Below are 111007 nucleotides of genomic sequence, written 5' to 3'. Positions count from 1 at the left end.
ACCGTGTCCGCGCCCGCGCTGGGAAAACGTCCGACCAGCAACCAGTGATCGATCGGCGAATACGACTCCTGCAAGGGCTCGCCCGCCACCGCGCGTCCATCGAAGCGATGCCGGTAATCCAACCCCAGCATGCGCGACTCGAAGTCAGGCAGCCGCTTGTCCAGCAGGTCATGCACGGCGGAGAAGTCCGTGTGGATGTTCGAGTACGTGACGCGGGGCAGGGTGTGGTCGATCACGATCGCTCCTGGGCGGCCGTTCAGGCGGGCGCCGACACGCGCAACAACGGCTCCAGCGCGCGCCGCAAGACAGGCGGCAATTCAACAGGCTGGTTGCTGGCGCGGTCGACATACGCGTGGGTGTAGCTGCCCTGTGCGGCTGCAGTCCCGTCTTCGCCGCGGAACAGCGCGAACTCATAGGTCACGCTGGTGCGGCCCAGGCGGCCCACGCGCAACCCCAATACGACGCGGTCGGGAAACGACACGGGACGGAAGTACGAGGTCTGGCTATGCACCACCAGGCCGATCACGTCGCTCTTGTTCAGGTCCAGCACGCCCAGTTCAACCAGCGTCTGGTTGACCGCCGTATCGAAGTATTCGTTGTAGACCACGTTGTTCATATGGCCATAGACGTCGATGTCGCGTAAACGCGTGGTCATCGGCAGCAGGCGCGGATACTCGCTTCGGGCGTGCGGCGCCGCGCGTGGCGGCTGCGTGGGGGATTGCGACGGGGCATGGGCGTTCATGCCGCCTCCTGCGCGCGCTTCAAAATGCGGGCGACGTGCGCCAGGCCCTCGGGCGGCTCGATCATGCGGGCCAGGCTGGCGATCTCGTCGAAATGCGCGGCAATGCTTTCGGGCGTGCGTTCGCCTTCAGGAAAATAGACGCCTTCGCTTTCCACGATGGCAAGGCGCGCATAGGTCCCCGCGCCGGCCAGCAGCGCCGTGCGGCTGGGCGCGGCCTCGGCCACCAGGAACAGGGCGGCGGGCGTCACATAGGCCGGGTCCAGCGCCCGCAGCGCGTCCGCATCGAACATTTCGGCCGTCATGCGAGTGGCGGCGGTGGGCACCAGCGCATTGACGTGAATGCCATGCTTCTGGCCTTCCAGGTGCAGCACGTTCATCAGGCCGACCACACCCGCTTTCGCGGCGCCATAGTTAGACTGGCCGAAATTGCCATACATGCCCGACGTGGACGTGGTCATCAGGATACGGCCGTAGCGCTGCTCGCGCATGATCGGCCACACGGCACGCGCGCAGTTGGCCGAGCCCAGCAGATGCACGTCGATCACTGCGTTGAAATCGTCGGCGCTCATCTTGGCGAAGGTCTTGTCGCGCAGGATGCCGGCATTGTTGATCAGGATATCGACGCGGCCCCAGGCATTCATCGCCCGCGCCACCATGGCGTCCATGGCAGCGCTGTCGCAGACGTTGCCGCCATCGGCGATGGCCTGGCCGCCCGCGGCCAGGATCTCGTCGGCCACGGCCTGCGCCGCGCCCCCGAAGTCGTTGACCACCACGCGGCAGCCGCGCGCGGCCAACTGCAGCGCATGGCTGCGGCCCAGCCCCTGGCTGGCGCCGGTCACGATGGCGACGCGTTCATCGAAGCGAATGCTCATGGGGTTCATCCTTGAAGAATGGTCATGGTGATCCAGTCGGCCACCAGCGCGGGACGCGCGGCGCCCTCGATCTCGACGGTGACGGCATACCGGGTGGTGAACTCACGCGCGTTGCGCGGCGTGAACTCGCTCAGCACGAATCGGCCGCGCACCCGCGCGCCCACCGGCACCGGCGTCAGGAAACGGACCTTGTCGAAGCCGTAATTGATGCCGATGGCGCCCTCGAAGGTCGGCAACACCTTCTGGCTCAGCGCGGTCAGCAACGACAACGACAAAAAACCATGCGCGATCGGCCCGCCGAAGGCGCTTTCACGGGCGGCGCGTGCCGGATCCACATGGATGAACTGGTGGTCGCCCGTCGCGTCGGCGAACAGGTCCACCTGCGCCTGCGAAATGGTCACCCACTCCGACACGCCGATTTCCTGCGACACCTGGTCGGCCAGGGCTTGAGGGCTGGAAGGGGCTTGAACAAGGTCTGTGGTCATGGGCAGCAAAGGAATGGCGAGAAACGGGCGCGTCGCGGACCGCCACATGGGCGCATCAGGACGCGAAAACATACCGAGTAGTATAAACTTCGATTTTCTGATTTGTACAGCCGGTCGGACCGTCCCGCGAGTCCGTGCAAACCCGCCCGCCACACGGTGTGGGGACAGGCAATTGGCTAAACTGGCGCTTTGCCGCAACGCATGGATGGAGAAAGGCGCATGAATGGGGAACCTACGGTGACGGCTGCACGCGATGACGGCATGGGCAATATCGAACTGCTGACCGCGGCGGCCGAGTGCTTCATGGAGCAAGGGTTCCACGCCTCCAGCATCGACGACGTCGCGCGCCGGCTGGGGGCCACCAAGGGCCGGGTCTATCACTACTACCGGTCCAAGACCGATCTGTTTTTCGACGTGCACCGCGAAGGCATGCGGCGCAATTTCGAAGCGGTGCGCCCGGTGATGAAGGAAAAAGGCACCGCCGCGCACCGGCTGGCGCTGATGCTCAAGCACCATGCGCTGTCGATGATGGAGAACCTGGCGTTCGAAACGGTCGTGGTGCAGGGCGTGCACATGCACCGCCTGGGCGCCACCACACCGGCCCAGCGCCAGACGCTGGCCGAACTCATGACCATCCGCGACGACTTCGAAGCGCTGTTCAAGCGTGTGGCCTACGAAGGCGTGGAAGACGGGTCGCTGGCCATTGACGACGTCTCGGTCGCGGTCAAGGCGGCGCTGGGCGCCATCAATTGGCTGGCCGTCTGGTACCGGCCGCGCCTGGGCGAAACACGCGACGACCGCGAAATCCTGGCCAACAAGGTCGTCCACACCATCATCGCCGGCCTGGGCGCCCGCGCCTGAAGGCGGCGGCCCCGCCCCGTCTCGGGGCAGAGGACGCCCCCCCCTTCACGCCAGCCGTTCGCGGCGCAGTCGTATGCCCGCCGCATCCCGGTCCCACGTACCGTCGGCCAGTCCCTCGCTGCGCAGCACGTGCTTTTGCAGCTTGCCGCTGGCGGTCTTTGGCAACTCCTCGACCACCCTTACATAGCGCGGCACCATGTAGTGCGGCACGCGCTCGGCCAGCCAGCCGATCAACGCGCCGGGCTCCACCTGCGCCCCCTCTACGGCCGTCACCACCGCCAGCACTTCGTCCTCCCCGTGCTCGCTAGGCACCGCCACGGCCACGGCCTCGCGCACAGCAGGATGCGCGCAGATCTCGCCCTCCAGCTCGAACGACGAGATGTTCTCGCCCCGCCGGCGGATCACGTCCTTCAAGCGGTCCACGAAGAAGAACGTGCCCGCTGCGTCGCGCCGGAACGCGTCGCCCGTATGGAACCAGCCATTGCGCATTGATGCGGCGGTGGCGTCGGGATTGCGGTAATAGCCGGTGAACAACGCCCAGGGCCGATGCGACCGGATCAGCAGTTCGCCCACCTGGCCGTCCGGCACCGCGCGGTCCTGCGCGTCGCCCACGCGCAGCTCGAACCACGGCCGCGGCTTGCCGCAGCGGCCCGCTTCGGTCAGCCCGGGGCCGGCGCTCAAGGGGCTGGCGATTTCAGTCATGTTGTAGACCGTGTACAAGTCCACGCCGAAACGCGCCTGGAATGCCGGGGCGTCTTCCCCGAACGGCACGATGAACGCCTTCTTCAGGGTGTGCTCGCGGTCGCGCGGCGACGGCGGCTGCTTGAGCAGGAAGTTGGCCATGACGCCCAGCAACAGCACCACCGTACTCTCGGTATCGCGGATCGCGTCCCAGAACTCAGCAGTACGGAACTCCGGCACCATGGCGATCGATCCGCCGTAGGCCAGCATCGCGTACACGTACAGAGTGCTGCCGCAGTGAAAAATGGGGCCCGCGATCATGCAGCGATCATCCGGGGTGATGCAATCGAAGGCGTCTGGCCCCATGGTGTAGAGCTGCACGTAGGACGTGACGACACCCTTGGACAGACCCGTGGTCCCGGACGTGTACATGATGGACTGCATGTCCCAGGGTTCGATCGGCGCCTCGGTCGCCAGCAGATCCGCCGCGGGTTCCCCCACCCCGTCCACCAGCCCCGCGAATGACACGCCGGGCGGCGCGGCGGGCGGCGCCGCGCCCTCGCCCGTCAGCAGCACGCGGGTCAGCGCGCCGGGCGACAGCGCCTGCAAGCGCTCGACCAGCGCCCGATGCGCCAGCATCAGCGAAGCCTGGGCGTTCTCCAGCACGTGCTCCAGGGGCCGGCCGCGCAGCGCCGTGTTCAGCGGCACGTACACCGCTCCCAGGTAATTGATGGCGAACCAACTGGCCAGCAGCTCCGGCCCGTTGCCCATCCAGCACAGCACCCGGTCCCCCTGCTTGACGCCTTCGCGGCGCAGCGTGGCCGCGCGCTGGCGAACCTGGGCCAACGTCTGCGCATAGGTCCACGTTGGGCCGCCATAAAAACGGACGAAGATTCTTTCCGGTATCTTTTTGGCCTGACTCTCCAGCAGATAGCGCAGCACGCACACCTGGCGTTCGGGAACGGCCGCCCGAGCCTCGTCGTTCATCAATCGTCTCCTCGTTTTGTTATTTCGCTTTATTTTTCATGACTTTTCCGCCGCTATCCAGGACTGGCGAATGCGGACTTACCCGCACACTCCCTGCCAGACAGCCGGCGAAGTCTTGCGACTTTCAACATACTTGGTAGTATATCCACGAACTAAACGCCAAGGACAGCGAATGAGCATGGTTTCAATCGAGCGCGACGAGGACGTGGCGGTGGTGCGCTACGACCGCGGCGGCAAGGCCAACGCCCTGAATCTGGCGGCGATCGACGCCTTGATCGACGCCGCCGGCGAACTGGCGCGCGACGACCGCGTCCGCGCCGTCGTGCTGACCGGCACGCCCGCCGTCTTTAGCGCGGGCATCGACCTGAAAGACCCCGCACTCTGGAACCACGACGATCCCTTGATGACGCAGCGCGCGTTGGCGCGCGGCGAGGCGTTGTGCCGCGCCTGGAGCGAGCTGCCTCAAGTGACCATCGCCGCCATCGAAGGCGCGGCGGTCGGCGGCGGCGCCGTGCTGGCGCTGGCTTGCGACTGGCGCGTGCTGGGCGCCGACGCGTTTCTACGCCTGCCGGAGGTGCGCCTGGGGCTGCCGCTGGCCTGGGGCGGGCTGCCCCGCCTGGCCAGCCTGGTCGGCCCGGCGCGCGCCAAGCGTGCGCTCTTCACCGACTTGCGGCTGGATGCCGGCACCGCCGAAGACTGGGGGCTGGCCGACCGCGTCACCCCCACCGGCGAAGTGCTGCGCACCGCCACGGACCTGGCGCGGGAAGCCGCCGCCTGTCCGCCGCTGGCGCAGCGGCTGACCAAACGCGCCATCGACGCCCAATTCGACGCCAACGCCTACGCCCACGCGCAGACCGATCAATTCCTGTTGTGCCATCTGCTGTCCCCCGCCACTGCCGTTTAGATCCGCCTTTTAGACCCGCCTCAGAGCGGGCACCCATCCTGGAGGAAAGACATGAAACCACTGCTTAGCGCCCTGCTCGTCGCCTGCGCCTTCGCGCTGCCGGCCGCGCATGCGCAGTCCGACAAGCCCATCCGCATCGGCGTCCTGACCGACCTGTCCGGCATGAACGCCGACCTCTCGGGCCAAGGCTCCGTCGAAGCCGCCCGCATGGCCGTCGAAGACTTCGGGTCCACCGTGCTGGGCCGCAAGATCGAAGTCATCGCCAGCGATCACCAGAACAAGGCCGATATCGGTTCCGCCACCGCGCGCCGCTGGATCGACCAGGACAACGTGAAGGCCATCGTCGACGTGCCGACCTCCTCGGTCGCGCTGGCCGTGCAGGAAATCACGCGCACGTCCAACATCGCGTTCCTGGCCTCGACCGCCGGCACCTCGGACCTGACGGGCAAAGCCTGCTCGGCCTCGACCGCCCAATGGACCTACGACACCTACGCGCTGGCCAACGGCACCGGCCGCGCACTGACGGAGTCCGGCATCAAGAAGTGGTACTTCCTGACGGCCGACTACGCGTTCGGCCATGCCTTGCAGGCCGACACGGAAAACGCCGTCAAACAGGCCGGCGGCCAGACGCTGGGCGCGGTCAAGCATCCCCGCGCCTCAAACGACTTTTCCTCGTTCCTGCTGCAGGCCCAGGCTTCCAAGGCCGAGATCGTGGCGCTGGCCAATTCCTCCGGCGACACCACGATGGCCATCAAGCAGGCCAATGAATTCGGCCTGATCAAAGGCGGCCAGAAGCTGGCCGGCCTGCTCATGTTCATCACCGACGTTGACGGCGTGGGCCTGGAGCAAGCGCAGGGCCTGGTGCTGACCACCGGCTTTTACTGGGACATGGACGATCGCACGCGCGACTGGACCAAGCGCTACGCGGAACGCATGAAAGGGCGCGTGCCCACGATGGCGCAGGCCGGCGTCTACTCTTCCGTGCTGACCTTCCTGAAAGGCGTGAAGGAAAGCAACTCACTAGAGGGCGACGCCGTCATGAAGCAAATCCGCGGCATGAAGATCGACGACATGTTCGCCCGCAACGCCTACCTGCGCGAAGATGGCCGGCTGGTGCACGACATGTACCTCGTCGAAGTGAAGAAGCCCTCGGAATCCAAAGCGCGCTGGGACTACTACAAGATCCTGCGCACCATCCCGGGTGAGAACGCGTTCCGCCCGCTGAACCAGGGCGGCTGCCCGCTGGTCGCGGCCAAGTAGGCGCCCCGGGTCAGCGGACCGCGAACCAGTCGCCGGACAGGCTGCCGTTCATGCCGCAAAAAGGCGGGCCGAAGCCGTCGTCTTTGCCACCGGCGGGCGGCACTTCGCGAACCACCAGGACGGCGCCGCGGCGCGTCAGCGCGAGCACCCATGGCGCACCGTCCTGATAGGTGACGTTCAGGGTGTCACCCGAGACGTCCGCGTTGCCGCTCAAATCGCAGACCCAACGGCCGTTGTAGGGTTGGGCCGAGTTGGCCGCCACGAACAGCTTGCCGTCGGCGGTCTGCGTGATCTCGATTTCACCTTCGATGTTTTTCCACTTGCCGACAAAGCCGGCAGGCGGCTGCGGGTTGATGGCCTTCAGGAACCGCAGGCGGTGATCCATGCTGGTGGCGATCTCTTTGAACGGCGTGCTGCCCGAAAAAGGTTCGGCATAGACCCTGTCGCGCACGCTCAGGAAATAACGCTGGTCGGCAGTCAGCGATTTGGCCGCATCGGCGTCAAGCTTGCCGCGCACCGCGTTGTATTGCTGCGCGATGGCCGCATCCTGGCCGCCCAGCACGGAATTCCCGCAAAGCGACTTTTCGACCGGCGTGGTGGCTTTGGCGCAGTTAAACGAGGGCGCAGCCGCCGCAGCGCCGCTCGCGATGGCCAACGATGCTGCAAGGACCAGATGACGGATCACGGTGTGAAGTTCTCTAGATAGTAGAGACGGTCGACAGCTTACTTCCCGCTGCCTATCGACAGCGGCACGCCCCAGATCGGGTCTTCCATGCCCTGCTTGCCCAATGGCGTGATCTGCATGGGTTGCAAGGTGGACAGCAGTTGCCGGTGCGCATCGCTCAGGTCGCGCTGCGCGATGAGCTTCTGGGTGAAGTCCATGGGCGCCGGGCGCGTATAGACGGTGAAGTCTTCGAGGGGGCACTCGATCTTCTTCGGATCGACCGCGCGGCAACCCGACTGCTTGTACTGGTAGCTGGGCGTCTTCATGTGCACGCGTTGACTCAGCACAAAGTGGCCACCCTTGAGTGTGAAGCTGCCCAGCGCCAGCTTCGGCGCAAGGCGCGACGCCACCTTGATTGCGGGAATGTCCCGCGAATCCGTTTGCTCGTAATAGCCGGCGCGAGAGCCCTGCGTGGTCTCGGTGTATTGCTCTTCGCCCCAACTGACGCAGGCGCCCGTGCCCCGATGCACCGCCGTGCAGACCGTGCGCGTCTTGAGCTGGGTGCCAGTGGTGCCTTCGTGCCAGTTGGTCTCTTTGTAGTATTCGCGATAGAGCTCCGGCGACAGATACGCGGTGCCCTTGGCGCCACGCCCCGAGCCTGCCGGACCGCTGCGCGCGCCCACCTGGTCCAGCAAGGCATTCAGCTTGTAATCGTCGCCACCCGTCAGCAGGTATTTACCGGGAGGCAAGATATGCACCTCGAACGCCTTGAACAGATACGTGGCGTCCTTGTCGCGTTGCAGCGCATTGTTCTGGAACTTGCGGCCGAAGGTGATGTTCGGCATCTGCTCATGCGTGAAGATCACATTGCCGGTCCATTTCATCATGGACTCCGCGTCGTTCAGCGTGGCATGCGGCATCACGTCGGCCACCAGCACCACCGCCATGTTCGATTTCAGCGCCTTATCGATCAAGTCCAGCAGCTGCGCATAGCGCGGATCATCCATGGTGCCCTCGCCGTGCGAATCCGGCACGGTCACGCACCCCGACAAGGCGAGCGCAAGCATCAGGGCGGAAAGGGCAACTCGCGGTCGCGGCAGCGTCATGGGATCGGTCCTTGGATGAGGCAGAGTCAGATGCGTGACCGCGCATCCTACTGATTTGGAATGACGCCGCAACCACCGGATCGCGCAAAGAAACATGGCCCGGCCGGCCGTCACGCGCACCTTTAGACATGCCCCCGCTTGCCTGCGCGAAGGGACGCCCCGCTGGAATCAAGCCCTGGCGCGGGCTGCGCCTATGCCGAGGGCCACGGACGGCGCCATGCGGGCGCTGACGACCCATCACGAAGGGCGTAATTTATTGTTGCGAGTGTTTCGCACGGGCCGGCGATAACGGTCCACAGAGGGCCCACTGCGCTCTCGCACCGCCCCTGCCTTGCCCCCTTACATCCGTTCACCCGGCAACTGGCTGGCTTGTCTGACCCAATCGCTGAATTGAGCCTCGTCCAGCACATCGTCTTCGCGGATATCCAGATACCGCGTGTCCTGGCTCTTGGAGGCTCCGGGCGGCACAGGCTGCAGCGACTGCCCACGGAAGAAGGCGACTTTGACGTATTTGGTGAAGCAATGAAGGCTGAGAAACCAGCCCTCGCCCTTCAAACCGTAAAACGGCGAATTCCATTTGACGGCTTTATGCACGTCCGGAATGGCCTTCACGATCAGCGCATCAAGCCGACGGCCCAGGTCGCGCTTCCAGCCCGGCATGGCCGCAATATAGGCTTGCACCGGACCATCGCCTTCGCCTTTGGGAATTTGCGGGTTGCCGCCAGACAGCAGGACGGGTTCGGCAGGCTGCGCGCTGGGACGCTTCGCGGCCTTGATGGACCTCGCGGGAGGGTTTTCGGCCACGGCATGGCTCCGGTCGCTGATAAGCGTCGAAAGTAAACCGAGGGCTGCTGAATGCCAAGTGGGCCATCTATCGGCTTCATTGCGTACAGGCGTTTGCCAACCTTACAATGTATATTCCAAGCGTATATCCCAAGGAGAATACCGTGGACCAAGGATCTGTTTTCAAGAGCAACCGAAGCCAGGCAGTGCGCCTGCCTAAGGCCGTCGCGTTGCCGCCTGACGTCACGCGGGTCGACATCATCGCAATCGGTCGCGCACGTCTGCTGGTGCCCTCCGGCGAAAGTTGGGACACATGGTTCGACGGCGAGTCGGTGACCACCGACTATCTGGTCGACCGCGAGCAGCCTGGCGATCAGACACGCGAGGGCTTCTGATGCTGAAGTTCATGCTCGATACGAACATCTGCATTTTCACGATTAAGAGCAAGCCGGATGCGGTGCGGCAAGCCTTCAATCTGCGGCAAGGACAATTGTGCGTAAGCACGATCACCGCAATGGAACTCATCTACGGTGCGGAGAAATCAGCCGCACCCGCGCGCAATCAAGCCGTCGTTGAGGGTTTCCTGGCTCGCCTTGAAGTCCTCGACTACGATCGCGCCGCTGCCGCCCACACCAGCCAGCTCCGGGCGGAACTGGCAAAAATTGGCACGCCCATTGGTCCTTACGACGCAATGATTGCGGCTCACGCCCGGTCTCAAGGCTTCGTCCTCGTGACGAACAACACCCGCGAGTTCGCCCGCGTGCCCGGCCTTCGTCTGGAGGATTGGACGGTCTGATTGCCGGGAAACCAGCGCCGCGACCGGCATACCGTCGATCCCGAACGACCAGAGGCCGACCGTCATCCCCGGATCGCTGGCCGCCAGCACTGACACGGGCCCGGCTATCAACGCGTCGAATCAGGCCGATCTGCGCCGCGGTCACACCGCACCGTGTAACGTTCGCGTACCAGCTTTCCCCGACACCCACCTACCTTATGACTCCAGACCAACAACTCCTGCACGCGGCAAGCAAGAACGACACCGCGGCCATCGAACAGGCGCTTCTGCTGGGCGCGTCCGTGAACACCCTCAACGACTTCGGCGGCACCGCGCTGTTCTGCGCCGCCACAGATGGCGCGGCCGATGCCGTCCGCGTCCTGCTCGCCCACGGTGCCAACCTGTCCTGCCGCGCCGGCCACGGGCTGACCGCGCTACATCAAGCAGCAAGCTGGGACCGAGAAGCCGTGGTCGCCTTGCTGCTGGAGGCGGGCGCTGACGTAGACGCCGTCATGGATGACGGCGGCACGCCGTTGATGGCTGCCGCGGCGCGCGGCAATCTGAATATCGCGCGGCTGCTGCTCTCCCACGGTGCCCAAGCAGACGTACGTGACAACGAAGGCTGGAACGCCTGGGCCTGGGCTACCGAAAAAGGCGCCGACGAGCTGGCCGACCTTCTGGAAGAGGCAGGCGCGGAACCCGCGTTCCCAGATGAGTGAGCGCCTGGATCGCCATGTGAAAGGAGAGCAAACGCAAAAAAGCCGGCCCGCTTGCGCGATACCGGCTTTTAGCTAAAAGTGTCGGGAAACACTTTCAAAAATTCGACCACATCAAGTGGTCGGGGCGAGAGGATTCGAACCTCCGACTCCTGCGTCCCGAACGCAGTACTCTACCAGGCTGAGCTACGCCCCGAGTCTTACTATTTAGGCATCTCTGCCTACTTGCTTGCTCGGCTACGCTCAGTGCAACCAAACATCTTGCTGTTTTTCACTATCAACAGCGACCGCTATTAGAACCTAAATTCAGTTTTTTTGAAAATCGGGTTTTTCAACCTCGCTTTTCAATTCCCCGAACCAAGTTTCCGCGCTAGCGATCTCTATTCACCGCGAAAGCGCAGAATTCTAGCAGAGAATTCAAGAAAGGGGAAGCGGGATAGGCGGACAGGGCTTCCCGGGCCCGATCGGCTTCGGCGACGGCGGCCAGACGCGCGTGTTCCAGCGCGTCGGTCGCCTGGATGGCGGCGGCCACGGCGGCGAAGTCGGCGTCGCCCGTCTTGATGGCGTCGCGGATCAGTTGCTGCTGCTCAGGCGTGCCCACTTCCATCACGCGGATCAGCGGCAGCGTCGGCTTGCCTTCGCGCAGGTCGTCGCCCACGTTCTTGCCCAGGGCGGCGGCGTCGCCGCTGTAATCCAGCACGTCGTCCACCAGTTGGAAGGCCGTGCCGACGTGGCGACCGTAGGCGGCCGCGGCGGCTTCCTGTTCGGGCGTCGCGCCCGCCAGGATGGCGCCGACTTGGGCGGCGGCTTCGAACAGCTTGGCGGTCTTGTAGCGCACCACTTGCAGGTAGCGCTCTTGCGAAACATCCGGGTCGTGCACGTTCAAGAGCTGCAGCACCTCGCCCTCGGCGATCACCGTGGTGGCCTGCGACAGGATGCTCATGATGCGCATCGAGTCGGCCTCGACCATCATCTCGAACGAACGGGAATACAGGTAGTCGCCCACCAGGACGCTGGCGGCGTTGCCGAACACGGCGTTGGCGGTGTCCCGGCCGCGGCGCAGGTCGGATTCGTCGACCACATCGTCATGCAGCAAGGTGGCGGTGTGGATGAATTCCACGACGGCGGCCAGCAGTTGGTGATGCGTCCCTTCGTACCCCAAGGCGCGCGCCACCATCAGCACCATGGCCGGGCGCATGCGCTTGCCGCCCGCGCCAATGATGTAGTCGCCAATCGTGCGGATCAGGACCACATCGGAATTCAGCCGCTCGCGGATGACCGCGTCGACAGCCTTCATATCGTCAGCAATGGGGGCAATAAGCGCGGGGAGATTCAAGACGTATCCGACAAGTGAAACGAGCCGCGTGGGGGCTCTTACCGCTGGGCCCGCCACGTGCGGCGGGGGATTCGACCAGCGATTATACGGGGTGTACGGGCAGCAGGCGGCCACGGCCGCCCCACCTCCGCCCCACTTGCGCCCCTGCTCCGGCCCCCGATCCTGTTACAGGCCGCGCCCTGCCAGATTGGCGTACAGCGCGCGCACGCCAAAGGTCCAGGGCGCGATCTCGGTGGACAATTGCACCTCGTTGACCAAGGCGCCGATGCGCTCGGAGGCGATCACGACGCGGTCGCCCAGCTTGTGCGTGAATCCCGTGCCCGGGCCCTTGCGATCCTGGCTCGGCGAGAACATGGTGCCCAGGAACAGCATGAAACCGTCGGGATACTGATGATGCGCGCCGCAGGCCTGGCGTGCCAGGTCGAGCGGATCGCGGCTGATTTCCCGCATGTGGCTCACGCCGCTCAACGCGAAGCCGTCGTCGCCGTCGATGCGCAGCGACACGTCGGCCTGGCGCACGCTGTCCAAATCGAAGTCGCCGTCGAACAGCCGGATGAAGGGGCCGATGGCGCAGGATCCGTTGTTGTCCTTGGCCTTGGTCAGCAGCAAGGCGCTGCGGCCTTCGATGTCGCGCAGATTGACGTCGTTGCCCAACGTGGCACCCACTACCTCGCCGCGGCTGTCCACAGCCAGCACGATTTCGGGTTCGGGGTTGTTCCATTCGGATTCCGGCAGCACGCCGATCTGGGCGCCAAAGCCCACCGAGGCCATGGGCGGCGCCTTCGAAAAGATCTCGGCATCGGGGCCGATGCCCACTTCCAGGTATTGCGACCATTGTCCGCGTTCAAGCAATTCGGTCTTCAGCTTGAGCGCCTGCGCAGAGCCGGGACGCAAGCGCGAGAGGTCCGAGCCGATCAGCGCCTGCATCCGCACGCGGATCTCGTCGGCCCGGCTCGCGTCGCCGCCGGCTTCTTCTTCGATCATGCGTTCCAGCAGGCTGATGGCAAAGGTGACGCCAGCCGCTTTGACCGGTTGCAGGTCGCACGGCGCCAGCAAACGCGGCCCCTCCCCGCCTTGCAACGTGGCGGCCATCAGTGCCCGCACGTCGCCCAGCGATTCTCCGTCGGCGCTGCGCGCTACCGCCACGCGGTCGGCCCGGTCCAGCAAGTCGGACACGGTGGGCGCCGTGGCGGTAACGTCGAAAACCTCGCCGTCGCGCACCACCACCACGCTGGGGCCGTTGACCGGTGCCGGGCGCCAGACCCGGCCCACCAGCAACGCCTGGGATAGATCGGAAGGCAGTGTGTCGTGCTGCGGATTCATGTTGTCTCCTCGCGTTGTGCCGGTCATCGCCTGGGATGCGGCAGGCCGTTGATGCAGGACGAGTCTAGGAGAATGGCCTTATCATGTCCAATATTATGATTTTCATTCCAACATATTGGAAATAATGCGCCGTGGCTATCGACTATGACGTTCCCGCCATCCGGCGCACGCACGACATCCTGCGGGTCCTTGCCGGCCGTCGCACGCCGGTCAAGGCGGCGGAACTGGCCGACAACTGCAAGTTGGCCAAAAGCACCCTCTACCTGTTGCTGGACTGCCTGGAACAGCGGCGCTGGATCGAACGCAAAGACGGCGGCTACCTGATCGGCATCGAACTGATGGCGCTGGGCGCCGCCTATCTGCGCCATGACGGCCTCGAGGCCGCCTTCCACGCGGCCGCCAGCGATTTCGTCGCCCGCTGCAACGAGGTGGTGCAGTTGGCCGTGCTGGACGGTTTCGACGTGGTCTATATCGCCCGCGAGGACGCCCGCCGCCCCGTCCGGCTGGTGTCGGAACTGGGCATGCGCCTGCCCGCCCACGCCTGCGCGCTGGGCAAGTCGCTGCTGGCCAGTCTGACCCCCGAAGCATTGGCGGCCTGCGTGCCGGCTGAGTTGCCGCGCGTCACCGACCGCACGTTGGCCACGCGCGAGGCGCTCTACCAGGAACTGGATCTGGTGCGTCAGATGGGGCTGGGCCAGGATCTTGAGGAAGTAGCGACGGGCCTGGTCTGCTACGCGGCCTATATCGGGGCGACACCATTGGGCAAGCGGGTGGCAGTCAGCACGTCGATCCCCACCGACCGCCTGGACGACGCCCACCGACGCGACGTGATGGAAGGCATCCGCCAGGTGGCGCGCGACATCGCGTTGCGGGTGATTCCCGCGGCTTGAAGCCTGAGCGCCACACCTAAGCCCTTAGCCTGCAACGGCTTTTTGACTTTTGAAAAGTCCCGGGCTAATATCCTGAATTCGGTCAGCAATGCCCGAATTACGTCGGTTGTTCGCGTAAACCCTCTGGGTACTTTCCAAGCACTACGCTTGAAAGCACATAGGCGCTTTCCTTCTTGCCAGGTTCTGGCATCAAGACATGAAAGCGATCTTTCCAGGGCGGCAATCCCACCCAGCAGGGCGGGTCGCGCGGATAGACCCATTTACCTATTTAAGGAACACCCCATGTACGCGGTCGTAAAAACCGGTGGCAAGCAGTATCGCGTTGCCGCTGGCGAAAAACTCAAGATAGAACAGATACCGGCAGACATTGGGCAAGAAATCACCCTGGACCAAGTGCTGTCCGTGGGCGAAGGCGACCAACTGAAAGTTGGCACGCCCCTCGTCTCCGGCGCTGTGGTCAAGGCAACGGTTCTTGCGCAAGGCCGCCACGACAAGGTCAAGATCTTCAAGATGCGCCGTCGCAAGCACTATCAGAAGCGTCAGGGCCACCGTCAGAACTACACCGAAATCCGCATCGAAGCCATTACGGCTTAAGAAGCGACTCGGTACCACTTAGCAGGAGCTAAACATGGCACAGAAAAAGGGCGGCGGCTCTACGCGAAACGGACGCGACTCAGAATCAAAGCGTCTGGGCGTCAAGACCTTCGGCGGTGAACTGATTCCCGCTGGTTCGATCATCGTGCGTCAGCGCGGTACTCGCTTCCACGCTGGCGTGAACGTCGGCATGGGCAAGGACCACACCCTGTTCGCGCTGGTCGACGGCAAGGTTCAATTCGGCTTCAAGGGCGCATTGAACAAGCAGACCGTTTCGATCATCGCTGCCGAGTAATCGGACAAGCACGGTCAGCGCAACGCGGTTTACCGCGTTGCCGAACGGCAAAAGCCCTGTCGCATGCGGCAGGGCTTTTTTGTCGCCGGGCCGCCCCAAGACAAAATGCGGCCCCCTTGGGGGGTAGCAAGCACACGAAGTCTGTGCAGCGTGGGGGGCTTTTTTGTTTTAGGGCAATTGGCGAGTAAGCTTTCCAATGCCTCCTGGCGGCGCCCCCTGGGCGCCTGCCCCATTACCCACTACACGCGCAAACACCATGAAATTCGTAGACGAAGCCACCATTGAAGTGGTCGCCGGCAAAGGCGGCAATGGCGTGGCGAGCTTTCGCCGCGAAAAGTTCATTCCCAAAGGCGGTCCGGACGGCGGCGACGGCGGACGCGGCGGCACCATCTATGCGGTAGCCGACCGCAACATCAACACGCTGATCGACTTCCGCTACGCGCGCCTGCACCGCGCCAAAGGCGGCGAGAACGGCCGCGGCTCCGACCAGTACGGCGCAGCCGCCCCGGACATCACCTTGCGCGTGCCCGTGGGCACGGTCATCCATGACGCCGAAACCGGCGAAGTCCTGTTCGACCTGGACACGCACGAGCAGAAAGTCGTGCTGGCCGCCGGCGGCCAGGGCGGCATGGGCAACATCCATTTCAAGTCCAGCCTGAACCGCGCGCCCCGCCAGTGGACGCCCGGCAAGGAAGGCGAACACCGCTACCTGCGCATGGAACTGAAGGTGCTGGCGGACGTGGGCCTCCTGGGCCTGCCGAACGCCGGCAAGTCCACGCTGATCACCCGCATCTCGAATGCGAAGCCGAAGATCGCGGACTACCCATTCACCACGCTGCACCCCAACCTGGGCGTCGTGCGCACCTCGCCGTCGCGCAGCTTCGTCGTGGCCGACATTCCCGGCCTGATCGAAGGCGCCTCCGAAGGCGCGGGCCTGGGCCACTTGTTCCTGCGCCACCTGGCGCGCACCCGCGTGCTGCTGCACCTGGTGGACGTGTCCACGCCGGATCCGGACGCCGACCCCGTCGAGCAAGCCGTGATCGACGCGCGCGCCATCGTTGAAGAACTGCGCCGCTACGACCCGGAACTGGCCGAAAAGCCGCGCTGGCTTGTCCTGAACAAGCTGGACATGGTGCCGGACCCCGAAGACACCAAGCGCCGCTTCCTGGAGCTCTACGACTGGAAGGGCCCCGTGTTCGCCATTTCCGGCCTGACGGGCGAAGGCACGCAAGACCTGCTGTACGCGCTGCAAGACTACCTGGACGCCGAGCGCGAAAAGGAATACGTGTCGCGCGACCAGGCAGACGGCACCTACGTGGCGCCGGACCCCCGCTTTGACGACACCCGGTCGGATGCCGACAAGCCCGCCGCGCCGCGCGCCGGCGACGAATAAGCCATAATCGCAGTCCTTACGATTACGTCTTTTTTCGCCGCAGCCGGCGCCCATCATGTCTGCTGAAACACCTGCCGTTTCCGTCGTCACCCACGCCCAGCGCCTCGTCGCCAAAGTCGGCTCGTCGCTGGTCACCAACGAAGGCCGAGGCCTGGACCGCGCCGCTGTCGCGCACTGGGCCGCGCAGATCGCCGCCCTGCACAAGCAGGGCAAGCAGATCGTGCTGGTCTCCAGCGGCGCCATCGCGGAAGGCATGGCGCGGCTGGGTTGGCGCAAGCGCCCCTCCGTCATGCACGAACTGCAGGCGGCCGCGGCCGTAGGCCAGATGGGCCTGTGCCAGGCCTACGAAGCGGCGTTCGCCGAGTACGGCCTGCGCACCGCGCAGATCCTGCTAACCCATGAAGACCTGGCCGACCGCCACCGCTACCTCAACGCTCGCAGCACGCTGTTCGCCCTGCTGCGCCTGGGCGTGGTGCCGATCGTCAACGAAAACGACACCGTCGTCACGGACGAGATCCGGCTGGGCGACAACGACACGTTGGGCGCACTGGTCACCAACCTGATCGAGGCCGACACGCTGATCATCCTGACCGATCAGCGTGGCCTGTACGACTCCGATCCCCGCAAGAACCCCGAAGCCAAGTTCATGTCGCATGCGCAAGCCGGCGACCCGTCCTTGGAAGCCATGGCCGGCGGCGCCGGCAGCGGCATCGGCACCGGCGGCATGCTGACCAAGGTGTTGGCGGCCAAACGCGCGGCCCACAGCGGCGCGCACACCGTCATCGCCTCGGGCCGCGAACGCAACGTGCTGACGCGCCTGGCCCAGGGTGAATGCATCGGCAGCGAATTGCGCGCCGTGCTGCCCGTGTGGTCCGCCCGCAAGCAATGGCTGGCCGACCACCTGCGGCTGCGCGGTCGCGTCGTGCTGGATGACGGCGCCGTGCAGGCGCTGCTGCGCGAAGGCAAGAGCCTGCTGCCGATCGGCGTGACGGAAGTGGAAGGCGAGTTCGGCCGCGGCGACGTCGTCGCATGCGTGGACAGCCAAGGGCGCGAATGCGCCCGCGGCCTGATCAACTATTCGTCCGTGGATACGCGGCGCATCCTGCGCCAGCCGTCATCCCAGATCGCCCGCATTCTGGGCAGCATGACCGACCCCGAGCTGATGCACCGGGACAACCTGGTCGTGCTCTAAGGGCTTTGCACACGCGGCGTTTGGCGCAGGGTTCCAGCCACCCTGCCGCGTCGCGCCCGGGTCGTGCTGCAGGAAGATGTAGCCCCACCCGCGAACGGCGAGTACCGGCAGGTCGATATCAAGGCGGCGCGCCTTGCTGCGCAGCCGCGACACCAGCACATCCACGCTGCGCGCGCCCTCTTGCGGGTTGCCCGGAAAGAACCGTTCGCGCCGCAGGCATTGGCCGGGCGCATTCAACAGGCGGATAAAAAAAGTACGCTCGGTCACGGTGAGCGGTAGCCGTTCACCGGCGGGCCCGGACAGCACCCGCTCTCGGCCGTGGACCCGCCACGCCGGCCCGTCGGTGGCGGGTGGCAACAGCCGTCGGCGCACATTGCGCAGCAACGCGTCCCATTCGGGCGCTTCCATGCGCACTGAGCTGTAGGCATCCACGCCGGCCTCCAGGGCCTCGACACGTTCGCGTGGCGTAGCGGCGGGCGCCTGCCACACCACCACCGCATCCGGCGCCGCACGACGCAACGCGGCAATCAGCTGCGGCATCCGCTTGCCCCGGCCACGCAGCACCATCGCATCGGCATCCTCCGTCTGCAGGTGCTCTAAGAGTTCGGCCGGCGATTCGAACGCGCTGACCTGCCATTGGAATTCACGCAAGGCAGTGACAAAATTATTGTTCGTCATTTCATCAAGTTGCACGACGAACACATTGCCCCGTTCCTGCATGCCAACACGCCTCCCGAATTATTACTTAAGTGATTCTTATAGCCACCAAAGTAGATGACGAGCAAGCTTCAATCGATGCGTGAAGACATTTTCAGACCGATTGAAGCAAGCCCGTCTTCTGCGTGGCCACACGCAGAAGACGCTCGCGCGTCTGGCGCGGATTTCGCAAAGTGCAATCGCCAGTTACGAAAGCGGGCTTCGGCACTCCAGCCGGTCCGTACGCAAGCTTGCTCAGATTCTGAAAATCGAAGCGGAATGGCTTGAAACCGGCAAGGGCCCCATGGAACTACCCATGGAAGGCTATGACCTGTCCGATACGCTTCCGCCGGCCGGCGTTGCCGAAACCATGCCGCGCCTGCCCAAGCGGCGCCGCCCGCATGCGCCGTGGCCTTATCCCAATATCGCGCCGTCGCTGTTCGATGGGCTATCACCCGAAGACCGCGTGCAACTCGAAGCGCTGACGCTGACTTTCATCGAAACCGCGCACGCCCGCCGCACCGTAAAGCCCCGCGGACGCAAGCCCGGCTGATCGCCACATCTCCCTGCCTTGAATACCTACGCCTGATTCGGGCAAAAAAAATCCGCATCGTTCGATGCGGATTTTTTTATGTCTTGCGTAAGCGGGGCAGGCCCGCCTGAAGATCAGGGCTTGGGCGCGGGCGCCGTGCCGTTTGCGGCCGGAGCCGGTGCGGCATCGCCACGGATCTTGGCAGCGATTTCAGAGGCGGCCTGGGCCGATGCCACGCCAAATGCCAGCACGCCGCGGTTCAGCGGTTCAGCGATGCTGGGGGCAGCGACCAATTCCTGGTCGATCACCAGGGCCAGGCGGTTGCCGACGTTCTTGGTGCTGACGTCCGTCAGCTTGCGTGCGCCGGCTTCCGAGAAGCGCAGGCCCACGAAGTTCTGGCCTTGGCGATCCACCAGCGCGGCGGCGTCGGTCAGATCAGCGCGCGTCAGCACGGGCGTCTGCTGCATGTAGAGCTTGCCGTCGGGCAGCGCGATCTCGCGCAAGCCCGGCGCGGGCTGCTGCTGCGCCAGGTAGAAGTCCACCGACGAGGCGGTGGCCGGCTGCGTTGCCTGCTGGCCGGCTTCGGGCGTGGCCGCAGCACCGGACGACTTCGTCGGGGCGGTCTTGCAACCTGCTAGCGCCAACGTCACAACAACCAGGGCGGGCGCCAATTTGCGTAGGGTCAGTTGCATGCTCGATTCCTTCTTAAGTGGGCTGGTCCCGACAAGACGACTGCCTGCCGGGCGTTTCATTGAAAAAGTGTACCGAACCTGAATGACAGTGTCGCCCCAGACTGAATCCAAATGTAAAGCAGTAATACCAGCCCTCCTCGCAGTGGCTCTATACTTCGCTTTCGCGCAGGGGTACTCGTCCCGCCTTTCCGGCAGGACGTGTTGAGAGAGTCCCTTCGTACCAGTACGGATAATGCCGATGCTGGGAGCCGTATTTCCGCCACGTGTCCCCGCACGCCTGGCGGAAGTCCATTCCCGATCGGCTCCAACAACTCGCTTGGAGCTTTCCATGAACGCCAATCCCAAATTCCTGGCCGCTACCGCCGAAGTCGACGCGGCGGCCGTCGCACCGCTGCCCAAATCGCGCCGCGTGTATGAAACGGGCTCGCGCCCCGACATCCGCGTCCCTTTTCGCGAGATCGAGCAGGACGACACGCCGACAATGTTCGGCGGGGAAAAGAACCCGCCACTGACGGTCTACGACTGCAGCGGCCCCTACACCGACCCCGACGTCAAGATCGATATCCGCCGCGGCCTGCCCGAACTGCGCCGCGCCTGGATCGAAGAACGCGGCGACACGGAAGTGCTGTCGGGGCCGACCAGCGACTACGGCCGCGAACGCCTGACCGATCCCAAGCTGACGGCCATGCGCTTCGACCTGCAGCGCCCGCCGCGCCGCGCCAAGTCCGGCGCCAACGTCTCGCAGATGCACTATGCGTGCCGCGGCATCGTCACCCCCGAAATGGAATACGTAGCGATCCGCGAAAGCCTGCGCCGCGAGCACTATCTGCAAACGCTGCGCGACAGCGGCCCCGATGGCGAAAAGATGGTCAAGCGCCTGCTGCGCCAGCACCCGGGCCAATCGTTCGGTGCCGCCATCCCCGCTGCCATCACGCCGGAATTCGTGCGCGACGAGATCGCACGTGGCCGCGCGATCATCCCCGCCAACATCAACCACCCCGAAGTCGAGCCCATGGCCATTGGCCGCAACTTCCTGGTGAAGATCAACGCCAACATCGGCAACTCGGCCGTCAGCTCCGGCATCGGCGAGGAAGTCGAAAAGATGACCTGGGCCATCCGTTGGGGCGGCGACACCGTGATGGACTTGTCCACCGGCCGCCACATCCACGAAACGCGCGAATGGATCATCCGCAACTCACCCGTGCCGATTGGAACGGTGCCGATATACCAGGCGCTGGAAAAGGTGGACGGCAAGGCTGAAGACCTGACGTGGGAGATCTTTCGCGACACGCTGATCGAACAGGCCGAACAGGGCGTGGACTACTTCACGATCCACGCCGGCGTGCGCCTGCCGTTCATTCCGATGACGGCCGACCGCATGACCGGCATCGTCTCGCGCGGCGGCTCGATCATGGCCAAGTGGTGCCTGGCGCACCATAAGGAAAGCTTCCTGTACGAGCGCTTCGAAGACATCTGCGACATCATGAAGGCCTACGACGTCAGCTTCTCGCTGGGCGACGGCCTGCGCCCGGGCTCGGGTTACGACGCCAACGACGAAGCCCAGTTCGCCGAACTGAAGACGCTGGGCGAACTGACGCAGGTCGCCTGGAAGCACGACGTGCAGGTGATGATCGAAGGCCCCGGCCACGTGCCGATGCAGATGATCAAGGAAAACATGGAGCTGCAGCTGGAACACTGCCACGAGGCGCCGTTCTACACGCTGGGCCCCCTGACGACCGACATCGCCCCCGGCTACGACCACATCACCTCCGGCATCGGCGCCGCGCTGATCGGCTGGTACGGCACGGCAATGCTCTGTTATGTGACGCCGAAGGAGCACCTGGGCCTGCCGAACAAGAAGGACGTGAAGGACGGCATCATCACGTACAAGATCGCCGCCCACGCCGCCGACCTGGCCAAGGGCCACCCCGGCGCCGCGATCCGCGACAACGCCCTGTCAAAAGCGCGCTTCGAGTTCCGCTGGGACGACCAGTTCAACCTGGGCCTGGATCCGGACACCGCCAAGGAATTCCACGACGAGACGCTGCCGAAGGACTCCATGAAGGTGGCGCACTTCTGCTCGATGTGCGGACCGCATTTCTGCAGCATGAAGATCACGCAGGACGTGCGGGATTACGCGGCGGCGCAAGGGGTCAGTGAGAAGGATGCGTTGCAGAAGGGAATGCAGGAGAAGTCAGTGGAGTTCGTTAAGAAGGGGGCTGAGGTTTATCAGCGGCAGTAGGGGGTTGTTGGTGATGGCGTGTGGCGGGGGTCGAGTTCTTTAGGCGTCCGTCGCGTTGGGGGTCTGGGGTGCGAGTGGCAACGATTGCGGTCCGGAGCCTTCGCTCCGGACTGCCCCGTCGTCATCTTCGTCACTGCCTGCGGCAGCTCCTTCAGATTCCCTCGGGCTTATCGACGCCCCTCGCACCCCAGACCCCCAACACACCGGACTCCACTAGCCGCAATCTCACGGCGGCTGGGGAGGTCGGCGTGCTTAAGGTTCTTCTCCACGGCGGGGCGTGGTGGAAGATCTTGCGGTGCCCGCTCCCGGCCGGCCGCGCGGGCGGCCTTCGGGCGCTTACGCATCGTCTTGCGTCGTCGCGTGTTTCGCTTCGCGTGTGGGTGCAAGCATGCGGATCATGCTCCGTAGGATGGGTGGAGTGCGTTCCGGTTTACGCAAGTACACGGAAGGCATGCCGCACGTAACCCATCACCGATGCATGCCGACACGATGGGTTGCGCGCGGCATGCGTCCTGATTCTTATGCCGCATTTGCCGCGCTCCACCCATCCTACGATTGACGATCAATTCGTCAGAGGAACGACACATCGCCGGATCCCATCACCGGCCTCCCATTTGGACGGGTGGCGCGCGGGGGGCCTTCGGGCGCTTACGCATCGTCTTGCGCCGTCGCGTGTTTCGCTTCGCGTGTGGGTGCAAGGATGCGGATCATGCTCCGTAGGATGGGTGAAGTGCGTTCCGGTTTACGCAAGTACACGGACGCATGCCGCACGTAACCCATCATCGATGCATGCCGACACGATGGGTTGCGCGCGTACAGGTCTGGACAAGCAAACAGCTATCCGCCGTGCGCCACCCGTCGCTCCACCTCCCCCTCTGCGGGGCAATAGAAAACCACTCGCCCCCCGCGCGCAAGCGACTACCACCCCGACGCATCAACGACGCGTATGCCGAATGCGGCCGCCCGCGCGGACGCATGAGGCGGGCCCCGAAAATCCCGTCAGTAAACAGCGCTCTAGCAGCGCATCGAACTCAGACGGCGCAGCTCGTCGCCGGGGTCGGGTGGGTGGCGCGCAACCTTGATGCGCCCGAGGGAATCTGAAGGGAAGGCCGCAGGCCTGGACGAAGATGACGACGGGGCAGTCCGGAGCGAAGGCTCCGGACCGCAATCGTGGGCGCGCGCCACCCACCCGACCCCGGCGACGAGCGTCCCACGAAGCCACGACAACGCGACAACGCGATAACCCTCAAGCCGCAACCGACAACACCCCTACAGCAACTTCCCCGGATTCATGATCCCCGCCGGATCCATCACCTTCTTGATCTCACGCATCAACCGCAACTCCACGGCATCTTTGCTATGCAGGAAATGGTCCCGCTTCAGCTGCCCGATCCCGTGTTCCGCGGAAATGCTGCCGCCATAGCGATTCACTTCATCAAGAACCGCATCCGTGATTGCCGCGCCATTCACGGCCACCCAGTCGCGGTCGGCGCCTGCGGGACGTGACAGGTTGTAGTGCAAGTTGCCGTCGCCGAAGTGGCCGAAGATGAACGGGCGGATATCCGGGTACAGCGCGCGCACGCGCGCTTCTGCTGACACCATGAAATCCGGGATGCGCTCGATCGGCAGCGACACGTCGTGCTTCAAGTGCGGGCCGTCGGCGCGTTGAGCTTCCGAGATTTCTTCGCGCAGCTTCCACAGCGTCTGCAGTTGCGACAACGACGCCGACACCGCCGCGTCCAGGCACAGGCCCCGTTCCAGCGCCGTGCCGATCACGTTTTCCAGCAGCGTCGTCAGGCCCGCCTCGTCCGCCGTATCGGCCAACTCCACCAACACATAGGCCGGGTAGCGCTGATCGAATGGCTCTTGCACGCCTTCCGCATGCGTCAGCACCAGGTCCAGGCAATCACCCGAAAAGTATTCGAACGCCTGCAGCCGCGCGCCGCATTGTTCGAACAGGATCTCGAACAACTGCAGCGCCTGCGCGGGCGACTCCACGGCGGTGAGCACCACCGAACGCACATCGGTGCGCGGAAACAGGCGCAACGCCACCGCCGTGATCACGCCCAGCGTGCCTTCGGAGCCGATCAGCAACTGCTTCAGGTCGTAGCCGGTGTTGTCTTTGCGCAGTGTGCGCAGGCCGTTGAAGATCTCGCCCGTGGGCAGCACGGCTTCCAGGCCCAGCACCAGTTCGCGCGCCATGCCGTAGCGCACCACGTTCACGCCGCCGGCGTTGGTGGCGACGTTGCCGCCGATCTGGCTGGAGTCTTCCGCCGCCAGGCTCAACGGCAGCAGGCGCCCGGCGTCCTGCGCCGCGCGGCGCAGGTTGCCCAGGATGGCGCCGGCTTCGGCCACCATCGTGTTGGCTACCGTGTCGATGGAACGCACGGCGTTCATGCGGTCCAGGCTAAGCACCACGTTTTTCGCGCTGCCATCCGGCGTGGCGCCACCGCACAGGCCGGTATTGCCGCCGCGCGGCACCACCGGCACGCCCTCTTGCTGGCACAAGGCCAGGCAGGCGGCGACCTCCGCAGTGGTGCGCGGACGCACGACGGCCTGCGCGTGGCCGTTGTACAGGCCGCGCCAGTCGGACAGCCAGGGCGCGATGTCCGCATCGGCGGTGTAGACGGTATCAGGGCCCAGGGCCTGGGTCAGGCGTTGAGTGAAATCGGATGCGCTCATGGTGTCTGCGTTGCCGCGGAAAAGAGGGGATCGAGTTGCAGGCGGCTGGCCGCCTGCTGCAAGTGGAAGACCGCCGCCTGGCGGGCCTGTTCGGGATTGCCGGCGCGGATGGCCTCGAAGACGGCGACGTGCTCCTGATGCACGGTCGCGGTCAGGCCGTCCTGCAAGCGGCTGTTGGATCTTGCGGTGCGTACTGCCAGCCGCAGTTGCAGGTTCAGGTACTGCAGCAGTTCTTGATAAGTGCTGTTGTGCGTCGCCGCGGCAATGGCCAGGTGGAACGCCACGTCGTGCTCCACCCCTTGTTCGGGATGTTCAAGATGGGCCTCCAGGGCGGCCAGCGCCTCGGCCATGGCGGCAAGATCGGCGGCGTTACGGCGCAGGGCCGCCAATGCGGCCGCCCCACCCTCCAGTTCCATCCGCAATTCGTAGACGTTGGCCAGCTGGGCGCGGTCCACGCCGATGCCGCTGGACACCTGGAAGCCCTGGGCACCCGTGCGCGACACCACCGTGCTGCCGGAACCCTGGCGGCTTTGGATCATCCCCTGGGCGCGAAGGCGTTCGGTCGCTTCGCGGATCACGGCGGCGCTGACGCCGTACTGCTCGGCCAGGATGCGACCAGGCGGCAGTTTGGCGCCCACGGGATGCACGCCGTCGGCAATGTCTGTCGCAATCTGGCGGGCGACCTGTTCGGTCAGGGTCAGGGTCTTGGTCAACATGGATCGATTATAGGGCTACTTTTCAGGTTATCTGATAACTTTGGTCCAAAAAAGCCACTGATGGCCTGCCGGCGCCCCCCTATCAAGCCGTGGCAGGCTCTCCGTTGCCGCTGGAAAGCGTGGCGTCTTCAACTTCGGCGCCCCCGACGATCTCGCAGCAGCGGCCGCCCCGCGCCTTGGCTCGGTACAAGGCAGCGTCCGCCGAATCCAGGGCGGCCTGCGGACTGCGATTGGCCGCCGAAATGATCGAAATGCCGATCGACAGGCCCACGCTGACCCGCGTGCCGTCCGCCAGCGCAATCGGCTGGGAGGCGTCGCGCAGCAGGTGTTCTCCCAAGCGCAACGCCGCCGTGGCGTCGATGCCGGTCACCAGCACGATAAATTCGTCGCCCCCGATCCGGGCCGCCACGTCGTCCACCCGCAGCATGCCGCGCATGCGTTGGGCGATGGTGGTCAGCACCTGGTCGCCCGCGGCATGGCCATAGGTGTCGTTGATGCGCTTGAAATCGTCCATGTCCATGTACAGCAGCGCGGCGTGGCTGTCGTGCCCGCGCGCGCTGGCGCACACCCGCTCCAACGCCACCTGCAATCCGCTGCGGTTGGCCAGGCCCGTCAGTGCGTCTTCGCTGGCGCGGCGCTCGCTGGCGCGCTCGGCCAACATGGTGGACACCAGGATGCGGTTCAAGCGATGCGAGGCGATGCTCATGCTGACCAGATAGAACGGGATCTGGATGAAGACGATGGCCGTGACGTATTCGCCCGTGAACAAGGCGCCCAGGCACATTGGGCCCAGGCTCAGGAAGATCATGGCGCCGACCAGCCGGGGCGCGCCGTAGTTGCGAAAGCAGATGCCGCCCGCCATCGCGCCGCAGGACACGCCCGCCAGGGTGGCGGCCAGCCAATCCCCATTGAGGAAGGTGATGAATACGCCGTAGCCCACGCTGAACGCCCACAGCAGCGCAAGCAGAATGTAGAGGTCGGTATGGGTGTTGCCGCCCTTGGGCGCGGCGCGCAAGGCGGCCCGCAGGATCGTGACCCGGATGATGGCCAGCACCAACTCGAGTACCAGCCACGAGATGTACAGGGGCTCCGGGCGACGCCAGGTGACCACGCCGGAAATCATCAGGGTATTGATGACCCCCCCGGCAAAGATGGGAAGCGTGCCGAACAGGCTGGCGATCAGCGCCGCGCGGATATCGGGAGGCGTGTCTTGCCCGGCGTGCGTCAACCACCGCGTCAGGCGCCACCGAGGCAAGCTGAACTTCAGTCCTGTGTCCACACCGTCACGTCCATCGCCATCACCAGAATTAAGTAGGCTGGCTGGCGTTATAGCAGGTATTTCAAGCCTTTAATATTGTCCCCGAGGGCAATAAGGGCACGGCGTGAGACGAATTTTCGCTTGGCGTGAGACGAATTTTCGCTTGGCGTGAGACGGCTGGGTCAGTGCCCGCGATGGCCGCAGACCGCGCATTCCGGGTCGCGCTGGACGTTGACGCTGCGCCATTGCATGGTGCGCACGTCCAGCCACAGCAGGCGCCCGGACAGGCTTTCACCCACGCCGGACAGCAGCTTGAGCGCTTCGGCCGCCTGCATGCTGCCGATGATGCCGACCACCGGCGCGAACACACCCATCGTGGCGCAGTTGGCTTCCTCGACGTCGTCGGCTTCCGGGAACAGGCAGTGGTAACAGGGCGCGTTGTCGTCGCGCAGGTCGTAGACGCTGACCTGCCCATCAAAGCGGATCGCCGCGCCGGACACCAGCGGCTTGCGATGCTGCACACAGGCGCGGTTGATGGCGTGGCGGGTGGTGAAGTTGTCGGTGCAATCCAGCACCAGGTCGGCTGCAGCGACGGCGTCGGACAGCGCCTGGTCTTTCAGGCGCTCGACGCGGGCATGGACCTGCGCTTGCGGGTTAAACGCCGCCAGCATGTCGCGCCCGGACTCGGCCTTGGGGCGGCCAACGCTGGCGGTGGTGTGGAGGATCTGGCGTTGCAGGTTGCTGAGCTCGACTACGTCGTCGTCAGCCAGGGTGATGTCGCCCACGCCGGCGGTGGCCAGGTAGAGCGCAGCGGGTGAACCCAGTCCACCCGCCCCTACGAGGAGCACACGCGCCGCCAGCAGTTTTTCCTGCCCTTCGATTCCCAGCTCGTCGAGCAGGATGTGGCGGGCGTAGCGCAGCAGTTGCTCGTCGTTCATTTGTCCTTGCTGGGCTCGACTCCGGTCGGCGTGATCTTCATGCGCGTGGGCGTGCCACCGCCGGCCTTGGCGTCAGCCTTGGCTTGCGCGCGGGCCGAACCCTTTTGCACCGGCTTGCCGGCCAGCACGTTCAGCGCTTGCTGCAGCTGGAAGTCGTCCTTGCCGCCGAATTCGAACACCTTGGTGGGAACGTCGACGTTGTCCTGATCCGAATTGGACTTCACTTCGTTCGACGTGCCCGGGTTGGACAGGTGGCGTTGCAGGTCGGCTTCGCGCGGCAGGCGGAACAGGTCGCCGTCGGCCGTATCAGCAACGACGTAGTCCGGTTCGATACCCGTGGCCTGGATGGAACGGCCGTTGGGCGTGAAGTAGCGCGACGTGGTCAGCTTGACCGCAGTGCTTTCCGACAACGGCAGGATGACCTGCACCGAGCCCTTGCCAAACGTGCGGTTGCCCAGCACCTTGGCGCGCTTGTGGTCCTGCAGCGCGCCGGCCACGATCTCGGAAGCCGAGGCCGAACCGACGTTCACCAGCACCACCATCGGCACCGTCTTGGTCCAGGCCGGCAGGCCCGCCAGGTAGTTGCTTTCACCGCGGGCATATTCCGACGGCGTAGCCAGGTACTTGTGGCGGGCGTCGGGCGTGCGGCCGTCGGTAGACACCACCAGGGCGTCAGCCGGCAGGAAGGCGCCGGACACGCCGATGGCGCTGGTCAACAGGCCGCCCGGGTCATTGCGCAGATCCAGGACCAGGCCCTTGAGCGGCTCTTTGGCGCCCAGTTCCTTCAGTTCCTTGGCAAGGTCCGAACCGGTTTTTTCCTGGAACTGCGCAACGCGGATGTAGCCCACGCCGTTGTCCAGCATCTTGCTGCGCACGCTGCGCACCTTGATGATGTCGCGGACGATCTTCAGCACGATGGGCTGGGGACGGTCGGCGCGCATGATGGTCAGCGTGATCGGCGACTTGGGTGCGCCGCGCATGAGCTTGACCGCATCGTTCAGCGTCATGCCCTTGGTGGGCGTGTCGTCGATCTTGATGATGAGGTCGCCGGCCATGACGCCAGCGCGCGCGGCGGGCGTGCCTTCGATCGGCGAGATCACCTTCACGAAGCCGTCTTCCGCGCCGACCTCGATGCCCAGGCCGCCGAACTCGCCTTGCGTGGCCGTCTGCATTTCGCGGAAGGCGTCGGCATCCAGATAGGCGGAATGCGGATCCAGGTTGGAGACCATGCCCGAAATGGCATTGTCGATCAGGGTCTTGTCGTCGACCGCCTCGACATAGTTGTTCTTGATGGCCGCGAAAACACTGGTCAGTTGCCTGAGCTCGTCCAGGGGCAAGGGACTGCCGCGCTGGGCGACGGCTGTCACGCCAACACTAAGCAATACGCCAGCCACCGCGCCGATGGCAATCAGACCGAAACCGCGAAACTTACGAGTGCCCATGCACACTTCCCGAATTTTGTTTTCGCCGATGGGGTTTGGTAATTCACCAACGGTTTTTTACCAACGACAATTTTGCCAATGCCCCTTACTGGGCCAGCCACTGGGCCGGATCCACAGGAGCGCCACGATGGCGAATTTCAAAGTATAGGCCGGATTCCACTTGGCCGCCGGTTGCCCCTACCGTAGCAATAGTATCGCCACCTGTCACCGAATCTCCCACTCGCTTGAGCAGACTTTGGTTGTAAGCATAGACGGTCAGGTATTGCTGGCCATGATCCACAATGATGAGGTTGCCGAAGCCGCGCAGCCATTCCGCGTAAACGACCGTGCCCGGCGCCACCACCTTGACGGGGGTGCCTTCCGGCGCGCGCAGCACCACGCCCCGCCAGACGCCGCCATCCGGGCGGTCTACCCCGAAACGGCCCTGCACCTGCCCGCGCACCGGCATGGCCAGGCCATGCTTCAAGCCGTTGCCGCCGCCTAGCGGGGCAGCACGGGAGGCCTGCTGGGCCGATGCACTGCGGGTTGGAGTGGTTTCGGCTTCGACTGGTTCCACCTTTTTGGGGGGATCCGCGGGTTTTGCCGGGGCCGGCGTGTCGGCCGGGTCGGTCAGGCGGGTGTGCCGCTGTTCAGCCGGACGTAATCCGGCGGCGTCCGGGTCGGCCACGGCGACCGGGCCGCGGTTTTGGCGCGACGCCGCTTCCACCTGTTCGCGGGCCTGGGCGGCTTCGCGCGCATCGCGGCTGTCACGGTCGCGCCGGGCAGCGTCATCGGCTGCCAGCTTGCGGTCCGCCTCGGCCTTCTTGCGGGCTTCGTCCGCGCGGCGTTGCGCCTCGGCGCGCTTTTTGGCCTCTTCGGCGGCGCGCCGGGCTTCTTCCACCCGGCGGGCTTCCTCGGCCTTCTTGCGCGCCTCTTCGGCTTTACGGGCCTCTTCGATCTGCTTGGCGATCGCCGCGTCCAGGTCGGTAATCAGGCGCGACAGGCGCTGGTCGTCCCGGCCCAGCTTGTTGGCTTCGGCGCGCTGGGCGGCGATCTGCCCTTCCAGCTGCGCCAGCAGCGTAGCGCGTTCCTTCTGCTGGCCGACGAGCGCGGTCTTCTGCTCGGACGTTTCGGCCACGACTTTTTCAATCTCGCTGCGACGCGCGTCGGCGCGGGTCTGCAGCGCCGCCAGGCGTTCGATGTCGGCCCGTAGCGCCTGCACGGCGTTGGCACGGGCCTGGGACACGTAGTCCAGATAGCCCAGATTGCGGCCCAGCACCTGAGGATCGTCGCCGGACAGCAGCGCCGTCCAGGGCGACAAGCCGCTGGTGTACTGGGTGCGCAACTGGTCGGCGAGCTCCGCGCGGCGCTTTGCCAGCACCACCTCTTGCGCGCCGATCTGCTTTTCCAGGCCGGTCAGGTCGGCCTGCGCCTGGCGGTTGGCCTCGGCCAGCTCCCGCAAGCGCAGGTTGATCTTGGAAATAGAGGATTCCGACTGCTTGAGCGCGTCGGCCGCTTCCTTGCGAGCCGCCTCACGGCCGTCGATATCCTTTTGGAGGTTTTCGATGCGGTCCCGCAAGGCGGCCTGCTGACGTTCGGCGTCGGACTGGCGTCCGGCAAGGTCGTTGGGCGCAGCGCGAGCCGACAGCACCCCACCGGTCAACATGACCGCCAACAACACCCCTGCCGTGCGACGCATAGAAATATCAGTCCTTCTTAGCCTTGCCTTGGGCTGCGACGGCAGCCATGGCCGCCTCGATCTCGGCGGCATCGCCCAGATAATAGTGGCGGATCGGACGCAGGTCATCATCCAATTCGTAGACCAGCGGCTGGCCGGTAGGAATGTTCAGGTTGACGATGTCGTCATCGGACACATTGTCCAGGTGCTTGATCAGGGCGCGCAAGCTGTTGCCGTGGGCGGCGACCAGCACCTTGCGGCCGGCGCGGATGGCCGGGGCGATGGAATCGTTCCAGAACGGCAGCACGCGTTCCACGGTGTCTTTCAGGCACTCGGTGGCCGGCAGCTGGTCGGCCGGGATCTTGGCGTAGCGGCTGTCGAAACGCGGATGGCGCTTGTCGTCCAGCGACAGCGGTTCCGGGGCGATGGCGTAGGCGCGGCGCCAGATCAGGACCTGCTCGTCGCCGTACTGGGCGGCGGTTTCAGCCTTGTTCAAGCCTTGCAGGGCGCCGTAGTGGCGCTCGTTCAGGCGCCAGTTCACGCCCACCGGGGTGTACATGGCGTCCATGGCGTCCAGCGCGATCCACAGGGTACGGATGGCGCGCTTGAGCAGCGACGAATAGGCCAGATCGAAGGTGTAACCCTCTTTCTTCAGCAATTCACCGGCCTTGCGGGCCTGTTCGCGGCCGGTTTCGGTCAGGTCGACGTCCGTCCAGCCGGTGAAGCGGTTTTCCAGATTCCACTGGCTTTCGCCGTGGCGCATCAGAACAAGTTTATGCATGGTTTGGCACGCTTTCCGCGCGGGTTAAAGTTAAGGGATGGTTAAAGAATGCGCTCATTTTATAATTGAGTGATTTTGCCCTTGATTTTGCCCCGGCGCACCCGTCCATTTCCCTGGCGCGGCACCTAAGGGGACGCCAAGGGTTCGCCCCTACCAGGCTTGTCGCCGTACTTCAGGATGCCCCGTGGATCTTCTGCAATTCTTGCTCGATAAAAACAACGTCTTCATCGTCGCCGTCGCCGTCATCTCCGGCGTGATGCTGGCCATTCCGGCGCTCCGCAAGGGACGTACCGGCTCGGCCGTCAGCACCGGCGAAGCCATCCAGATGGTCAACCAGCGCAACGCCGTCTGGGTCGACGTGCGCCCCGCCGAGCAATTCCAGGCTGGCCACATCGCCCAGGCCCGCAACGTGCCGGCCGCCGACATCGAACAGAAGGCCGGCTCGCTGCCCAAGAACAAGCCGCTGGTCGTGGTTTGCGACAATGGCCGTGATTCCGCCCGCGCCGCCGCCAAGCTGCGTGCGCAAGGCTTCGCCGACGTGGTGCCGCTGGATGGCGGCATGCGCGCCTGGTCGGCCGCCAGCCTGCCGGTCACCCAGAAGGGTTGAACCGGGGCGCCCGTCCCCTTCCCTTTTCCTTCCGAATCGCAGGAGCGCCTATGAATAAAGTTGTCATGTACAGCAAGGACTATTGTCCTTATTGCGCCCGCGCCAAGGCGCTGCTCGAGCAACGCGGCGTGACCGACCTGGAGATCATCCAGATCGACCGGGACCCGTCCCAGCGCGATGTCATGATCGAACGTACCGGCCGGCGCACCGTGCCGCAGATCTTCATCGGCGATACCCATGTCGGCGGTTGCGACGACTTGATGGCCCTGGACCGCTCGGGTGGCCTTGCCCCCTTGCTCAACGGCTAATCGCCTTATTTTTGCCCCTCCCACCAACGGAAACACTCATGGCTGATCAAGACCAAAACACCCAGCAAGAAGGCGGCAACGACGCGCCCTCGTTCAATCTGCAACGCGTCTACCTGAAAGACCTTTCGCTGGAAATGCCGAACGCGCCCCACGTCTTCCTGGAGCAAGAAGCGCCCCAGGTTGAAGTGAGCATCACCGTGGGCGGCCAGCGTCTGGCCGAAACCGTGTTCGAGACCACGGTCACCGTCACCGTCACCACCCGCATCAACGACAAGGTCGTGTACCTGGTCGAAGGCACGCAAGCCGGCATCTTCGAAGCCGCGAACATCCCGGAAGAGCAGCTGGATCCGCTGCTGGGCATTGTCTGCCCGACGATGCTGTACCCGTACCTGCGCGCCAACATCGCCGACGCGATCACCCGCACCTCGATGCCGCCGCTGCACCTGACGGAAGTGAACTTCCAGGCCCTGTACGAGCAGCGCCTGGCCGAGCTGCAACAGCAGCAAGGCGCCGCCAACGGCAATGGCGCCGGCAGCGACTCGGGCATCATCCTGCCCCCCAGCGCCACCCGCCAATAAGCACGCCGCGCCCCGATGAACAATCCCACTGAGCCGCGCTTGCGCGTCGCCGTCCTGGGTGCGGGAAGTTGGGGCACCGCGCTGGCGGCGGCCTCCAGCCGCCGCCACGCCACCCTGCTTTGGGCGCGCGACGCCGCGCAGGCGGCCAGCATGGCCGACACGCACGAGAACGCGCGCTACCTGCCTGGCATCGCTTTGCCCCAGGCCCTGAATTTCTCCTCCGATCTCGACGCCACGCTGCGCAGCCTGCAAGACGAGGGCGCGCGCCGCCTGATCGTGCTGGGCGTGCCCGTGGCCGGGCTGACCGCCATTTGCGGCGAACTGTCGCGCCGGCTGCCCGCCCTGGGATTGCAGGACACCCCCATCGTCTGGACGTGCAAGGGCTTTGAAGCCGACACGGCCAGGCTACCCCACGAAATCATGCGCCAGGCGCTGCCTGGCGCCGTTGGCGGTGCGCTATCCGGCCCGTCCTTTGCCCGCGAAGTCGCGCAGGGGCTGCCGGTGGCGCTGACCGTCGCCAGCACCAGCGCCGCCCTGCGCGAGGCCACCACCACCGCCTTCCATGGCGCCGCGCTGCGCGTCTACGCCAGCGCCGACCTGATCGGCGTGGAAGTGGGCGGTGCGCTGAAGAACGTGATCGCGGTCGCCTGCGGCATCGGAGACGGCCTGAAGCTGGGCACCAACGCCCGCGCCGCGCTCATCACCCGCGGCCTGGCCGAGATGACGCGCTTTGGCGTCACGCTGGGCGCCCGCCCCGAAACCTTTGCCGGCCTGACCGGCCTGGGCGATCTGGTGCTGACCGCCACGGGCGAACTGTCGCGCAACCGCCGCGTCGGCCTGGAAATCGGCGCCGGCCGCAAGCTGGCAGACATCCTGGCCAGCGGCATCACGGCCGAAGGCGTGCGCTGCGCGCGCGCCGCGCTGGACCGCGCCCGCGCCATCAATGTCGAACTGCCCATCACTGAAGCCGTCTGCGCCGTGCTGTTCGACGGCGTGGCACCCATGACCGCGGTTTCCGCCCTGCTGGCGCGCGACGCGCGCGACGAAAGCGCGGATGCCGGCGGCCCGCTGGACCCGTCGCTGGGCGGCCATCTTTGACCCCTCCCTGACAACAAGACTTCCGCACGATTCCGAGGAGACATCCTTCATGACGCAAACCCGCAAGTTCCGGGTCGGCCCGCTCCTGCGCGGCCTGTGCCTCAGCCTGGCCGCCGTGCTGCCGGCCGCCGCCCATGCTGACTGGCCTGACCACCCCATCCACATGGTCGTGCCCTTCCCGCCCGGTTCGTCGCCCGACATCCTGGCGCGCACGATCTCGGAGCCGCTGTCGCAGGCGCTGGGCCAGCCTATCGTCATCGACAACAAACCGGGCGCGGGCGGCAACATCGGCACGCGCATCGTGTCGCAGGCCAAGCCCGACGGGTACACGCTGCTCTATACGATCAACGGGCCGCTGGTCACCGCGCCCACGCTGTACAAGAAGACGCTGGGCTACGACCCGCTCACCGACCTGGCTCCCGTCTCGCTGGTGGGCACCAGCCCCAACGTGCTGGTCGTGCCGGGCAGCCTGAAGGTCGACAACGTCCAGGACTTCGTCAAGCTGGTCAAAGGCCGCGGCAATTCGCTGAACTACGGTTCGGTCGGCCCGGGCAGCTCGGCCCACCTGGCCATGGAGATGTTCAAGGAAAGCGCGGGCGTAGACCTGGCGCACATCCCCTACTCCGGATTCCCGCAGGTCATCACCGCCATCATCGGCGGCGACGTGCAAGCCGGCTTCATGGTGCCGGCCATCGCCGTGCCGCAGGCCCGCGATGGCAAGGTCAAGCTGCTGGCCGTGACCAGCCTGCAGCCCAGCGAAGCGCTGCCGGGCATCCCGACGATGGCCTCGCAAGGCTATCCCGACTTCGAAGCCATTTCGTGGAACGCGGTGCTGGCCCCGGCCGGCACGCCGACGCCGATCATCGAACGGCTGAACAGCGAACTGGCCCGCATCATCGATAGCGAAGCCGTCCGCAAGCAGCTGGCGCTGCAGTACTTCACCCCCGCGGCGTCCACCCCGGAAGCCCTGACCGCCCGCATCAAGAGCGAAAAGGCGCGCTGGGACCAGGTGATCGAAAAGCTGAAGCTGTCGCTGGATTGAACGCGCCCGGCGGGGCTTGCCCCTCGGACGGCGGATCGTAGGATGGGTGCAGCGCGCGCTGCACTCGGAAAGAACGCCGATGGCTAGCGCGCGAAACCCATCAAGCAGCGGTTGCGTTGTAACTGAAGCAGCCAAGAATCCACCGCTGCCTGATGGGTTACGCGCGCTGAAGGACGGAATTCATGGCGCCGCCCCCTCGCGCTTCACCCATCCTACACGCCGCCTTCGAAGCCTTGTTGACGCCAGGCTTCGAATACGGTCACCGCGACGGCGTTGGACAGGTTCAGGCTGCGTTGGCCTGCGCGCATCGGCAGCCGCAAGCGCTGCTGGGGCGCGAACATGGCTTGATGTTCGGCCGACAGCCCGGCCGTTTCGCGGCCGAACACGAACACGTCACCCGGTTTGAAACCGATGTCCGCCACGCTGCGCTGCGCCTGCGTCGTCAACGCGTAGATGCTGGCGGCGTCGGCGCCGGTGTCGTCCAGCGCCTCTTGCAGCGTGTCGTGCACACGCACGGGCTGCCACTCGTGATAGTCCAGGCCTGCGCGGCGCATGCGCGCGTCATCCAATTCGAAACCCAAGGGGCGCACCAGGTGCAATTGGGCGCCGGTATTGGCGCATAACCGAATGGCGTTGCCGGTATTGGGAGGGATCTCGGGGCAGACGAGGATGACGTGGAACATGGCGGATAAGGAACAAGGACGGCTTGCGGCGCCAGATTGGCCGCTCAGGCGAATTGTCGCCGATTTGCCGACGGGACGCGCTGGCCGGCGCGGCAACCCGGTGCCTCAAGGCGTACGCGCCACCACCAGAATGGTCACGCTGGCCGCGCCAGCCGCCAACAAGGCTTCGGCGGCGGCCTGGACCGTGCTGCCCGTGGTCATGACGTCGTCGACGACCGCCACGTGGCGCCCGCGCACCCGGGGCGATCCGACGAACAGCCCCGCCGCGCCCGTCTGGCGCGCGCGGCGCCCCAGCGACGTCTGCCTCGGGGTTTCGCGGCGCCGCCGCAGCGCGCCGCGCGCCAGGGGCAGCGCCAATTCGGCGGCCAGGCTCCGGGCGATTTCGCCTGCCGGGTTCATGCCCCGCAGCCGTAGCGACGCGCGGCTGGCGGGCACCGGCACCAGCAGGACGCCGGCGGGCAGTCCCCCTTCGCGCCGGATCGCGGCGGCCAGCAGACGCGCCAAAACAGGCGCCATGCTCAGGCGCAGGCGGGTCTTCAGCATCTGGATCAGGGCGTCGGCAGGTGGCGTGTAATCGAAGGCGGCCACCGTCCGCCCATAGGCCCGTGGCGTACCCAGGCAGGCCGGGCAAGCCGACGCGGTGGCGGGCAGCCTCAGCGCGCAGCGGGAGCACCGGGGCCGCTCCCCCGGCGTAGCGGTGATGTCGTCTTCACATCCGCGGCATAGCCGCGCGCCCGCCACCCGCGCGCCGCATAGTGGGCAATCGCAGCCGATCTGGGACCACAGCCGCCGCCCCATGCCCTGTAGGGACAATCGGACCCGGCCGCCGGGATGCGCAATAATGTGTGCCATCCCTCATGAAATCATGTTCCGCCCCGCGGCGAAGACGCGGGCGCGACCGAAATGTCCCTGCCAGAATCCGCACCGCTTCCCTCCCTTCCCCTCGTCAGCGCCGACGTGCCCCGGCAGTTCGCCCGCCGCGGCGACTTGTCCGACGCGCAATTCCTCTATGGGGAAGTGGCCCGCCGCATGCTCGGCCGCCTGCAATACATCCGCGTGCAGCCTCAGGCGATGCTGGACGCGGGCTGTGGCGCGGGCGACAACCTGCCGCTGCTGCGCGAACGCTATCCGGACGCCAGCTACACCGGGCTGGACAACTGTGACCCGCTGCTGGAACGGGCCAGGAAGCGCCATGCGCCCGCGGGCCTGGGCGCCTGGATCGGCAAGCTGGCCCGCCGCGGCCCCGCTGCCCCCGCCTTCATCCATGCAGACCTGGCGGATACGGGCCTAGCCCCCGAATCGCTGGAACTGGTGTGGTCCAACCTGGCCATGCATTGGCACCGTGCCCCGCACGCCGTACTGGCCGAATGGCGCCGCATCCTGAAGGTGGGCGGACTGGCGATGTTCTCCTGTCTGGGGCCGGCCACCCTGCGCGAATTGCGCCAGGCCCTGACCGATGCCGGCCTCGTGACCGCCACGCCGTCCTTCGTGGACATGCATGACTTTGGCGACTTGCTGGTGGAAAACGGCTTTGCGGACCCGGTCATGGACCAGGAACTGCTGACCCTGACCTATCGCAGCCCTGAAAAGCTGCTGGCGGACGTGCGTGCGCTGGGCGGCAACCCCGCCGAGGGGCGCCGCGGCGGACTGGTCGGCCGCGACTGGCGCGACCGGCTGTGCGCCGCGCTGGAAGCGCAACGCCGGCCGGACGGCCTGATTGCCTTGACGATTGAAGTGGCCTACGGCCACGCCTGGCGCGCCGCTGCACACCGCACGGTGGCCGGGGAAACCCGGCTGTCCGTCAGCGCGATCGGCGGCCGGCACCGCGGGAACCCCTGAAACCAGGGGCCCGCAGCGGGCTGCTTAGTGCAGGCGTTCCGGCAGAGGCACGCTGACCCCGGGTTCAGAGGCCGACAGCGGCTGCATAGGCTCTGAATTGGCGCGGATGCGCCGGCGCAGCACGGCCGTGGGTTCCGCCGGGGCGGCCGCAGCCGCCTCGCCGCGCCAGGCGTGCGTCATGGCGTCCACCACCAGCGGCAGATCGCGCAGGCGATGGAACTGGCTGCGCAGCCAACGGGCGTCGTTGCCGCTGCGCATGGCTTCGTCGCGCAGCGCGGCGATCATGTCGCCCGTACCCAGTTCTTCGGCCACCGGCATCAGCCGCTGGAACAAGGCGCGCAGATGGTCCATCAGGCGCATACGCTGGCCTTCCGGCGTGACATAGCTGCCCTGCAGGCCGAAACGGCAGGCCTGGAAGTGGTTGCTGCGATAGGACAGCCAGGCGTTGTCGCTGGGGTCATCCTCGCGCATCAGCAAGACCGCCAGCGCCTGTGCGAAGGCCGCGATCTGGCAGGCGCGCTCGACCGTCAAGGGGGTATCGCAGACGCGGATCTCGACCGTGCCGAACTCCGGCTTCGGGCGGATATCCCAGTACAGGTCCTTGATGCTTTCGGCCAGGCCATAAGCGCGCAGCTGCGACAGGTGCGCCTCGAACTGGTACCAGTCCTTGACCTCGGGCGGCATGTGGCCGGCCAGCGGGAAACTGTTCACCGCGTTCAGGCGCGAGCACGAAAACAGGGTGTCCACGCCTTCGCAGTACGGGGACGAGGCCGACAACGCAATGAAGTGCGGCACATAGGGCGAGAGGCGGCGCAACAGTTTGATGGAATCGTCGCCGCTCTTCACGCCCAAATGGATGTGTTGGCCGAAAACCGTAAATTGACGCGCCAGGTAACCGTACATTTCGGCCAGGTACTGGAAGCGCGGGGTGTCCGAGATGGACCGCTCTTGCCAGCGCATGAAAGGGTGGGCGCCGCCGCCGGCGACCGATACGCCGACCGCGTCGGCCGCTTCGACCAGGGCGTCGCGCATCTCGCGCATTTCGACCAGGAGGCCCATGGGGTGCTCATGCACCGAGGAGTTCAGTTCGATCATGGACCGCGTGATTTCCGGTTTAACGCGGTCGGCAATGGGATGGTTGGCCATTTGGGCCAGCAGCTCGTCAGAGGCTGCAGTCAAATCAAAACTACGGGGGTCGATCAGTTGCAGCTCGAGTTCGATGCCCAAGGTGTTGGGGGCCGACGAAATGAACGGGATCTGTTCCATCTCGGACTCCTTTGAATGTTTGATGAGGGACGCGCCGTTCGACCTTGAAGCCCGGTAACTTCCCGGGGGGCACTAGACGGCGACTTGTGAACGCATGATAGCCGCAGGTTTGTGGCAAAACGATTGAAAATCGTGACATTTGTGTGCAACATCGCGATGCAATCGGTTTTGCCCTCTGAAGAGAAGTGAGCAAGCGCTTACAACATAGAAATGGCGCGGGTTGCGGGCCGATGGCGGCCGCAATGGCAGTCGCGAAGCGGTTTTCGAGATGGGATGGGATAACCCTTACGAGGGTTATCCCTTAGTATTTTTCAGGCCCGATGGCCCTTATTTGCGCCAGAAAATGGGCGTGAACAGCACCAGGACGGTCAGGAGTTCCAGGCGGCCGATCAGCATGGCGAAGGTGCAGACCCAGATCTGGAAATCGGACAGCACCGCGAAGTTGCCCATGGGGCCCACAGGCCCCAGGCCCGGCCCGGTGTTGTTGACGCTGGCGAAAACGGCCGAGAACGCCGTGATGGGGTCCAGGCCGGAGAGCAGCAGCAAGCTGGTGAAAACCGCGATAGAGAGCCCGTAGAACAGCATGAAGGCCAGCACGGAAGACATGGTCCGGCTTTCCACTGCTCGGCCGTTGATGCGCACCGGACTGACCGCATGCGGGTGCAACATTGTTACAAGCTCGTTCTTCGCCTGTTTGACCAGCAGGATGGCGCGGATCATCTTGATCCCGCCCCCCGTCGACCCGGCAGACGTCGCGAATCCCGACAGCAGCAGCATGGTCAGCGGCGCGAACAGGGGCCACTGCGCAAAGTCGGTATTGGCGTAGCCGGTGGTGGTGGCCATGGAAATGGTGTTGAACATGCCGTAGCGCAGGGCCTCCAGCGGCGAGCCGTAGACGCCCTTCACGTACAGGAACACCGAAATGACGAGCCCGACGCCCAGGACGACGACCAGGTAAGGCACGGCTTCCGGGCAGCGCCAATAGGCGCGCACGCTGCGCTGGCGGAACGCGTTGAAGTGCGTGGCGAAGTTGATCCCGGCAATCAGCATGAACACCATGGCCACCATCTCCACGGCCACCGAGTCGAAATGGGCGAACCCGTCATCCCACGTCGAAAACCCGCCCAGGCCCATCGTGGTGGCCATGTGGCACCAGGCCTCGAACCAGGACAGCCCCACGGCCCGGTAGGCCAGGAAACACAGGATCGAAAACACGAAATACACCGCGTACAGGGCCTTGGCCGTGCTGGCGATGCGCGGCGTCAGCCGCTCGTCTTTCATGGGGCCCGGCGTTTCGGCCCGCACGACCTGGTGGCCGCCCACCCCCAGCAGGGGCAGAATCGCCACCGCCAGCACCAGGATGCCCATGCCACCGATCCAGATCAGCGTGGCGCGCCACAGGTTGATCGACGCGGGCAAGGCGTCCAGATTGGTCAGGACCGTGGCGCCGGTGGTCGTCAGCCCCGACATGGCTTCGAAATAGGCGCCGGTGAAAGACAGCGGCAGTCCGGCCCCGTGGAAATACAGCATCAACGGAATGGCCGCCAGCAGCGGCAGCCCGGCCCAGACGGCCGAGACCAGCACAAAACCGTCGCGCGCGCGCAGTTCGCAGCGGCTGCGCCGGGTCAAGGCGGCCAGCGCCCCCCCGATGCCCACCGAAATCAGGAAGCCGTTCAGGAAGGCCTGGCGGGCCGCGTCGCCGCCCACATAGGCGACGGTGAGCGGAATCAGCATGGTGAGGGCGAACATCACCATGGTCAGGCCCAGGATATAAAGGGTGCCCAGAACGCGCTTCATGGGAGCCTATCCGGCGGCGCAATGCCCGCGGCGGAGCAGAGAGAGGGTTGGCATCAGAAGAACGACGCCGAGACTTGGAACAGCTTTTCCACGCGCGGCATCTGCCGGCGCGACGGCACGAAGACGATCACGTGGTCGTCCGTTTCGATCACGGTGTCGGCGTCCGGCAGGATGATTTCGTCGCCGCGGACCAGCGCGCCGATGCTGGCGCCCTTGGGCAGGCTGATCTGCCCAACCGGCCGGCCCACCACCTTGGAGGTCGAGCGGTCGCCATGGGCGATGGCTTCCAGCGCCTCGGCCACGCCCTGGCGCAGGCGGTGCACGGCGGCCACGTCGCCACGGCGCACGTGGCGCAGCAGTTCGCTCATCGTCGCCTGCGACGGCGACACGGCGATATCGATATGGCTGCCCTGCATCAATTCGCCATACGCCTGGCGGTTGATCAGCGCGATCACCTTGCGGGCGCCCAGGCGCTTGGCCAGCAGCGAGGACATGATGTTGTCTTCGTCGTCGCTGGTCAGCGCCAGCCACGTGTCCATGTCTTCGATGTTCTCGCGTTCCAGCAAGGCTTCGTCGGTGCCGCTGCCGTGCAGGACCAGCACGCTGTCGGGCAACTGGGTCGCCAGGTATTCGCAGCGCTTCAGGTCGCGTTCGATGATGCGGACGCTGTACTTTTCTTCGGCCAGCTGGCGCGCCAGGCGCAGGCCGATGTTGCCGCCGCCCGCGATCATCACGCGGCGCACGGCGCGTTCGGCTTCGCGCAGCTGGCGCACGGCCCGGCGCGCGTCGCGCGAATCCACCACCAGCACGACCTCATCGCCCGGGGCGATCACCGTGCCGCTGCCGGCCCGTAGCGGACGCCCGCCGCGCAGCACGTCGATCACCCGCGCCTTGACGTCGGGCCACACGTCGCGCAGCTTGTCGACGGAGGAATGCGCCATCGGGCTGCCATGCCCTACCCGCACGGTCACGACGCAAACGCGGCCTTCGGCGAATTCCACGACCTGCAAGGCCTCCGGGAACTCGATCAGGCTGTGCAGATAGGTGGTGACGCTGCGTTCGGGGCTGATCAGGGCGTCGATGCAGAAGCCGTCTTCGCTCATCAGTTCCGGGTGTTCCGGGAACTCGGCCGAACGGATGCGGGCGATGCGGCGGGGGATGTTGAATAGCTGGCGGGCAATCTTGCACGCCACCATGTTGGCGGTGTCGGAGGCCGCACAGGCGATGAGCAGGTCGGTGTCGGCGGCGCCGGCCGCTTCCAGCACCGACACCTGCGAGCCGTCGCCATGGACGACGCGCAGGTCGAAGTGTTCCTGCAGGTATTGAAGCTGCGTGGGATCGGAGTCCACCACGGTGATGTCGTTTTCTTCGGACACCAGGTTTTCGGCCACGCTGGTGCCTACGCGACCAGCGCCCATGATCAGGATCTTCATGTGCTGCGCTTGCGCGCCGACTCGATGCCCAATTGCTTGAGCTTGCGGTAGAGGTGAGTACGTTCCAGCCCGGTGCGTTCGGACACGCGCGTCATGCTGTGGCTTTCGCGGACCAGGTGGTATTCAAAATAGATACGCTCGAATTCGTCGCGCGCTTCACGCAGCGGCTGGTCCAGCGAAATGCTGCCCAGTTGGCCGTTGGACGTGACCGGCACTTCGTTGGCGGGCGCCACCGTCAAGACCGGGGGATCCAGCTCGTCTTCCAGCGCCACGGCGGTGCTGACAGCGGCAGGATGCGCGGCGGCAGGTGCCGGATGCGGGGCGCGCCCGCGCGCCAATCCCGCCGCAACGGTCTTCAGCAGACGTTGCAGCGTGATGGGCTTTTCCAGGAAATCCATGGCGCCGATGCGCGTGGCCTCGACCGCCGTATCGATGGTGGCATGGCCGCTCATCATGATCACAGGCATGTCGAGCAGGCCTTGCGAACCCCACTCCTTCAGCAAACTTACGCCATCGGTGTCGGGCATCCAGATGTCCAGCAACACCAGATCAGGACGCATGCGAAGGCGAGCGGCGCGCGCTTGCGCCGCGTTTTCGGCCAATTCGACCGTGTGTCCTTCGTCGTAAAGGATCTCCGACAAAAGCTCGCGTATACCGACTTCGTCGTCAACCACCAGAATTCTGGCCATAAAGCATCCACCTATTGCGTAGCCGCATTATCCTTTTCTTGCGCGGTCGCGTCCATAGTATCTGCCCCGGGAGCCAACCGGGTCAACAAGATGGAAATCCGCGCGCCTCCTTCCTTGCGGTTGGCAAGGTCGATCCGTCCGCCATGCTCTTCCACAATCTTGCGTACGATTGCCAATCCTAACCCAGTCCCGTGGGACTTGGTGGTTACGTAGGGCTCGAACGCGCGCTGCATCACCTGCGGCGGGAAGCCCGGCCCGGTGTCGGCAACGGTAAATCTCAGTGCCTGCTGATCGGCCCGGTCGGGCTGTTCGCTGCGCATCAGCTGGGTCGTGACGCTGACCCGGCCTTCGCCGCCCAGCTCGGCGATCGCGTCGCGGGCGTTGGACATCAGGTTGTGGATCACCTGGCGCAGCTGCGTGGGATCGCCCTCGATCGCCGGCAAATCCGCCCCCAGGTTCACGTCCAGGTTCAACACCTTGCCGGTCAGGCGAGACGAACCGCCCTCCGGCTCCCAGCCATACAGCGACAGCACGTCGGCCACCAGCGCGTTGAAATCGATGCGCTGCATGACGGCCGGCGGCGTGCGGGCGTATTCGCGGAAGTCGTCCACCATCTGCTTGAGCGACGCCACCTGGTTGACGATGGTGTTGGTGGAGCGCTCGACGATCTGCGCTTCGGCAGGCTGCAGCTTGCCTTCCAGCTTCATGGCCAGACGTTCGGCAGACAGCTGGATCGGCGTCAGCGGGTTCTTGATCTCGTGGGCCAGCCGGCGCGCCACTTCGCCCCAGGCCACGGTCCGGTTGGCCGAAATCACTTCGGTGATGTCATCGAACACCACCAGATAACCGTTGCCGCGCCCGTCCACTCGCAGGTGGGTGCCGCGCGCCAGCAGGGTCAGCGGCTGCGGCGCGGCGGGCGCGTCGCCCTGGGCCGGGCTGATCTCGAACTGCTGCTGCCAGTGCTGGCGCTCCGATCCCACGGCCGCGTGGGTGGAAAACGCCTGGCGCACGATATTGGCGAACTCCAGCATGCCGTCCACGGTTTCCAGCGGGCGGCCGATCACCGAACGCAAGTCCACGCCCAGGATGGTCTGGGCACCCTGGTTGACCGTGGTGACGCGGAACGACTCGTCGAATACCAACACGCCGGAGGACAGGTTGGACAGCACGCTTTCCAGATAGACGTTGGAGCGTTCCAGCTGCTGGCGGTTGCTTTCCACCATGCGCCGGGCCTCGTCCAGTTGCCGCGTCATGGCGTTGAACGACCGCGTCAGTTGGCCGACTTCGTCGCGTTCAGGCGGTTCGGGCAGCGGCCGGTAGTCGCCCACGCCCACGGCCTGCGTGCCGCCGGCCAGGCTCAGCAACGGCCGCACCAGCCGCTTGGACAGGGACAGCGCCACCGCGATCGCGCCGAACGCGGCCAGCAGCAGCGCCAGCGTCAGCGTAATGCCATAGAGCTTGCGCAGCCCCAGGCGGGACAGCGCCAGCTCTTGATAGTCGCGAAAGCCCTGCTGCACCAGATTGGCGTTGTGCGCGATCTGCTCGGGCACGGGCTGCAGCAGTTGCAGCCAGCGCGGTTCGGAAGCCGCGCCCAGCAGGTTGTCGTAGCGGTCAGGCCCGGTCAGCGGAATCACCACACGCAGATGCAGCCCGCCTTCGGCACCCGCCGTAATGGGGTCATCGGCTTCGGCCGCGGAATAGCCGCGCGCCAGCCTCAGCTGGTTCATGACGGTAGACGGCGGCATCGCCGGCATCAACTGGCCATATTGGCTGGTGGAAAACGCCACCATGCGCCCGCTGCCCGTGAACACCATGGCCTCTTGCACGCCATTGGCCTCGCGTAGCCGGGTCAGGGCCAGCGTCACGCCGCTGTCGGTGCTGCGGTTCAGCTCCATGGCCATGGAGCGCGCGCGGGCATCCAGGTCGGCCAGCAGGGAGTCCAACGCGGCGCGGCCCAGGTTCAGGCCCGCTTCCAACGCCGTATCGACCCGCACGTTGAACCAGGATTCGATGGAGCGCGACATGAACTGCACCGACACGGTGTAGATCAGGGCCCCGGGCACCACGCCGATCAAGGCGAAAGCCAAAGAAAACCGCGCCGTCAGACGCGCGCCAAATTGCCGGCGCCGGATCTGGCGCGCCAGCCGCACCGTCAGCGCCACCACCCAGATGAACAGCGCCAGGGCGAAAATGCCGTTCAGCACCAGCAACGTGTCGTAGTAGCGCGCAAAGCGCGAGGCATTGCCCGTGGACCATGCCAGCAAACCCAGCAACGCCAGGCCGCTTACGGCACCCACCATCAGGGCCAGCCGGAGCAACAGCCTCATGAGGGATCTTTCTCCTTGCCGCTCAGCGTGAACGAGAAGTCCATCCAGGGAGTCCCCTGCGCCCACGAGCTGCTATTCAAGGCGTTCACCTGGAACGGGCGGGGCAAGAGCGAGGTGTCCAGGCGCAGCCGGAGCTGGCCGCCGTAAAGCACCCCTTCGTCGAATTCGCCGGCGTCCGCCACCGGCCAATTGCGGATGTGGCGGATGACGCTCATGGCGTCGTCCAGCGACGCCACCGGGAAGGACAGTTCGCCCACCCCCGCGCGCCATTGCCGGGTCAATGCGTTATAGACGACCCGCCACGTGCGGGACGTATCCACCAGGGACTTGTCGAACCACCACCAGCGTTCCCGCGTCATGGTGAGATCGGCCGTGAAATACAAGGGGACGCCGCGCTGGGCAGCGTCGCGCAACTGCTGGTTCAGTTCGAATTCGATGTCGGCATCGATCTCGAGGCGGCCGTTGCGCACGACCGGATCGACCCGTACGACCTTCGGTTCAGCGCCATATGCCTCGCCGCCCGGCACCAGGGAAAGCAAGGCAGATACCAGCAACAACCCAAGAAATAAACGCGAAATAATGGACATACGACACCGAAACACCGTCATGCCCCTATTCTTGGTGATTCAGGACTGCTTGGCAAACAAGGCGTAGAAAAACCCGTCATGTTGGGCTGCCGGTGTTGCATCGACCGCAACAGGCAGCAATTGGCCCGGCGCGTCCAGCCGCTGGGCCTCGGGGTGGCGCTGCAGGAACTCCAGGGCCTGGCGGGCGCCCTCGATCGGGAAGACCGAGCACGTCACATAGAGCAGACGGCCGCCGGGCGCCACGGTCTGCCACAGGGAATCCAGAATCTTGGTCTGTAGCGTGGCGGTGCGGCGCACGTCGTTTTCGCGGCGCAGCCAGCGAATGTCCGGGTGGCGGCGCACGATGCCCGAGGCCGTGCAGGGCACGTCCGCCAGCACGGCATCAAAGGGCTTGCCGTCCCACCAGGCGTCCAGGTCTGACGCATCCGCCGCTTTCATCTGGACGCGATTGCTTGCCAGACCCAGGCGGTCCAGATTCTGTTCCACGCGCTCCAGGCGCTCGCCGTCGGCGTCGAGAGCCAGCAAGTCGATGTCGGCCAGTTCCAGCAGGTGGGCAGTCTTGCCGCCAGGCGCCGAGCAGGCGTCCAGCACGCGCATGCCGTCGGCCGGCGCCAGCAATTCAGCCGCCAACTGCGCGCCGGCGTCCTGCACCGACCACCAGCCTTCGGCAAAGCCGGGCAACTGGGTCACCGGCTTGGGGCTGCTCATCACCAGGCCGGCCTGACCCACGGGTTCGGCCGACAGGCCAGCTTCCTGAAAGGCGGCCAGCACCTGTTCGCGGCTGGCGCGGCGGCGGTTGACGCGCAAGGTCAGCGGGGCGGGCACATTGGCCGAGGCCAGGATCTCGCGCCATTGCTGCGGATAGGCCACGCCCAGCTGCTTGACCCACCAACCAGGGTGGTTCCACTGGGCCTCGGGGCTGTCGGCCACCGCGGCTTCCAGCGCCGCGCGCTCGCGCAGGAAGCGGCGCAGGCAGGCGTTGAGCATGCCCTTGAAGGTCGCCAGGGCGCGGGTATTGGAGGCAGCCGTCACGGCCTGGTCCACGACCGTATGCGGCGCGTACACCGGCATGCCGGGCAACGCGGCGGCGGCATCGCCCTCTTCTTTCAGCAAGGTCAGGGATACCAGGAGCAGCGATTCGAACAGCACGCTGGGGTAGCGCTGGACCAGTTCACGGCCCACGGCATCGGCCCAGCCCAGATAACGCATGGCATGGAAGGACACGGCCTGGGTGGCCGGGCGCAGGGCGGAACTCACGTCCGTCAGCGCGTCCGTCAGGGAACGGCCGTCCAGCACGCCCTCGACCACCCCCGCGCTGGAAAGAAGAACGGAGGAAAGCGGGGGAGCCAGATGGGGGGAGTCGGAACGCGTGGACATGGTGGGAATTCAGAGGATAAGACCGATATGGTAGCCGGACCTGGACGAATGGCGGCGCGCGCGTCAAACTGGCCTCTCCCTGGGAGCGCTTTTCTTATGACTACCGCCACGCTGCTGCTGTTCATCCTGGCTTCGGCCGTCGCCATCGTGACACCCGGCCCGACGACCCTGCTGGCCCTGAACAACGGCTCGCGGCACGGCGTGCGCGCCGCAGGCTGGGGCATGGCCGGCGCCGTGCTGGCCGATCTGATCCTGGTGGGCTGCGTGGCGTCCGGCCTGGGTGTGGTGCTGGCGGCCTCCGAAGTCGCCTTCCAGCTGATCAAGTGGGTGGGCGCGGCCTATCTGGCCTACCTAGGCTGGAAGATGCTGCGCTCAGACGCGGCGCTGGTCCTGCCGTCGGCCGCATCCGCTGCGGACCGGCCCGCGGGCCTGACGCTGGGGTTACGCAGCTTCATGGTGGCGCTGACCAATCCCAAGGCGCTGCTGTTCATGTCGGCGTTCCTGCCCCAATTCATCGACCCGCAAGCGCCGCTGCTGACCCAGTATGCGATCGTCGCCTGCGTGCTGGCCACCATCAATATCCTGACCATGCTGGTCTACGCCACGCTGGGCGCCAAACTGGTGCGCGCCTTCCAGGGATCGGGCCTGCGCTGGCTGAACCGCGTCTGCGGCAGCCTGATGATCGGTCTGGCGGGGACGCTGGCGCTGTACCGACGCGGGGCACCGTAAAGGGCAAAAGGGATCAGGGCGCCCAACAATCAGGGACGCACCATTGCTGATCGTTTCCGCTATCAGCGCCCCCGGCGTTGCAGAGACGTCCCCTGCACAACGCCCAGCCTACGCCACACCGCGGAACCCTTTCGCTATCGCCCCCTACGGCATTGCCGTATAATTCCCCGCTTCCCCGCAGTGGCTGCCCCGCGCATCGCATGAACCCAGGCGATGGCGAGCGGCCGCCCTGCCCGTAAATTGAACGAGTCATGAAGAAAGTAGCTCCGCCGGCGCTTCCCGCCCGGTGGCAGGCGTCGCATATCAGCGAAGCGCGCAGCCGCGTTGGTTTGCCGCAAGCGGATTTCGCGGAATTGCTGGGCGTCAGCGTGCGCACCTTGCAGGATTGGGAGCAGGGCCGGCGTAATCCGTCCGGCGCTGCGCAGACCCTGCTGCAAGTGGCCATCCTCCACCCGGAAACGCTGCGCGACCTGCCGCCCCGCCAACCAGGCAAACCCGCCTGAACCCGAATATTTGACGAATACCCCGCCGCACCGCATGAGCCGGTGCGCGAACCTACGGTGAACCAGATTGGAAATTCTTGAGCAATCCCGGCCCGGCAAAGGCGCCGGCACTTCCGCCAGCAATGGCAGCAACTCGACGCTGGAGGCCATCACGGCAGCCGCCCAGGACGCTAATCCGGGTCGCGCGCCGCGTGTGGGCTTCGTGTCGCTGGGCTGTCCTAAAGCCCTGGTGGACTCCGAACGCATCCTGACCCAATTGCGCACCGAAGGATACGAAGTCACGCCCGAATACAACGATGCGGACGTCGTCGTCGTCAACACCTGTGGATTCATCGACAGCGCCAAGGCGGAATCGCTGGAAGCCATCGGCGAAGCGCTGGCCGAGAACGGCAAGGTCATCGTCACCGGCTGTATGGGCGTTGAGGAAGCGGTGATCCGCAAGGTGCACCCCAGCGTGCTGTCGGTGACCGGTCCCCAGCAATATGAAGAGGTGGTGCGCGCCGTGCACGACGCCGCCCCGCCCAAGCAGGACCACAACCCCTACCTGGACCTGGTGCCGCCGCAAGGCGTCAAGCTCACGCCGCGCCACTACGCCTACCTGAAGATTTCCGAAGGCTGCAATCACCGCTGCAGCTTCTGCATCATCCCGTCGATGCGCGGCGACCTGGTCAGCCGTCCGGTGGGCGATGTGCTGAGCGAGGCCGAGCGCCTGGTCAAGGCCGGCGTGAAGGAAATGCTGGTGATCTCGCAGGACACCAGTGCCTACGGCGTGGACGTGAAATTCCGCAGCGGTTTCTGGAACGGCCGCCCGGTCAAGACCCGCATGACGGAGCTCTGTCTGGCCTTGTCCGAAATGGGCGTCTGGACGCGCCTGCACTACGTGTACCCGTACCCGCACGTGGACGAAGTGATCCCGCTGATGGCGGAAGGCAAGATCCTGCCGTACCTGGACATCCCGTTCCAACATGCCAGCCCGCGCATCCTGAAGGCCATGAAGCGTCCGGCCTTCGAAGACAAGACCCTGGCCCGCATCAAGCGCTGGCGCGAGATCTGCCCCGACCTGACCATCCGTTCGACCTTCATCGTCGGCTTCCCCGGCGAAACCGAGGAAGATTTCCAGTACCTGCTGGACTGGATGCAGGAAGCGCAGCTGGACCGCGTGGGCTGCTTCCAGTATTCGCCGGTGGAAGGCGCGCCCGCGAACCTGCTGGACAACCCCGTGCCGGACGACGTGAAGCAGGACCGCTGGGAACGCTTCATGGAATTGCAGCAAGGGATCTCGACGGCGCGCCTGGCCCGCAAGGTCGGCCGCGAGATCGACGTGCTGATCGACGAAGTGGACGAAGACGGTGCCGTGGGCCGCAGCAGCGCCGACGCGCCGGAAATCGACGGCTGTGTCTACGTCAGTTCGGACAAGCCCCTGAAGGCGGGCGACATGGTGCGCGTGCGCGTCACCGATTCGGACGAGTATGACCTCTGGGGCGACGCGATCTGATCGATGCAGCTAGGCGTTGGGCGCCACTGCAATGAGAAAACCCGGCCTCGCGAGGCCGGGTTTTTTTATGCCGTCTTGCTTACGGCTTGACCAGAAGGTCCGACATGTCGTCGGCGTGTTCCTCTTCCACCGCCAGGATCTCTTCCAGCATGCGGCGCGTGGTGGAATCCTGTTCGCCCAGGTAATCGATCATCTGCCGGTAGCTGTCGATGGCGATGCGCTCGGCAATCAGGTTTTCCTTGATCATCTCTTCCAGCGTGGCGCCTTCCACGTATTCCGAATGGCTGCGCTCCAGGAGGCCCTTGGGCGACAGGTTCGGTTCGCCGCCCAGTTGCACGATGCGCTCGGCCAGGCGGTCCGCGTGTTCTTGTTCCTGCATGGCGTGTTCGGCGAACTCTGCTGCCACCGGCTCCGCATTCAAGCCGCGGGCCATGAAGAAGTGGCGCTTATAGCGCAGCACACAGACGATCTCGGTGGCCAACGCTTCATTCAGCAGCTTCAGCACCGTCTGCCGGTCCGCGCGGTAGCTATCGGTGACAGCCCCCGATTCAATGTCCTGGCGCGCCTTGGCACGGATGGCCTTCACGTCCATGTCGAAAGGACGGTTTGCCTTCTGGGTGTTTTGGGTTGCTTGTTCCATATCGTTAGCTCCTCGGGTTAGTGAATGCACTACGACGCTGGATTTCCAGTCGTACCGAACAACTCAGTCTACCGATCATGGGCAATCTTGCTGTGTCCAAACATTGCTCCTGCCCCCGATTAGCCATGCCGCCCGGGCCGCGGGAACCCTGCGCAAACCTTGCGTAAACTATCGGCTTCCCGAAATGCCCGTGACGCAATCTGTAACGGGACAGGCAATCTCCGACCTTTTATGACTCTGAAGAACATTTGCGTGTATTGCGGCTCGAACCCCGGCACCCGCCCGGACTACATCGAGCAGGCCCGAGTGCTGGCCCGCGAATTGGTCAAACGGGACCTGGGCCTGGTGTATGGCGGATCGGTCGTCGGCATCATGGGCGTCATCGCCAATGAAGTGCTGGCCGGCGGCGGCCGCGTGATCGGCGTGATTCCCGAGATGCTGCAAAAGAAGGAACAGGCGCACCTGGGCCTGACCGAACTGCATCTGGTGCAGAATATGCACGAGCGCAAGGCCATGATGATCCAGAAGGCCGACGGATTCATCGCGCTGCCGGGCGGCGCCGGCACGCTGGAGGAATTCTTCGAAGTCTGGACGTGGGCACAGCTGAACATGCACCAGAAGCCCTGCGGCCTGCTGAACATCGCGGGATACTACGATGCGCTGGTGCAGTTCGTGGACCATGCCGTCGACGAAGCGTTTATCCGCCCCCAGCACCGCGACATGCTGGTCGTGGAAGAAGACCCCGCCGTCCTGCTGGACCGCTACGCGATCTACGAAGCGCCCAATGTCTCGAAGTGGTTCGACCCCATCAAGGCGTAAAACCGCCCTTTCATGCCTTCCACGGAAGCCTACGCAATGATCCTCGATTCGTTGTCCCCTTCCTCTACCGAGTCCGTGCTGCGCGACTATTTCCACGCCAAGGACGAGAACCGCCCGCATTACATGGCGCGCGCCTTCGCGGACGACGCGGTGCTGAAAATGGCCCTGCGCACGCAGGCCATCGCCTTCCCGCCTGAATCGCATGGTCTGGCCGCGATCGCCGATACGCTGGTGCGCAAGTTCGGCCAGACCTACGACAACGTCTACACGTTCTACCTGTCTCGGCCCGAGCCGGGCGCCCGCTTGCCCGATTACCAATGCGACTGGATCGTGGCCATGACCGAAAAGGCCACGGGCAATGTGCGCGTGGGCTGTGGCCGGTACGACTGGAAATTCCAGGCCGAACCCTACCGCGCCACCGACCTGACCATCACGATCGAAACCATGGTGACGCTGCCCCCGGGCGACATGGCCGCCGTCTTCGGCTGGCTTCTCGCGCTGGACTACCCGTGGACGAACGCCGCGCGCGTCGTGGCCAGCGCCCCGCCGCTTGAAGCGCTGGCACCGGTCGTGCACTATCTGCTTCACCCCAACGGCTTGTAGCCCCGTCTCAGCCGGCTAATGGATCCTTACTTGAAATACGACATCGCAGCTTTTGATTTTGACGGAACCCTGGCGGACACCATGCCCTGGTTCAATTCCATCCTGAACACCGTGGCCGACAAGTACGGCTTTCGCAAAATCGACTTGTCGGAACGCGAAAACCTGCGCCACCGCGAGGCCTCGGAAATCCTGAAGTACCTGGGCATCCCGCTGTGGAAGCTGCCGGCGATCATGTCGCACGTGCGCACGCTGATGCAGGACATCGATCCCAGCGTGCATCTGTTCGACGGCATCCCCGACGTGCTTGCGCGCCTGAAGGCCGCCGGACTGCGTCTGGCGGTGATCAGTTCGAACTCCATTGAAAACGTGCAGCGCGTGCTGGGCCCGGACGCAAGCGCCCTGTTCGACGACTACGAATGCGGCACCGATCTGTTCGGCAAGGCCGCCAAGATCGACCGCCTGATGCGCCGGCACGAAGTCGCCCCCGAACGCTTCCTGCTGGTAGGCGACGAAATGCGCGATATCGACGCCGCCCGTAAGGCCGGCGTGCAAGTGGGTTCGGTCGCCTGGGGTTATAACCATGTAGACGCCCTGCGCGAACGCGGCCCCGACGAGATCTTCCTGGCCGTCGACGACCTGCCCGCCATCCTGGCCTGAACCCGGACCTCCGCCATGCACACCGATCCCGCTCACCTTGTCACCGACGCCGCCGCCTTGCAGGCGCTGTATGGCTCGCCCGGCGAAGCCTCGCTGAAGAAGGAGGTGGATCACGTGCATCCGCACTATCGCGCCTTCATCGAAGCCGCGCCGTTCGCGGTGCTGGCCACGTCGGGCCCCGGCCGGCTGGATGCCTCGCCGCGCGGCGACCCCGCCGGCTTCGTCGTGGTTGAAGACGAAAAGACGCTGCTGCTGCCCGACCGCCGCGGCAACAACCGCATCGACAGCCTGCTGAACATCCTGGCCGATCCCCGCGTGGCGCTGCTGTTCCTGGTGCCGGGCGTGGGCGAGACCCTGCGCGTGAACGGCACGGCGCGCATCAGCGTGGAACCCGCCCTGCTGGCGCGCTTCGAGATGGACGGCAAGCTGCCGCGCTCCGTGCTGATCGTCGACGTGCAGACGGTCTACTTCCAATGCTCGCGCGCCTTACTGCGCTCACGCCTGTGGGACCCGGAGACGCAGGTGCCACGCAGCGCGCTGCCTAGCGTCGGCCGCATCCTGTCCGACCTCACCGCCGGCACCTTCGACGGCGCCACCTACGACCGAGACCTGCCGGCGCGCATCACCAGCACGCTGTATTGATCCACACCGAAGGACGCCCCATGGCCCGCAACGTCGAAATCAAGGCGCAAGTCGACAGCCTGGCGGCCATCGAGCCCCTGGCCGCTGCGTTGTCCGGGCAGGAGCCCGTCTCCATCGCCCAGGACGACACCTTCTTCACCTGCACGCATGGGCGGCTGAAGCTGCGCGCATTCGCCGACGGCACGGGCGAACTGATCTTCTACCAGCGCGCCGACGATATGGGCCCGAAGGAAAGCTTCTACGTCATCTCGCCGACCGATTCGCCCGACACCTTGCGGGAAGCGCTCACGCACGCTTACGGCGCGATCGGCCGCGTGAAGAAGCAGCGGACCGTGTTCATGGCCGGACGCACCCGCATCCATCTGGACCGGGTGGAAGGCCTGGGGGAATTCCTGGAATTGGAAGTGGTGCTGCGCGACGGCGAAAGCGCCGCGGCCGGCATGGAAGAAGCCCGCACCCTGATGGACGGGCTGGGCGTGGCGCCCACCCAGTTGCTGTCAGGCGCCTACCTGGACTTGCTGGCCAGCCGCCGGCCGTAACGCCTTAGTCCGGCTGCCAGCCGCGCACGAAGACGTCCACCTGCTGGCGCTTGCCGCCGGCTTTCTGCAATTCAAGCAGCCGCAGCACGCCGTTGCCCGTGGCGATATCGATGCCGGACGCATCGGCGCGCAGCACGCGGCCGGGTTCCGCCGTGGTGGGGGTCGCCAGCGCCTGCGCACGCCAGACCTTCACCGGGTCGGGCAAGCCGGGCAAGCGGATGCTGGCGCCGGGCACCGGGTTGAAGGCGCGCACGCGGCGTTCCAGCAGTTCGGCCGGCTGCGTGCAATCCAGGGCAGCTTCGGCCTTGTCCAGCTTGGCCGCGTAGGTCACGCCGGCTTCCGGCTGCTTGGTGGGCGAAAGCCCGCCTTGGTCCAGCGCATTCAATGCCTGGACGATGGCTTCGCCGCCAGCCAGCGCCAGCGCGTCGTGCAATTGCGCCGCGTTGGTGTCGCCCGTGATGGGCACCACGCGTTCCAGCAGCATATCGCCCGTGTCCAGGCCCTCGTCCATCTGCATGATGGTCACGCCGGTCTGCGCATCGCCGGCTTCGATTGCGCGCTGGATGGGCGCGGCGCCACGCCAGCGCGGCAACAGGCTGGCGTGGATGTTCAGGCAACCCAGGCGCGGCAGGTCCAGCACCCATTGCGGCAGGATCAGGCCGTAGGCCGCCACCACCATGACGTCGGGCGCGACTTGCTCCAGCAGCGCACGGGCCTCGGCGGCTTCATCGGGATAGCGGCCGTCCAGGCGCAGGCTGCGCGGCTGGGCGACGGGAATGCCCGCGTCCAGCGCGGCCTGCTTGACCGGGCTGGGCGTGAGCTTCAGCCCGCGCCCGGCAGGACGGTCGGGCTGCGTCATGACGAGCGCAATGTCGTGGCCCGCGGCCCGCAAGGCGTCGAAGGCGATACGGGCGAATTCCGGCGTGCCGGCAAAGACTAGGCGCATGAGATGAAGAACTAAGAATGAAAGTGGATTCCGGGGCGCCGCGGATCCGGCTTTGCCGGCCAGCCGGAGCCGCCCCTCGGCGGAAACGACGAGGGATTTCCCGTCAGTCGCGCAGCGCTTCGCGCTCGGCCTTCTTCAGCTTGGTCTTGATGCGGTTCTGCTTCAGGTTGGACAGGTATTCGACGAAAACCTTGCCTTCCAGATGGTCGAGTTCGTGCTGCACGCACACGGCCAGCAGGCCATCGGCTTCGAATTCAAAAGGCTTGCCGTCGATGTCCAGCGCCTTGCAGCGGATACGCGAGGCGCGTTCGACCTCGTCGTAGACGCCGGGCACGGACAGACAGCCTTCTTCGTAGATCTTGTGGTCGTCGCTGCGCCAGGTGATCTCGGGATTGATCAAGGTCAGCAGCTGATTGCTGTCCTCGGACACGTCGATCACGACGACGCGCTCGTGCACGTCCACCTGGGTCGCGGCCAAGCCGACGCCCGGCGCGTCATACATGGTCTCGGCCATGTCGCGCACCAGTTGACGGATGCGGTCGTCGACTTCGGCTACCGGCTTTGCCTTTTTGTGCAAGCGCGGGTCCGGGTAGCGAAGGATAGGAAGTAAAGCCATTGCAGGGGTGTCGCCAGTGATTGAATGCTTACTTAAGAGTTTAATTCATTAGAGTCTTGATTTCTAATAGTTTTCGGCTAAGTCGGGCATTGCGGGCATTGCTGCGTCCCCGCTTATTGAGCCGTTCGTCGAGGGCATGGTGTGACCGTATTGTCCCGCTCGCCCAGCGTCGCCTGCCCCGCATGCGACACTCACGCACCCGTCGACGCTTCACGCGCTTGCCCCATGCCGCTTACGCATTCTTCCGCCGAACTGTCCGCCTGGCTGCGGCTGTCCCTGGAACCCAACATCGGTTCCGCCACCGCCTGCATGCTGCTGGGCGCGCTCGGCCTGCCCGAACAGATCTACGCGCAGCGCGCCACGGCGCTGGTCCGCCAGGTTCCCGAAGCGCTGGCGCGCCAGTTGGCCGCGCCCATGCCTGAGGACATGGCGGCCCAGGTGGACAGCGCGCTGGAATGGGTCAGCGCCCCCGGCCGGCACATCCTGACGCTGGCCGACCCGACCTATCCGCAAAGCCTGCTGACTATCGCCGACCCGCCCATCCTGCTGTATGTGGCGGGCGACCCGGCCTATCTGCAAGGCCCGTCGCTGGCCGTCGTGGGCGCCCGCAACGCCACGCCCGGGGGCCAGGAAAACGCCCGCGCCTTCGCCCGCCATCTGGCCACGCACGGCTGGCGCGTCGTCAGCGGACTGGCGCTGGGCATCGATGCGGCGGCGCATGAAGGCGCGCTGGACGCCGGCCCGGACGGGGCGGGCACGGTGGCGGTCATGGGCACCGGCATCGACCGCATCTACCCCGCCCGCCACCGCGATCTGGCGCACCGCATCGCCGCGCAGGGCGCGCTGGTTTCCGAGTTTCCGCTGGGCACGGGCGCCCTGCCCCCGCACTTCCCCAAACGCAACCGCATCGTGGCCGGACTGGCGCGCGGCGTGCTGGTGGTGGAAGCGGCGAAGCAAAGCGGGTCGCTCATCACGGCGCGGCTGGCGGGCGAAAGCGGACGCGAAGTGTTCGCCATCCCCGGTTCCATCCATTCGCCGCTGTCGCGCGGCTGCCATGCGTTGATTCGCCAAGGCGCCAAGCTGGTGGAGACGGCCGCCGACATTACCGACGAGCTGGGCGGCGGCCCAATGCCCGGCGTGCGCGGCGCCCCCCGCCCCGAAGCGTCGCTGCCCGCCCACCCCGTGCTCGAGGCGCTGGGCTTCGACCCGCTGCACCTCGATACCCTGCAGGCGCGCTTGACGCTCAACACCGGCGACCTGCAAGCGCAGCTGGTGGAACTGGAATTGCAGGGCCGCATCGCCCGTCTGGATGACGGCCGTTACCAGCGTCTGAAGTAGGGTCGCATTCCCCCGCCCCGTGCAAGCGGAGTGCCGCGCGATGGCGCTAATATTGGCGCAAGCGCCGCAGCCTTGCGCGCCGCGTCACCCAATACCGAACCAGGAAGAGACATGGCTTTGCCCTCCCGCGTGAAGATCGTCGAAGTGTCGCCTCGCGACGGTCTGCAGAATGAAAAGGAATTCGTGCCCACCGACATCAAGGTGGAACTGGTCAACCGCCTGGCCGCGGCGGGCTTCCCCAATGTGGAAGCCGCCTCATTCGTGTCGCCCAAGTGGGTGCCGCAGATGGCCGACGGCGCAGACGTGATGGCGCGCATCGAACGCCGTCCCGGCACGATCTATTCGGTGCTGACGCCGAACATGAAGGGCTTTGAAGGCGCACTGGCCGCCGGCGCGGACGAGATCGTGATTTTCGGCGCCGCCAGCGAGGCGTTCTCGCAAAAGAACATCAACTGTTCCATCGCCGAATCCATCGCCCGCTTCGAACCGGTGGTGCAAGCTGCGCGTGAAGCCGGCATCCGCGTGCGCGGCAGCATCAGCTGCGCGCTGGGGTGCCCGTACCAGGGCGACGTTCCTGTGGAATCGGTGGTGGATGTGGCGCAACGCTACCTGGCGATGCAGGTCGACGAGATCGACGTGGCCGACACCATCGGCGTGGGCACGCCGCAGCGCGTGCGCGACGTGATGACGGCGGTGACGCGCGTGGTCGACCCGGCTCGCGTGTCCGGCCACTTCCACGACACCTACGGCCAGGCGCTGGCCAACATCCTGGCCGCGCTGGAAACCGGCATTTCCATCTTCCATACCTCGGTCGCCGGCCTGGGCGGCTGCCCCTACGCCAAGGGCGCCACCGGCAACGTCGCCACCGAAGACGTGCTGTACATGCTGCGCGGGCTGGACATCGACACCGGCGTGGACTTCGACGCCGTGGTCGATATCGGCCAATGGATGTCGGCCCACCTGAACCGCAAGGGTTCCAGCCGTGCCGGCAACGCAATCGCCGCCAAACGGGCCGCATGACCTTGCCTGACACCGCCCCCGCCGAGCAAGACCGGGCCGCGCTCCTGCGCGAGATCGGCCCGCTGCCGCTGTCGGGCCAGGCATGGCCCGACTGGGTGCGCATCCTGGCCTGGGTGATCCTGGCGGTGCTGGGCGTGCAGGTGGTGACGACCGCCATCCGTGCGCCCGCGCAGCCGTTCGATACCGTGCTGGCCGTGGTGGTGGTGCTGTGCTTCGTGGGGCTGCTGTTCGTGTCCTGGCACATGCAGACCTCGATCACCACCATCGATGACCGCGGCCTGCGCCAAACCTGGTTCACGCGCCGCGAAGTCGCCTGGGAAGACGTGCGCTATGCGCGTTTCGTGCCCATGCTGTTCTCGAAACGGCTGGTGGTGTTCACCCACCGGGGACGGCCCGTGATCCTGCAGGGCGGCACACGCGAATTGCGCAGCGCCTTCGTGAAGATCGCGCAGGTGTACCGGCGGGGGTGATGGTTGCGCGCGATCGGCGGCGATCCTTGCCGACGAATCCGCGCGCTCCACCATCCTGCCGATATTGGCCATGCCTTGTATTTAACGGATCGGCAACGCGTACATCAAACCGCCCTGCGTCCATTGCGCATTCAGGCCGCGCTTGATCTTCAACGGGCTGCCTTGGCCCACGTTGCGCTCGAAGCTCTCGCCGTAGTTGCCCACCTGCTTGACGATGTTGTAAGCCCACTTTTCGTCCAGCCCCAGGTTGGCGCCGCCGCCGGGCGTGACGCCCAGGATGCGCTTGATGTTGGGGTTGGCGCTCTTGGCCTGTTCGTCCACGTTCTTGGATGTCACGCCGTATTCTTCCGCTTCGATCATCGCCGACAGCGACCAGCGCACGATGTTCAGCCACGTGTCGTCACCCTGGCGCACGAAGGGACCCAGCGGCTCTTTCGAGATGATCTCGGGCAGCACGACGTAATCGTCGGGATTCTGCAGCTTCGAGATGCGGATGGAAGCCAGGCCCGATGCGTCCGTGGAAAAGACGTCGCAGCGGCCCGCGGCGAACGCGTTGACCACTTCGTTGAACGTCTCGATCACCACCGGCTTGTACGTCACGTTGTTGGCGCGCGCCCAGTCGGCCAGCGTGTTCTCGTTGGACGTGCCGGTCTGCAGGCAGATCGTGGCGCCGTTGATCTCTTTGGCGCTCTTCACGCCCAGCGACTTCGGCACCAGGAAACCCTGGCCGTCGTAGAAGTTGATGCCGGCGTGGATGATGCCCAGCGCGGTGTCGCGCTGCTGCGTCACGGTGGTGTTGCGCGTCAGCACGTCCACTTCGCCGGATTGCAGCGCAGTGAAGCGTTGCTGCGAATTCAGCGGAACGACCTTGATCTTGTCGGCATCGCCAAAGACCGCCGCGGCGATGGCGCGGCAGAGATCCACGTCCAGCCCCTGCCATTTGCCTTGCGCATCGGGCGCCGAGAAGCCCGCGAAGCCCGTGGTCGTGCCGCACGCCACCGCGCCGCGCTGGCGCACGACGTCCAGTGTTGCCGCCTGCGCGCCTTGTGCCGCCGCCATCAAGAGCGCCGCGCCCACCAACCCTTTTGCAATGTTCATGACCTGGATTCCTGTTATGCCGGGCGCGGGGACGCGCCGAGGCGAGAAGCTTATAGACATGAAGCGCCCGCGCCAAATAACAAGCGCTTATTTAGGTATATCCGCCCGCACCCCGCATGCGGGCGCCGGCGGACAGGTTCCCAGCATAACCAAGGCTTGCGCGGCCGGGCTTGGCCGCGGTCAAGCCACGATCACGCCGCCAGCGAGATCGAGACGGGTTCGTTGGCTTCGCAGGCTTCCAGCGCGCGGCCCAGCCGGACCATGCCCTGGGCGATCTGGCTTTCGTTCATGGTGGCAAACGACATGCGCATAGCGAAGAGATCAGCCTGGTCGGCATTGGCGTAGAAGGCCTTGCCCGGCACGTAGACCACTTCGTGCTCGATGGCGTACGGCAACAGGCGCGTGGCGTCCACGTCACCCGTCAGACGCGCCCAGAAGAACATGCCGCCTTCGGGCTTGCTGAAGCTGATGCGGCCGTTGAGCTCGCGGGCCAGGGACTCGGCCATCGCGTCGCAGCGCAGGCCGTAGGCGGCGCGGATGCGCGGCACGTGCTCTTCATAGCGGCCGTTGGCCAGGTACTGCGCCACCGTTTCCTGGATCCATGCGGACGAGGCCATGTCGTCGGCCGCCTTGGCACCGACGCAGCGGCGGCGGATCTCGGGCGGCGCGACCAGCCAGCCGATGCGCAGCGCGGGCGCCATGGTCTTGGACATGCTGGCCAGGTACACCGCCCAGTGGCGGGCTTCGCCTTCGGCCAGGGCCGCGATGGGCGGCACCGCTTCGCCGGCAAAGCGCAGTTCGCTGTACGGGTCGTCTTCCACGATCAGGAAACGGTGCTTGACCGCCAATTCAAGCAGGCGCAGGCGGCGCTGGCGCGTCAGCGTGGCGCCGCAAGGATTCGAGAACGACGCGACCACGCAGACCATCTTGGGCTTGATGCGGGCCGCCAGTTCATCCAGCGCGTCCACATCGATGCCGTCGGGGCCGGAGGGAACCGTATGCACCGTGGCGCCCGTATAGCGCAGCGCCTGGACGGAATTCGGGAACGCGGGCGACTCGATGATGGCATGGTCGCCGGGTTGCAGCATCACGCGGGTCAGCAGCGCCAGCGCCTGCTGCGATCCGCCCGTCACCATCAGTTCCGTGTCGGCGTTGCACTGCAGGCCGCGCGCGGCGGACAGGCGCGCCAGTTCGTGGCGCAGGCTGGCCTGGCCGTCGATGTTGGAATACTGCAGGCAGGCGCCCAGGCGGGCCAGGACCTGCGTCGACGCGATCGACAGGCCCTCCACATCGAACAGCTCTTGCGCGGGGTAGCCGCCCGCAAGCGAAATCGTGCCCGGCCGCATGGCGTAGGGCATGAGCGATCGGATGGGGGATGCGGGGGGATTCAGGAAAGGCGTGGCAAAGGCGTATTCTGGCGCAGCGCTGGACATGGCGGGGGACTGGAAAGGTGGGAGACCGTGTCGCCCGAGGGGCGGCGCCGGGAGGGCATAGAACATTGAAATATAAACAAATCTCGGTAAATTCTAAGCCTGGCGATTACGCAGGGTCAACGGCGAAAGCGGCCGGTGTGGCGAAACGATCCTGCAAGAGTCCTACACTATGGGACATCCTGTTCCTGCAAGAGAGCTGCATGACCGTCGAAGACACCATGGCCGGGCGCCTTGCCCGGATTCAACAACGCATCGCCGACGCGTGCGCGCGCGCCGGACGCGCGCCCGGCAGCGTCGTCCTGCTGCCTGTCAGCAAGACCTTCGATGTGGACGCGATCCGCGAAGCCATGGCGCTGGGCCTGAACCGGTTCGGCGAAAACAAGACGCAGGAGATCCGCCAGAAGGCCGCCGCGCTGGCGGGCCAAGGCCTGGAATGGGTGCTGATCGGGCACCTGCAGACCAATAAATCGAAGGACGCCGCCCGCGACGCGACCGAAGTCCAGTCGCTGGACCGCCCCGACCTGGCCGAAGCCCTGCACCGCCGGCTGCTGAACGAAGGCCGGACGCTGGACGTGCTGGTGCAGGTGAAAACCTCGACCGAGCCCAGCAAATTCGGCATGGCCGCCGAAGACGTGCCTGCCTTCCTGCGCCGCATCGCCACCGAATTCCCCACCCTGAAGGTGAAGGGATTGATGACGCTGGCGGTGAACTCTCCCGACCCTGAGGCGGTGCGCGCGTGCTTTTCCGCCCTGCGCCAGCTGCGCGACCGCATGCGGGACGAGGACATCGCCGGGATCTCGCTGGACCGCCTGTCGATGGGCATGAGCGGCGACTTCGAACTGGCGATCGAAGAAGGTTCCACCGAAGTGCGCATCGGCACGGCCATCTTCGGCGCGCGCACCTACCCCGATCCGCAGTAGCCGGCGGCGTGGTGCACTGCGGGAAAACCGGGGGGCACAAGGTCCCCTTTCGGACGGGCGCGCGAGGCATAATAGCGTCGCAAAAATAGCGACGCAGACCGACGGCGCAAGACACGACGCCGCCGACGTCGCGCTCAATACAGACCCCGCACGAGGAGACACCCCATGCAGAACCCCGCACGGCGCCTAGTGGCGCTGGCCGCCCTGTCGCTGGCCGCCGCCACCGCTTCCGCCCAATCCTGGCCCACGCAGCCCATCCGCTGGATCGTGCCCTACCCGGCCGGCGGCGGCACCGACGTCGTCGCCCGCACGGTTGCCAGCGGCCTGGAAAAGCCCCTGGGCCAGACCATCGTGGTCGAGAACCGCCCCGGCGCCGCCACCATCATCGGCGCCACCGCCATTGCGCAATCCGAACCCACCGGCTACATGATCGGCACGGCCGACTCCGGCACGCTGGCGTTCAACTCGTCGCTGTACGCCAAGCTGTCTTACGACCCGGCCAAGTTCACCTACATCGGCGGCATCGCCAAGTTCCCGCTGCTGCTGGCCGTGAACGTCAACTCGCCCTACAAGACGGTCGACGACGTGCTGGCCGCCGCCAAGAAGGAACCCGGCAAGCTGACGGCAGCCTCCGCCGGCGCGGGCTCGCCCCACCACCTGGCGCTGGAGCTCTTCAAGCAGCGCACCGGCGCCAACCTGCTGCACGTGCCCTACAAGGGCGCCGCCCCCGCCATCCAGGATCTGCTGGGTGGACAGGTGGACGTGATGTTCATCGACCTGGCCTCGGGCCTGCCCAACGTGAAGGCCGGCAAGCTGCGCGTCCTGGCAGCCGCCACGCCCGAGCGCGTATCGGTGCTGCCCGACACCCCGACGATGGCCGAGCAAGGCGTGGCCAACTTCACGGCCTACGCCTGGCAGGGCCTGGTAGGCCCCGCCGGCGTGCCGGAAGCAGTGGTCAAGAAGCTGTCCGCCGACCTGGACGCCACGCTCAAGACCCCGGCCGTGTCGCAGAAGATGCTGGACATGGGCGTGATCCCGATGCCGATGTCGGCGCAGGATTTCAAGGCCTATGCCGAGCAGGAGCGCAGCGCCTGGGCCGACGTGATCAAGAAGGCGAACATCAAGCTGGAGTGATCGCGCCGCTGCCCGACCGGCCTAGGAAAAAAGCCGCAGCCCTTTGGGGCCGCGGCTTTTTTTTGTGCCTGCCGGCGTGACGCCCGCGTCAGTCCGCCGTGACGGGGATGCGCCGGGCCTGCGCCTCGCGCGCACGCGGAATGCGAAGCGTCAGGACGCCCTGCTTCAGGCTGGCGTTGATCTGCGCCCGGTCGAACTCCTGGCCAAGCCGGAACGCGCGCCGGAACACAGGCGCGCGCAGTTCGCCCAACACCAGTTGCAGATCTTCCGGCGTCGCAACAGATGCCTCGCCTTCGATCACCAGCACGTCAGACTCGACATTGATGTGCAGCCGTTCTTTGGACACGCCGGGCAGGTCTGCCACCAGCGTGATGGCTTGCGGGTCTTCATAGACGTCCACGGCGGGCACGGTGACTGCCCTGTCTGCGCGCTTGGCCGAGTCGTCCGCGGTCACGGTGAGATCTTTACGTTCATTCATGATCGGTACTCCTTATGCGGTTGGCGGAACTTACTCCACGGGCACGACCCGCGGCTTGGACGACTCCTTGCGCTTGATCGAAATGGCCAGGCAGCCGTCCGTGTAGCGCGCCTGCACTTGGTCTGGATCCACGTCGGCAGGCAGCTCGATCACCCGCGTATACCGGCCGACTGCCCGTTCTCGCGCGTAATAGCGGGCGTTCTCCGGCAATGCCGGCTGGGTTCGTTCGCCGCTGATGGTCAACACACGCTTTTCGAGCGTGACGTTCAGGTCGTCAGGCTGCATGCCTGGCACAAAGGCGACCACTTCAACCGAGTCGCCAGACACCCCGACATTCACCGGGGGGAACAAGGCTTGCGGGGTGGCGCGCAAGGCCGCCGGCACGCCGGCGCTGCGCAAGACGCGCCCCATATGTTCCTGAATGGCGTCGAAGGCCGACGCAAAGCCGCTATCGCTGAATGGAAAGTTGCTCATGTTGGTCTCCCGAGTGGAAAGGGACAGATCAGGACACGACGCAATCGCGGCTAGTGCGACCGCAGGTCTGATCGCCTCAGGACCAATGATGGGAGCAATTTCGCCGACTTCAAGAGTCGGCGAAATGGGGAAAAAAGGGATCGTCCGCCCTGCGCCACCGCGTGGCGCAGGGGGTGTGAAAGCGGCGTGACGCCTACACCAGCACGCGCTCGATGCCGCCCGCGTTGGCGCGCTTCACGTAGTCTTCCATCCAGCCTTCGCCCAGGATGTGGCGCGCCATCTCGACCACGATGTAGTCCGCGTCCATGCCGGTGTCGCCTTCATAGCGCGACAATCCCTGCAGGCACGACGGGCACGAGGTCAGCACCTTCACGTCGCCGGCAAAGCCGTCGCTGCGCAGCGCGGCGTCGCCCTTGAGCAGCTCTTCCTGCTTGCGGAAACGCACCTGCGTGGAGATGTCCGGCCGGCTCACCGCCAGAGTGCCCGACTCGCCGCAGCAGCGGTCGCTCTTGATGGCGTCGTCGCCCACCAGGGCGCGCACCGTCTTCATGGGCTCCTGCAGCTTCATCGGCGTGTGGCAGGGGTCGTGATACATGTAGCGCACGCCCTTGGCGCCTTCCAGCTTGATGCCCTTTTCAAGCAGGTACTCGTGGATATCGATCAGGCGGCAGCCGGGGAAGATCTTGTCGAATTCATAGCCCGACAGCTGGTCGTAACAGGTGCCGCAGCTGACCACCACCGTCTTGATGTCCAGGTAGTTCAGCGTGTTGGCGACGCGATGGAACAGCACCCGGTTGTCGGTGATGATCTGTTCGGCCTTGTCCGTCATGCCGTTGCCGCGCTGCGGATAGCCGCAGCACAGGTAACCCGGCGGCAGCACGGTCTGCACGCCCGCATGCCACAGCATGGCTTGCGTGGCCAGGCCGACTTGCGAGAACAGGCGCTCGGAGCCGCAGCCCGGGAAGTAGAACACCGCTTCCGTGTCGGCGGTGGTCCCCTTGGGGTCGCGGATGATCGGCACGTAGTTCGCGTCTTCGATGTCCAGCAGCTTGCGCGCGGCCTGCTTGGGCAGCCCGCCCGGCATCTTCTTGTTCACGAAGTGCACGATCTGCTCGCGCAGCGGCGGCTTGCCCACGGTGGCGGGCGGCTTGGCCGTCTGCTTCTTCACCAGGCCCGAAAACAGGTCGTGCGCGGCGCGCTGAACCTTGTAGCCCACGCCCACCATCGCCTTGCGGGTGGCGTTGATGGTGGCCGGGTCTTTGGCGTTCAGGAAGAACATGGCGCTGGCCGTGCCCGGGTTGAACGACTTGCGTCCCATGCGGCGCAGCACGGCGCGCATGTTCATCGACACGTCGCCGAAATCGATGTCGACCGGACAGGGGTTGTAGCACTTGTGGCAGACGGTGCAGTGGTCGGCCACGTCTTCGAATTCTTCCCAGTGCTTCAGGCTGACGCCGCGACGGGTCTGCTCTTCGTACAGGAAGGCTTCCACCAGCAGCGACGTGGCCAGGATCTTGTTGCGCGGCGAATACAGCAGGTTCGCACGCGGCACGTGAGTGGCGCATACGGGCTTGCACTTGCCGCAGCGCAGGCAGTCCTTGATGGAATCCGAGATGGCGCCGATGTCGCTTTGCTGCATGATCAGCGACTCGTGGCCCATCAGGTTGAAGCTGGGCGTCCAGGCATGGCGCAAGTCAGCGCCCGGCATCAGCTTGCCGGCGTTGAAGTGGCCGTTGGGGTCGACGCGGCGCTTGTAGTCCTGGAACGGCGCCAGTTCGGCTTCGGTCAGGAATTCGTACTTGGTCAGGCCAATGCCGTGTTCGCCCGAGATCACGCCATCCAGGTCGCGAGCGATCTGCATGATGCGGTCGACGGCCTGATGGGCCTCGCGCAGCATCTCGTAGTCGTCCGAGTTGACCGGGATGTTGGTGTGCACGTTGCCGTCGCCGGCATGCATGTGCAGCGCCACGAACACGCGGCTTTTCAGCACGCGGCCATGGATGGCGACCAGCTCATCGACGATCTTCTTGTAGGCTGCGCCCGAAAACGCGCGCTGCAGGCCGGGCAGCACTTCCACCTTCCAGGACACGCGGATCGTGCGGTCCTGCACGATGTCGAACACGCGGGCGCCGGGTTGCGCGGCCAGGCGCTCGGAGAGTGCGGCATGCACGTCGCCCAGCCCCAGTGCCTGCAGTTCCGGCAGCGCCTGGGCCAGCGGCAGGTCCAGGTTGTCCAGCAGCCATTGCCAGCGTTGGCGCGTGGCGCCCAGCAGTTCCAGCGCCTGACGCGTGCGTTCGGCCAGCACTTCGGCGCGGGTGGCGTCGATATCGGCGTCGTCCGCCTTGCCCACCGGCAGCGGCGTGCACAGGTACGCATCCAGCGCGCCCAGCAGCTTCAACTTGTTGCTGGTGGAAAGCTCGATGTTGATGCGTTCGATGTGATCCGTGTATTCGCCCATGCGCGGCAGCGGAATCACGACGTCTTCGTTGATCTTGAAGGCGTTGGTGTGGCGCGCGATCGCGGCGGTGCGCGAGCGGTCCAGCCAGAACTTCTTGCGCGCCTCCGGGCTGACGGCCACAAAGCCTTCGCCGTGGCGCGTGTTGGCCAGGCGCACGACTTCGCTGGCGGCAGCGGCCACCGCGTCATCGTCGTCGCCCACGATATCGCCGATCAGGACCATCTTGGGCAGCACGCCGCGCTTGCTCTTGGTGGCATAGCCCACCGCGCGCAGGTAGCGTTCGTCCAGATGCTCCAGGCCGGCCAGGATGGCGCCGCGGGCACGGCCTTCGCCGTCCAGGTAACCCTTGACCTCGACGATCGACGGGATGGCGTCGCGCGCCTGCCCGAAGAATTCCATACAGACCGTGCGCGTGTGACGCGGCATGCGGTGCAGCACCCAGCGCGCGGACGTGATCAGGCCGTCGCAGCCTTCCTTCTGGATGCCCGGCAGGCCGGCCAGGAACTTGTCCGTGACGTCCTTGCCCAGCCCTTCCTTGCGGAACACGCGGCCTTTGATTTCCAGCGTTTCGGTCTTGAGCAGGCGCTCGCCGGGCTTGCCCTTGCCGTCGAACCACTTGAGCTCGAAGCGGGCCATCTCCACATCATGGATCTTGCCCATGTTGTGTTCCAGGCGGGTGACTTCCAGCCAGTTGCCGTCCGGATCGACCATGCGCCACCAGGCCAGGTTATCCAGCGCGGTGCCCCACAGCACGGCCTTCTTGCCGCCCGCGTTCATGGCGATATTGCCGCCCACGCACGACGCTTCGGCCGAGGTCGGGTCCACGGCGAACACGAAGCCGGCGGCCTCGGCCGCTTCGGACACCCGCTTGGTCACCACGCCGGCGCCGGCATGGATGACGGCCACGGGCTCCGTGAGCCCGGGCAAAATACAGGACTCGACCTTACCCAGCTTGTCGAATTTTTCGGTATTGATGACGGCCGACTTCCACGTCAGCGGGATGGCGCCGCCCGTATAGCCGGTGCCGCCCCCGCGCGGGACGATGGTCAGGCCCAGCTCGATACAGGCGGTGACCAGCGCGGCGATCTCGTCTTCGGAGTCCGGCGTCAGCACCACGAAGGGGTATTCCACCCGCCAGTCGGTGGCATCCGTCACGTGCGATACGCGCGACAGGCCGTCGAACTTGATGTTGTCGCGCGCCGTGATGCGGCCCAGCACCTTCTGCGCCTGCTTGCGCATCATGGCGGTCTGGTCGAACTCGCCTTCGAAGGCGGCAATGGCGGACCGGGCGCGGCCCAGCAGGCCGACGACCTTTTCGTCGCGATGCGGATCGTGGCCTTCCTCGGTGGGGGAGCCCGGCTCGCGGCGGCGATCGATCTCGCCCAAGCGGTGATGCAAGGCGTCGATGAGCTGCTTGCGGCGCTTGGGATTGTCCAGCAGGTCGTCCTGCAGGTACGGGTTGCGGCGCACGACCCAGATGTCGCCGAGCACTTCGTACAGCATCCGGGCGGAGCGGCCGGTACGGCGTTCTCCGCGCAGGTCGCCGAGCAGGCTCCAGGCGTCTTCGCCCAGCAACCGGCCGACAATCTCGCGGTCGGAAAACGACGTGTAGTTGTAGGGAATTTCGCGCAATCGCGCGGGTGCTGCGGGCGGCATCGCCCCGTTCAAGATGTGGCTAGCGAGTGGGGCGTTCATGGCGGCAAGAGGGGCCCATAAAAAATTATTTTATGCCATCGGGCGGACTTGACCCCAAATACCCCTAGGAAGCCGGCCAAAAGCAGCAGGAAACGGCGATTATCCGTCCCTATTTAAGTGTGGTGTCAGTTTCAGAGTTGGCCGGGAAAGAACCACAGCAGGCTGGCGGTCATGACCAGATAGCGCAGGAATTTTCCGATCGCCATATAGACGACGCATGGCCAGAAGGGCAAGCGCAGCCAACCGGCTACCGCGCACAGCGGGTCGCCGACTGCGGGCAACCAGGACAGCAGCAGCGCCGGCGGACCCATCCGGTGGATCCAGTCGTGCGCGCGCTCGTTCCAGCGTCCGCGCATGCGGCCGCCTTCGGTCGCGTCGGGGTGCGGGTGGGGATGTTTCTCCCCGCCGGGCCGCCCCAAGGGGAGAACGCCCCCTTGGGGGGCAGCAAGCCCGCTTTGCGGGTGCGGCGTGGGGGCCTTCGCCTCTTTCCAGCGTTCGACCGCTTTTTCGGCACCCAGGCCCATCCAATAGCTGATCGCACCGCCCACGGTATTGCCGGCCGTGGCCACCAGGACGGCCGGCCAGAACATGTCCGGCGACAGCTTGATGTAGCCGAACACCGCGGGTTCGGAGCCCAGCGGCAGCAGCGTGGCGGAAACGAGCGACACCGTGAAGATGGCCGACAAGCCCACCGAGGGCAGTGCCAGCATCCCCAGGAGCCAGTGAACAGCAGATAAGAGGCTTTCTTCCATGATGAGCGAGTGTAGCCGCGCGCAAGAGGACCCAGGTCGGAAACGATTGGAGCCTTTCCCTGCAATAATCGTGCCCACGTCCCCACTCTTGTCCCTACGCGCGGTCCATGTCCACTGATTATCTGAAACGCATCCTGACTTCCAAGGTTTACGACGTCGCGGTCGAGTCGCCGCTGGAAATAGCGCCCCAGCTTTCCCAGCGGATCTCGAACACGGTCCTGCTCAAGCGCGAGGACACGCAGGCGGTTTTCAGCTTCAAGCTGCGCGGGGCGTACAACAAGATGGCCAACCTGACGCCCGCGGTGCGCAATCGCGGCGTCATCGCGGCCTCGGCCGGCAACCACGCCCAGGGCGTGGCGCTGGCCGCCAGCCGCCTGGGTTGCCGCGCCGTCATCGTCATGCCCACGACCAGCCCGCAGGTGAAGATCGACGCGGTGCGCCGGCTGGGCGGCGAGGTCGTGCTGGCGGGCGAGAGCTTCACCGACGCCTATGCGCACGCGCAGATCCTGGAAAAGAAAGAAAAGCTGACCTTCGTCCACCCCTTCGACGACCCCGACGTGATCGCCGGCCAGGGCACGGTGGGCATGGAGATCCTGCGCCAGCATCCGGGCCCGATCGACGCCATCTTCGTCGCCATCGGCGGCGGCGGCCTGATCTCCGGCGTGGCCGCCTACATCAAGCAATTGCGGCCCGAGATCAAGATCATCGGTGTGCAGACCGAAGACTCCGACGCCATGCTGCGTAGCGTGCGCGCCGGCCGACGCGTGCAACTGAACGACGTGGGCCTGTTCTCGGACGGCACCGCCGTCAAGATGGTGGGCGCTGAAACCTTCAAGTTGACCCGCAAGTACGTCGACGACTTCGTCGTGGTGGACACGGATTCGATCTGCGCGGCGATCAAGGACGTCTTTCAGGACACCCGCAGCGTGCTGGAACCGGCAGGCGCCATGGCGGTTGCCGGCGCCAAGCAGTACGCGGCCGAACACCATCTGAAGGGCAAGACGCTGGTGGCCATCGCTTGCGGCGCCAACATGAACTTCGATCGCCTGCGCTTCGTGGCCGAACGCGCCGAAGTGGGCGAAATGCGCGAAGCCGTCTTCGCCGTGACGATGCCCGAACAGCGCGGCAGCTTCCGCCGCTTCTGTGAATTGGTGGGCGAACGCAGCGTGACGGAATTCAACTACCGCATTTCGGATGCGGACCGCGCCCACGTTTTCGTCGGCATCCAGGTGTCGTCCGCCACCGAACCGGACAAGATCGCCGCGAACTTCCGCCGCCACGGGTTCGACACGCTGGACCTGACGCACGACGAAATGGCCAAGACCCACCTGCGCCACATGGTGGGCGGGCGTTCGGCGCTGGCGCGCGATGAATTGCTGTACCGCTTTGAGTTCCCGGAACGCCCGGGCGCGCTTATGCGCTTCCTGAACGCGATGAACCCGGACTGGAACATCAGCCTGTTTCATTACCGCAACCAGGGCGCCGACTACGGCCGCATCCTGGTTGGCATCCAGGTGCCGGCGGCCGACAAGAAGCAGTTCCGCACGTTCGTGGCCGAACTCGGCTATCCGCATTGGAACGAGACCGACAACCCCGCCTACAAGCTATTCCTGTAGCAGCGGCGCCAGGCCTCCTACCGCCGCCCCAATGCGAGAGGGCCTCCTTGCGGAGGCCCTTCCCTTCTGACCGTCAAGCGCGATCGACCGAACCCATGTAGGGGGGGCTCGCTGTCACTCGGCGGCTCACGGAGATAAGCCGCGCATTCAGCAAGGTCCGGCCGGGCGCGTTGCCGCTTAGAACCGGTGACGAATACCCATCGCGACGGCGGTGTCGCGCGCATCGTGCTGGAACGCGTAGTTGTCGCCGTAGGAGGCGTACGCGTACAGGTTGGTGCGCTTGGTGAAGTCGTAGGTGTAGCCCAGGCTGTACACGTTGAACGTGGCGTCGTCGCCCGTCAGCTTGTCGTTGCCCGGCGTCGCACGCTGCCACGAACCGAAGATGGCGTGGCGGCCCAGCGGAACGGTGGCGCCGATCAGGTACGAGTTGGCGCGGAAGCCGTCAGCCAGCTTGAACGAACCCAGGTTGTTCATACCGTCGGGCGTGGTGCCCATGTTCTGGCCCACGAACCAGCCGTCGCGGGTCTGGCCGAAAGCGGCAGCCAGCTTCACGACTTCAAAGTCGTACGAACCGCCGACGATGTATTCCTGGATGCGCGCGGCGTCTTTGCCGCCAACGCGCTTGTTCGTCGGGTCGAAGCGGTCATAGGCGACGGCCAGGTTCAGCGGGCCGTTGACGTATTGCACGCCGGCGGTCAGCACCCGGTTGTTGTCGCCCGTGGCGAAGCCGGTCTGGGTCGTGTCGCTGACGCTGTCGTCTGCGCTGAACGAATAGCCCACGCCCGCCTTGAAGCCGCTCAGGCTGGGGGTTTGATACAGCACCATGTTGTCCAGGCGCATTGTGTTGGCGCTGCCGAACGTGGTGCCCATGTTGGCGGTGTTGTAGCTGATCGAGAACGGGTCGATCGAACCGAAGTACTTCGACGCCAGGTTCGTCTGACGGCCGAATTCCAGGCGGCCCCAAGAATCGCTGTCCAGGCCCACGGTGGCTTGACGGCCGAACAGGCGGCCATTTTGCAACGACTTGCCGTTCATGGGACCGAAACCGCCTTCCAGCGTGAACACGGCGCGCAGGCCGTCGCCCAGATCTTCCGTGCCGCGCAGGCCGAAGCGCGAGCCGCTGCTCACGCCCTGCACACCGCCGAAGCGGCTTTGCGACACCCCATTGAACTTCACCTGCTCGTAGCCGACACCGGCGTCGATCAAGCCGTACAGCGTTACGGAGTCGGCGGCTTGCGCGGCGCCGGCAAAGCCTGCCAGCAACGCGACGGCCAATAGCGTCTTCTTCATGTAAATCCCCAAAATGGCGAGATGAAAGGCATCCGCAAACGCGCCGTCCGAACGACGGGGCCTTCGCGTGCCGCTGCGAACCAGCAGGCGGCGTCTGCACTGAATCTAGTGTCCGGCTAGCGGCAACCCGAAGTAACACGGATTTCGACGAACTACTTTCCATGGTTGGGATAATGACGCGCAGCTGACTCTTCTCCAGGCGTGGAAATCTGCCTTAACGCCTTGAAAATAAATATGAATCTTTGCTCGCAAATCGAACAACCGATGCGTTCGGCCCGCTCGGCAGCCTGGATTCATCGACAACATTTGTTGCCGCGAGCGCACAGTTTTGCGGCAAAAATGCCACACTGGGTCGCCGCCGTGCAGCTGTGCGGGCAATAAAAAAACCCCTCGGCGTCTCAAGGGGTTTCTCGTGACCATCCCGGGGCGGGACTTACTTGCCCTTGGGCGGGTAGTCCAGTTCACCGAAGGTGTATTCACCGCGGGCCTTGGCTTCGGCCAATTCCTGGCGGACTTGTTCGCGCGTCTTGCCGCCCGATTGCGACACGGCGGCACGCGGCGGGTAGTCCAGTTCGGCGGTCGTGACCTGGCCGGCGGCCTTGGCGCTTTGCAGTTCTTGCTGAACCTGGTCGCGCGTCATGCTGGTTTGCGTCGCGGTGGCGGGCGGGTAGTCCAGTTCACCGAACGTGACCTGGCCTGCGGCCTTGGCGGCTTGCAGTTCTTGTTGAACCTGTTCACGCGTCTTGCCATCGGCGTGGGCGGCAGACATGCCAACCAAGGTTGCGGTAACCATAAGTGCAGTTGCTAGGGCTTTCATTGTGATGACTCCATCCTAAACCTTGCACACCGTCTTCTGCCAGGCTGGCAGGTGCGATGTGACTGTTTGATTGCTGGGACGAAGTATCTGGCGATTGGCGCCTAGTAAAAACCCTTATTTTGGTGAACATATTTTCACCGATGGGACAATTGCACGATGTATCTGGTGCAATCTGCGCCATTATTGCGCAGCCCCCTGTTAGAGCAAGGTGCTGCAAGCCTTGCAGGCATTCAGCTAGAAGCAAGCTAGGTGACGGTCTGTGCGCCCACCACGCAAGGCATGAGATGTTCCGTGTGGATAAATAGACATTTCTGCTGGCGGGACAATAATTCCATTTATCATACAAATCTGCCAGAAATGGAAATTTGAGTTTAGAGGGCACTATGGATATCCAGCTTAACGACATCGCGCTTTTTGTCGAAGTCGCCAAGCGCAAGAACTTCAGCCACGCGGCGGAAGCCTTGAATATTCCAACCTCCACGCTCTCGCGCCGCGTCAGCGAACTGGAACGCAGCGTCGGCATGCGCCTGTTGAACCGCAGCACGCGCAAGATCGACCTGACCGAAGCCGGCGCCATCTACTTCGAACGCTGCCGGCACATTGTGGAAGAAGCGCGCATTGCGCACGACCAATTGCTCGACATGGCGGTGCAGCCCAAGGGCCGCCTGCGCATCTCGCTGCCCACGAGCCTTGCCCAGCTGTTCCTGCCCGCCGTCATCAGCGAATTCCGCGAGCAGCATCCGGACATTGAATGCGATTTCGATCTGAGCATGCGCCCGATCGACCCCATCAGCAATCCGTTCGACCTGATCCTGAGGTTCGGCCAGCAGCCGGATTCCAGCCTGATCTCGCGCAAGATCGTGCTGATGGCGCACCAGCTGTATGCCTCGCCCGACTATCTGGCCCGCCATGGCGAACCGCGGGTGCCCGCCGACCTGACGCACCACGAATGCCTGCGGCCGACCATGCGTGAAGAGTCATCCTTCTGGATGCTCCATTCGGGCGACAAGGTCGAACGCGTGCAAGTATCCGGCCGCCTGTCGGCGAACAATGTGGGCATGCTGGGACGTCTGGCCGGCCAGGGCCTGGGCATCACCCCGCTGCTGGTGTTCGATGCAATGGAACGCGCCATCAAGCAGGCAGGGCTGGTGCGGGTGCTGCCCGACTGGAGCCTGACGCCCCTGCCCCTGTTCGCGTTGCTGCCCTCGCGGATGCTGCCCGCCAAGACCAAGGCGTTCCTGGACTTCATCCAGCCCCGCTTATCGGATTCGTAGGATGGGTGGAGCGCGCGGGTTCTTAAGCAAGAACGCAGGTGCTCAGCGCGCGAAACCCATCAAGCAGCCAGTGCGTTGTGGCTGACGCTGGCAAGAACCCACCGCTGCTTGATGGGTTTCGCGCGCTGAAGGTCGGAGTTCTTGGCACTGAACCCTCGCGCCCCACCCATCCTACGCCCTGCAATCGGGGTCGCTTACGGCGTTGCGTCGCCGTACTGACAGACGGTATAGAGCGGCGTGCCGGTGGCAGCCACCTTGGCCGAGCCGCCCAGGTCGGGCAAGTCGATGATGGCGGCCGCTTCGACCACGTTCGCGCCCAGGCGCTGCAGCAGTTTGATCGCGGCCAGCATGGTGCCGCCCGTGGCGATCAGGTCATCGACCAGCAACACGCGTTGGCCGGTGCGCACGGAATCCGTGTGCATCTCGACGGCGGCATTGCCGTATTCCAGCGAGTATTCCTCGGCTACGGTGCGGTAAGGCAACTTGCCCTTCTTGCGTATCGGCACGAAACCCAGATTCAGTTCATAGGCCAGCACGCTGCCCACGATGAAGCCGCGCGCGTCCACGCCTGCCACCAGGTCAAGGCGCTGGCGCATATAGCGGTAGACGAACAGATCGATCAACACCCGGAATGCGCGCGGGTCTTGCAGAACCGGCGTGATGTCGCGGAACACGACACCGGGTTGGGGCCAGTCCGGAACGCTGCGGATGGTGCGCCGGATGTACTCGGCGTTGTCGGTCTGCATGGAAGGCGGCCCTGAAGAATTGAAGCAAGGCGAACTATAACCTTGCCACCGCGCTTAAGCCAGGATTGCCGCCGGTGACAAGTCATGTAATTGCGCGCCGCGCAATTCATAGCAGCGATCGACCGCGCCGGGGGGTAACGCCGCATGGGTCGCCAGTACCACGGTGCGTCCCCGCACCGCGCGTTGCAGGTCGTTGAAGAAGTCGGCTTGCGCCGCGGCGTCCAGGCCAGCCGTCGGTTCGTCCAGCACGATGACCGCCGCCGGCGACAGCAGCGCCCGCGCCAGGCACAGGCGGCGCGCCTGGCCCGCCGACAGTTGCGAACCGGTCTCGCCCGCCCAGGTATCCAGCCCGTCGGGCAGGCCCCGCACGAAATCGCCCAGCCTTGCCGCGTCCAACGCGCCCCACAGGGCCGCATCGTCGGCCTGCGGGTCGCCAATCAGCAGATTGGTGCGCAAGGTGCCCAGGAAAACGGGCGCGTCCTGGGACAGCAAGGCAATGCGCCGGTGCCAGTCCGCCTGCGCGCAATCGCGCGCGTCGCAGCCACCGAAACGCACGTGTCCCGCTTGCGGGTCTTCCAGGCGCAATATCAGATGAAGCAGCGTGGACTTGCCCTGCCCGCTGGCCCCCACGATAGCGACGCGTTCGCCGGGCTCCACCCGCAGGTCGATGCCGTCCAGGACGACCGGGCGCGCACCCTCCGCCCGGGCCGGATAGCGGAACACCACCCCGTCCAACTCCAGCGCGCCGGCGGGCGGCAGGGCGCGTACGGTGGCCGCGTCCTGCATATCGGGCTGGGCTTGCGTCACCTCGCGGATCCGCGCCGCCGCCGACATGGCCGACCCCATGCGGGACGCGCCGCGCATGATGGGCCCCGCCACTTCGAAAATGCCGATGACGGCCAGCAGCAGACCCGCCAGCACAGGTCCCTCGATCTGCCCCGCTTCATGCGTCCCCAATCCGAACCACAGTAACGCCAACACCGAAACGCCGGCCGCGACTTGCAGGAACCATTGCCCGCGTGCCGCCACCCGGGCCTGGCTGCGGCGCGCCAGTGCGCTGGCTTCGCAAAGCCGTTCGAAATGCGCGGCGGTGGGCGCCTGCGCATGCAACGCCACCATGTCGGCGTGGCCATCCACCGCGTCCAGCGTGGCCGCGCGCAGGCCCGCCGCACTCTCCTGAGCAGCGGCCCCCGGCTTGCGCGCCGCCCGCAGCAGCCATGCCGGCACCAGCACACAGGCCGTCAGCAACGCCAGCGCAAACGCCAGCGCGGCGGCAGGCACCCACATACCCAGAACCGCCGTCAGCACGGCGCCCCCCAGGATCGCGGTGGCCAACGGCGCCAGCACGAACAGGAAGACCGTATCCAGCGCGTCGACGTCGCCCGTCATGCGCGCCACCAGGTCGCCGCTGCAGTACTTCGCCAACTGGCGCGGCGTCAGCCGGATCAGCGCTCCGAATACGGTGGCGCGCAGATCTGCCAGCAGGCGCAACGTAGCCGAGTGGCCCACCACGCGGTCGGCATAGCGCGACACGATGCGCAAAAAGGACAACCCACGCACCAGCGCGGACGGCGCGAACAGGTTGAAGACCCCGCCCGCGCCCGCCAGGGCTGCGCCCGTCAGGAACCAGCCGGACACACCCAGCAAGCCGACGCCCGCGGCCACCGTGGCCAGCGCACAGAACAATGCGAGCAAAAGCCCGCTTTTTCGGCGTGCGTACAGCGGCAGCAGCAACAACAGATTCTTCATGCGTCTTCCACTTTCCCGCCCGCCACTCGTAGCACGCGGCCGAAGCGGGCCGCCACCACGGGCGCGTGCGTCGCAAGCAGCAAGGTGCGGCCTGCGGAGAATTCCAGGATTTCATCCAGCACCCGGGCCTGGGTCGCCTCGTCCAGGTGCGCCGTGGGCTCGTCCAGCAGGATCAGCCCGGGGTCCCGCAGAAACAGGCGTGCCAACGCCACGCGCTGTGCCTGTCCGCCCGACAGGCCATGGCCCCGGCTGCCCAGCAGCGTGTCCAGGCCTTGCGGCAGCGCGTCCGAAAACTCCAGCACACAGGCGCGCCGGGCGGCTTCCCGCAGATCGGTGTCGGATGCGCCCGACCGGCCCAGCCGGATGTTGTCGGCGATCGACCCGGCCAGCAATTGCGGCCTCTGCCCGATCAGCGCCACGCGCCGGCGCAAGGCGGCTTCGTCCCAATCGCCCAGCGGCACGCCGTCGATGCGCACGTCGCCCTCGAATGGCCGCAACCGGGCAATGGCTTCAATAAGCGTGGACTTGCCGATGCCGCTGGGGCCCATCAATGCCACTTGTTCGCCCGGCACCAGCCGCAACGCGGCGTCGGCCAGCACCAGCTGCCCACGCCCCGGCGCCGTCACGCGCAGGCCCGTCACCTCGACGGGCGCGCCGGCTTCTGACGCCGACGGCACGACGGTTCCGCGCCCAGTGGGCGTCGGCTTGGCGGCGTCGTCTTGCGGCAGGCCATCGAACAGCACAGCGATCTGCGTCACGGCGGCGAGTGCCGTGGCGCGGTCGTGATAGTGCGCGGCGAACTGGCGCAGCGGAGCATAGACTTCAGGCGCCATCAACAGACAGAACAGGCCCGCCTGCAAGGTCAGGGGCGACCACCGCACGTCCAGGAACCCCAGATAGGTCAGCCCGATATATACGGCCACGCCCGCCACGCCCAACGCGGCGAAGAACTCCAGCACGGCGGACGACAGGAAAGCGATGCGCAGCACCGACATCGTGCGCTGGCGCAGCGCGTCGCTGGCGGCCACCACGGAAGCCGCCTCGGCTTCGGCGCGGCCATACAGCTTCAGGGTGGACAGCCCGCGCAAGCGGTCGGCGAAGAAGCCGGACAAGCGGGCGAACGCACGCAGGTGCCGGCGGCTGGCGCCTTGCGCGCCCCACCCCACCAGCGCCATGAACAGCGGAATCAGCGGCGCGGTGATCAGCAGCACCAGGCCCGCGATCACGTCCACGGGCAACAGCAACACGGAAAACGCCACGGGCAGCATGGCGGCGGCGGCCATCGCAGGCAGGTACTTGGCGAAAAAGCCGTCCAGCGCCTCGACCTGGTCCACGACTGCGCTGGCCAGTTCGCCAGACGCCTTGCCGCGGCTCCAATAGGGGCCTTTCGCCACCAGCCGGGAAAACAGCGACTGGCGCACATGGCGCTTGATGCGTTCGGCTGCGTCCGCCCCCGCGCGTTCACCCGCCCAGGTGATGCATGCGCGCAGCAGCATCAACCCGGCGATACCCAGGATGCTTGCCAGCAATTCCTGGCGCGGCGCCTGGCGGACGATGGCCGCATCCAGCACGCTGGCCAGCAGCCAGGCCTGCACGACCAGCAAGGCGCCGCTGACCAGCGGCGCGGCGCCCGCCACCATCAACGGCACCCTTGCCGCCTTGGCAAGCGCCATCAACCACCGCGACTGTTCGCGCGGCGGTTTCTGCAGGCTGGCCGACGGGTCGTGCTCGAGGGTGCTAGCGCCGCCGCTCACTCGTCGCTACGGCTGGCGCGTGGGTCATGCGAATGCCCTTCACGCAGCTCGAACCACATTGCATTGAGGATAGCGAACGCACACGCCAGACCCAAGCCGAGTATCCACGAGAAATACCACATGGTGGAGGCTCCTTTATCAGTAAGAGTTGGGCGTGTCGCCCACGGAATCATGGGTGACCTTGCCGCGCATCACGCGATACACCCAGGCGGTGTAGAGCGTCACGATCGGCAGGAAGATGACCACCGCGATCACCATGATCCACAGCGTCAGGTGGCTGGACGACGCATCCCAGACCGTCAGGCCGGCTTGGGGATTGGTCGACGACGGCATCAGGAACGGGAACAGCGAGAAGCCCACCGTCAGGATGACGCCGGTGATCGACAGCGCGGACGCCAGGAACGACAGGACGTGCGCCCGGACGCTCAACAGCAGCAGCACCAGCACCGCACCGGCCACGCCCAACGCGGGCGCGATCCACATCAGCGGCCATTTCGCGTAATTGGCCATCCACGCACCTGCCTGCACGGCCACGGTCTTGAGCATGGGGTCCGATGGACCCTTCATGTCGACCGCGCTGGTGATGACGTGCCCACTCAAGCCGCCCGCCACCCAGAAACCGCCCACGACAAAGAGCGCCACCGTCAGCAGCGCCAGCAGGCGCCCCCAATTGCGGGCCCGCGACGAAATGGGATCTTCCGTACGCCAAGCCAGCAGCACCGCGCCGTGCATGGCCAGCATCACCACGCTAAGCACCCCACACAGCAGGGCAAACGGTGTGAAGAGCTGGTAGAAATGCCCTTCGTACACCATGCGCAGCGCCGAGCCCTGGAACGTGAAGGGCACGCCAAGAATGATGTTGCCAACCGCCACGCCGAACACCAGCGAGGCCACGACGCCCGAAAAGCACAGCACGCCGTCCCAGCTATTGCGCCAGCGCGTGCCTTCCATCTTGCTGCGGTACTTGAAGCCCACGGGACGCAGGATCAGCGCGATCAGCGCCAGCATCATCGCCAGGTAGAACCCGGAGAACGACGCGGCATACAACAGTGGCCAGGCAGCAAAAATCGCGCCGCCCGCCGTGATCAACCAAACCTGGTTGCCTTCCCACACCGGACCCACCACGTTGATCACCACGCGGCGCTCGGCGTCGGTCTTGGCCACCACCGGCAGCAAGGCGGCCACGCCCAGGTCGAAGCCGTCCATGACGGCGAAGCCGATCAGCAAGGCGCCCAGCAACGCCCACCAGATCACGCGCAAGGTGCCATAGTCAAAAGGAATAAGGGTATCCATCTGCTTCTCCCCCTCAGGCGCGCACGGCGGCGCGCACAGGATCGGCGGCGGCGTTGCCCGCCACCGGCCCATCGGATTTCGGACCCGCCTTGATGGCGTGCAACATCACCTTCACGCCGATGATCAAGAGGACCGTGTACAGCACCAGGAAGATAGCCAGGCTGATCGCCAGGTCGGCGATCGTCAGGCCGGATGCGGCGTAGTACGTCGGCAGCACGCCTTCGATCACCCAGGGCTGGCGGCCGTATTCGGCCACGAACCACCCGCTTTCAATGGCGACCCACGGCAACGGCAGGCTCCACAGCGCCACCTTGAGCAGGCCGCGGCGGCTGTCCAGCCGGCCGCGCGAGGCCAGCCAGAAGGCCACGCCGAAGAACAGGATCAGGTACATGCCCACCGCCACCATGATGCGGAACGCCCAGAACAGCGGCGCCACATTGGGCACGGTATCCACCGCGGCCTTCTTGATGTCGGCCTCGGTGACCTTGCTCATGTCTTCCTGGTAGCGCTTGACGAGCAAGGCGTAGCCCAGGTCCGGCCAGGTCTTGTCAAAGGTCATGCGCGCATCCGTGTCCTTCGGGTTGGCGCGGATCTTCTGCAAGGCCTCGTAGGCCACCATGCCGTCGCGGATGCGGTTCTCTGCACGCAGGATCAGGTCGTCGATGCCCAGCAGCGGCGTGGTCAGGGAACGCGTGCCGATGATGCCCATGACGTACGGGATCTCGATGGCGAAGTCGTTCTTGCGCTCGGCCTGGTTGGGAATCGCGATCAGGTTGAAGGACGCGGGCGCGGGTTCCGTGTGCCACATGGACTCCATGGCCGCGATCTTCATCTTCTGGTGTTCGGTCGTGAGATAGCCGCTTTCGTCACCCAGCACCACGACCGACAGCGCGCCGGCCAGGCCGAAGCTGGCGGCCACCGCCATCGAACGCTTGGCCAGGTCGGTATGACGGCCTTTCAGCAGGTACCAGGCGCTGATCGACATCACGAACATGGCGCCGGCAACGTAGCCCGCGCTGACGGTGTGCACGAACTTGGCTTGGGCCACCGGGTTGAAGATCACCGCCGCGAAGTCGGTCATCTCCATGCGCATGGTGTCGGGGTTGAAGATCGCGCCCACCGGGTTCTGCATCCAGCCGTTGGCGATCAGGATCCACAGCGCCGAGAAGTTCGTGCCGAACGCCACCAGCCAGGTCACCACCAGGTGGCTGACCTTGGACATGCGGTTCCAGCCGAAGAAGAACAGGCCGACGAAGGTGGCTTCCAGGAAGAAGGCCATCAGCCCCTCAAGCGCAAGCGGCGCGCCGAAGATGTCGCCCACATAGTGGCTGTAGTAGGACCAGTTCATACCGAACTGGAACTCCATCACCACGCCGGTGGCGACGCCGAGTGCGAAGTTGATGCCGAAAAGCGTGCCCCAGAACATGGTCATCCGCTTCCAGATGGGGCGGCCGGTCATGACGTACACGCTTTCCATAATGGCCAGGATGAACGACAGGCCAAGCGTGAGTGGGACGAACAGGAAGTGGTAAAGCGCGGTCGCGGCAAACTGGAATCGCGACAGATTTACAACGTCGAGATCAATCATTGGGGCGCTCCCAAGCAGTTGAGGTGCCGCGGCAACCGGCATGGTTCCCAGGCCGTCTCTCGCGCCATGTTACGGGCGATAAATACAACTTCATAGAGGTTTCCTGAAAAATCGGGGCGCATGGGGATTTAGCCCTTGCCCCGCAATTTGCCGGCGAAGCCCAGCACTTTCTGCACTTGCGACCCCAGTCGCATGAGCTTTTGCACGGTCTCCGGGGGCAGGCGTTGAACCTCATCGAACCATCCGGAAGACAGTTCGATGAGCTCCAGCATTTCGGTCATGCGCTGTTGCGCGTAGGCGTCGTTGGGGCCCGAGGGAGTCTCGAGCAGGGTGTCGCGCAGCAGGGTCAGCGTGGGATTGATTTCGCGTTTGCGCTTTTCTTCCATCAGGATGCGGAAGATCTCCCAGACGTCTTTGGGCGTCTCGAAGTAGTCGCGGCGGTCGCCCACTTGATGGATCAGCTTGACCAGCCGCCAGGATTGCAGCTCTTTCAAGCCCAGGCTGACATTCGAACGCGAAAACCCGAGGGTTTCGGCAATGTCGTCCGCGTTCAACGGTTCGGGGTGCAGGAACAGCAAGGCGTAGATCTGGCCGACGGTGCGGTTCACGCCCCAACGGCTGCCCATTTCGCCAAAGTGCAGCACGAAACGTTCGTTTTGGGGGGTAAGAACCATGAGTATCGACGCCAGCAAGTCAGGACGGCGGTTGGGCTGATATACACAGTTACACCGCTTTCAGTAATTCCTGAAATTATCGAACAAACTGTGAGAAAGCGCAAACCACACTGCCCGCAGGGGTAATGGCGCAAAGCCCGCCCCGCAACCCGCACTGGCTAAGTTACCCACCGGATGTGACCGCCGCAGGCGCCCCAATGCAAACAGCCACCGGCTTGTGAGGCGGGTGGCTGTAAAGGAGGACGGCGCCCCCGGCAGCGATTAAAGGGGACGGGCCATGCCCGCCGGCGTCAGCCGGCCTTGACCGACACGGCGGCGGAAACGCGCTTGGCCTTGGCGCGCGCGGTCGCCACGTCCTCGGCAACGGCCAGGCCCACGCCCATGCGGCGCTTGACGAAGGATTCCGGCTTGCCGAAGAGACGGATGTCGGTGCCGGATTCGGTCAGCGCTTCAGCCACGTTGTGGAACGTGACCGCGGTGGCGTCCACCCCGCCATAGATGACGCTGCTGGCGCCCGGCTGACGCAGGGTGGTGTCCACCGGCAAACCCAGCAGCGCGCGGGCATGCAGTTCGAACTCGTTCTGGGTCTGCGTGATCATGGTGACCATGCCGGTGTCGTGCGGGCGCGGGCTGACTTCCGAGAACCAGACCTGGTCGCCGGCCACAAAGAGTTCGACGCCGAAGATGCCCAGCCCGCCCAGGTCGGACGTAACCGCCAGGGCGATTTCCCGGGCGCGCGCCAGCGCGGCGGGCGACATGGGGTGCGGCTGCCAGCTTTCGACGTAGTCGCCGTCGACCTGCTTGTGGCCGATGGGTTCGCAATAACGGGTCTCGATCTTGCCGTCGGCGCCGCGGGCGCGCACGGTCAGCAGCGTGATTTCGTAGTCGAAGCGGATGAAGCCTTCGACGATGGCGCGGCCCCCTCCAACCCGGCCGCCTTCCTGGGCGTAGCGCCAGGATTGCGCCACGTCATCCGCGCTTTTGATCACGGATTGCCCCTTGCCCGACGAGGACATGACCGGCTTGATGACGCAGGGGTAGCCGATGCCGCCGTCGATAGCGGCGCGCAATTCCGCCTCGGTATCGACAAACTTGTAGGGCGAAGTAGGCAGGCCCAGGGTCTCGGCCGCCAGGCGGCGGATGCCCTCGCGGTTCATGGTCAGCTGGGCGGCGCGGGCGGTCGGGGTGACACGCGCCACGCCGGCCGCTTCCAGTTCCACCAGCAAACTGGTGGCAATGGCCTCGATTTCGGGGACAATAACGTGCGGCCGTTCCTGTTCGATGATCTTCTTCAGGGCGTCCGCGTCGGTCATCGAAACCACGTGTGCCCGATGCGCCACCTGATGGCCCGGCGCGTCGGCGTACCGGTCCACCGCAATGACTTCCACGCCCAGCCTCTGCAGGGCAATGATGACCTCTTTGCCCAATTCGCCTGATCCGAGCAGCATGACTCGGGTGGCCAAGGGGGACAGGGGCGTGCCAAGGACGGGGCTGGAAATGCTGGACATGGAGCGGGCCTGGATAGAAGGATTGAAAGCCGTTGAAAACAGCCGCCAGGATGCCATACGCCCCTGCCGGGGGCAAACCCGCATACTGATATTAAAATCGCCGCATGACTGATCATCCCACCACATCGTCCGATACCGCGCTGGCATCTGCACGCAGAACGCTGCAAATCGAAAGTCAGGGTCTGCTGGACCTGTCCGCGCGGCTGGACGACACCTTTACCCAGGTCGTCGCCCTGCTGTTGGCATGCCGCGGCCGCGTGGTCGTCACCGGCATCGGCAAGACCGGCCATATCGCCCGCAAGATCGCGGCGACGTTCGCCTCGACCGGCACGCCCGCCTTTTTCGTGCATGCCGCGGAGGCCGTCCATGGCGACCTGGGCATGATCACGCAGGATGACGTGGTCATCGCCATCTCATATTCGGGCGCGGGGCAGGAACTCCTGACCATCCTGCCCGTGGCGCGCCGCATGGGCGCCAAGCTGGTGGCGATCACCGGCAACCCCCAATCGGAACTGGCCCTGCTGGCCGACGTGCACCTGGACGGCAGCGTGGCCCAGGAGGCCTGCCCGCTGAACCTGGCGCCCACCGCCAGCACCACGGCCGCGCTGGCCCTGGGCGATGCGCTGGCGGTCGCCTGCCTGGAAGCCCGCGGCTTCGGCCCGCAGGATTTCGCGCGGTCGCATCCGGGCGGCGCCCTTGGCCGCCGCCTGCTCACCCACGTACGCGACGTGATGCGCCACGGCAGCGCCCTGCCGATCGTGCTGGCCGGCACCCCCGTGTCCCAGGCGCTGGAAGTCATGTCCGCCAAGGGCATGGGCATGACGGTCGTGACCGACGCGCAGCACCGCCCGCTGGGAATCTTTACCGACGGCGACTTGCGCCGCCTGATCGCCCGGCACGGCGATATCCGCAGTCTGACCGTGGAGGCGGGCATGACCCGGTCGCCACGCAGCATCAACCCCGACGCGCTTGCCGTCGAGGCCGCCCAGCAGATGGACGAACAACGGCTCAACCATATGCTGGTGCTGGACAATGACGGCGCGCTGCTCGGCGCCTTGCACATGCACGATCTGATGGCCGCTAAAGTGGTATGACTATGAATCTTCCTGCTTCCGTGACTCACCCGGCCGAAGCGCTGGTCCTTGCCCGTATCCCCGCCACCGTGCGCGACCGCGCCGCGGCCGTGCGCCTGATGGTGTTCGACGTCGACGGCGTACTCACCGACGGCAGCCTTTACTATGGCGAAAGCGGCGAACTGCAAAAGCGCTTCAACGCACTGGACGGCCACGGCCTGCGCCTGCTGATGGAAGGCGGCCTGACGGTGGCACTGATGACCGGCCGCTCGGGCCCCATCGTGGCGCGCCGCGCCGCGGAGCTGGGCATTGCGGAAGTCACGCAGGGCGTACGCGACAAAGGTGCCGCCCTGACAGAACTTGCGCAGCGCCTGGGTGTCCAACTGAACCAGACCGGCTATATGGGCGATGACATCATCGACCTGCCGGCCATGCAGCGCGCGGGCTTCGCCGCCAGCGTGCCCAACGCCCCGGGCTACGTCAGCCAGGCGGCGCATTGGGTCTCGACGCAATCCGGCGGCAGCGGTGCGGTGCGCGAATGCTGCGACCTGCTGCTGGCTTCGCAGGGACGCCTGGGCGCGTTCCTGGCGGCGCCGGGCCTGCTGGGCCCGGGCGCCATCCAATGACCCTCTTGAACACGCCTACGCCTTTGCGGCGAACCTGATGAAAGAACGTTTCCCCTCACTGATCGCGCTGTTCCTCCTGCTGGTGCTGGTCACCAGTTCGTGGTGGGCGGCCGATTACGCGCAGCGCGCCATCCAGGTGGACCCGCCGCGGCGCCTCACGCACGAGATGGACGCGTGGTCGCGCAATTTCGTGATGCTGCGCACCGACCCGTCAGGGCGCCCCATCAACCGCCTGGAAGGCGAGTACGCCGAGCACTTCCCGGACGACGACTCGTACCACATCACCGCGCCCCGCGCGGTGGGCCAGCGCGAAGCCAACCCGATCACGGTGGGCGTCTCGAAGACCGCCGTGATGGAGCAAGGCGGCAAGCGCATCGTCATGAACGGCGACGCCCACGTGCATCGCCAGCCCGACGCCAACAACGACATGCTGGACGTGCGCAGCCAGCAATTGATTATCCTGCCCGATGATGACGTGGTCTTTACCGACCTGCCCGCCGAAGTCATCAAAGGCCGTTCGCGCATGAACGGCAAGGGCATGCACTACAACAACAAAACACGCCAATTGCAGGTATCCGCGTCGACGGACGTCGAGATCGCCGGCTCCGAAGGTAAGCAACAGCGCCGGACCGAGATACCCGCCAACAACCCTGATCAGAAGAAACCATGACCGACCTCCGGATTCTCCTTGCCCCGACGACCCGCCTGATTGGCGCCGTCCTGCTGACGGCATCGGTGCTTGCGCCGGTGCACGCGCAGGACGCCGCCGCCAAGCCCGCGGCCGGCGCCAGCAAGGCGGCAACCCCCGCCGAGGAGCCCAGCACGCTGATCCTGTCGGACACCCTGCACTACGACGACGTGAAGAAGCAAAGCGTCTTCACGGGCAACGTCAACATGACGCGCGGCCTGATGACGCTGACCTCCGACACGCTGGAAATGCACGAAGACGCCCAGGGCGGCCAATACGGCACGGCCACCGCCAACAAGGGCAAGGTCGTGACCATCCGCCAGGAGCGCCCCGAGACCTTCGAACTGATCGAAGGCAAGGGCCTGCGCGCCGAATACGACGGCACCAAGAGCACCTTCGACCTGATCGGCCAGGCCGTCGTCATCCGTTACGTCTGTGGGAAACCGTTCGACACCATTCGCGGCGAACGGGTACGCTACAACGAGAAAACCGGCACGTACGAAGCCCAGGGCGGCCCCAACTCCGCCGCAGCCGGCGGCCGGGTCCGTTCGGTTGCCGAACCGCGCGCCAAGTCGGACGCGGCAGTCGCCGAATGCCGCAAGCAGCAAGCCGCCAAGAAAGGGCGCTAAGCCGCTCCCCACGCAACACCACTCGCAGCCACGATGAACCAACCCTCTGTGCCGACCCCCGTGACCTCCGCCCCCTCGGGGGTCAAGCAGGGCAGCCTGCGCGCAACCGGTTTGCGCAAGACCTATAACGGCCGGACCGTGGTGCAGGACGTCTCCCTGTCCGTGGTCAGCGGCGAAGTCGTGGGCCTTCTGGGCCCCAACGGCGCCGGCAAGACCACCAGCTTCTACATGATCGTGGGCCTGGTGCCCGCGGATGCCGGCCGCATCGAAATCGACGGCTCGGTCATCACGGCGATGCCGATCCACAAGCGCGCGCGCATGGGCCTGTCGTACCTGCCCCAGGACGCCTCGGTGTTCCGCCGCCTCACGGTGGAACAGAACATCCGGGCCGTGCTTGAATTGCAGGTCGGCGAGGACGGCCGCCCGCTGTCCACGCCCAAGATCAACGAGCAGATGGAGTCCCTGCTGGAAGAGCTCCAGATCGGCCACATCCGCAGCAATGCCGCGATCTCGCTGTCAGGCGGCGAACGCCGCCGCGTCGAAATTGCGCGCGCGCTGGCGACCAGCCCGCGCTTCATCCTGCTGGACGAGCCCTTTGCCGGCGTGGACCCCATCGCCGTCATCGAAATCCAGCGCATTGTGCGGTTCCTGAAGGGCCGCGGCATCGGCGTGCTGATCACCGACCACAACGTGCGCGAAACGCTGGGCATCTGCGACCGCGCCTACATCATCAGCGAAGGCAAGGTGCTGACCGACGGCCACCCTGACGAAATCGTGGGCGATCCGGCCGTGCGCCGCGTCTATCTGGGCGAGCACTTCCGCATGTAACAGGCACCTGGGGAAGACCCCTAGCCCTCTCTCGGGCAAGGGGCAATACGCCCCAGGGACTCCGCCATAAAAATGCCATGTTCTTGCGCTAGGTCAGCTTGTTTTATCGGCCCGAGTCTATACACTAGTACTTAACGAAGCCACCCAATCAAGGAGAACGCCTAACGACCTCACCGCGCATTTTGCGCACCCTTTTTTCTCTTTTAGAAGGAGAGCACACTATGAACCTGAGCATCTGCGGTCGTCACCTCGACGTCACCCCGGCAATCCGGGAATATGTCATGAACAAATTGGCGCGAGTGCTGCGGCATTTCGATCACGTCATCGATACCCAGGTCATGCTCTCAGTAGAGCCCCTGCGGCATAGAGCCGAAATCACCATGCGTCTAAGCGGTAAGGACATTCATTGTGAAGCAACCGATGAAAACCTCTATGCAGCCATAGACCTTCTTGCTGACAAAGTCGACCGTCAGGTCATCAAGCACAAGGACAAGGTACGAAGTCACTCAGCGGAGTCCGTGAAGCGGCAAGCGGCGAGCCTTTCGCCACCCCAGCAGTAATGCGCTTCATGATCACTCGCCCTGGGCGATCAAGCTAAACAGCGATTGTAAAAATCCTGCCTAAGTCCCGGTGTCCCGCTAGACGTCAGTCCAGCCGGGGCATCGGCAAACTCCCCGCACTACCCCCTCTCCGCATCACTCCCCCAAAGCTTCGTCCCCCAATTCCCGGTTGTTCCGGCGAATCGCATGCGCGTTGTCGTTTTCTGGCATTTCGTGGCCAATCAAGCCGAATCCGCCATTTGAAGACCACATCTCCCCCAGGAATGCCCACAATCCCGCGTGATCAGTCTATGCTGTCGCTCTTGCCGTGCCGTCGTCCGCCCTCGCAATGGGCGCGGCGCAAGGCCAATTTATTGCACTGCGTCATATAACCATATAATGATCCGATGAATCATTTGTCGCGCATCCTACCCGCCGGCAACGTCGTGCTCGATATGCTCGCCACGAGCAAGAAACGGGCGTTCGAACAAGCTGGCCTTCTTTTTGAAAACAACCATGGCTTGGCACGCGCGCTCGTGTTCGACAGCCTGTTTGCCCGGGAACGTCTTGGCTCCACTGCCCTTGGGCAGGGCGTAGCCGTTCCCCACGGCCGCGTGAAGGGGTTGGAGCAGGCGCTGGCGGCATTCATCCGCCTGGCGCAGCCCATCACCTTCGACGCGCCCGACGGGCAACCGGTGTCGATGCTGCTCTGCCTGCTGGTGCCGGAAACGGCCACCCAGCAGCACTTGGACATCCTGGCCGAACTCGCTCAACTCATGTCCAACAAGGCATTGCGCGAGGCTCTGGCCACGGAGGCCGACCCGGCCATCGTCCACAAGATGCTCACGACCGGCCAACTCTGACCCCTCCGCGGAAACGCTGCCATGCTCACGGTGCAGGAACTCGTCGACGACAACGCCGACAAAATCCCCTTCAACTGGATCTCGGGCCAAGGCGCCGCTGACCGCGCGATTCCCGATGACGGCATGGCGGCGGCCGACCTCGTCGGCCACTTGAACCTGATCCACCCGTCGCGCATCCAGGTGTTCGGGCAGGAAGAACTGGCGTACTACACGCGGTTCGACCTGCGCCGCCGCATGCACCACATGGACGAGCTGCTGATCGGCGGCGTGCCCGCCATCCTGCTGGCCGACGGCCTGACGCCGCCGCAAGACCTGGTCGACCAATGCGACCAGCATCAGGTGCCGCTCTTGTCCACCCCGGTGGCGGCCGCACAACTGATCGACCTGCTGCGCATCTACCTGGGCAAGAAGCTTGCGCCCACCACCACCGTGCACGGCGTCTTCCTGGACGTGCTCGGCCTGGGCGTGCTGATCACCGGCGAATCCGGCCTGGGCAAAAGCGAACTGGCGCTGGAACTGATTTCGCGCGGACACGGCCTGGTGGCCGACGATGCCGTGGAGTTCTCACGCACCGCCCCCAACATGATCGAAGGCCACTGCCCGCAGCTGCTGCAGAACCTGCTGGAAGTGCGCGGCCTGGGCTTGCTGGACATCCGCACCATCTTCGGCGAAACCTCGGTACGCCGGAAGATGCGACTGAAGCTGATCGTGCATCTGGTGCGCGCCACCGCGCAAGACAAGTTCGAACGCCTGCCCCTGCAGGACATCACGCAAGACATGCTGGGCCTGCCCGTGCGCAAGGTGATGCTGCAAGTGGCCGCCGGCCGCAATTTGGCGGTGCTGGTCGAAGCCGCCGTGCGCAACACGATACTCAAGCTGCGCGGGATCGATACGCTGGGCGAGTTCATGGAACGCCAAGCCATGGCGATCCTGCAAAGCAGCAAATGAACGCGCGTCGCCACGCGGCACCGTGAGCCTGTACGAGACCCTGGCCGCCGAGATCGCCAAGTCGATCCGCGACGGCGTGATGCGCGTGGGCGACAAGCTGCCGTCCGTGCGCGACGCCTGCGCCGCGCGCGGCGTCAGCCCCTCCACCGTCTTCCAGGCGTACTACCTGCTTGAAGCCCAGGGCCTGATCCGCGCCCAGCCGCGTTCGGGCTACTACGTCCACGCCCCCGCGGAATCCCTGCCGCCTGAGCCGGGCGCGTCGTGCCCCGGCGGTGACTCCACCGAACTGGCAATCAGCGAACGCATCTTCGACATCCTGGGTTCCGTGCGCAACCGCGACGTGACGCCGCTGGGCTCTGCCTTTCCCTCGCCCTTGCTGTTTCCGCTGCCGCGGCTGGCACAAGCGATGGCCTCGCACCTGAAACGCCACAACCCGCTGGATACTGTCGAAGACCTGAGCCCCGGCAATCCGGGCCTGCGCCGCCAGATCGCACTGCGTTACCTGATCGGCGGCATCAACGTGCCCGCCACCGATATCGTCGTGACCAACGGCGCGCTGGAGGCCTTGAACCTGTGCCTGCAAGCGGTCACGCAGCCGGGCGACACCGTCATCGTGGAAGCGCCCACGTTCTATGGCGCCTTGCAGGCGCTGGAGCGGCTGGGGCTGAAAGCGCTGGAAGTACCCACCCATCCGCGCACCGGCATCGACCTGGACGCGATGCAAGCCGCCATCCAGCGGCATGCGCCCAAAGCGTGCTGGCTGATGACGCAGTTCCAGAACCCGCTGGGCAGCCTGATGCCCGACGACAAGAAGCGGCAACTGGTCGAATTGCTGGCGCGCCACGACATCCCGCTGATCGAAGACGACGTCTACGGCGAACTGTATTTCGGCGCCGCACGACCTGTGCCCGCCAAGGCCTACGACAAGCAGGGGCTGGTGCTGCACTGCTCGTCGTTCTCGAAATGCCTGGCCCCCGGCTACCGCATCGGCTGGGCCTCCGCCGGCCGCTACGCGCAGCGCGTGCAGCGGCTGAAGCTGACCTCCACCCTGTCCGCCTCCGGCCCGGCGCAAGGCGCCATCGCCGAATACCTGGAGCAAGGCGGCTACGACCGCCATCTGCGCCGCCTGCGCGAAACGCTGCAGGCGCAGCAGGAGCGCATGGCCGACGCCATTGCGCGAGAGTTCCCGGCCGGCACGCGCGTGACGCGTCCGCAAGGGGGATTCTTCCTGTGGTTGGAACTACCCGCCGCGGTGGACGCCCTGGCCCTGCACCGCGATGCGTTGGCGCGCGGCATCAGCGTGGCGCCGGGCCCGATATTTTCGGCAAGCGGCCAGTTCGCCAGCGCCTTGCGCCTGAACTATGGCCACCCCTGGGACGCCGCCCACGACACCGCTATCCGCGTGCTGGGCGAACTGGCGCGGCAAGCCTGCGCGCGCGCCGTCCGATCAAGCTAGCCCGGCGTCAATTCAACGTCGATGCCGCCCGCGCTCGTTTGACCTCCAGCGCGGTGACGCCGCCGGCCTCATTGCCCCAGCTATTGCGCAAGTAGGACACCAGCATGGCGATATCGTTGTCGTTCAGGATCTGCCCGAACGGCGGCATGCCGTGCGGCCGGGGATTGGCGGCCGTTGCCGGCGCATAGCCCCCATCGAGCACCATGCGTATCACGTTGACCGGCGACGGCGCCGTGACCGTGGGGTTACCCGCCAGCGCCGGCCAGGCGGTGCCACTGCCCTCGCCCTTGGCCTGATGGCATTGCGCGCACTGCTGTTCGTAGATCTTGCTGCCCAGTTCCATCGCGGCTGGCGCCGCCGCCACCTTCTGCCGCTGCGTGGAGGCCGGCGTGGCCGGCAGCGACTTGATGTAGACGCCGATCGCCAGCGCGTCGTCATCCGTGAGGTGCTGCGTGCTGCCCAGCACCACTTCGGCCATCGGGCCGCTGGCGCTGGAATGCGCCGAAATGCCTGTCTTGAGCAAGGCCGCGATATCGGCCGCCGTCCAGCGGCCCATGCCCGTCTGCATGTCGTTGGTGAGCGGCGGCGCGTACCAATCCAGCACGGGAATGACGCCGCCCGTCAGCGATTCGGACGAACGCGTCGCGCCCAGGCTGTTGCGCGGGGTATGGCAGGCGGCGCAGTGCCCCAGTCCTTCCACCAGATAGCGCCCGCGATTCCACTGCACCGACTGGCCCGCGTCGGGCTCCTGGACGCCCGGCTTGAAATACAGCGCGCGCCACGCGGCCAGCAAGGCGCGTTGGTCGTAGGGGAAGTCGAGTTCGGGTGGACGGTTGGGCTGGCTGACGGGCGCCACGCTGCGCAGGTAGGCATAAAGCGCGTCGGCATCGGCGCGCGTGACGCGCGTGTATTCGGTGTACGGGAAGGCCGGATACAGCAAGGTGCCGTCTTTGGACTTGCCGTTGTGCAGGGCCTGCCAGAAATCGTCGGCGGTCCAGGTGCCGATGCCCGTCTTGTCGTCCGGCGTGATGTTCGGCCCATACACCGTGCCAAACGGCGTCGGGATCGGTGTGCCGCCGGCCAGCGCCTTGCCGCCCCGGCTGGTGTGGCAGGCCATGCAGTTGCCCGCCAGCGCCAGGTAGCGCCCGCGCTCGATCAGCGTGGAGGCGTCGGCCGACGCCGCGGCAGGCCCCGTGCTGGTGTCATCGCGCGTGCCCAGCCAATACAGGCTGCCTGCGGTGACAACCGCCGCCAGCAACACCACACCCAGGATTCTCTTCAGCAGTTTCATCGGGGCCCCCTCTCAGCGTTGCGCCTGGCTGCCGCACTCGGCGGGCAGGCGCAGCGATCCGGCGGCCTCGGGCGCATAGGGCTCGACGACCGGTTGCGACGACAGCCACGCCGCCAGGGCGCCGATGTCGGTGGGGGTAAGTTTGTCGGCGATGTCTGCCATGCAGTCGGGCGCGGCGGCGCGGCGCAAGCCGTTCTTCCAGCTGCCGATCTGCGAGCCGATGTAGTCGCGGGGCAAGCCGAGCAAGCCCGGGATGGCCGGCATCAGGCCACTGAGGGCCGCGCCATGACAGGACGCACAGGCGGGCAGGCCGCGGGCCGCGTCGCCGTTCAAGGCCAGCGTGCGGCCGGCTTCCATCGTGGCGCTGGAGACCTGCGCGCGCGTGGGCGCCGGATACGGCACGTGCTGTTCGGAGAAATACGCGGCCATCTCGCGCAGGTAGTCGTCGGGCAAACCGGCCAGCAGATGCGCCATGGGGCGGTACTGGCGCCGGTCATCGCGGAAATTCAGCAGCTGGTGATACAGGTATTCCTGCGGCTTGCCGGCCAGGCGCGGGTAGTAGCCGTCGGTGCCGGCCCGGCCCTGCGCCCCATGACAGGCCGTACAGGCCGCGACCCGGGCCGCCATGGTGTCGGGGCGCAAGGTGTCTGGGGAGGCCGGCTGCGCCAGCGCGGACGTTGTCATAAAGGCAACAACAGCCGTGGCCATCACGCGGAAAATCGCCCCAAACCGCGGCAGTGAAACACTACGAAAGGAAATGAGGGCTAACATCTATGTCGAATTCCAATCCCCCGAAGCGCATGACGGCGGGGCGCGTAAGTGAATCGATCAAAGTATCCGGCCCCAAGCTTACGCCAGGGCAGTTGAAACGGTACAGGCGCAGATTCCCAGTTTACGGCCATATCAGATGCCATCCCGCCGGCATCGTCCTGGAAAAAGCGTGCCACAATCATGTCCATGTTGAAAGTCGTCCTTGTCACCGGCATCTCAGGCTCAGGCAAATCCGTTGCCCTGCGCATGCTCGAGGATGCGAGCTACACCTGCGTCGACAACCTGCCGGTCCGCTTCCTGACCGAGTTCATCGCCAATGCGCGCGATGACGGCCTGGAGCGCGTTGCCGTCGCCATCGACGTCCGGTCCCCCGGCGAATTGGCGGAACTGCCCGATGTGGTCACGGCCCTGCGCGCCATGGGCACCAGCCTGCGCGTGGTCTTCCTGGACGCCAACACCGCCACGCTGGTGCAGCGCTACTCCGAATCCCGCCGCCGCCATCCGCTGACCGATCGCCTGCAGCGCGGCGGCACCGCGCCCTCGCTGACCGACTGCATCGCGCTGGAGCGCGAACTGCTGGCGCCACTGCGCGAACAAGAGCACGTGATCGACACCTCGGACCTGACGCCCGGCCAATTGCGCGCCTGGGTCCGCGACCTGATCCAGGCCGACCGCGCGCCGCTGGTGCTGACGTTCGAATCCTTCGCCTACAAGCGCGGCGTGCCCGGCGACGCCGATCTGGTGTTTGACGTGCGCTGCCTGCCCAACCCGCACTACGACCGCAACCTGCGGCCGCTGACCGGCCGCGACGAGTCCGTAGCCACGTGGCTGGCCGGGTACGAGCAGGTCGGGCAGATGATCGACGACATCGCCGGCTTCCTGAACCGCTGGCTGCCGCAGTACACCCAAGACACCCGCAACTACCTCACCGTGGCGATCGGCTGCACCGGCGGCCAGCACCGCTCGGTCTATGTGGTCGAACAGCTGGCGCTGCGCTTTGCCGACCACGATCCCCTGCTGGTGCGCCACCGCAACCAATTGCCCGTCGAATCCGCATGACCCTGTCCCGCCCGCTCCACCTGATCCTGATGCTGTTGCTGGCCATTGCCGTGGCCGGATGTTCTTCCACCGGTGGACGCAAAAAGGGCGGCGGGTATTACAAGGACGACGGCCCGGATGCGAATCCCCCGTCGAACCTGGACCAGGTGCCCGATGCGGTGCCGCGCATCGAACCCTACGCCAGCGGCGCCAACCGGCCGTACGTGGTGTTCGGCCAGCGCTATGTGCCCGACACCAGCGGCCAGCCGTACAAGCAGCGCGGCATCGCGTCCTGGTACGGCAAGAAATTCCACGGCAATTCCACGTCCATCGGCGAGTCCTACGACATGTACGCCATGACGGCCGCCCACACGACGCTGCCGATCCCCAGCTATGCGCGCGTCACCAGCCTGGTTAACGGCAAGACGATCGTCGTACGGGTGAACGACCGCGGGCCGTTCCATAGCGACCGGATCATGGACCTGTCGTACGTCGCTGCGTACAAGCTGGGCATCATCGGGCCGGGCAGCGGTCAGGTGGTGGTAGAGAGCATTCCGCAGGAAGAAATCCGGCGCCTGGCCTCGCAAGGCGCCCCGGCCGCACCGGAACCCGCATCGGCCACGGGTTCGATGCCTGTAATGGCACCAGTGGCCGCCACGCCCGTCGCGCTGACGGCCGAGCCGCTGCCAGACCCCGCGCCCGGCTCCGCGCCGGTGCGCCAGGCCCCGTCGGGCGGCACCGGCACGGTGTATCTGCAAGTCGGCGCGTTCAGCCAGCCGGCCAACGCGCAGTCGCTCGTCGCCCGCATCAATTCGCAGTTGGGCGCAGCGGGCGCGCCGCCCGCCCAGGTAGAACAGTCCAACAACCTGTACCGGGTCAGGATCGGGCCCTACCCCGATCGGCAAAGCGCCATGAACGCCGTGCAGCTGGTCTCGGACCGCATCGGCATCCTGCCGAGCATCGCCACGCAATAAGCGACGGGCTCGCCCGCGGCAGCCGTTATGCCTACCAGGGCAATTCGGCCTGTCCGTCGCAGACGCGGCGCGCCCGCGCGTTGCGGCTGACGTACCGGTTGCCTTCGTGCGCCAGCAGCGCCTGCTTGCGCGGCAATCCGCCGCCGAATCCCGTCAGCGAGGTATCGGCCCCGATCACGCGGTGGCAGGGGATGATGATGATGATCGGATTGCGGCCGACCGCGCCACCGACCGCCTGGGCGCCTTTGGGCCGCCCCACGGTGCGCGCCAGGTCGCCATAGCTGGCGAGCTTGCCGAAATCCAGGGCACACAACGCATGCCAGACCTTGTGCTGGAACGTCGTGCCGACTGGGTCGAGCGCCACGTCGAAACCCTGGCGCTTGCCCGCGAACCACTCTTCCAGCTCGCGCCGCGCCTGTTCCAGGATGGGATCGGTTTCCGTATGCGTCCAGCCTTCGGCCGAGGGCAGCAATTCCTGATCGGTGAACCACGCGCCGCGCAGGCCCTTGGGGCTGGCTACCAGACGCAGTTCGCCCAGCGGCGTGGCCATGTCGCGGTAAGCGATCGGTTCGAGGGGGTCGGCGGGTTTGTTCGACACGACCGTTGAATACACCATGCCTTACTCCGACGACTTCTTGCGGGCCAGCGCCCGGTTGTACAACACGTCGCGGGCCACGCCCGTGACCTTGGCGGCCACGCGGGCGGCGTCGCGCACGGACATCGATTCCAGCAGCGCATCCAGCAGCACGTCGGTGCGCGGGTCGGCTTCCTCGTCAACGTCCTGTCCGGCCTGGGCGTGCGCGATCAGCACGAATTCGCCTTGTTCACGATGCGAGTCGGCCGCCAGCCAGGCCGCGGCTTCGCCCAGCGTAATGGTGGCGATTTCTTCGAACCGTTTGGTGAGTTCGCGCGCCACGGTCAGTTGGCGGTCGGGGCCGCAGACTTCCAGCAGGTCGGCCAGCGTGGCGGCCAACCGGTGCGGCGATTCGAACATGACGACAGGCGCAGGCAAGGCGCACCACGAACGCAGCCAGCGTTGACGGGCCACGGCCTTGGGCGGCGGGAAGCCGGCGAAGGCATAGGCCGGGTTTTCGTCGGTGGTGACGCCGCTGCCCATCAAGGCCGCGATCACCGCACTGGGACCCGGCACCGGCACGACGGTGAAACCGGCCTCGCGCACCGCGCGCACCACGCGGGCGCCCGGATCGCTGACGGCGGGCGCGCCCGCATCGGACACCAACGCCACGCGCTGGCCCTGGGCCAGGCGTTCACAGATGGCTTGGGCAGCGGCGGCCTCGTTGTGGCGGTGGGCCGCCATCAGCGGCGTGCTGACGCCCCAGGCGTCCAGCAGGGTACGGCTGGCACGCGTGTCTTCGGCCGCGATGACATCGGCGCGTTGCAGGGCATGCCAGGCGCGCAGCCCCAAGTCGCCCAGATTGCCGATCGGCGTGGCCACCACGTACAGGGTCGACGCGGGCCAATGCTGCCCGGCCACGCGTTCGGCAACGCGGCTCCAGGCATCGCCGGCAGGCGGGGGTGAGACATTTTGATTCATTGCAGCCTACTGACACGGAAAACCATGTCAGTGTAGCCGCCAATGCCCGCCTATTTCGGAAGCCCCCCATGACGGACGACACGCTGCGCCTGGCCTGTGAACTGGCGCTGGCGGCCCGCCGCCGCGCCGACAAGCGCCGCCGCCGTGCCCGGCAGCGCGCAGCCCCCGGGGACACGCCCCCGCGCCGCTCGCCCATGCAACGCCGCGGCGACCAGCACGAAGACGCCGCGTTGCGCCTGCTGCAGGCCCAAGGCCTGGTGCTGCTGGCCCGCAACCTGTGGACCCGGGCGGGCGAGATCGACCTGGTCATGCGGGACGGCGACACGCTGGTCTTCGTCGAAGTCCGAGCCCGGGGTCCGACGCGCTTTGGCGGTGCGGCGGCCAGCATCGGCCGGGACAAGCAGGCCCGGCTGGCCCGCGCTGCGGCGCAATGGCTGCCGGAACTGGCCCGGCGTCACTGGCAGGGAAGGCAGCCGGCGGCGCGCTTTGATGCCGTGGTGTTTGACGCCGGCCAGCCGCAATGGCTGCGCGGCGCGTTCCTGCTGCCCTGATTGCGCTTGCCGCCTGGCGCGTCCCGCCGCTGGCCCGGCGTCCCCGTAACGCCCTGCCGCAACGTCGTTACGCATCGACAGAACAGCGCGACCGCCCCGTGAGATAATCGCGCCCATGGATATGACCTCTCGTATGACGTCGCACTTTCGCGACGCCATGGCTGCGTGCGAACAAAGTATGAACGTCCTGGCCGAACCGCTGGCAGTGGCGGTGGACGTGCTATTCGGCGCCCTGGCGAACAACGGCAAGATTCTGGCTTGCGGCAACGGCGGATCCGCCGCGGACGCACAGCATTTCATCGCCGAACTGGTAGGCCGCTTCGAACGCGAACGCCTGCCGCTGGCGGGCATCGCGCTCAATACCGACACCGCGATCCTCACCGCCGTCGGCAACGACTACGGCTTCGACGAAATCTACGAACGCCAGGTCAACGCCTTCGGCCAGGCCGGCGACGTCCTGGTGGCGATTTCCACCAGCGGCAATTCCCCCAACGTGGTCCGCGCCATGGAAGCCGCCAGTGCGCGCGAAATGCATGTTCTTGCCCTGACGGGCAAGGGCGGCGGCGTCATGGGGGAACTCATTACGCCGATGGACGTCCATCTATGTGTTCCCAGCGATCGCACGATGCGGATCCAGGAAGTCCATATTCTGCTGCTGCACGCACTGTGCGACGGCATCGACGCTCTTCTGCTTGGAGACACCGAATGATTTCTGACGTCAGAACCGCAGTCCGCCCCCTGATGCTCGCGGCCGCACTGTCCACCGCGGCGCTCTCGCTGACGGCCTGCGCACCGCTGATCGTAGGCGGCGCTGCCGCCACCACGGCGGTCGTGGTCACGGACCGCCGCACGTCAGGTATCCAGCTGGAAGACCAGAACATGGCCTTCAAGGCGCAAAGCCAGATCTCGCAGAAATTGGGCGATACCGCGCGCGTCAACGCCATGGCCTACGGTGGCCACCTGCTGCTGACGGGCGACGTCCCCACCGAGGAAGCCAAATCCCAGGCGACCGCCATCGCGCAAGGCGTCGAGAACGTCAAACAGGTCATCAACCAGCTGAATGTGGGCCCCATCGCTTCGTTCGGCACCCGCTCGAACGACACCTGGCTCACCTCCAAGGTGAAGACCGCGCTGATCAACACCAAGTACGTGCCGTCCGGCACCATCGCGCTGACGACCGACCACAGCGTCGTCTACCTGATGGGCAAGGTCACCCAGGCCGAGGGCGAGTACGCCGCCAACGCCACCGCCGATGTCGGCGGCGTCGCCAAGGTGGTTAAACTGTTCGAAACCATCAGCCGCGAGGAAGCGATCCGGCTGTCCAACAGCAGCACCCGAGACGCCTCCACCGAAACCAAAGCGCCCATTCAAAGCGGCGCCGGCGCAGCACCCAGCGATAACAACGCGGCCGGCACGAGCAATGGCGTTGAAGCGATGCCCATCAAATGAAAAAAGCCATCGTAGCCCTGGCCGTGCTGGTCGCGGTCGGCATCGGCGCCTGGTTCGTCTGGCGCCCCGCCCAGACGGCGCCCGACGTCACGTTCACCACGCTGGAAGGCAAGACCTTCTCTATGCAGGACCTGCGCGGCAAGGTCGTGCTGGTCAAGTTCTGGGCAACCAGCTGTGTGACCTGCGTGAAGCAGATGCCGGAAACCATTGCCGCCTATAAAGAGTACGCCGCCAAGGGCTACGAGGCCGTGGCGGTCGCCATGGATTACGATCCGCCCAACTTCGTGCTGAACTTCGCTGAACAGCGCAAGCTGCCCTTCCCCGTGGCGCTGGACACCAAAGGCGACATCGCGCGCGCCTTCGGCGACATCCGGCTGACGCCCACGGCGTTCCTGATCGACAAGCAGGGACACATCATCAAGCGCTATCTGGGCGAATACGATGTGGCCGAATTCCACGCCACCGTGGAAAAGGCGCTGGCGGCAGGTTGATGCCCGCCGCATCGCCCGCTTAAGAAGACCGCCTTTTGGGCGGTTTTTTTTTCTGGCCGAGAGGGTACTGCCTGCCGCCCGTTGGCTCCCGCCCAAAGAAAAACCGCCCGGCAAGCGGGCGGTTCCTGCGGTAGACAGCCGAGAGCGGCCTTAGAAAGCCGGAACCACGGCGCCCTTGTACTTTTCCTGGATGAATTTCTTCACTTCGGGGGTGTGCAGCGCATCGACCAGCTTCTTGATGCCCGGCGCATCCTTGTTGTCCGTGCGGGTCACCAGGATGTTGGCGTAGGGCGAATCGGCGCCTTCGATGAACAGCGCGTCCTTGGTCGGCACCAGCCCGGCTTCCAGCGCGTAGTTGGTGTTGATCAGCGCCAGGTCCACGTCATCCAGCGAACGCGGCAGCATCGCGGCTTCGAGCTCGCGGAACTTCAGCTTCTTGGGGTTCTCGACCACATCGGCGGCGGTCGCCAGGATGTTGGACGGGTCCTTCAGCTTGATCACGCCCTGCTTTTGCAGCAGCACCAGCGCGCGCCCGCCGTTGGACGGGTCGTTCGGAATGGCGACGGTGGCGCCGTCTTTGAGTTCGGCCAGGCTCTTGATCTTCTTGGAGTAGCCGCCAAAGGGCTCGACGTGGACCAGCGCCACCGGCACCAGCGTGGCCTTGCGGTCCTTGTTGAACGAATCCAGGTAGGGCTTGTGCTGGAAGAAGTTGGCGTCCAGCTGCTTGTCGACCAATTGCAGGTTGGGCTGCACATAGTCGCTGAACACCTTGATGTCGAGCTCGACGCCCTGATTGGCCAACTGCGGTTTCACCACTTCCAGGATCTCGGCATGCGGCACCTGGGTCGCGCCCACCACCACTTTTTCAGCATGGGCGGCATTGGCTGCCACCAGGAAGGCCGATGCCACGAGGGCAGCGCGGACGAAGTTCAAACGCATGTGTTGCCTCTTATAAGGATAAAAATGGGGGCCGATGCCCACCCGGATGCGGATTCGCCCCCTTTTGCGGGGCGCCACGTGCTCGAAAACGCCCCCAATTTACCTGAATGCCGGTTATTTGTCGGGCATATGGACATAGGTTTTAGGCATATGAAACGCGTGGGTACTACAATCCGTCGTATGCTTGCGCTACCGCGTTCCGAACGCGATTTTGTGCAGGCATTTTTTCTAACCTCTCATACTTATTTTGCCGACTTAGCTGCCATGACCGACACCCCCGACCCTGCTGCCGTTTCGTCCCCCGCTGTCAAAGCCGCTGTGCTGTCTGAAGCACTGCCGTATATCCGACGATTCCACGGCAAGACCATCGTGGTCAAGTACGGCGGCAACGCCATGACGGAAGAGCGCTTGCAGCGCAGTTTCGCGCACGATGTCGTGCTGCTGAAGCTGGTGGGTCTGAACCCGGTGGTCGTCCACGGCGGCGGTCCGCAGATCGACGACGCGTTGCGCCGCATCGGCAAGCAAGGCACCTTCATCCAGGGCATGCGCGTGACCGATGCCGAGACCATGGAAGTGGTCGAATGGGTGCTGGGCGGCCAGGTGCAGCAAGACATCGTCATGATGATCAACGAAGTTGGCGGCAAGGCCGTGGGCCTGACCGGCAAGGACGGCGGCCTGATCCAGGCCCAGAAGAAGCTGATGGCCAACAAGGACAACCCCAACGAACCGATCGACATCGGCTTCGTGGGCGACATCACGTTGGTCGAGCCGGCCGTCGTGAAGGCCTTGCAGGACGACCAGTTCATCCCCGTGATCTCGCCGATCGGCTATGGCGAAGACGGCACGGCCTACAACATCAACGCCGACGTCGTCGCCGGCAAGATGGCCGAAGTGCTGGGCGCTGAAAAGCTGCTGATGCTGACCAACACCCCGGGCGTGCTGGACAAGGCCGGCAAGCTGCTGCGCAGCCTGTCCGCCCAGACCATCGACGAACTCTTCGCAGACGGCACGATCTCGGGCGGCATGCTGCCCAAGATCTCGTCGGCGCTGGACGCCGCCAAGAACGGCGTGAACTCCGTGCACATCGTCGACGGCCGCGTGCCGCACTGCCTGCTGCTGGAAATCCTGACCGACCAGGGCGTCGGCACGATGATCAGCTCGCACTGATGCCCCTCCCGCAGCACTACGCGCTTCCCGCCAGGGGGCGTCTTTGATGCTGGCGCGCCGGCAATTGCTGCGGCCGGCGGTGCGCGTGCGCCGCTCGCGCCGAACGGCCACGGGCGTTTCCGAACGCCTGTGGCTGTTCGATCTGGACAATACCCTCCACGACACCTCGCACGCCATCTTCCCCAAGATCGACCACGGCATGACGATGGCCGTGGCCGAGGCCTTGAATGTCGACATCGACACGGCCAACGACGTGCGACGGCTGTACTGGAAGCGCTACGGCGCCACGATGATCGGCATGGTTCGGCATCACGGCGTGAACCCGCATGACTTCCTGCACCGCAGCCACGACTTCGACGTCAACCCGCTGGTGCGCGCCGAAAAGGCGCTGGCCTACAAGCTGCGGCAACTGCCCGGCCGCAAGGTGCTGCTGACCAACGCGCCGCTGCATTACGCCCGCGCGGTGCTGTCCCGCCTGGGCATCCTGCGCCAGTTCGACAGCCTGTGGGCCATCGAGCACATGCGCCTGCATGGTGAATTCCGCCCCAAGCCGTCGCCCGCCCTGCTGCGCTACGTGCTGGCCCGCGAAGGCGTGCCGGCCCACCGCGCGGTCCTGGTGGAAGACACGCTGGCCAACCTGCGCGGCGCGCGCCAGGCGGGTGTGCGTACCGTGCACGTCTATCACCCCGGCACGCCCTTTTCCCGCGGCCGCTCGCATCGTCCGGCCTACGTCGACTTGCGGGTAAACTCCGTCAGTGATTTGTTGTTACGCCGACGTCCCCTGCGGGGATAGCGGCGCGCTCCTCCCTCCCCTTCACCGTCAAGCCTGCGCGAGAGCAGTCCCTTCCATGGCGAGCAAACCCGGCGAGCGCAAGACCCAGATTCTGCAGACACTGGCCGAGATGCTGGAGCAGCCGCATGCGGCCCGCATCACCACAGCCGCCCTGGCCGCGCGCCTGGAAGTGTCGGAAGCCGCGCTCTACCGGCACTTCGCCAGCAAGGCGCAGATGTTCGAAGGGCTGATCGAATTCATCGAAACCAGCATTTTCACGCTGGTGAACCAGATTGCCGTCGCCGAACCCTATGGGGTGCCGCAAGCGCACAAGACCGTCTCCATGCTGCTGACCTTTTCGGAACGCAATAAGGGCATGACGCGGGTGCTGACCGGCGACGCGCTGGTCACGGAAGACAATCGGCTGCAAGAGCGCATCAACCACATCAATGACCGCATCGAAACGTCGCTGAAGCAGTCGCTGCGCATCGCCATCACGGACGGCGGCTTGCCGCCGGACGCCAATGTGGCCGCGCATGCCAGCCTGCTGACGCACCTGGTGCTGGGCCGGTGGCTGCGGTATGCGCAGAGCGGCTGGCGCGTGGCGCCCACGCTGCACCTGGACGAGCAGCTGCGCCTGGCGCTGGGTTGATTGGCGCATTTGCGCCATAACACGAACGAATTAACGTAAGAATGTCGCGGCCGTCGCCGCGGCCTCGGCACAATTGGCGTGCATTTATGCAACATTCCAAGACTTGCGACCAGCGAGGGCGGACGAGCATAATGCCCCACGTGGGTTTTCCACAAGCGCAAATCTTCTTCGGTTTGACCCACATCAATACGGGTTTTCCTCAATGCCGTCACGATCATCCTGTAGCACCGACACATCGAATTGAATAACCCGTGCTCGCGGGAAGTGTGTCGGTAGTTTGACCTTAACCGGAGATGGATATGACCGCGCCAGCCGCTGTCCCTGCCTCGCAAGCCCCAAAGAAAGCAAAAATCCCAATCGGACTCGTCGCCGGCATCCTGGTGATGATCGGGGTGTTGATGATGCCCCTGCCTGCCGACCTGCCGGTCGCGGGACACCGCATGCTGGCGATCCTGGCGTTTGCCGTGGTGGTCTGGATTACCGAAGCCGTGTCTTACGAAGCCAGCGCGATCATGATCACGACGCTGATGGCTTTCCTGTTGGGCACGGCTCCGACAATCAAAGACCCAAACGTGCTGTACGGCACGTCGGCCGCCATCAGCATGGCGCTGACCGGCTTTGCAAATTCGGCGCTGGCGCTGGTCACCGGCGCCCTGTTCATTGCCGCCGCCATGACCTTCACCGGGCTGGACCGGCGCATCGCGCTGGTCACCCTGTCCAAGGTCGGCACCAGCACGCGCCGCATCCTGATCGGATGTATCGCCGTGACGATCGTGCTGAGCCTGGTCGTGCCCAGCGCCACCGCCCGCAGCGCCGCCGTGGTGCCCATCATGATGGGTGTCATCGCCGCTTTCGGCGTGGACAAGCGCTCGAATATCGCCGCCGGCATCATGATCATCGTGGCGCAAGCCACCAGCATCTGGAACGTCGGCATCCAGACGGCCGCCGCCCAGAACCTGCTGACGGTCGGCTTCATGGAAAAGATGCTGGGCGAACGCGTGGCGTGGTCGGACTGGCTGATCGCCGGCGCCCCCTGGTCGCTGATCATGTCGGCTGTGCTGATCATCGTGGTGCTGAAGATGCTGCCGCCGGAAAGCGACAGCATCGCCGGAGGCAAGGAAGCGGTCGAAAAGTCGCTGCTTGAACTGGGCCCCATGACGGGTGCGCAAAAGCGCCTGATGGCGGTGTCGGTCATGCTGCTGCTGTTCTGGTCGACCGAAGGCAAGCTGCACAAGTTCGACACCACGTCGACCACCTATTTCGGCCTGGTCCTGCTGATGCTGCCGCGCTTTGGCGTGATGACGTGGAAAGACGTGCAATCGCGCATCCCATGGGGCACGGTGATCGTGTTCGGCGTGGGTATCAGCCTGGGCACCGCCCTGCTGACGACGCAAGCGGGCCAATGGCTGGGCAACCAGGTCGTGGCGCACACCGGGCTGGATCACCTGGGACCGCTGGCCATCTTCGCCATCCTTGCCGCGTTCCTGATCGTCATCCACCTGGGTTTCGCCAGCGCCACCGCGCTGACCTCGGCCATGCTGCCCATCCTGATCTCGGTGCTGGCCACGCTGCCGGGCGACTTCAGCCGCCTGGGCATGACAATGCTGCTGGGCTTCGTCGTCAGCTACGGCTTCATCCTGCCTATCAACGCGCCGCAGAACATGGTGTGCCTGGGCACGGAAACCTTCAACGCCAAGCAGTTCGCCAAAGTCGGCATCATCGTCACCATCGTGGGCTACCTGCTAATGCTGGTGATGGGCGCGACTTACTGGCGCTGGCTCGGCTGGCTCTAAGGAGTACGCATCATGAAACTCTCCATTGCCCAAGCCAATGAATACGGCCGCCGCGTGCTGATGGCGCAAGGCGTGCCCGAAGACATCGCCCGCGACGTGGCCGAACACCTGGTCGAGTCCGACCGGGTGGGCTATACCAGCCACGGCCTGTCGATCCTGACGAACTACCGGCGCGTGCTGTCCGAAGGCCTGGCCAAGCCGGACGGCCGGCCCGAACTGGTCAACGACCGCGGCGCCATGCTGGCCTACGACGGCCACCACGGCCTGGGCCAGTACGTCGGCAAAGTCGTCATCGAAAAGGCCATCGAGCGCACGCAGGAACACGGCCAATGCATCGTGACTCTGCGCCACAGCCACCACCTGGGCCGCATGGGCCACTTCGGCGAAATGGTGGCAGCCAAGGGCCTGATCCTGCTGGCCTTCACCAACGTGATCAACCGCTCGCCCACCGTGGCGCCGTTCGGCGGCGCGCAGGCGTGCCTGACCACGAACCCGCTGTGCTTCGCCGGCCCGCTGCCGGGGGGCCGTCCGCCCTTCATCGTGGACATGGCCACCAGTTCCATCGCCGTGAACAAGGCGCGCGTGCTGGCGGCCAAGGGAGAACAAGCGCCCCCGGGATCCCTGATCGACGCCGACGGCAACCCGACGACGGATCCGGGCGCCCTTTTCACCGACCCGCCCGGCGCCCTGCTTCCTTTCGGCGGCCACAAGGGCTACGCGCTGGGGCTGGTGGCCGAACTGCTGGCAGGCGTCCTGTCTGGCGGCGGCACGATCCAGCCCGAACACCCGCGCATCGGCGTGGCGACAAACAACATGTTCGCGCTGCTGCTGGATCCGCAGGTGGACTTCAACACCGACTGGCGAACGATGGAAGTCGGCGCGTTCATCGACTATCTGCACGCATGCAAGCCGCAACCCGGCGTGGAATCCGTGCAGTATCCGGGCGAATACGAAGCCCGCAACCGGGCGGTGAATGCCGATTCGGTGGAATTCGATAGCCGGATCTGGGATGGCTTGAAGAAGCTGGCAGCCGACCTGGGTGTGCCGGAGGCGTTACCGGGTTGACGGTATGTATGTAGTGACGGGTGCTGGTTCTTAAGACGCCCGTCACGGCGGAGGCCTGCCGTGCGCGGGTCAACGATTGCGGTCCGGAGCCTTCGCTCCGGACTTCCCCTTTGTCATCTTCGTTGTTGCCTGCGGCAACTGCCTTCAGATTCCCTCGGGCTTATCGACGCCCCGCGCACGGCAGGCCTCCGCCGCGACGGGCTCGCGCAGTTGCAACCTGACTTCCACGGGGGGAGCCGTGTGCTTAGGGTTCTTGCACGCGGTATTGGGGTGAGAAATATCTTGCGGGGCCCGCCCCCGGCCGGCCGCGCAGGCGGCCTTTGGGGGCTTACGCGGTGTCTTGCGTCGGAAGCAAGCCGCTACGCGTGTAGGCCGGAGCGTTGTTCGCCCTTCGTAGGATGGGTGGAGTGCGTGCGGACACCGGCAAGAACACGAGCGTTCAGCGCACGTAACCCATCACGAAGCATGCCAAGAGATGGGTTACGCGCGATCGAGGCAATCGTTCTTCCCAAAGCCCAACCGCGCTTCACCCATCCTACAAGCTTCGTCAGTTGAACCCTGCTGCCGGATGGGCGGCTTGCCGCCCATCTCTACCCACCCCCACGTGATTGCGGACCCATCAGCACGCCCCCCCACGCAAGCGCGCAAGCGATCACCACCCCCACGACGCACAGCACGTATGCCGATTACGGCCGCCCGCGCGGCCGCAATCGGCGGGCCACGCAAACCTCGAAACTGAACACAGGTCCAGCATCGCACCAAACCAAGACGGCGCGAGCCCGTCGGTGTGGGCGACATGGACGCGAGCAACCTCGATGCGCCCGAGGGAATCTGAAGGCAGTTGCCGTAGGCAACAACGAAGATGACGAAGGGGAAGTCCGGCGCCCGGGCGCCGGACCGCAATCGTGGGCGCGAGTGGCCATGACGCTCACACCGACGGGCAACCTACGAAGCACGATCCCCAGCAAGAAGAATCACGCCCCGCAGTAAGACGAACCCGACCCGCAGCACCACCAAGCCCCTCAACGAATCCCCAGCCCGCCCGACACCAGCAATCAAGCCTTAACCGACCGATGTCGGCTAATACTCATCATGATCCCGAATGCGATCCCCATCGTAAACAACGCCGTCCCCCCGTAACTCATGAACGGCAACGGCACGCCGACGACAGGCAGGATCCCTGTCACCATCCCCACGTTCACGAACACATAGATGAACAGCATCATCGTCAGCGCCCCCGCCAGCAAGCGGCCGAACTGCGACGATGCGCGCGATGCGATCGTCAGGCCGCGTGCCATCATCAGGCCGTACAGCACCAGGATTGCGATACCGCCGTACAGGCCGAATTCCTCGGCATACACCGCGAAGATGAAGTCGGTCGTGCGTTCGGGGATGAAGTCCAGGTGCGTCTGCGTGCCCTTCATGTAGCCCTTGCCGTAGACGCCGCCCGAACCCACCGCGATCATCGACTGGATCGTATGGAAGCCCTTGCCCAAGGGATCGGAGCTGGGATTCAACAGCGTGCAAACCCGGTGCTTCTGATAGTCGTGCAGCACCACCCAGTCCACATCTGGCTCGCATAGCTGGTCTTCGTAATACACCAGCGTGCCAATCGCAATGATGCCCGCCAGCATCACCGGCACCAGCAACTTGAACGACAGGCCCGCGAAATAGATCACGAAGAAACCCGCGCCGAACACCAGCAGCGCCGTGCCCAGGTCAGGCTGCAGCACGATCAGGCCGAACGGCGCGGCCAGCATCGCGGCAGCCGCCAGGAAGTCGCGGATACGCACGGCGCCTTCGTGCCGCTGGAAGTACCAGGCCAGCATCATCGGCACGGCGATCTTCATCATCTCGGACGGCTGGATACGCGTCACGCCCAGGTTCAGCCAGCGGGTCGCGCCCTTGCTGGTTTCACCGAAGAACTCCACGCCCAGCAACAGCACCACGCCCACTACATAGAACGGCAGAGCCAGCTTCATCAGCCACTTGGGCGGGATCAGCGACATCGTCCACATCGCGAAGAACGCGATGATGAAATTGCGTGACTGCTCCGCGAAGCGCCAGTCCGTGCCGCCCACCGCCGAATGCATGACGGTCAGGCCCAGCGCGGCGAACATCATCAGAATCGCCAGCAGCGGCCAATCGAACGCCGTGAACACGCGTAGCAGGATAAGGCCCAGGCGCTTCATTGTTGGCGCACCACGTCGGAAGTAATGGATTCAACGGAGGCCAGCGGATCGGCCCGGTCCGGCCGTACGATCTTGTCCTGCCGGTCTTTGGCCAACCAGTAGTCGAACACCTTGCGCGCCACGGGCGCGGCCACGCTGGCGCCCCAGCCTGCGTTTTCGACGATCAGCGACACGGCAATGCGGGGATGCTCCAGCGGCGCAAATCCCATGAACAGCGCGTGGTCGCGCAGACGTTCGTCGATGGCGCTGGCGCGGTAGTGGCCGCCGCGCAGGCTGAACACCTGTGCCGTGCCCGTCTTGCCTGCCGCCTGGTAGGGGGCGTTGGCGAAAGCGCGCCGCGCCGTGCCGGCCCGCACCACGTCCCCCATCGCGTTCTTGATGACATCCACGTTGGCCTGCTTCAACGGAATCCGGTAATCGGGTGCGGACTCGGTGGGCTTGGCCACGCCCGTGCGCGGGTCGCGCACCGCGTGCACCAGATGCGGGCGGCGATACAGGCCATTGTTGGCCAGCGTCGACGTGCCCTGCGCCAGCTGCAGCAAGGTAAACGCGTTGTAGCCCTGGCCCACGGCGACCGAGATGGTTTCGCCCGCGTACCAGCGCTGGCGGTCCTTGTCCTTGTAGGCAGAACGCTTCCAGTCGGTGGACGGCAGCACGCCGCGCTTTTCGCCTTCCAGGTCGATGCCGGTGATCTGGCCAAAACCGAACTGCTTGGTGAAATCGTGCAGCGCGTTCACGCCGATCTCGGGGCCCAGCGAATAGAAATACGTGTCCGACGACACCACGATCGCCTTGTGCATGTCGGTCATGCCGTAGGCCGCGCCGCCCGCGTTGCGGAATTTCTGTCCGCCGAATTCGTAATAACCGGGGTCGGAGATGCGGTCGGTTGCGCGACGCTTGCCCAGCTCCAGGGCGGCCAAGCCCACGAAGGGCTTATACGTCGAACCGATCGGGTAGGTGCCGTACAGCGGGCGGTTGATCAGCGGGTGGTCGGGCGACTCGTTCAGCATCCGCCAGTTGTCCACGTCGATGCCGTCCACGAACAGGTTGGGATCGAAGGACGGTTGCGACACGAAGGCCAGGACTTCACCCGTGTCGGGGTCGATCGCGACGAGCGCGCCGCGCTGGCCCTCGAAGGCTTCTTCGGCCACCTTCTGCAAACCCAGGTCGATGGACAGCATGATGTCCGATCCCGGCACCGGGTCGATCCGCCGCAGCGTGCGCATGGGGCGTCCGCCGGCAGTGACTTCGACCTCTTCGAGGCCGGTACGGCCGTGCAGTTGTTCTTCCCAGGTCTTCTCGATGCCCTTCTTGCCGATGACATCGGTGCCGCGGTAGTTGCCCAACTGGCCGGCGCGTTCCAGTTCTTCGTTGTCGCCTTCGGCGATGCGGCCGATGTAGCCCACCACGTGCGCGGCCGACAGGCCCTGCGGATACTCTCGCACCCAGCGCGCCCGCAGCTCGACGCCCGGGAACTGGAACGAGTGCGCGGCGAACCACGCGGCCTCGGTCTCGTTCAGGTTATTGCGCAGTTGCAAGCTGGCGTAGCGGCTGGACTCCGCCGCGCGCCGCTTGAAGCGCCGCTGGTCGGTGGGGCTGATGTAGACGACTTCGGTCAACCGTTCGAAGAGCTCGTTCATGTTGCCGGCGTGGGCGGGTACCACTTCCAGCGTGTAGGTACGGTAGTTGCGCGCCAGGATTTCGCCGTTGCGGTCCAGGATCTCGCCGCGGCGCGGCGGGATCGGCACGACCGCGATGCGGTTGCGGTCGGCGCGTTCGGACAGGCCTTCGTAACGGTCGACCTGCAAATACCAGAACCGGCCCACCAGCACGCCGAAGCACGCCAGGGCGAACACGCCGCCGACCCAGGCGCGCAGGCGAAAACGCTGCTTCTGCTGCTGGCCGGTTTTCTTGAATTCAAACATGAGGCGACGCCGCCATCAGGCGGAGGAGGATTCGGCGTCGTCGGCACCGCGCTGCGGCAAGTGCAGGACCCAGCCCGCCAACGGCCACAGGGCAGCCGTGATGGCCACGCTGATGCACCAGTCCCAGCCCGGCCATTTGCCGGCCAGCCAGGCGTGGATGATCTGGGTCAGGAAGCGGGCGATGAAGAAGACAGGCAGCATGTGCATCGCCTGGCTCCAGAGGTCGAACCGTTGCAGGCGGCGATGCAGCACCACGGCGCCGTAGGCGACCAGCGTGTACGACAAGGCGTGCTCGCCCAGCGGACCCGCGTCGTGCACGTCCATCAGCAAGCCAAAGAAGAACGCGGTGAAGAGCCCCACTCGGCGCGGCTCGTGCACGCACCAGAAGGCGATGATCAGCAGCAGCACGTCGGGCGCGCCCTGCCACAAGCGCCACGGCAGCAGCGAAACCAGCCACACCAGCAGCACCGTGGCCCAGACGAAAACGCCGTGGGCCGGACCGGACAGGCGGTCGGGATGCACGTTGCTGGGGGTACCCAGGCGGCGCCTGGGTTGCGATTGATTAGTCCGATCCACCGGAATCGACCTCCTGACGGTTGGACTCGGCGCGGGCCACATCCACCTGCAAGACCAGGAAGTGGCGATAGCGTTCGGGGTGGGCCAGCGGTTCACACACGGCGCGCGCGAAACCGGAAGCGGTGTCGCGTTCGACCGAGGTCACTTTGGCCACAGGCAGGCCGGCAGGGAACAAACCGCCGACGCCGCTGGTAACGATAGTATCGCCTTCCTTGATGTCGGCATTGGCGGCAAGGTAACGGACTTCCATCTTGCCCGGCGAATTGCCGCCGAACGCGATCAGTCGCAGCCCGTTGCGCAGCAGCTGGACGGGGATGGAGACCTGCTCGTCCGTCACCAGGGCCGCTTCGGCCGTCATCGGCGTCACGCGCACGATCTGGCCGACCACGCCGCCTTCGTCGATGACGGGCATGCCCGGCGCCAGGCCGGCTTTGCTGCCTTTGTTGAACACCAGCCGCTGGGTGAACGCATTGGTGGGTTCGTACATGACCTCGACCACCACGGCCGATTGCGCCACGGTGTCGGTCACGCCCAGAAGGCGGCGCAGTTGCGCGTTTTCGGCGGCCAGTTGCGCCGCATGGCTGGCCACCTGGGCCAGTTCGATGCGCTGGCGCTGCAAGGCTTCGTTTTCGCTGCGGATGAGGTTGGCCGCGTTGACCCACTCATTGACTTGCTGGACGAGGTCGCGCGGCGCCATGACGGCACGCTGGAAGGGATAAAGCGCGACGGACATCGCACGGCGCGCCGGTTCCAGCATGCGCCATTGCGAATCCATGATGATCAGGGCCAACGCAAGGACGACCAGAACGACCAGCCGCACCTCCGCAGGTGGGCCGCGCCTGAATAGGGGGGGGGTCCCTTGTCGTTGCATGAATCTCAGCCCGGGCACCCGCGTCCGTAGCTCCCGCAGCGGCCGGAGCCGTGAAAAAGCGGGGCTCCGGGCTGGCGGGCGGTATTAGTCGTTGATGAAGATGGCGCCCAGTTTCTCAAGGTGTTCCAGCGCTTCGCCGCAACCGCGCACGACGCAGGTCAGGGGATCGTCGGCCACCACGACGGGCAGGCCGGTCTCTTCCTGAAGCAGGCGATCCAGATCGCGCAGCAGTGCGCCACCGCCGGTCAGGGCGATACCCTTGTCGGTGATGTCGGCACCCAGTTCGGGCGGGGTCTGCTCAAGGGCGATCTTTACCGCGGACACGATTTGGTTCAGCGGGTCGGTCAGCGATTCCAGGATCTCGTTGGACGAGACCGTGAAGCTGCGCGGC

The 111007-nt window shown here is 65.5% G+C and carries 111 protein-coding genes and 1 tRNA gene (2 of these 112 cut by a window edge); 54 read left to right on the top strand and 58 right to left on the bottom strand.

All coding sequences use genetic code 11. From position 1 onward, the window contains the following. The 4 genes in view from AC3WMU_RS13100 to AC3WMU_RS13085 are tightly spaced (at most 20 nt apart) and all read right to left on the bottom strand, a layout consistent with a single transcriptional unit that may run on beyond the window. A protein-coding gene (locus AC3WMU_RS13100) for an aldehyde dehydrogenase family protein (RefSeq protein WP_492282448.1) crosses the window boundary here: on the bottom strand, positions 1 to 236 show its start. 1342 nt of this gene lie to the left of the window's left edge; the window shows 236 of its 1578 coding nt (coding positions 1-236); its start codon is at positions 234 to 236; its stop codon lies beyond the left edge, outside the window. Positions 237 to 256: 20 nt separating this feature from the next. After that, positions 257 to 742, bottom strand: a complete 486-nt coding sequence (locus AC3WMU_RS13095; RefSeq protein WP_492282447.1) for an acyl-CoA thioesterase — start codon at positions 740 to 742, stop codon at positions 257 to 259. Further along, the gene (locus AC3WMU_RS13090; protein ID WP_454678018.1) at positions 739 to 1614 is read right to left on the bottom strand and encodes an SDR family NAD(P)-dependent oxidoreductase; all 876 of its coding nucleotides are present in this window, start codon (positions 1612 to 1614) and stop codon (positions 739 to 741) included. Before AC3WMU_RS13090 ends, AC3WMU_RS13095 begins: the two co-directional genes overlap by 4 nt. A 5-nt stretch (positions 1615 to 1619) precedes the next feature. Continuing rightward, the gene (locus tag AC3WMU_RS13085) at positions 1620 to 2099 is read right to left on the bottom strand and encodes a MaoC family dehydratase (protein WP_035213629.1); all 480 of its coding nucleotides are present in this window, start codon (positions 2097 to 2099) and stop codon (positions 1620 to 1622) included. A gap of 219 nt (positions 2100 to 2318) precedes the next feature. Between AC3WMU_RS13085 and AC3WMU_RS13080 the strand changes: the two genes are divergently transcribed. Next, a complete protein-coding gene (locus tag AC3WMU_RS13080) occupies positions 2319 to 2960 on the top strand; it encodes a TetR/AcrR family transcriptional regulator (protein ID WP_006225908.1) in 642 nt (213 codons plus the stop codon). A 45-nt stretch (positions 2961 to 3005) separates the two neighbouring features. Here AC3WMU_RS13080 and AC3WMU_RS13075 read toward each other — a convergent pair whose 3' ends face one another. Continuing rightward, entirely contained in the window at positions 3006 to 4628 is a 1623-nt protein-coding gene (locus tag AC3WMU_RS13075) for an AMP-binding protein (RefSeq protein ID WP_424625587.1), read from the bottom strand. 172 nt (positions 4629 to 4800) lie between these two features. On the opposite strand from AC3WMU_RS13075, the gene AC3WMU_RS13070 reads away from it, so the two are divergent. Then, positions 4801 to 5532 (top strand): enoyl-CoA hydratase/isomerase family protein, encoded by a 732-nt coding sequence (locus AC3WMU_RS13070; protein WP_280029981.1) that lies wholly within the window; start codon positions 4801 to 4803, stop codon positions 5530 to 5532. Positions 5533 to 5583: 51 nt separating this feature from the next. Next, positions 5584 to 6792: an ABC transporter substrate-binding protein gene (locus AC3WMU_RS13065; protein WP_088588803.1), complete on the top strand. Its 1209-nt coding sequence runs from the start codon at positions 5584 to 5586 to the stop codon at positions 6790 to 6792. 10 nt (positions 6793 to 6802) lie between these two features. On the opposite strand, the gene AC3WMU_RS13060 is transcribed toward AC3WMU_RS13065, so the two are convergent. The 3 genes from AC3WMU_RS13060 to AC3WMU_RS13050 all read right to left on the bottom strand — a co-directional run bounded on the left by AC3WMU_RS13060 (position 6803) and on the right by AC3WMU_RS13050 (position 9339). Further along, positions 6803 to 7477 (bottom strand): lysozyme inhibitor LprI family protein, encoded by a 675-nt coding sequence (locus tag AC3WMU_RS13060; RefSeq protein ID WP_492282446.1) that lies wholly within the window; start codon positions 7475 to 7477, stop codon positions 6803 to 6805. 38 nt (positions 7478 to 7515) lie between these two features. Then, on the bottom strand, positions 7516 to 8562 hold the full coding sequence (locus AC3WMU_RS13055; RefSeq protein ID WP_492282445.1) for a hypothetical protein: 1047 nt from the start codon (positions 8560 to 8562) through the stop codon (positions 7516 to 7518). A 339-nt stretch (positions 8563 to 8901) separates the two neighbouring features. After that, positions 8902 to 9339 carry a DUF1801 domain-containing protein gene (locus AC3WMU_RS13050; protein WP_315140026.1) on the bottom strand — a complete coding sequence of 146 codons (438 nt, stop codon included), beginning with the start codon at positions 9337 to 9339 and terminating at the stop codon, positions 8902 to 8904. Positions 9340 to 9509: 170 nt separating this feature from the next. Here AC3WMU_RS13050 and vapB point away from each other — a divergent pair, with 170 nt between their 5' ends. From vapB to AC3WMU_RS13035, 3 genes are all read left to right on the top strand, one after another. Next, a complete protein-coding gene (vapB, locus tag AC3WMU_RS13045; RefSeq protein WP_006227461.1) occupies positions 9510 to 9740 on the top strand; it encodes a type II toxin-antitoxin system VapB family antitoxin in 231 nt (76 codons plus the stop codon). Continuing rightward, a complete protein-coding gene (vapC, locus tag AC3WMU_RS13040; protein ID WP_492282444.1) occupies positions 9740 to 10141 on the top strand; it encodes a type II toxin-antitoxin system tRNA(fMet)-specific endonuclease VapC in 402 nt (133 codons plus the stop codon). The genes vapB and vapC overlap by 1 nt, the downstream gene beginning before the upstream one ends. A 197-nt stretch (positions 10142 to 10338) precedes the next feature. Beyond that, positions 10339 to 10839 carry an ankyrin repeat domain-containing protein gene (locus tag AC3WMU_RS13035; RefSeq protein WP_006227463.1) on the top strand — a complete coding sequence of 167 codons (501 nt, stop codon included), beginning with the start codon at positions 10339 to 10341 and terminating at the stop codon, positions 10837 to 10839. A 116-nt stretch (positions 10840 to 10955) separates the two neighbouring features. On the opposite strand, the gene AC3WMU_RS13030 is transcribed toward AC3WMU_RS13035, so the two are convergent. The 3 genes from AC3WMU_RS13030 to AC3WMU_RS13020 form a co-directional block, all read right to left on the bottom strand. Next, positions 10956 to 11032: transfer RNA gene (locus tag AC3WMU_RS13030), tRNA-Pro, on the bottom strand. A 174-nt stretch (positions 11033 to 11206) separates the two neighbouring features. Beyond that, positions 11207 to 12172 (bottom strand): octaprenyl diphosphate synthase, encoded by a 966-nt coding sequence (gene ispB, locus AC3WMU_RS13025; protein WP_088588744.1) that lies wholly within the window; start codon positions 12170 to 12172, stop codon positions 11207 to 11209. A gap of 165 nt (positions 12173 to 12337) precedes the next feature. Further along, positions 12338 to 13495: a fumarylacetoacetate hydrolase family protein gene (locus AC3WMU_RS13020; protein ID WP_492282443.1), complete on the bottom strand. Its 1158-nt coding sequence runs from the start codon at positions 13493 to 13495 to the stop codon at positions 12338 to 12340. 131 nt (positions 13496 to 13626) lie between these two features. Here AC3WMU_RS13020 and AC3WMU_RS13015 point away from each other — a divergent pair, with 131 nt between their 5' ends. From AC3WMU_RS13015 to proB, 5 genes are all read left to right on the top strand, one after another. Beyond that, on the top strand, positions 13627 to 14385 hold the full coding sequence (locus AC3WMU_RS13015) for an IclR family transcriptional regulator (protein WP_492282442.1): 759 nt from the start codon (positions 13627 to 13629) through the stop codon (positions 14383 to 14385). A gap of 282 nt (positions 14386 to 14667) precedes the next feature. Beyond that, on the top strand, positions 14668 to 14979 hold the full coding sequence (gene rplU / locus AC3WMU_RS13010; protein ID WP_006216228.1) for a 50S ribosomal protein L21: 312 nt from the start codon (positions 14668 to 14670) through the stop codon (positions 14977 to 14979). A 34-nt stretch (positions 14980 to 15013) separates the two neighbouring features. Continuing rightward, positions 15014 to 15274: a 50S ribosomal protein L27 gene (gene rpmA, locus AC3WMU_RS13005; protein ID WP_006224659.1), complete on the top strand. Its 261-nt coding sequence runs from the start codon at positions 15014 to 15016 to the stop codon at positions 15272 to 15274. A 256-nt stretch (positions 15275 to 15530) separates the two neighbouring features. Then, on the top strand, positions 15531 to 16667 hold the full coding sequence (obgE, locus tag AC3WMU_RS13000; RefSeq protein WP_006224660.1) for a GTPase ObgE: 1137 nt from the start codon (positions 15531 to 15533) through the stop codon (positions 16665 to 16667). A 55-nt stretch (positions 16668 to 16722) separates the two neighbouring features. Beyond that, positions 16723 to 17859: a glutamate 5-kinase gene (proB, locus tag AC3WMU_RS12995; protein WP_006224661.1), complete on the top strand. Its 1137-nt coding sequence runs from the start codon at positions 16723 to 16725 to the stop codon at positions 17857 to 17859. On the opposite strand, the gene AC3WMU_RS12990 is transcribed toward proB, so the two are convergent. Then, positions 17782 to 18579 carry a transcriptional regulator gene (locus AC3WMU_RS12990; protein ID WP_280029995.1) on the bottom strand — a complete coding sequence of 266 codons (798 nt, stop codon included), beginning with the start codon at positions 18577 to 18579 and terminating at the stop codon, positions 17782 to 17784. The genes proB and AC3WMU_RS12990 overlap by 78 nt on opposite strands. Before the next feature lie 100 nt (positions 18580 to 18679). Here AC3WMU_RS12990 and AC3WMU_RS12985 point away from each other — a divergent pair, with 100 nt between their 5' ends. Beyond that, complete coding sequence (locus AC3WMU_RS12985; protein ID WP_006224663.1) at positions 18680 to 19108, top strand: helix-turn-helix domain-containing protein; 429 nt, start codon at positions 18680 to 18682, stop codon at positions 19106 to 19108. 113 nt (positions 19109 to 19221) lie between these two features. On the opposite strand, the gene AC3WMU_RS12980 is transcribed toward AC3WMU_RS12985, so the two are convergent. After that, positions 19222 to 19779 carry a SecDF P1 head subdomain-containing protein gene (locus AC3WMU_RS12980; protein WP_006224664.1) on the bottom strand — a complete coding sequence of 186 codons (558 nt, stop codon included), beginning with the start codon at positions 19777 to 19779 and terminating at the stop codon, positions 19222 to 19224. Between the two features lie 328 nt (positions 19780 to 20107). On the opposite strand from AC3WMU_RS12980, the gene thiC reads away from it, so the two are divergent. Beyond that, positions 20108 to 22021, top strand: a complete 1914-nt coding sequence (gene thiC / locus AC3WMU_RS12975; protein WP_492282441.1) for a phosphomethylpyrimidine synthase ThiC — start codon at positions 20108 to 20110, stop codon at positions 22019 to 22021. Between the two features lie 1269 nt (positions 22022 to 23290). Here thiC and AC3WMU_RS12970 read toward each other — a convergent pair. The 7 genes from AC3WMU_RS12970 to gpmA form a co-directional block, all read right to left on the bottom strand. Beyond that, positions 23291 to 24703 (bottom strand): FAD-binding oxidoreductase, encoded by a 1413-nt coding sequence (locus AC3WMU_RS12970; RefSeq protein WP_424624579.1) that lies wholly within the window; start codon positions 24701 to 24703, stop codon positions 23291 to 23293. Continuing rightward, complete coding sequence (locus AC3WMU_RS12965; RefSeq protein ID WP_006224667.1) at positions 24700 to 25419, bottom strand: FadR/GntR family transcriptional regulator; 720 nt, start codon at positions 25417 to 25419, stop codon at positions 24700 to 24702. Before AC3WMU_RS12965 ends, AC3WMU_RS12970 begins: the two co-directional genes overlap by 4 nt. 82 nt (positions 25420 to 25501) lie before the next feature. After that, on the bottom strand, positions 25502 to 26698 hold the full coding sequence (locus tag AC3WMU_RS12960) for a GGDEF domain-containing protein (RefSeq protein ID WP_035213069.1): 1197 nt from the start codon (positions 26696 to 26698) through the stop codon (positions 25502 to 25504). Positions 26699 to 26859: 161 nt separating this feature from the next. Continuing rightward, a complete protein-coding gene (locus AC3WMU_RS12955) occupies positions 26860 to 27615 on the bottom strand; it encodes a HesA/MoeB/ThiF family protein (RefSeq protein ID WP_424624580.1) in 756 nt (251 codons plus the stop codon). Then, the gene (locus AC3WMU_RS12950) at positions 27612 to 29057 is read right to left on the bottom strand and encodes a S41 family peptidase (protein ID WP_006224670.1); all 1446 of its coding nucleotides are present in this window, start codon (positions 29055 to 29057) and stop codon (positions 27612 to 27614) included. The genes AC3WMU_RS12955 and AC3WMU_RS12950 overlap by 4 nt, the downstream gene beginning before the upstream one ends. Positions 29058 to 29142: 85 nt before the next feature. Then, a complete protein-coding gene (locus AC3WMU_RS12945) occupies positions 29143 to 30735 on the bottom strand; it encodes a murein hydrolase activator EnvC family protein (protein ID WP_492282440.1) in 1593 nt (530 codons plus the stop codon). 7 nt (positions 30736 to 30742) lie between these two features. After that, positions 30743 to 31495, bottom strand: coding sequence for a 2,3-diphosphoglycerate-dependent phosphoglycerate mutase (gene gpmA, locus AC3WMU_RS12940; protein ID WP_006224672.1), 753 nt, complete (start codon positions 31493 to 31495; stop codon positions 30743 to 30745). Between the two features lie 184 nt (positions 31496 to 31679). Here gpmA and AC3WMU_RS12935 point away from each other — a divergent pair, with 184 nt between their 5' ends. The 5 genes from AC3WMU_RS12935 to AC3WMU_RS12915 are packed head-to-tail and all read left to right on the top strand — an operon-like array spanning position 31680 to position 35128. Beyond that, positions 31680 to 32102, top strand: coding sequence for a rhodanese-like domain-containing protein (locus tag AC3WMU_RS12935; RefSeq protein WP_492282439.1), 423 nt, complete (start codon positions 31680 to 31682; stop codon positions 32100 to 32102). A 50-nt stretch (positions 32103 to 32152) separates the two neighbouring features. Beyond that, positions 32153 to 32410, top strand: a complete 258-nt coding sequence (grxC, locus tag AC3WMU_RS12930) for a glutaredoxin 3 (protein WP_088588734.1) — start codon at positions 32153 to 32155, stop codon at positions 32408 to 32410. 38 nt (positions 32411 to 32448) lie between these two features. Further along, a complete protein-coding gene (secB, locus tag AC3WMU_RS12925) occupies positions 32449 to 32988 on the top strand; it encodes a protein-export chaperone SecB (RefSeq protein ID WP_006224675.1) in 540 nt (179 codons plus the stop codon). Positions 32989 to 33003: 15 nt separating this feature from the next. Further along, a complete protein-coding gene (locus tag AC3WMU_RS12920; RefSeq protein ID WP_492282438.1) occupies positions 33004 to 34086 on the top strand; it encodes an NAD(P)H-dependent glycerol-3-phosphate dehydrogenase in 1083 nt (360 codons plus the stop codon). A gap of 49 nt (positions 34087 to 34135) precedes the next feature. Then, positions 34136 to 35128, top strand: a complete 993-nt coding sequence (locus AC3WMU_RS12915) for a Bug family tripartite tricarboxylate transporter substrate binding protein (protein ID WP_006224677.1) — start codon at positions 34136 to 34138, stop codon at positions 35126 to 35128. 212 nt (positions 35129 to 35340) lie between these two features. On the opposite strand, the gene AC3WMU_RS12910 is transcribed toward AC3WMU_RS12915, so the two are convergent. Together AC3WMU_RS12910 and AC3WMU_RS12905 are read right to left on the bottom strand one after the other, a co-directional pair. After that, positions 35341 to 35811 carry a tRNA (cytidine(34)-2'-O)-methyltransferase gene (locus tag AC3WMU_RS12910; protein WP_006224678.1) on the bottom strand — a complete coding sequence of 157 codons (471 nt, stop codon included), beginning with the start codon at positions 35809 to 35811 and terminating at the stop codon, positions 35341 to 35343. A 105-nt stretch (positions 35812 to 35916) separates the two neighbouring features. Beyond that, complete coding sequence (locus tag AC3WMU_RS12905) at positions 35917 to 36399, bottom strand: ComF family protein (RefSeq protein WP_006224679.1); 483 nt, start codon at positions 36397 to 36399, stop codon at positions 35917 to 35919. A 315-nt stretch (positions 36400 to 36714) separates the two neighbouring features. Here AC3WMU_RS12905 and AC3WMU_RS12900 point away from each other — a divergent pair, with 315 nt between their 5' ends. Beyond that, positions 36715 to 37650, top strand: coding sequence for a methyltransferase domain-containing protein (locus tag AC3WMU_RS12900; protein ID WP_492282437.1), 936 nt, complete (start codon positions 36715 to 36717; stop codon positions 37648 to 37650). A gap of 24 nt (positions 37651 to 37674) precedes the next feature. Here the strand turns inward: AC3WMU_RS12900 and AC3WMU_RS12895 are convergent, their stop codons facing one another. The 7 genes from AC3WMU_RS12895 to rsmB form a co-directional block, all read right to left on the bottom strand. Next, a complete protein-coding gene (locus AC3WMU_RS12895; RefSeq protein ID WP_006224681.1) occupies positions 37675 to 38916 on the bottom strand; it encodes a YbdK family carboxylate-amine ligase in 1242 nt (413 codons plus the stop codon). Positions 38917 to 39243: 327 nt separating this feature from the next. After that, complete coding sequence (locus AC3WMU_RS12890) at positions 39244 to 40713, bottom strand: TrkH family potassium uptake protein (RefSeq protein WP_006224682.1); 1470 nt, start codon at positions 40711 to 40713, stop codon at positions 39244 to 39246. A gap of 53 nt (positions 40714 to 40766) precedes the next feature. Continuing rightward, positions 40767 to 42146, bottom strand: coding sequence for a Trk system potassium transporter TrkA (gene trkA, locus AC3WMU_RS12885; RefSeq protein WP_006224683.1), 1380 nt, complete (start codon positions 42144 to 42146; stop codon positions 40767 to 40769). Further along, positions 42143 to 42835 carry a response regulator gene (locus AC3WMU_RS12880; protein WP_006224684.1) on the bottom strand — a complete coding sequence of 231 codons (693 nt, stop codon included), beginning with the start codon at positions 42833 to 42835 and terminating at the stop codon, positions 42143 to 42145. The genes trkA and AC3WMU_RS12880 overlap by 4 nt, the downstream gene beginning before the upstream one ends. Before the next feature lie 11 nt (positions 42836 to 42846). After that, on the bottom strand, positions 42847 to 45162 hold the full coding sequence (locus AC3WMU_RS12875) for a sensor histidine kinase (protein ID WP_492282436.1): 2316 nt from the start codon (positions 45160 to 45162) through the stop codon (positions 42847 to 42849). Then, on the bottom strand, positions 45159 to 45749 hold the full coding sequence (locus AC3WMU_RS12870; protein WP_085946930.1) for a DUF4390 domain-containing protein: 591 nt from the start codon (positions 45747 to 45749) through the stop codon (positions 45159 to 45161). The genes AC3WMU_RS12875 and AC3WMU_RS12870 overlap by 4 nt, the downstream gene beginning before the upstream one ends. A gap of 39 nt (positions 45750 to 45788) precedes the next feature. Further along, complete coding sequence (rsmB, locus tag AC3WMU_RS12865) at positions 45789 to 47126, bottom strand: 16S rRNA (cytosine(967)-C(5))-methyltransferase RsmB (protein WP_492282435.1); 1338 nt, start codon at positions 47124 to 47126, stop codon at positions 45789 to 45791. 96 nt (positions 47127 to 47222) lie between these two features. On the opposite strand from rsmB, the gene AC3WMU_RS12860 reads away from it, so the two are divergent. The 3 genes from AC3WMU_RS12860 to rimO all read left to right on the top strand — a co-directional run bounded on the left by AC3WMU_RS12860 (position 47223) and on the right by rimO (position 49853). Then, the gene (locus tag AC3WMU_RS12860) at positions 47223 to 47855 is read left to right on the top strand and encodes a LysE family translocator (RefSeq protein WP_492282434.1); all 633 of its coding nucleotides are present in this window, start codon (positions 47223 to 47225) and stop codon (positions 47853 to 47855) included. 251 nt (positions 47856 to 48106) lie between these two features. Continuing rightward, entirely contained in the window at positions 48107 to 48358 is a 252-nt protein-coding gene (locus tag AC3WMU_RS12855; protein ID WP_006224689.1) for a helix-turn-helix domain-containing protein, read from the top strand. A 148-nt stretch (positions 48359 to 48506) separates the two neighbouring features. Next, the gene (gene rimO, locus AC3WMU_RS12850) at positions 48507 to 49853 is read left to right on the top strand and encodes a 30S ribosomal protein S12 methylthiotransferase RimO (RefSeq protein ID WP_280029974.1); all 1347 of its coding nucleotides are present in this window, start codon (positions 48507 to 48509) and stop codon (positions 49851 to 49853) included. 79 nt (positions 49854 to 49932) lie between these two features. Here the strand turns inward: rimO and AC3WMU_RS12845 are convergent, their stop codons facing one another. Next, the gene (locus AC3WMU_RS12845) at positions 49933 to 50493 is read right to left on the bottom strand and encodes a ferritin-like domain-containing protein (RefSeq protein WP_006224691.1); all 561 of its coding nucleotides are present in this window, start codon (positions 50491 to 50493) and stop codon (positions 49933 to 49935) included. 231 nt (positions 50494 to 50724) lie between these two features. Here AC3WMU_RS12845 and AC3WMU_RS12840 point away from each other — a divergent pair, with 231 nt between their 5' ends. Genes AC3WMU_RS12840 through AC3WMU_RS12820 form a run of 5 tightly spaced genes read left to right on the top strand, consistent with a single transcriptional unit; the run spans position 50725 to position 53753 of the window. Continuing rightward, positions 50725 to 51312 carry an LOG family protein gene (locus AC3WMU_RS12840; protein ID WP_006224692.1) on the top strand — a complete coding sequence of 196 codons (588 nt, stop codon included), beginning with the start codon at positions 50725 to 50727 and terminating at the stop codon, positions 51310 to 51312. Positions 51313 to 51348: 36 nt separating this feature from the next. Then, on the top strand, positions 51349 to 51915 hold the full coding sequence (locus tag AC3WMU_RS12835) for a hypothetical protein (RefSeq protein ID WP_006224693.1): 567 nt from the start codon (positions 51349 to 51351) through the stop codon (positions 51913 to 51915). A gap of 30 nt (positions 51916 to 51945) precedes the next feature. Next, complete coding sequence (locus tag AC3WMU_RS12830; protein ID WP_035213131.1) at positions 51946 to 52572, top strand: HAD hydrolase-like protein; 627 nt, start codon at positions 51946 to 51948, stop codon at positions 52570 to 52572. A 15-nt stretch (positions 52573 to 52587) separates the two neighbouring features. After that, complete coding sequence (locus AC3WMU_RS12825; protein ID WP_454678030.1) at positions 52588 to 53214, top strand: pyridoxamine 5'-phosphate oxidase family protein; 627 nt, start codon at positions 52588 to 52590, stop codon at positions 53212 to 53214. 20 nt (positions 53215 to 53234) lie between these two features. Next, positions 53235 to 53753 (top strand): class IV adenylate cyclase, encoded by a 519-nt coding sequence (locus tag AC3WMU_RS12820; RefSeq protein ID WP_006224696.1) that lies wholly within the window; start codon positions 53235 to 53237, stop codon positions 53751 to 53753. Positions 53754 to 53757: 4 nt separating this feature from the next. On the opposite strand, the gene fmt is transcribed toward AC3WMU_RS12820, so the two are convergent. Then, on the bottom strand, positions 53758 to 54699 hold the full coding sequence (gene fmt, locus AC3WMU_RS12815) for a methionyl-tRNA formyltransferase (protein WP_006224697.1): 942 nt from the start codon (positions 54697 to 54699) through the stop codon (positions 53758 to 53760). 103 nt (positions 54700 to 54802) lie between these two features. Beyond that, positions 54803 to 55315, bottom strand: coding sequence for a peptide deformylase (gene def, locus AC3WMU_RS12810; protein WP_006224698.1), 513 nt, complete (start codon positions 55313 to 55315; stop codon positions 54803 to 54805). A gap of 225 nt (positions 55316 to 55540) precedes the next feature. Between def and dprA the strand changes: the two genes are divergently transcribed. The 3 genes from dprA to AC3WMU_RS12795 all read left to right on the top strand — a co-directional run bounded on the left by dprA (position 55541) and on the right by AC3WMU_RS12795 (position 58143). Continuing rightward, complete coding sequence (dprA, locus tag AC3WMU_RS12805) at positions 55541 to 56653, top strand: DNA-processing protein DprA (RefSeq protein WP_006224699.1); 1113 nt, start codon at positions 55541 to 55543, stop codon at positions 56651 to 56653. A gap of 111 nt (positions 56654 to 56764) precedes the next feature. After that, on the top strand, positions 56765 to 57673 hold the full coding sequence (locus tag AC3WMU_RS12800) for a hydroxymethylglutaryl-CoA lyase (RefSeq protein ID WP_280029956.1): 909 nt from the start codon (positions 56765 to 56767) through the stop codon (positions 57671 to 57673). Beyond that, on the top strand, positions 57670 to 58143 hold the full coding sequence (locus AC3WMU_RS12795; protein WP_280029954.1) for a hypothetical protein: 474 nt from the start codon (positions 57670 to 57672) through the stop codon (positions 58141 to 58143). The genes AC3WMU_RS12800 and AC3WMU_RS12795 overlap by 4 nt, the downstream gene beginning before the upstream one ends. An 81-nt stretch (positions 58144 to 58224) precedes the next feature. Here AC3WMU_RS12795 and AC3WMU_RS12790 read toward each other — a convergent pair whose 3' ends face one another. Continuing rightward, complete coding sequence (locus AC3WMU_RS12790; RefSeq protein ID WP_006224702.1) at positions 58225 to 59241, bottom strand: amino acid ABC transporter substrate-binding protein; 1017 nt, start codon at positions 59239 to 59241, stop codon at positions 58225 to 58227. 191 nt (positions 59242 to 59432) lie between these two features. Then, the gene (locus tag AC3WMU_RS12785) at positions 59433 to 60674 is read right to left on the bottom strand and encodes an aminotransferase-like domain-containing protein (RefSeq protein WP_492282433.1); all 1242 of its coding nucleotides are present in this window, start codon (positions 60672 to 60674) and stop codon (positions 59433 to 59435) included. 200 nt (positions 60675 to 60874) lie between these two features. Here AC3WMU_RS12785 and AC3WMU_RS12780 point away from each other — a divergent pair, with 200 nt between their 5' ends. Continuing rightward, positions 60875 to 61594 (top strand): YggS family pyridoxal phosphate-dependent enzyme, encoded by a 720-nt coding sequence (locus tag AC3WMU_RS12780; protein ID WP_492282432.1) that lies wholly within the window; start codon positions 60875 to 60877, stop codon positions 61592 to 61594. A 165-nt stretch (positions 61595 to 61759) separates the two neighbouring features. Further along, positions 61760 to 62728, top strand: a complete 969-nt coding sequence (locus tag AC3WMU_RS12775; protein ID WP_315140224.1) for a Bug family tripartite tricarboxylate transporter substrate binding protein — start codon at positions 61760 to 61762, stop codon at positions 62726 to 62728. An 88-nt stretch (positions 62729 to 62816) separates the two neighbouring features. Here AC3WMU_RS12775 and AC3WMU_RS12770 read toward each other — a convergent pair whose 3' ends face one another. The 4 genes from AC3WMU_RS12770 to AC3WMU_RS12755 all read right to left on the bottom strand — a co-directional run bounded on the left by AC3WMU_RS12770 (position 62817) and on the right by AC3WMU_RS12755 (position 68585). Then, entirely contained in the window at positions 62817 to 63206 is a 390-nt protein-coding gene (locus AC3WMU_RS12770) for an Hsp20/alpha crystallin family protein (protein ID WP_424624592.1), read from the bottom strand. Between the two features lie 30 nt (positions 63207 to 63236). Then, complete coding sequence (locus AC3WMU_RS12765) at positions 63237 to 63680, bottom strand: Hsp20/alpha crystallin family protein (RefSeq protein WP_492282431.1); 444 nt, start codon at positions 63678 to 63680, stop codon at positions 63237 to 63239. Positions 63681 to 63873: 193 nt separating this feature from the next. Continuing rightward, a complete protein-coding gene (locus tag AC3WMU_RS12760) occupies positions 63874 to 67833 on the bottom strand; it encodes a DUF3683 domain-containing protein (protein ID WP_006224708.1) in 3960 nt (1319 codons plus the stop codon). A 131-nt stretch (positions 67834 to 67964) separates the two neighbouring features. Then, the gene (locus tag AC3WMU_RS12755; RefSeq protein ID WP_424624594.1) at positions 67965 to 68585 is read right to left on the bottom strand and encodes a YqaA family protein; all 621 of its coding nucleotides are present in this window, start codon (positions 68583 to 68585) and stop codon (positions 67965 to 67967) included. A 107-nt stretch (positions 68586 to 68692) separates the two neighbouring features. On the opposite strand from AC3WMU_RS12755, the gene ilvA reads away from it, so the two are divergent. Further along, positions 68693 to 70201: a threonine ammonia-lyase, biosynthetic gene (ilvA, locus tag AC3WMU_RS12750; protein ID WP_492282430.1), complete on the top strand. Its 1509-nt coding sequence runs from the start codon at positions 68693 to 68695 to the stop codon at positions 70199 to 70201. A gap of 177 nt (positions 70202 to 70378) precedes the next feature. On the opposite strand, the gene AC3WMU_RS12745 is transcribed toward ilvA, so the two are convergent. Both AC3WMU_RS12745 and AC3WMU_RS12740 read right to left on the bottom strand, forming a co-directional pair. Next, positions 70379 to 71491 (bottom strand): porin, encoded by a 1113-nt coding sequence (locus AC3WMU_RS12745; protein WP_006224711.1) that lies wholly within the window; start codon positions 71489 to 71491, stop codon positions 70379 to 70381. Positions 71492 to 71924: 433 nt separating this feature from the next. Next, positions 71925 to 72308 carry a DUF4148 domain-containing protein gene (locus tag AC3WMU_RS12740; RefSeq protein ID WP_492282429.1) on the bottom strand — a complete coding sequence of 128 codons (384 nt, stop codon included), beginning with the start codon at positions 72306 to 72308 and terminating at the stop codon, positions 71925 to 71927. A 383-nt stretch (positions 72309 to 72691) separates the two neighbouring features. Between AC3WMU_RS12740 and AC3WMU_RS12735 the strand changes: the two genes are divergently transcribed. Beyond that, the gene (locus tag AC3WMU_RS12735) at positions 72692 to 73582 is read left to right on the top strand and encodes a LysR family transcriptional regulator (protein WP_006224713.1); all 891 of its coding nucleotides are present in this window, start codon (positions 72692 to 72694) and stop codon (positions 73580 to 73582) included. A 194-nt stretch (positions 73583 to 73776) separates the two neighbouring features. On the opposite strand, the gene AC3WMU_RS12730 is transcribed toward AC3WMU_RS12735, so the two are convergent. The 8 genes from AC3WMU_RS12730 to purT all read right to left on the bottom strand — a co-directional run bounded on the left by AC3WMU_RS12730 (position 73777) and on the right by purT (position 82894). Then, the gene (locus AC3WMU_RS12730) at positions 73777 to 74328 is read right to left on the bottom strand and encodes an adenine phosphoribosyltransferase (protein ID WP_006224714.1); all 552 of its coding nucleotides are present in this window, start codon (positions 74326 to 74328) and stop codon (positions 73777 to 73779) included. A gap of 54 nt (positions 74329 to 74382) precedes the next feature. Then, complete coding sequence (cydC, locus tag AC3WMU_RS12725) at positions 74383 to 76077, bottom strand: thiol reductant ABC exporter subunit CydC (RefSeq protein ID WP_492282428.1); 1695 nt, start codon at positions 76075 to 76077, stop codon at positions 74383 to 74385. Beyond that, the gene (gene cydD / locus AC3WMU_RS12720) at positions 76074 to 77831 is read right to left on the bottom strand and encodes a thiol reductant ABC exporter subunit CydD (protein ID WP_492282427.1); all 1758 of its coding nucleotides are present in this window, start codon (positions 77829 to 77831) and stop codon (positions 76074 to 76076) included. The genes cydC and cydD overlap by 4 nt, the downstream gene beginning before the upstream one ends. Continuing rightward, entirely contained in the window at positions 77828 to 77953 is a 126-nt protein-coding gene (gene cydX / locus AC3WMU_RS12715) for a cytochrome bd-I oxidase subunit CydX (RefSeq protein WP_006224717.1), read from the bottom strand. Before cydX ends, cydD begins: the two co-directional genes overlap by 4 nt. 16 nt (positions 77954 to 77969) lie before the next feature. Then, positions 77970 to 79124, bottom strand: coding sequence for a cytochrome d ubiquinol oxidase subunit II (gene cydB, locus AC3WMU_RS12710; RefSeq protein WP_492282426.1), 1155 nt, complete (start codon positions 79122 to 79124; stop codon positions 77970 to 77972). Between the two features lie 13 nt (positions 79125 to 79137). Next, positions 79138 to 80712 (bottom strand): cytochrome ubiquinol oxidase subunit I, encoded by a 1575-nt coding sequence (locus AC3WMU_RS12705; RefSeq protein WP_006224719.1) that lies wholly within the window; start codon positions 80710 to 80712, stop codon positions 79138 to 79140. Between the two features lie 128 nt (positions 80713 to 80840). Continuing rightward, positions 80841 to 81386: a GbsR/MarR family transcriptional regulator gene (locus AC3WMU_RS12700; protein ID WP_006224720.1), complete on the bottom strand. Its 546-nt coding sequence runs from the start codon at positions 81384 to 81386 to the stop codon at positions 80841 to 80843. 290 nt (positions 81387 to 81676) lie between these two features. Continuing rightward, positions 81677 to 82894, bottom strand: a complete 1218-nt coding sequence (gene purT, locus AC3WMU_RS12695) for a formate-dependent phosphoribosylglycinamide formyltransferase (protein WP_006224721.1) — start codon at positions 82892 to 82894, stop codon at positions 81677 to 81679. Between the two features lie 104 nt (positions 82895 to 82998). Between purT and AC3WMU_RS12690 the strand changes: the two genes are divergently transcribed. The 9 genes from AC3WMU_RS12690 (at position 82999) to AC3WMU_RS12650 (ending at position 90544) form a co-directional block, all read left to right on the top strand. Continuing rightward, positions 82999 to 83988 carry a KpsF/GutQ family sugar-phosphate isomerase gene (locus AC3WMU_RS12690; protein WP_006224722.1) on the top strand — a complete coding sequence of 330 codons (990 nt, stop codon included), beginning with the start codon at positions 82999 to 83001 and terminating at the stop codon, positions 83986 to 83988. Continuing rightward, positions 83985 to 84593 carry a KdsC family phosphatase gene (locus tag AC3WMU_RS12685; protein ID WP_081534199.1) on the top strand — a complete coding sequence of 203 codons (609 nt, stop codon included), beginning with the start codon at positions 83985 to 83987 and terminating at the stop codon, positions 84591 to 84593. Before AC3WMU_RS12690 ends, AC3WMU_RS12685 begins: the two co-directional genes overlap by 4 nt. Positions 84594 to 84630: 37 nt before the next feature. Beyond that, positions 84631 to 85263 (top strand): LPS export ABC transporter periplasmic protein LptC, encoded by a 633-nt coding sequence (gene lptC, locus AC3WMU_RS12680; RefSeq protein WP_006224724.1) that lies wholly within the window; start codon positions 84631 to 84633, stop codon positions 85261 to 85263. Beyond that, the gene (gene lptA / locus AC3WMU_RS12675; protein ID WP_006224725.1) at positions 85260 to 85910 is read left to right on the top strand and encodes a lipopolysaccharide transport periplasmic protein LptA; all 651 of its coding nucleotides are present in this window, start codon (positions 85260 to 85262) and stop codon (positions 85908 to 85910) included. The genes lptC and lptA overlap by 4 nt, the downstream gene beginning before the upstream one ends. Positions 85911 to 85943: 33 nt before the next feature. Further along, the gene (gene lptB, locus AC3WMU_RS12670; RefSeq protein WP_088588700.1) at positions 85944 to 86738 is read left to right on the top strand and encodes an LPS export ABC transporter ATP-binding protein; all 795 of its coding nucleotides are present in this window, start codon (positions 85944 to 85946) and stop codon (positions 86736 to 86738) included. Positions 86739 to 86959: 221 nt separating this feature from the next. Beyond that, positions 86960 to 87298: a ribosome hibernation-promoting factor, HPF/YfiA family gene (hpf, locus tag AC3WMU_RS12665; protein ID WP_006216296.1), complete on the top strand. Its 339-nt coding sequence runs from the start codon at positions 86960 to 86962 to the stop codon at positions 87296 to 87298. Between the two features lie 386 nt (positions 87299 to 87684). Continuing rightward, on the top strand, positions 87685 to 88140 hold the full coding sequence (locus AC3WMU_RS12660; protein ID WP_006224727.1) for a PTS sugar transporter subunit IIA: 456 nt from the start codon (positions 87685 to 87687) through the stop codon (positions 88138 to 88140). A gap of 21 nt (positions 88141 to 88161) precedes the next feature. After that, positions 88162 to 89088, top strand: a complete 927-nt coding sequence (hprK, locus tag AC3WMU_RS12655; RefSeq protein WP_006216298.1) for an HPr(Ser) kinase/phosphatase — start codon at positions 88162 to 88164, stop codon at positions 89086 to 89088. Positions 89089 to 89110: 22 nt separating this feature from the next. Beyond that, positions 89111 to 90544 (top strand): aminotransferase-like domain-containing protein, encoded by a 1434-nt coding sequence (locus tag AC3WMU_RS12650; RefSeq protein ID WP_006224728.1) that lies wholly within the window; start codon positions 89111 to 89113, stop codon positions 90542 to 90544. 7 nt (positions 90545 to 90551) lie between these two features. Here AC3WMU_RS12650 and AC3WMU_RS12645 read toward each other — a convergent pair whose 3' ends face one another. Both AC3WMU_RS12645 and AC3WMU_RS12640 read right to left on the bottom strand, forming a co-directional pair. Further along, the gene (locus AC3WMU_RS12645; protein WP_006224729.1) at positions 90552 to 91835 is read right to left on the bottom strand and encodes a cytochrome c; all 1284 of its coding nucleotides are present in this window, start codon (positions 91833 to 91835) and stop codon (positions 90552 to 90554) included. Between the two features lie 12 nt (positions 91836 to 91847). Beyond that, the gene (locus AC3WMU_RS12640; protein ID WP_085946931.1) at positions 91848 to 92606 is read right to left on the bottom strand and encodes a c-type cytochrome; all 759 of its coding nucleotides are present in this window, start codon (positions 92604 to 92606) and stop codon (positions 91848 to 91850) included. Between the two features lie 186 nt (positions 92607 to 92792). Between AC3WMU_RS12640 and rapZ the strand changes: the two genes are divergently transcribed. Beyond that, positions 92793 to 93665, top strand: coding sequence for an RNase adapter RapZ (gene rapZ / locus AC3WMU_RS12635; protein WP_492282809.1), 873 nt, complete (start codon positions 92793 to 92795; stop codon positions 93663 to 93665). Further along, positions 93662 to 94618 carry a septal ring lytic transglycosylase RlpA family protein gene (locus AC3WMU_RS12630; RefSeq protein ID WP_492282425.1) on the top strand — a complete coding sequence of 319 codons (957 nt, stop codon included), beginning with the start codon at positions 93662 to 93664 and terminating at the stop codon, positions 94616 to 94618. Before rapZ ends, AC3WMU_RS12630 begins: the two co-directional genes overlap by 4 nt. A gap of 31 nt (positions 94619 to 94649) precedes the next feature. Here the strand turns inward: AC3WMU_RS12630 and AC3WMU_RS12625 are convergent, their stop codons facing one another. Next, positions 94650 to 95234 carry a methylated-DNA--[protein]-cysteine S-methyltransferase gene (locus AC3WMU_RS12625; protein ID WP_006224733.1) on the bottom strand — a complete coding sequence of 195 codons (585 nt, stop codon included), beginning with the start codon at positions 95232 to 95234 and terminating at the stop codon, positions 94650 to 94652. Between the two features lie 3 nt (positions 95235 to 95237). Continuing rightward, a complete protein-coding gene (rsmI, locus tag AC3WMU_RS12620) occupies positions 95238 to 96173 on the bottom strand; it encodes a 16S rRNA (cytidine(1402)-2'-O)-methyltransferase (protein WP_006224734.1) in 936 nt (311 codons plus the stop codon). Between the two features lie 68 nt (positions 96174 to 96241). Here rsmI and AC3WMU_RS12615 point away from each other — a divergent pair, with 68 nt between their 5' ends. From AC3WMU_RS12615 to AC3WMU_RS12600, 4 genes are all read left to right on the top strand, one after another. Continuing rightward, positions 96242 to 96724, top strand: coding sequence for a YraN family protein (locus AC3WMU_RS12615; protein WP_492282424.1), 483 nt, complete (start codon positions 96242 to 96244; stop codon positions 96722 to 96724). A gap of 115 nt (positions 96725 to 96839) precedes the next feature. Beyond that, complete coding sequence (locus AC3WMU_RS12610; protein ID WP_006224736.1) at positions 96840 to 97433, top strand: phosphoheptose isomerase; 594 nt, start codon at positions 96840 to 96842, stop codon at positions 97431 to 97433. Continuing rightward, positions 97430 to 98173: a BON domain-containing protein gene (locus tag AC3WMU_RS12605; RefSeq protein ID WP_006224737.1), complete on the top strand. Its 744-nt coding sequence runs from the start codon at positions 97430 to 97432 to the stop codon at positions 98171 to 98173. The genes AC3WMU_RS12610 and AC3WMU_RS12605 overlap by 4 nt, the downstream gene beginning before the upstream one ends. After that, positions 98170 to 98664 (top strand): peroxiredoxin family protein, encoded by a 495-nt coding sequence (locus AC3WMU_RS12600; RefSeq protein ID WP_006224738.1) that lies wholly within the window; start codon positions 98170 to 98172, stop codon positions 98662 to 98664. The genes AC3WMU_RS12605 and AC3WMU_RS12600 overlap by 4 nt, the downstream gene beginning before the upstream one ends. Positions 98665 to 98814: 150 nt before the next feature. Here AC3WMU_RS12600 and AC3WMU_RS12595 read toward each other — a convergent pair whose 3' ends face one another. Continuing rightward, positions 98815 to 99603 carry a MetQ/NlpA family ABC transporter substrate-binding protein gene (locus tag AC3WMU_RS12595; protein ID WP_492282423.1) on the bottom strand — a complete coding sequence of 263 codons (789 nt, stop codon included), beginning with the start codon at positions 99601 to 99603 and terminating at the stop codon, positions 98815 to 98817. 264 nt (positions 99604 to 99867) lie between these two features. Here AC3WMU_RS12595 and argB point away from each other — a divergent pair, with 264 nt between their 5' ends. The 5 genes from argB to AC3WMU_RS12570 all read left to right on the top strand — a co-directional run bounded on the left by argB (position 99868) and on the right by AC3WMU_RS12570 (position 105052). Beyond that, entirely contained in the window at positions 99868 to 100770 is a 903-nt protein-coding gene (gene argB / locus AC3WMU_RS12590) for an acetylglutamate kinase (protein WP_006224740.1), read from the top strand. Positions 100771 to 100816: 46 nt separating this feature from the next. Next, positions 100817 to 101563: a pyrimidine 5'-nucleotidase gene (locus tag AC3WMU_RS12585; protein WP_006224741.1), complete on the top strand. Its 747-nt coding sequence runs from the start codon at positions 100817 to 100819 to the stop codon at positions 101561 to 101563. 55 nt (positions 101564 to 101618) lie between these two features. Further along, positions 101619 to 102194, top strand: coding sequence for a nucleoid occlusion factor SlmA (slmA, locus tag AC3WMU_RS12580; RefSeq protein ID WP_088588688.1), 576 nt, complete (start codon positions 101619 to 101621; stop codon positions 102192 to 102194). A gap of 299 nt (positions 102195 to 102493) precedes the next feature. After that, positions 102494 to 103987, top strand: coding sequence for a DASS family sodium-coupled anion symporter (locus AC3WMU_RS12575; protein ID WP_035213074.1), 1494 nt, complete (start codon positions 102494 to 102496; stop codon positions 103985 to 103987). A gap of 12 nt (positions 103988 to 103999) precedes the next feature. Then, positions 104000 to 105052 carry an Ldh family oxidoreductase gene (locus AC3WMU_RS12570; RefSeq protein ID WP_006224744.1) on the top strand — a complete coding sequence of 351 codons (1053 nt, stop codon included), beginning with the start codon at positions 104000 to 104002 and terminating at the stop codon, positions 105050 to 105052. A gap of 1055 nt (positions 105053 to 106107) precedes the next feature. On the opposite strand, the gene rodA is transcribed toward AC3WMU_RS12570, so the two are convergent. From rodA to AC3WMU_RS12545, 5 genes are all read right to left on the bottom strand, one after another. After that, on the bottom strand, positions 106108 to 107244 hold the full coding sequence (rodA, locus tag AC3WMU_RS12565; RefSeq protein ID WP_006224745.1) for a rod shape-determining protein RodA: 1137 nt from the start codon (positions 107242 to 107244) through the stop codon (positions 106108 to 106110). After that, on the bottom strand, positions 107241 to 109169 hold the full coding sequence (gene mrdA / locus AC3WMU_RS12560) for a penicillin-binding protein 2 (RefSeq protein WP_006224746.1): 1929 nt from the start codon (positions 109167 to 109169) through the stop codon (positions 107241 to 107243). Before mrdA ends, rodA begins: the two co-directional genes overlap by 4 nt. A gap of 15 nt (positions 109170 to 109184) precedes the next feature. Beyond that, complete coding sequence (gene mreD, locus AC3WMU_RS12555; protein ID WP_035213076.1) at positions 109185 to 109745, bottom strand: rod shape-determining protein MreD; 561 nt, start codon at positions 109743 to 109745, stop codon at positions 109185 to 109187. Next, complete coding sequence (gene mreC, locus AC3WMU_RS12550) at positions 109732 to 110616, bottom strand: rod shape-determining protein MreC (RefSeq protein ID WP_035213078.1); 885 nt, start codon at positions 110614 to 110616, stop codon at positions 109732 to 109734. The genes mreD and mreC overlap by 14 nt, the downstream gene beginning before the upstream one ends. An 84-nt stretch (positions 110617 to 110700) precedes the next feature. Next, positions 110701 to 111007, bottom strand: the final stretch of a protein-coding gene (locus AC3WMU_RS12545) for a rod shape-determining protein (RefSeq protein WP_006216320.1). The gene runs 737 nt beyond the window's last position; only the last 307 of its 1044 coding nucleotides appear in the window; the start codon falls outside the window, past its right edge; the stop codon is at positions 110701 to 110703.

The organism is Achromobacter sp. FW305-C-13 (assembly GCF_058783475.1).
The sequence above is the reverse complement of the archived record's forward strand: the minus strand, read 5'-3'. Positions and strand labels throughout refer to the sequence as shown.

What these genes read in the sequence shown, in the direction of transcription:
- AC3WMU_RS13095 (WP_492282447.1), bottom strand. Translation starts at nt 742, where the DNA reads ATGAACGCCCATGCCCCGTCGCAATCCCCCACGCAGCCGCCACGCGCG.
- cydC (WP_492282428.1), bottom strand. Translation starts at nt 76,077, where the DNA reads ATGAAGAATCTGTTGTTGCTGCTGCCGCTGTACGCACGCCGAAAAAGC.
- AC3WMU_RS12920 (WP_492282438.1), top strand. Translation starts at nt 33,004, where the DNA reads ATGAACAATCCCACTGAGCCGCGCTTGCGCGTCGCCGTCCTGGGTGCG.
- AC3WMU_RS12870 (WP_085946930.1), bottom strand. Translation starts at nt 45,749, where the DNA reads ATGTCCATTATTTCGCGTTTATTTCTTGGGTTGTTGCTGGTATCTGCC.
- hprK (WP_006216298.1), top strand. Translation starts at nt 88,162, where the DNA reads ATGCTCACGGTGCAGGAACTCGTCGACGACAACGCCGACAAAATCCCC.
- mreC (WP_035213078.1), bottom strand. Translation starts at nt 110,616, where the DNA reads ATGCAACGACAAGGGACCCCCCCCCTATTCAGGCGCGGCCCACCTGCG.
- AC3WMU_RS12820 (WP_006224696.1), top strand. Translation starts at nt 53,235, where the DNA reads ATGGCCCGCAACGTCGAAATCAAGGCGCAAGTCGACAGCCTGGCGGCC.
- AC3WMU_RS12770 (WP_424624592.1), bottom strand. Translation starts at nt 63,206, where the DNA reads ATGAATGAACGTAAAGATCTCACCGTGACCGCGGACGACTCGGCCAAG.
- AC3WMU_RS12990 (WP_280029995.1), bottom strand. Translation starts at nt 18,579, where the DNA reads ATGCAGGAACGGGGCAATGTGTTCGTCGTGCAACTTGATGAAATGACG.
- AC3WMU_RS12785 (WP_492282433.1), bottom strand. Translation starts at nt 60,674, where the DNA reads ATGTCCAGCGCTGCGCCAGAATACGCCTTTGCCACGCCTTTCCTGAAT.
- AC3WMU_RS12825 (WP_454678030.1), top strand. Translation starts at nt 52,588, where the DNA reads ATGCACACCGATCCCGCTCACCTTGTCACCGACGCCGCCGCCTTGCAG.
- AC3WMU_RS12610 (WP_006224736.1), top strand. Translation starts at nt 96,840, where the DNA reads ATGGATATGACCTCTCGTATGACGTCGCACTTTCGCGACGCCATGGCT.
- rplU (WP_006216228.1), top strand. Translation starts at nt 14,668, where the DNA reads ATGTACGCGGTCGTAAAAACCGGTGGCAAGCAGTATCGCGTTGCCGCT.
- purT (WP_006224721.1), bottom strand. Translation starts at nt 82,894, where the DNA reads ATGTCCAGCATTTCCAGCCCCGTCCTTGGCACGCCCCTGTCCCCCTTG.
- AC3WMU_RS12845 (WP_006224691.1), bottom strand. Translation starts at nt 50,493, where the DNA reads ATGGAACAAGCAACCCAAAACACCCAGAAGGCAAACCGTCCTTTCGAC.
- lptC (WP_006224724.1), top strand. Translation starts at nt 84,631, where the DNA reads ATGAAAGAACGTTTCCCCTCACTGATCGCGCTGTTCCTCCTGCTGGTG.
- AC3WMU_RS12795 (WP_280029954.1), top strand. Translation starts at nt 57,670, where the DNA reads ATGACCTTGCCTGACACCGCCCCCGCCGAGCAAGACCGGGCCGCGCTC.
- gpmA (WP_006224672.1), bottom strand. Translation starts at nt 31,495, where the DNA reads ATGCATAAACTTGTTCTGATGCGCCACGGCGAAAGCCAGTGGAATCTG.
- AC3WMU_RS12910 (WP_006224678.1), bottom strand. Translation starts at nt 35,811, where the DNA reads ATGTTCCACGTCATCCTCGTCTGCCCCGAGATCCCTCCCAATACCGGC.
- AC3WMU_RS12780 (WP_492282432.1), top strand. Translation starts at nt 60,875, where the DNA reads ATGACCGTCGAAGACACCATGGCCGGGCGCCTTGCCCGGATTCAACAA.
- slmA (WP_088588688.1), top strand. Translation starts at nt 101,619, where the DNA reads ATGGCGAGCAAACCCGGCGAGCGCAAGACCCAGATTCTGCAGACACTG.
- rsmI (WP_006224734.1), bottom strand. Translation starts at nt 96,173, where the DNA reads ATGAATCAAAATGTCTCACCCCCGCCTGCCGGCGATGCCTGGAGCCGC.
- dprA (WP_006224699.1), top strand. Translation starts at nt 55,541, where the DNA reads ATGCCGCTTACGCATTCTTCCGCCGAACTGTCCGCCTGGCTGCGGCTG.
- AC3WMU_RS12880 (WP_006224684.1), bottom strand. Translation starts at nt 42,835, where the DNA reads ATGGCCAGAATTCTGGTGGTTGACGACGAAGTCGGTATACGCGAGCTT.
- AC3WMU_RS12605 (WP_006224737.1), top strand. Translation starts at nt 97,430, where the DNA reads ATGATTTCTGACGTCAGAACCGCAGTCCGCCCCCTGATGCTCGCGGCC.
- AC3WMU_RS12765 (WP_492282431.1), bottom strand. Translation starts at nt 63,680, where the DNA reads ATGAGCAACTTTCCATTCAGCGATAGCGGCTTTGCGTCGGCCTTCGAC.
- AC3WMU_RS12705 (WP_006224719.1), bottom strand. Translation starts at nt 80,712, where the DNA reads ATGATTGATCTCGACGTTGTAAATCTGTCGCGATTCCAGTTTGCCGCG.
- hpf (WP_006216296.1), top strand. Translation starts at nt 86,960, where the DNA reads ATGAACCTGAGCATCTGCGGTCGTCACCTCGACGTCACCCCGGCAATC.
- grxC (WP_088588734.1), top strand. Translation starts at nt 32,153, where the DNA reads ATGAATAAAGTTGTCATGTACAGCAAGGACTATTGTCCTTATTGCGCC.
- AC3WMU_RS13075 (WP_424625587.1), bottom strand. Translation starts at nt 4,628, where the DNA reads ATGAACGACGAGGCTCGGGCGGCCGTTCCCGAACGCCAGGTGTGCGTG.
- AC3WMU_RS12740 (WP_492282429.1), bottom strand. Translation starts at nt 72,308, where the DNA reads ATGAAAGCCCTAGCAACTGCACTTATGGTTACCGCAACCTTGGTTGGC.
- AC3WMU_RS12645 (WP_006224729.1), bottom strand. Translation starts at nt 91,835, where the DNA reads ATGAAACTGCTGAAGAGAATCCTGGGTGTGGTGTTGCTGGCGGCGGTT.
- AC3WMU_RS12630 (WP_492282425.1), top strand. Translation starts at nt 93,662, where the DNA reads ATGACCCTGTCCCGCCCGCTCCACCTGATCCTGATGCTGTTGCTGGCC.
- AC3WMU_RS13020 (WP_492282443.1), bottom strand. Translation starts at nt 13,495, where the DNA reads ATGAATCCGCAGCACGACACACTGCCTTCCGATCTATCCCAGGCGTTG.
- AC3WMU_RS12760 (WP_006224708.1), bottom strand. Translation starts at nt 67,833, where the DNA reads ATGAACGCCCCACTCGCTAGCCACATCTTGAACGGGGCGATGCCGCCC.
- AC3WMU_RS12755 (WP_424624594.1), bottom strand. Translation starts at nt 68,585, where the DNA reads ATGGAAGAAAGCCTCTTATCTGCTGTTCACTGGCTCCTGGGGATGCTG.
- rsmB (WP_492282435.1), bottom strand. Translation starts at nt 47,126, where the DNA reads ATGTCCACGCGTTCCGACTCCCCCCATCTGGCTCCCCCGCTTTCCTCC.
- vapC (WP_492282444.1), top strand. Translation starts at nt 9,740, where the DNA reads ATGCTGAAGTTCATGCTCGATACGAACATCTGCATTTTCACGATTAAG.
- AC3WMU_RS12855 (WP_006224689.1), top strand. Translation starts at nt 48,107, where the DNA reads ATGAAGAAAGTAGCTCCGCCGGCGCTTCCCGCCCGGTGGCAGGCGTCG.
- AC3WMU_RS12690 (WP_006224722.1), top strand. Translation starts at nt 82,999, where the DNA reads ATGACTGATCATCCCACCACATCGTCCGATACCGCGCTGGCATCTGCA.
- AC3WMU_RS13055 (WP_492282445.1), bottom strand. Translation starts at nt 8,562, where the DNA reads ATGACGCTGCCGCGACCGCGAGTTGCCCTTTCCGCCCTGATGCTTGCG.
- AC3WMU_RS12775 (WP_315140224.1), top strand. Translation starts at nt 61,760, where the DNA reads ATGCAGAACCCCGCACGGCGCCTAGTGGCGCTGGCCGCCCTGTCGCTG.
- lptB (WP_088588700.1), top strand. Translation starts at nt 85,944, where the DNA reads ATGAACCAACCCTCTGTGCCGACCCCCGTGACCTCCGCCCCCTCGGGG.
- AC3WMU_RS12945 (WP_492282440.1), bottom strand. Translation starts at nt 30,735, where the DNA reads ATGCGTCGCACGGCAGGGGTGTTGTTGGCGGTCATGTTGACCGGTGGG.
- fmt (WP_006224697.1), bottom strand. Translation starts at nt 54,699, where the DNA reads ATGCGCCTAGTCTTTGCCGGCACGCCGGAATTCGCCCGTATCGCCTTC.
- cydX (WP_006224717.1), bottom strand. Translation starts at nt 77,953, where the DNA reads ATGTGGTATTTCTCGTGGATACTCGGCTTGGGTCTGGCGTGTGCGTTC.
- AC3WMU_RS12835 (WP_006224693.1), top strand. Translation starts at nt 51,349, where the DNA reads ATGATCCTCGATTCGTTGTCCCCTTCCTCTACCGAGTCCGTGCTGCGC.
- AC3WMU_RS13065 (WP_088588803.1), top strand. Translation starts at nt 5,584, where the DNA reads ATGAAACCACTGCTTAGCGCCCTGCTCGTCGCCTGCGCCTTCGCGCTG.
- AC3WMU_RS12575 (WP_035213074.1), top strand. Translation starts at nt 102,494, where the DNA reads ATGACCGCGCCAGCCGCTGTCCCTGCCTCGCAAGCCCCAAAGAAAGCA.
- AC3WMU_RS12860 (WP_492282434.1), top strand. Translation starts at nt 47,223, where the DNA reads ATGACTACCGCCACGCTGCTGCTGTTCATCCTGGCTTCGGCCGTCGCC.
- AC3WMU_RS12895 (WP_006224681.1), bottom strand. Translation starts at nt 38,916, where the DNA reads ATGGAACAGATCCCGTTCATTTCGTCGGCCCCCAACACCTTGGGCATC.
- AC3WMU_RS12915 (WP_006224677.1), top strand. Translation starts at nt 34,136, where the DNA reads ATGACGCAAACCCGCAAGTTCCGGGTCGGCCCGCTCCTGCGCGGCCTG.
- AC3WMU_RS12595 (WP_492282423.1), bottom strand. Translation starts at nt 99,603, where the DNA reads ATGCGTTTGAACTTCGTCCGCGCTGCCCTCGTGGCATCGGCCTTCCTG.
- AC3WMU_RS12730 (WP_006224714.1), bottom strand. Translation starts at nt 74,328, where the DNA reads ATGCAGACCGACAACGCCGAGTACATCCGGCGCACCATCCGCAGCGTT.
- AC3WMU_RS12600 (WP_006224738.1), top strand. Translation starts at nt 98,170, where the DNA reads ATGAAAAAAGCCATCGTAGCCCTGGCCGTGCTGGTCGCGGTCGGCATC.
- AC3WMU_RS12640 (WP_085946931.1), bottom strand. Translation starts at nt 92,606, where the DNA reads ATGTTAGCCCTCATTTCCTTTCGTAGTGTTTCACTGCCGCGGTTTGGG.
- AC3WMU_RS13080 (WP_006225908.1), top strand. Translation starts at nt 2,319, where the DNA reads ATGAATGGGGAACCTACGGTGACGGCTGCACGCGATGACGGCATGGGC.
- AC3WMU_RS13070 (WP_280029981.1), top strand. Translation starts at nt 4,801, where the DNA reads ATGAGCATGGTTTCAATCGAGCGCGACGAGGACGTGGCGGTGGTGCGC.
- lptA (WP_006224725.1), top strand. Translation starts at nt 85,260, where the DNA reads ATGACCGACCTCCGGATTCTCCTTGCCCCGACGACCCGCCTGATTGGC.
- AC3WMU_RS12615 (WP_492282424.1), top strand. Translation starts at nt 96,242, where the DNA reads ATGACGGACGACACGCTGCGCCTGGCCTGTGAACTGGCGCTGGCGGCC.
- AC3WMU_RS12875 (WP_492282436.1), bottom strand. Translation starts at nt 45,162, where the DNA reads ATGAGGCTGTTGCTCCGGCTGGCCCTGATGGTGGGTGCCGTAAGCGGC.
- AC3WMU_RS12790 (WP_006224702.1), bottom strand. Translation starts at nt 59,241, where the DNA reads ATGAACATTGCAAAAGGGTTGGTGGGCGCGGCGCTCTTGATGGCGGCG.
- proB (WP_006224661.1), top strand. Translation starts at nt 16,723, where the DNA reads ATGTCTGCTGAAACACCTGCCGTTTCCGTCGTCACCCACGCCCAGCGC.
- obgE (WP_006224660.1), top strand. Translation starts at nt 15,531, where the DNA reads ATGAAATTCGTAGACGAAGCCACCATTGAAGTGGTCGCCGGCAAAGGC.
- rodA (WP_006224745.1), bottom strand. Translation starts at nt 107,244, where the DNA reads ATGAAGCGCCTGGGCCTTATCCTGCTACGCGTGTTCACGGCGTTCGAT.
- AC3WMU_RS12685 (WP_081534199.1), top strand. Translation starts at nt 83,985, where the DNA reads ATGACTATGAATCTTCCTGCTTCCGTGACTCACCCGGCCGAAGCGCTG.
- AC3WMU_RS13090 (WP_454678018.1), bottom strand. Translation starts at nt 1,614, where the DNA reads ATGAGCATTCGCTTCGATGAACGCGTCGCCATCGTGACCGGCGCCAGC.
- AC3WMU_RS12890 (WP_006224682.1), bottom strand. Translation starts at nt 40,713, where the DNA reads ATGAAGCGCGTTCTGGGCACCCTTTATATCCTGGGCCTGACCATGGTG.
- secB (WP_006224675.1), top strand. Translation starts at nt 32,449, where the DNA reads ATGGCTGATCAAGACCAAAACACCCAGCAAGAAGGCGGCAACGACGCG.
- AC3WMU_RS12955 (WP_424624580.1), bottom strand. Translation starts at nt 27,615, where the DNA reads ATGAACGACGAGCAACTGCTGCGCTACGCCCGCCACATCCTGCTCGAC.
- trkA (WP_006224683.1), bottom strand. Translation starts at nt 42,146, where the DNA reads ATGAAGATCCTGATCATGGGCGCTGGTCGCGTAGGCACCAGCGTGGCC.
- AC3WMU_RS12840 (WP_006224692.1), top strand. Translation starts at nt 50,725, where the DNA reads ATGACTCTGAAGAACATTTGCGTGTATTGCGGCTCGAACCCCGGCACC.
- AC3WMU_RS12980 (WP_006224664.1), bottom strand. Translation starts at nt 19,779, where the DNA reads ATGCAACTGACCCTACGCAAATTGGCGCCCGCCCTGGTTGTTGTGACG.
- AC3WMU_RS12950 (WP_006224670.1), bottom strand. Translation starts at nt 29,057, where the DNA reads ATGGGCACTCGTAAGTTTCGCGGTTTCGGTCTGATTGCCATCGGCGCG.
- def (WP_006224698.1), bottom strand. Translation starts at nt 55,315, where the DNA reads ATGGCTTTACTTCCTATCCTTCGCTACCCGGACCCGCGCTTGCACAAA.
- cydB (WP_492282426.1), bottom strand. Translation starts at nt 79,124, where the DNA reads ATGGATACCCTTATTCCTTTTGACTATGGCACCTTGCGCGTGATCTGG.
- AC3WMU_RS12965 (WP_006224667.1), bottom strand. Translation starts at nt 25,419, where the DNA reads ATGTTGACCAAGACCCTGACCCTGACCGAACAGGTCGCCCGCCAGATT.
- AC3WMU_RS12660 (WP_006224727.1), top strand. Translation starts at nt 87,685, where the DNA reads ATGAATCATTTGTCGCGCATCCTACCCGCCGGCAACGTCGTGCTCGAT.
- AC3WMU_RS13085 (WP_035213629.1), bottom strand. Translation starts at nt 2,099, where the DNA reads ATGACCACAGACCTTGTTCAAGCCCCTTCCAGCCCTCAAGCCCTGGCC.
- rpmA (WP_006224659.1), top strand. Translation starts at nt 15,014, where the DNA reads ATGGCACAGAAAAAGGGCGGCGGCTCTACGCGAAACGGACGCGACTCA.
- rapZ (WP_492282809.1), top strand. Translation starts at nt 92,793, where the DNA reads ATGTTGAAAGTCGTCCTTGTCACCGGCATCTCAGGCTCAGGCAAATCC.
- mrdA (WP_006224746.1), bottom strand. Translation starts at nt 109,169, where the DNA reads ATGTTTGAATTCAAGAAAACCGGCCAGCAGCAGAAGCAGCGTTTTCGC.
- AC3WMU_RS12800 (WP_280029956.1), top strand. Translation starts at nt 56,765, where the DNA reads ATGGCTTTGCCCTCCCGCGTGAAGATCGTCGAAGTGTCGCCTCGCGAC.
- AC3WMU_RS12900 (WP_492282437.1), top strand. Translation starts at nt 36,715, where the DNA reads ATGTCCCTGCCAGAATCCGCACCGCTTCCCTCCCTTCCCCTCGTCAGC.
- AC3WMU_RS12625 (WP_006224733.1), bottom strand. Translation starts at nt 95,234, where the DNA reads ATGGTGTATTCAACGGTCGTGTCGAACAAACCCGCCGACCCCCTCGAA.
- thiC (WP_492282441.1), top strand. Translation starts at nt 20,108, where the DNA reads ATGAACGCCAATCCCAAATTCCTGGCCGCTACCGCCGAAGTCGACGCG.
- argB (WP_006224740.1), top strand. Translation starts at nt 99,868, where the DNA reads ATGACCGACACCCCCGACCCTGCTGCCGTTTCGTCCCCCGCTGTCAAA.
- AC3WMU_RS12970 (WP_424624579.1), bottom strand. Translation starts at nt 24,703, where the DNA reads ATGAGCGCATCCGATTTCACTCAACGCCTGACCCAGGCCCTGGGCCCT.
- AC3WMU_RS12745 (WP_006224711.1), bottom strand. Translation starts at nt 71,491, where the DNA reads ATGAAGAAGACGCTATTGGCCGTCGCGTTGCTGGCAGGCTTTGCCGGC.
- AC3WMU_RS12585 (WP_006224741.1), top strand. Translation starts at nt 100,817, where the DNA reads ATGCTGGCGCGCCGGCAATTGCTGCGGCCGGCGGTGCGCGTGCGCCGC.
- AC3WMU_RS13035 (WP_006227463.1), top strand. Translation starts at nt 10,339, where the DNA reads ATGACTCCAGACCAACAACTCCTGCACGCGGCAAGCAAGAACGACACC.
- ilvA (WP_492282430.1), top strand. Translation starts at nt 68,693, where the DNA reads ATGTCCACTGATTATCTGAAACGCATCCTGACTTCCAAGGTTTACGAC.
- AC3WMU_RS12570 (WP_006224744.1), top strand. Translation starts at nt 104,000, where the DNA reads ATGAAACTCTCCATTGCCCAAGCCAATGAATACGGCCGCCGCGTGCTG.
- AC3WMU_RS12735 (WP_006224713.1), top strand. Translation starts at nt 72,692, where the DNA reads ATGGATATCCAGCTTAACGACATCGCGCTTTTTGTCGAAGTCGCCAAG.
- AC3WMU_RS12700 (WP_006224720.1), bottom strand. Translation starts at nt 81,386, where the DNA reads ATGGTTCTTACCCCCCAAAACGAACGTTTCGTGCTGCACTTTGGCGAA.